This is a genomic window from Janthinobacterium sp. OK676 (assembly GCF_900103595.1).
Lineage (GTDB): Bacteria > Pseudomonadota > Gammaproteobacteria > Burkholderiales > Burkholderiaceae_D > Janthinobacterium.
This window is the reverse complement of record NZ_FNHA01000011.1, coordinates 1-115,343: the sequence shown is the minus strand read 5'-3', so window position 1 is coordinate 115,343 and position 115,343 is coordinate 1. Positions and strand designations below refer to the sequence as shown.

The following is a 115,343-nucleotide window of genomic DNA, read 5'->3' as shown; positions in this document are numbered from 1 at the left end:
GGCCTGGCCTTCGAGCTGCGCTGCCTCGTGCGCGAACAGATGCTGGCCTTTATCACGGCCCACTATCCGCACGGCCTGCCCCGCCTGCGCTCCACGCACGACCCGATCGAGCTGCATGCGATGCAGGCGCAGAACGACAGTGTGTCGCTGTACAAGGCCGCGAACAAGGCGTAAAAAGCCCTGCGGCGCGCTGCCCTGGCCCGCGCGCCGCTAGAATAAGGCGGATGAACACCACCGCCTGGTTCATCCTGATCGGCTGCCTGATGCTGGCGCGCGGCCTGGGCGCCGACGGCATCGCGCGCCTGCCCTTGACTTCGGCCATGGCTTACCTGGGCGTGGGCCTGCTGCTGGGCCCCATGTTCCTCGGCCTGTTTTCGTTCGACCTGGTGCAGCAGGCGCCCCTGCTGGAAACCCTGACGGAAATCGCCGTCCTCATCTCCCTGTTTTCCGCCGGCGTCAAGATGCCCGTGCCCTTCAGCCTGGCCCGCTGGCTGCCGCCGCTGCGCCTGGCGTGGCTGTCGATGGCCATCTCCGTGGCCCTGGTGGCGGCCTTTGCGTGCCTGGTGCTGGGTTTGCCCCTGGGCGCGGGCATACTGCTGGGCGCCATCCTCGCCCCCACCGACCCCGTGCTGGCCACCGACGTGCAGCTGCGCCATGCGGGCGACAGCGAGCAATTGCGCTTCACCCTGACCAGCGAGGCGGGCATGAACGATGGCAGCGGCTTTCCTTTCGTCATGCTGGGCCTGGGCTTGCTGGGCCTGCACGAGCTGGGGCCGCATGGCGCCACCTGGCTGTGGCGCGATCTGGTCTGGGCCAGCGCGGGCGCCATCGCCCTCGGTGTGGCTGGCGGCGCGCTGCTGGCCTGGCTGGGCTGGCAGGTGCGCGCGAAGGAACCGAAACACGCGATGCTGGACGACCTGGCGGCCCTGGGCTTGATCGCCCTCGTGTATGGCGTGGCCACGTGGCTGCACGCGTGGGGGTTTCTGGCCGTGTTCTTCGCCGGCGTGGCCTTGCGCCAGACGGAACTGCGGCTGGCCGGCGCGCCGAAAGACCGGCAAGGCTTGCTGCAGGCCGACGACACCCATGCCGTGTCCGCCGCCAAGCCGCACGACAGCGACGTGCCGCTGACCGTCAGCGGCGAATCGCTCGTCTTCAAGGAACACCTGGAACGGCTGTCCGAACTGACCCTCGTGCTGCTGCTGGGCGGCGCCGTCACGGCCGCCGCCTGGAGCTGGCAGGCGTGGAGCGTGGCGCTGTTCCTGCTGCTGGTGGCGCGTCCGGCCAGCGTGATGCTCGGCTTGCTGGCTTCCGGCACCAGCGTGCGCCTGCGGGGGCTGGCCGCGTGGTTCGGCGTGCGCGGCATCGGCTCGCTGTACTACCTCAGCTATGCCATCGCGCATGGCTTGCCGCGCGGCCTGGCGCGCGAACTGGCCGACATCACCCTCGTCGTCGTCATCCTCTCCATCGTCGCGCACGGCCTGACGGTCAAACCGCTGCTGGAACGCTACTGGCGCAAATAGCACAGGCGATCACCCATTGTCATTGCTTAGTAGCAAAGTTTTGTCAATCGCCCCTATGGCGGGCGGAAATATTGTTAAGATAATTAAAAATGGCAAAAGAGAGAAGCAATGAAACGAAGAAGCGTGCTGGGACTGGGCGTCTCGATGGCCCTGCTGCAAACGGGCTGCGCCACCGATCCGGCCAGGCTGGCGTGGGAAACGACATTTGACGGCTTCATGCGCGATGGCCTTGCGCGTACGGAAACGCCGGGCATGAGCGTGGCCGTGGTGCGCGGCGAGCAAACGATTTTCGCGCGCGGCTATGGCTGGGCCGACATCCAGGCCGGCAAGAAGGCCGATGCCGACACGGTGTTCCATGTCGCCTCCGTCAGCAAGCTCGTCACCGCCACGGCCGTCATGATGTTGCTGGAACAGGGCGCTTTCCAGCTCGACGACAAGGTGGCGGCCTACCTGGACTTCCCGTTCATGCATCCGAAGTTTCCCGACGTGCCCATCACCTTTCGCCATTTGCTCAATCACACTTCGGGTATTTCCGACGCCGTGTACGACAAGACGACGACATTTGCCGTGCAAGGCGACCCGCGATTGCCGCTGCGCGACTTCGTCAAGGGCTATCTGTCGCGCGGCGGCGCCTGGTACGACGCGGACGTGTCATTTGCGGCCCGGCCCGGCACGGAATGGCGCTACAGCAATGTCGGCATCGCCCTGCTCGGCTATCTGGTGGGCCGCTTGAACCCCGATGGCCTGGACGCCTACACCCAGGAACACCTGTTCGAACCGCTGGGCATGGACAATACGGCCTGGAAGCTGGCCGGCCTGCCGCGCCGCGCCGTCGTCGCCCAGCCCTATGCGCACAAGGAGCCGGGCCTGCAGGTGCTGCCGTCCGTCGGCTATCCGGACTGGCCGGCCGGCCTGCTGCGCAGCTCGGCGCATGATTTCGCCCGCTTCCTCGCCATCTTCAGCAATGGCGGCCGGGTCGACGGCCACCGCTACCTGCAAGACTCCACCCTGCAGTCATTTTTCGCCCCGCAAGCGGCCCCCGTCGTGCCTGCCGATTCGTCCGTGCGCCAGGCCCTCGTGTGGCTGCTGCGCGACGTCGACGGCAAGGCGCTGGCCACGCACAGCGGCGGCGACCCGGGCGCCGCATCCGTCGTCTGCGTCGACCGCGCCAGCAAGACGGCCGTGCTGGCCTTTGCCAACGTCAGCGCCGACAAGGAGTTTCGTTCATTCCAGAAAGAAGTCGTGCTGCGCCTGCTGGCCCATGGCGGCAGCGGCGCGCAAGCGCGCTAGGCATGCGCCTTGTGTGAGCGGGCGCACGGTGGCGCCCAGGCAAGAAAGTATGCTGTGCTGGTCAGATTTGACGCTCAACGAGGAGACCGGCATGACGAACCGCATCGGCAACAAGGACGTGGCGCAGCAGCGCAGCAAGAGTGAAAAAGCCCGCATCAAGGCACAGAACATCGCCAATGAGGCGGTCAAGCGGGCCGAGGCCAGGGCCAAGTACCGCAATGCCATCAAGGGCCAGCCGGGTCAGCCGGGTCAGCCCACGCCAGCAAGCTAGGCGCCGAACCAGCCGCGCAGTTTCTCGGCGGCCCGTTCCTTGACCTCGGCCGTGATGTAGGTGGCGACCGTGGCGACGGCCGCCGCCAGCACGGCCAGGTCATCCGCATAGCCGACCACGGGCGTGATGTCGGGAATCGCATCGATGGGCGAAATGAAATAGCCGAGCGCGCCATAGATGGCCGTCTTGGCCCACAGCGGCGTATTCGGCTGCTGCGCCGCGTAGTACAGCCACAGGGCTTTCTCGATGACTTCGCGTCCCGCCTTCTTGGCGAACTTGACGACCTTGTCCCAGAAGCTGTCATCCGTGTATTTCTTTTCATACTGCTTGTCGGCCTGGGGGGCGTGGTCTTCTTCCAGATTCTTTTTTCTGCCAAACATCTGCTGCTCCTGTCTGCCGCGCACGGCGTTACGAATGCGCACCTTAGCATAACGGCGCGGCAGGTGCGCGGCGTGCAAGGTACCTTATATCCATGGAAATATCCGCCACCACCACGGCCCGCGCCGCCGGCCTGCGCTACACGGGCGACCATCAGAGCGGCATCGCCCGATCGGGCAAGCCCGGCAAGTTCCGCTACCGCGACGGGGATGGCCAAGTCCTGCGCGACGCCGCCACCCTGGCGCGCATCAAGGCGCTGGCCATACCGCCAGCCTGGACGGACGTGTGGATCTGCCCGCACGCGAACGGCCATTTGCAGGCGACGGGACGCGACGCGCGGGGCCGCAAGCAATACCGCTACCATGCGCGCTGGCGCCAGGTGCGCGACGAAGTGAAATATGAGCGCATGCTCAGCTTTGGCCGCGCCCTGCCCGTCATCCGCGCCGCCGTCGCGCGCGGCATGCAGCTGCCCGGCTTGCCCCGTGAAAAAGTGCTGGCCACCATCGTGCACCTGCTGGAATTGACGATGATGCGCATCGGCAACGAAGAATACGCGCGCACGAACAAATCGTTCGGCCTGACCACCCTGCGCACGCGTCACGTACAGGTTGACGGCAGCGCCGTCGCTTTCCACTTCAAGGGCAAGAGCGGCGTGCGCCACGATATCCGCCTGAGCGACCGGCGCCTGGCCAGGGTGCTGCAGCGCATGCGCGAACTGCCGGGCCAGGAACTGTTTCAATATGTCGATGCGGATGGCGCGCGCCACGGCGTCGATTCGGGCGACGTCAACGATTACCTGCGCGAAGTGACGGGGGAAGACTACACGGCCAAGGATTTCCGCACCTGGTCCGGCACCTTGCTGGCCGCGCTGGCCTTGCAGGCGTTCGAACAGGTCGATTCCGATGCGCAAGCGAAGAAAAACATCGTGCAGGCGATCGAGTCCGTGGCCAAGAAGCTGGGCAACACGCCGACGATCTGCCGCAAGTGCTATGTGCACCCGGCCGTGCTGGAATCGTATCTCGATGGCAGTTTATTGGAAGGCATGCGCGAGCGGGCGCGGCAGCAGATGCAGGACGATTTGCAGGCGCTGGCGCCGGAGGAAGCGGCCGTGCTGGCCTTGCTGCAGCAGCGGCTGCAGGGTGCGGTCAAGCCCGGCGTTCCGGCTGGCAGTGTGCCGACAGCGTGAGGGCATCGCTGCCGCAGACGGGCAAGGCGCCATGGCCCACTTCGCGCGCCACGGGCGCCGGCGCCGCATCGTCCGTCTGCGCCTCGCCCGTATTGATCAAGGTGGCCGCCAGGGTCGAGAACGTAAACAGGCAGATCAGCAGGAACGGCTTGTTCAAATGGCTGGGCTTGGCTTGCTTGGACATCGCATACTCCGTCGGACTGGTTGGCTGTTGCAGCATGGACACCATCATCACGTGTTTCCGCAAGGCATACAATCAGACAGTTTCGACAAGACGGGTAGGACAGCGCTGACAACCTCAGCCATACGCCCCTGTGTCGGAAAATTTGACACCGGCTCCTGCCCGCGTCCGCCAAGCCCTTGTTTTTGAAGAATAAATTATACAGGAACGTTTCCTGCTTGCCCCCTTGCCTGGGCACGCTTGGCGTCAGTCTATGGGGGAACGATCATGAGTTTTATCAAACGAGCGCTGCTGGCGCTGCTGCTGTGCGCCACGTCCGCCGCGCACGCCGCCAGCATCGGCTACACGGCAACATCGCTGGGCGGCACGCAGTGGCGCTACGACTATACGGTCAGCAACACCACGCTGGCCATGCCCATCGAGGAATTCACCGTGTTCTTCAGCGTGGGCCAGTACGCCAATCTGCACAGCGTCTCCACGCTACCGGACTGGGACGTGCTGCTGGTGCAGCCCGACCCCGCCATTCCCGCCAGCGGCTACCTCGACGCGTTGGCGCTGGTCGGCGGCATCGGCCCCGGCGGTACGGCCACGGCCTTTTCCCTCACCTTCGATTACCTGGGCGCGGGCAGCCCCGGCGCCCAGCCGTTTTCCATTATCGACCCCGTCTCCTTCATCGAAATTGAAGCGGGCATCACGCAGCCGTCCGCCGTCGCCCTGCCCTCCACCCCATGGCTGCTGCTGGCGGGCGTGCTGGCCATGGCCTGCCTGCGGCGCCGGCAGCTGGCGGGCGCCGCGCTGGCCACAGGGCTGGCACTGAGCCTGTGCGCCTGCGGCGGACCGGACGATCCCATGCAGCCGGCCGCGCCGAAGGTCATGCTGGCCGCCGCAGTGACCGCCACGCAGGCCGCCGGCGATCTCGAAGTCACCTCGCTGGAAAAAGTGGCCGAGCAGCGCGTCAACCGCACGGCCTGGGACTACACCTACCGCGTGCACATCCGCAACAATGGCAGCGACACGGCCGGCAATGTGCAAGCCGTGCTGGCCAGCGTGCCAGCTGGCAGCACCATCATCGATGGCGAGGTGCTGGCCGGCAGCATCGGCGCGGGCGCCACCGTCACGCCCACCGATACCATCACCCTGCGCATCGAGCGCAGCGTCGCCTTCCAGAGCGCAGGTCTGATGTGGACCTTCAGCACCAGTACCGGCATCGCCCTCGACCCCGTGCGGCCCGCGCAAGTGGTCGTGCTGCCGCTCGCCGGACTGGGCTTTCCCGACGGCGCCGACAGCGTCAAGGCCAGCGGCGCCGTCACGGACGTGCTGCTGCAGGACGGCAGCCTGCGCTTTTCCACGCCCGGCGACACGGGCGTGGACCAGCACGCGCAATTTTCCCTCAGCAAGGGCGGCAAGATCACGACCCTGGACCTGCTGATCCAGACGGAATTGCCCACGGCCGTGGAAACCTATGTGGAACCGAACGACGACGGCAGCGTGCCGACCACGGCGCCCGTGCTGGCCATCACGGGACTGGGGCCGAACAACCGCCTGCAGCCGGGCGCCCTGGGCTTCCGCCTCGTCGATGCCGCCCCCATGGCCTTGCAGGACGACAGCGACGGCTTGCTGTCCGCCCCGAATGGCGTGGCCATCAGCCTGAAGTCCTACTGGACGTTCGATGCGGCCAGCGGCACTTTCAGCATCAGTCCCGTGTCCATGCAGCAACTGCTGGCACCCTTGCCCAACGGCAGCTATGAGCTGAACCTCAATTTCGTCTCGCAGGATGGCGAATTCACGGCCAGCTATGCCTTGATCGTCATCAAGTCCGGCATCGTGCTGCAAGGGCAGCTGCGCACGCCGGCGGGCGGCAATGCCACGGGGCTGGCCGGCAAGAAGATGTTATTGGCCGGCTACAACCACCACCAGCGCCAGGTGGCCGTGGTCGATGCCACGGGCGCCTTCCACTTCGATGGCGTGCTGCCCGATACCTACCAGCTGACCTTGAACGACCTGGTCCACCCGAACGTGGTCAGCGTCAGCGCCGTCGTCTTCGAGAACAGCAGCAACGTCAATGTCGACATCGTCTATCCGTATGCGGCAAGCCTGACCCTGCGCGCCGGCGCGCAGACCTATGCGGCCGGCAGCGTCACCCAGGATGGCGCCAGGCCGCCCGCGCGCGCGGTGGCCGCCAGCCCCCGCGCCGCAGGCGAGGCCACGCCGCAGGATGACGTGGACAGCAAGACCTTCACGGCCACGGCGGCGGCGCAAAACCAGACCATCACCTCGCCCATCGCCTTCACCGTGCCCAAGGGCACGAAAAACGTGGGCGTCAAAATCACCGTCAGCACGGCCGAGTATCCCACCTACACGACGGCGCAAAGCCAGTACAACGATACGTGGTCGTACGCCGTGACCGGGTTGCCTGGCGTCAGCCTGGCCGCCGCGGGCGCCGTCAACCAGACGCATTACACGCAAGGCAGCATCGTCAGGACGGAGTGCGTCGACGTCAGCAAGCAAACCAAGGACGGGGCTTTGAACCTGGGCGGCAACGTCAGCGCCACGAATATCGGCGACAGCGCCCTGGCCACCGTGACGACGGTGGAACTGAGCCTCGCGTGCAAGGGATTGAAGGTGACGCTGGCGAAGTTCAGCTCGCCGAACCAGGCCGCCCACCCCGTGCTGCAGCCGATCAAGCTGACGGGCAATTTGGCGGGGCCGTATGTATCCGTGTCGCAAGGAACGGCGACGGCCACGCACACCGTGCCGCTGGAATTGCACTATACCCCGGCAACGGCAACGATTACGGAAGTCAATATCGGCATCTCGTCGGGCGGCGGCGATCCCGCCTTCAGCACGGAGAATTTATTGTCCCAGACCAATACCAAGACTGCCGGCGCGGTGAAATTTCCCGGCCTGGTGCTGCCCGCCTTTGCCGGCGCCAAGCTCGACAAGAAGGCCGTCGTCACGGTGCGCCTGAAGGGCAGCGTCGACAATGTCGACGCCAGCTCCGACCCGGCCGAAGGGGGGCAAGTGGAATTCAAGGGCGACACGGCCCACATTCCCCTGTACCTGGCCAATGACGAGGCGGCGCTGGCGGCGCGGCGCTACGGCACGCGCGACCCTGGCGGCGATTCGTGGGCCACGCGCCTGGCCATCGCCTGGCTGGCGGGCAAGGCTTACCGTTTCGACGACATCAGCGGCCAGCACGTGACGCAGACGGCAACGGGCCGCTCCATCCTCGGCCACAGCGGCCACAGCGACGGTCAGCAGATCGACTTGCGCTACGCGGACGGCGCGGGCGGCTACACGGACGCGCTGGGCGGCCAGAACGATGGCGCCGCCATTCACAAGCTGATCAGCGACGCGAAGGCGGAAGTGGCGGCCAATGCCGCGCAAAAGCCGAAGCTGGCAAGCCTGCAGGCGTGGATAGCGGCGAACCGGGCCATGCTGGCCCAGGAAGCGGCACAAGCCGGCACGCGCGTCATCTACATCGGCCCCAGCTTCGTCAAGCTGGCCCTCGTCGACGGGCGTTTTTCCGCCGCGCCGGCCGACAAGATACCCGGCGCCGGCGCCTGGACCAAGCCGGCCAAAGTGCACATCGAGGCGGGACACCTGAGCCACTGGCACATCAGCCTCACGGCCCATCCTTAAGCAGGGTCAGGCGGGCAGATCGGACAGTTCCAGCTCCGAAAACCCCGCCCGCCGCCGCGCTTCCAGATTGAACGGGCCGCGCAAAGTGGGCGCTTCGTAGCGCAGCGCCAGCTCGGCATAGGTGGCGCGCAATTCCAGTCCCCGTTGATCGCACAGGTAGCCATACCAGCGGTTGCCGATTTCCACGTGCCCCACTTCATCGCGCAAGATGATGTCGAGGATGGCGGCGGCGGCCATGTCGCCCGCCTGCGCCAGCTTGGCGCGCAGCGGCGGAATCGCGTCGAGGCCCCGCGCTTCCAGGGTGCGCGGCACGAGCGCCATGCGCGCCAGCACGTCGCCGCGCGTCTTGTCGACCATTTCCCACAGGCTGTCGTGGCCGGGGAAGTCGCCATACGTGTGGCCCAGCACCTGCAGGTGCGCCTGCAGCATGGCAAAGTGCGTCGCTTCCTCCTTGGCCACGCGCAGCCAGTCCGTGTAGTAGTCAAACGGCAAGTCCGGGAAGCGCCACAGCGCGTCGAGCGCCAGATTCATCGCATTGAATTCGATGTGCGCGAGCGCGTGCACGAGCATGGCGCGCCCTTCCGGCGTGATCATCGAGCGCCGCCCGACCAGGCGCGGCGGCACCAGTTCCGGCCGCTCGGGACGGCCCGGCACGGGGCCGGTCGGCGCCAAAGGCGCTTGCGCATCGAGCGCAAGCTGCGCTTCGGCCATGGCCGCCACCATCGCCACCTTGGTTGCCGGGTCCGGTTCGAGCAGGCAGGCCAGCGCATATGCGCGCAGCTCTCGTGGCGGCGTGGAGGTCAGTGGAGGTGGATGCATGGGACTGCTTTCTGGCGCGTTTTTTCAATGAGGGGCGCAGTGTATCAAATTGCCTGCCCCAGCAGCCAGTCGAACAAGGCTTGCACTCTTGCCGGCAGCGCGGCACGCCCGCTGTGCACGAGGTAATACGCCTGCGGGCTGGCCAAGGCAAAGCCGCCAAACGGCAGGATCAGCTGGCCGCTGTCCAGCCACGGCTGCACCAGCTGGCGCCGGCCCATGGCCACGCCCGCGTGGTGGATGGCCGCCTGCGCGCACAGGTCGGCGCGGTCGAAACGCAGGCTGCGCGCGGGCAAACTCGCCTCCGCCGCCTGCCCGTCCAGCCACAGCCGCCACTCGGCATCGGGCGCGCAGGCGGGCCAGGCCAGGGTGTCGTGCAGCACCGTCGCATCGCGCAAGTCGTGCGGCATATCCAGCAAGCCGTGATCGCGCGCATAATCGGGACTGCACACGGGCGCCAGCCATTCGCCCATCAGCTTGCGCGATGCCAGGCCGGGAAAGCTGCCGTCGCCGTAATGCAAGGCCAGGTCGGCCTGGCCGGCGCGAAAGTCCACGCTATCATTGCCCACGCGCAAATCGATCGACACGTCCGGATACTGCGCCGTAAAACCTGCCAGGCGCGGCACCAGCCAGCATTGGGCGATGGACGGGCGCGCATGCACGGTGATGCTGCCCGTGAGCGCATCGCCGCCGGCCAGCGCCGCATGCAAGCCATCCCAGCCGATTTGCAGCGCGGCGAAGATGCGCTCGCCGTCGGCCGTCAGCTTTACCTGCCGTGTCAGGCGCTCGAACAGGCGCAGGCCCAGACCCGCTTCCAGCCGCGCGATGCGGTGGCTGACGGCGCTGGGCGTGAGCGCCAGTTCCTGCGCGGCCAGCGCGAAACTGGCATGGCGCGCCGCCACGAGAAAGGTGTGCAGGTTGGCGAACTGGCTGGCCGTCAGCGTGGCCATGCGCGGCGCGCCGGGCGGCATCAAACGGCCCCGGACGCCAGCAGCGCGCGGCCGCGCGCCACGTAGGCCGCCATTTCCGCCTCGGGAACCATGCTGCCGCCCGTGCCCCACACCAGGTGCGTGGCCGTTTCCAGGTGCGGCTGATACTGCGGCGCGGCCAGCACGGCGGGAATGCCCGCGAAACCGGCCACGGCGGACGGTTCCAGGCGCAGCTGCTCCGTCTGCTCCAGCAGGGCCAGCAAGCGGTACAGTTCTTCATCCGTGACGGTGGCGTAGCCATCGATCAGCCGCTGCATGGCGCGCCCGACGAAGCCGGACGGGCGTCCCACGGCCAGGCCGTCGGCGGCCGTGAGGTTGTCGATGCCGATCTCCTGCACGCTGATCCCTTCATGCAAGCCCGTATGCACGCCCAGCAGCATGCATGGCGAATGTGTCGGCTCGACGAAGACGCAGTGGACGGCATCGCCAAAGGCCAGCTTCAAGCCGAAGGCCACGCCGCCGGGGCCGCCGCCCACGCCGCACGGCAGGTACACGAACAAGGGGTGGTCCGCATCGACCGTCACGCCGTTTGTAGCGAACTGGGCTTTCAGGCGCTGGCCCGCCACCGCGTAGCCGAGGAACAGATCGTGCGAGTTTTCATCGTCGACGAAGTGGCAGGTGGGGTCGTTCTCCGCCTGCTTGCGCCCCGCTTCCACGGCCACGCTGTAGTCGGTCGCGTACTCGACGACGGTCACGCCGTGGCTGCGCAACTTGTCCTTCTTCCATTGCCGCGCGTCGGCCGACATGTGCACCGTGGCGCGAAAGCCCAGGCGCGCGCTCATGATGCCGATCGACAAGCCGAGGTTGCCCGTGGAACCGACGGCGATCGCGTACTGGCCAAAGAAGGCGCGCACGGCGTCGCTGGCCAGCAGGCCGTAATCATCGCCCTCCTTCAGCAGACCGGCGTCCAGCGCCAGCATTTCCGCGTGTTTCAGCACTTCATAGATGCCGCCGCGCGCCTTGATCGAGCCGGAAATGGGCAGATGGCTATCCTGCTTGAGCCACAGCTGACCGCTCGTCATGTCAAGTGCCGCCTGCATGGCGGGTAGCGGCACGACGGGCGACTCGATGATGCCGCCGCTGGCCTGCGTTTCCGGAAACGCCTTGGCCAGATACGGCGCAAAACGGGCCAGGCGCGCGCTGGCCTGGGCCACGTCATCGGCAGTCAAGCCTACGTCTTTCAGGCCCTCGGCCGCCGGCGCAATGCGGGGATTGAACCAGTTCAAGGGCTGCAAGGCCATCAATTCTGTAATCAGGGGAAATTTTTCGCGCAGCGCGGCGATGGCGGAAGTGGGCAGCATGGCAAGCTCGTAAAGGGACAAGCCATGATTAGACCGCATCCGGGCGCCGCTGGCAAACGACGGTTGATCAGGCAATGGGTGACGGGAGGTCATCAGTCATGATGGCCCGGCTTCTTCCCTACTTCAATTTGATGTACAGATGCATGGCAGGATTTTTTTCGCTTTGAACTTCTTTGACTTCAACGAAAGGAAGGCGACGCACCAGCTCACTCAATTTCTGGCAGCCATAGTGGCGCGGGTCGAAGGCCGGATTATTCTTCAAGATCAGACTGCCGACGCCACTCAAGGAGGCAAAACCATCATCACGCGCTGCGGCAATGATGGCCTTGCGCAGCACTTCCCGCGTATCCGCGTCGAGGGAGACAGGCGCCAGCGCATGTAACGGTTTTTGCTGCTTTTCTGCCGATGGAGGCAATGTCACCGGCCGCAAGATCTCCGTATAAACAAACTTGTCGCAGGCGGCGACAAAGGCTGGCGGCGTCTTTCTTTCACCAAAACCATACACGGCCAATCCTGATTCGCGAATCCGTGTTGCAAGGCGCGTGAAATCACTGTCGGACGATACCAGGCAAAAGCCGTCCAGCTTTTCAGAGTGCAGCAAATCCATGGCGTCGATGATCAGCGATGAATCCGTCGAATTTTTTCCTGTCGTATAGCTGAATTGCTGGATCGGCTGAATGGCCATCAAATGCAGGATTTCCTTCCAGCCCTTCAAATTGGGCGTCGTCCAGTCTCCATAAGCACGCTTCACCGATGCGGTACCAAAAGTCGATACCTCTGTCAGCAATTCCTTGATGATCGACGCCTGGGCATTGTCCGCATCGATCAGGACGGCCAGTTTGGCATTACTTGTCATAATTTTTTGGGCCTCATCAGCTAACCGCCGTTTGATTGCAGTTCCCACTATGCAGCCAAATGTTCCGTCAAGCAATACCAGAACCGATGCCCTATCTCTTACGATAGCTAAATTTAATTCCTGAATGCACTATCGATTAAAGAAAAATTACCACAAAGGCACAAAAATAAGTTATCTTAAAGGCAAATAAAAGGAGACATTTTTTCTCTTTTCTACCGAGGCAAAAATGCGCTCCAAGAATGACAAGGTCACTGCTACGAATATGGATATCCTCGACTGCGCAAGGCAGGACGATTTGACGGCCCAAAAAGTCGAAGTCGGCATTATTTTCCAGGAAATGCTCGATACGGCCACGGCCGCCGCCTACCTCGCCAAGAACAAGGTACCGATCGCCACCGCGCTGCGCGTCCTGACCGGGTCGCGGCGGAAAAAGAGCGGCGGCGGGAATTGATGGCCCTGCGTCGGATCAGCTTGTGTAGCCTGCTTGAACAGGTCAAGACGTCTTGCTCGGGACACAGCGATTGCCATGATAGTTAATGGCCGTGCTTACGCGCCAGCACCTCGTCCAGCGCCACCCATTCGCCATCGTCTTGCGTGGCGGAGGCAACGCCAGCGACACTGCGCAGGCGTTTCGGATCGATGAAAATCTTCCCATTCCGATTGTCTACAAATGACCAGGAGACCTTGCCGCCTTCTTCGTTGACCACGATTTGTTTCTCGCTCACGGGGAAACTGGGGCCAAATTCACCGATGCGCGACGAGAATTGGCGTGTCTGCGACTGCACCACGCCGCGATAGACGTGGTCCACTTTGACCTCCATCATCTGGCAGCCGCCGGTGTTCGATATGCAGACCGCCTGCGGCTTGCCGGCAACGGCTGGTAAGGCGGGCGGACAAGGCGGAGGGCAAGGCTCGGTGCCTGACGGTTGCAACACGACCCGCGGCACCTGTCCGGCAAGCAGGACGTCCTGGGCCGAGACGATGGAGCAAAGACTAAACAGCATGGCGGCAAGGCATGTGGATCTTCTCATTTTTCTTTTTGCGGATGGCGGTTGTTGATAGCCCATGATTAAACTCATGGAAAGTCCATCCATTACTTTCATTCCCGATAACACGCCCCGTCCTCCGTTTGATGAGCAGGACGAAGGCGCGTTATTTCCGCTTTAGAACTTGAGCTGCAGTCCCAGATCAATCGACCTGCCCTCTGCCGGCAAGGCTTGCAACGCCCCGCCGTTTGCCTTCAAGCCCGACAAATACACGCCGCCCAGCGGATCCGCATACGCGCGGTTGAACAGGTTGCTCACTCCCGCGCTCAGGCTGGCCATCTTGCCCAGCGCTACGCTGCTGCGCAGGTTGACGAGCGCGTAGCCGCCTGTTTCCGGTTCGAAGCGGCGCGCGTCGACCTTGTCCTTGCGGGCCACGATCTTCGTTTCGATGCGGTTGCTCCAGGCACCCAGCTTGTGCTCGACGGCCAGCAAGGCGTTGAACGGCATCATGCGGTACAGGTAGCCGCCATCGCCGCGCTTGCCCCGTGTGTATGCGGCGTTGCCCGTCGCCATGAAGCTGCCCCAGCGTGCGCTGCGCGTCAACGGCAGCTGCCACGCCAGATTGGCGCCGTACAGCTTGGCGTCGTGGTTGGCAAAGCGCAGCAGATTGCCGTTGGCGCCCATTTTCATATACGGGTGGAAAGACGCCAGCACGTCGACGTCGATATAATTGTCGACCTTGCTGTAATAGGGGTTGACGCGCAGGAACCAGCCCTCCTCGCCGCCGCCATGCCAGTCGGCCGTGAACGCCGCCGTGGTAGCCGTCTCGGGCTTGAGGTCGATATCGCCCACATAGCCGTTGCCATCGCCAAACCAGTTGGTCATGGTCATCGCCATCGAACCCCGGCCCCACGAGTAACGCTCGTACAGGTTCGGCGAGCGCACCTTGCGCGCCAGCGCGAATTCATAGCTGCTGGCCGCGTCTGGCGTGAAGGTGGCTTGCGCGGAAGCATCGATATTCGTGTCGCGCTGGCTGCGGCTGCGCGCATTGAAGGCCCTGGCGGCCATCACGTCCGGCATGTTCATCATATTGGTGCCGTACGATTGCACATCGCCCGTGTCCATGCGCACGGATTCGCCGCGCACGCCCAGCACGCTCGTCCAGCGCGCATCGTGGCGCGTTTCCAGTTCGCCGAACAGCACGGTGCGGTCGCGCTTGCCGTCGTTGATGTTCAGGTAGGTGCGTGGCCCCATCATCATGGAACCGGGCACGGCCGGCCAGTAATCGTCAAGGCGGAAGCCGTGCCACTCCTGGCCCAGGCGCAACTCGCCCGCGCTCATGGGCAAGCTGGCCATCAGCGCGTAACCCGTGTTGCGCCCGTGCGTGATCATCGGCATCGTGCCCTTGCGCTCGGGGGTAAAGAAACCCATTTCATGGTCCGTCTGCTGCCAGTAGGCGCGCGCGTCCAGCACGCCCCAGGCAAATGTGCCCTGGTAGGCCAGGTTGGCGAACTGGCCGTGGTTGTCCGTCATGTCCATGTACTGGTTCGGGAAACCCTGGTACGGGATGTGCTGCACGCCGGCGCGCAGGGTCAGCTGCTGGCCATCGCGCTTGGCCGCCAGCACGATGGACTGGTTGATGCTTTCAACCATGCTGGCCAGCACTTTGTTGCCATGGCCATCTTCATAGCTGTGGCCGCGCGTGTAGGCGCCGCTGTAGCCGACGCTCAGGCTGTCGCTGGCGGCCGACGCATTCACGCTGGTCGCCACGCTGTTGTTGACGCTGCGTCCCGATACGGCAAAGCTGCCTTGCGTCAGCAGCGGCGCACCGGGCTGGGCAAACACGGGCGCGTTCGACTGCACTTCGATGGTGCCGCCGATGCTGTCGCCGCCCGCGCTGACGGGTGTCACGCCCGCGATCAGGCGGATGCGCTGCACTTGCTGCGGGTCGATGTAGGACAGCGGCGCATTCATGTGGTTGGCGCAGGCCGACGTCAGTTCCATGCCGTCGATGCGGATCTTGATGCGGTCATCGGCAAAGCCATTCACTACCGGCAAGCCGGACACGCCGCCGCCGGCCGCCACGCTGTAGCCGGGCGTGCTCGACAACATGAGCGCCGTGTCGGCGGCCGGACGGTAGCCGTCGCCTATGGCCGTGACGATGACTTTCATTTCAGGCAGGACCTCTTCGGTGCGCGTTTGCGCCACGGCGGGCATGGCGATGGCAAGGGAAATCAATAAAGGAAAATGTTTCATGGTGCTGCTTTCAGATTCTGTATAGGCAAGACGAACAGACGCAAGCGCACGACACGCGCGGCGCAAGGCAGTTCAGGAAAAGGACAGATCAGAAAGCGGCAGGCGGTCCGCGGGGCTGGACGGGCGTCCAGGCGAACAGCGGCGTGGCGGATTGGTAGAACAGCGTGGGCAGCAAGCCCGTGATGAGCTCGCCGGAAGCAAGCACGAGAGTCGTGGGCGGCACGTCCAGGGTGGCCGCATGCATGCTGCAGCAGGGGCAATCGCCCATGCGCATGCCGCCCTTCGAGGTATCGGGCGCGTCCGTCGACAGTGTCGCGGGCAGCATGTTCATGCCGCCCGCCACCGAGCAGATTTCCAGACTGGGCACGGCCAAGCCGCTGGCCACCGTCAGCGCGCGCGACACCGTAGGGGCGAGCGCGGCCAGGAAGATGGCGATACACGCGATCCACAGGACGATGCCGGCCTTGCCTTTGCTGATGAACATGGCAACATTGTATCAGCGCAGGTCACTCTGTGGACAGCGCGCAGGTCAATCCATTCTTACAGATCCACCTTCATCGACAGCTTGATGGCGCGCGGCGCACCGGACGCCAGGCGCGTGCCGGCGCCGGCCCAGTAGCGTTTGTCGGCCGCGTTTTCCACGTTCAACTGCCACACGACGGCCTTGTCCATGACGCGGCTCGCATAGCGGGCGCCCGCGCTGAACAGGCTGACGCCGCCGAGGAAGGCCTGGTTCAGGTCGTTGACGGGACGGGCGCTGTAGTAATATGCGCCGCCGTTGACGGACAGGCCCGGCACGGCGTCAAACGCGTAAGCGAGGAAGGCGCTGGCCGTGCGTTTCGATGCGTTTTCCGGTGCCTTGCCGTTGTAGTCGGCGTTGATGTGCGCAAAGCTGGGATCGAGGAACTGGGCCGACGTCTGCCACGACAACTGGCGCGTCAGCTTGCCCTGGGTCGACAGTTCCAGGCCACGATAGCGCTGTTCGCCGTCCGACGTGAATACATTGCTGGCATTCGTGTAGTAGCCGGGGCGCGTGATGTCGAACAAGGCGGCGGAGAGCAAGGTGCCGCCAGGCGTCAGCCAGCGCGCACCCAGCTCTTTCTGTTTGCTCACGCCGGGCGCCATCTTCACGCCCTGATTGGCGGTGCCCGTCGGACCCGTTTCGCCCTCTTCCAGCCCCCGCGCCGTGGACGCGTAGAACGACAGCTCGGGCGTGGCCTTGTAGATCAATGACGCCATCGGCGTCGTCTTGCTGACGTCGTAATGGCTGGCGCCCTGGTCGCTTTGATAGCTGCTGCGGCGCACGCCGATGACGCTTTGCCATTGCGGGCTGAAGACCATGCGGTCGAGCGCATACAGGCCCGTGTCGCGCGTGTCGAGCCCGGCCGTCGTCGGCGACGTCGGCTTGGGGCCGAACACGACATTCGTCACGGGCACCGGCTTGTACAGGTTTTGCGAGGCGATCGTGTAATTGCTCTGATAAATCGGATCTTGCGACTTGTCCGTGCGCGAGGCACCCAGGGTCAGTTCGTGGGCAATGGAACCCGTGTTGAAATTGCCGGCCAGTTCCGCGCGCAGCAAGTCCGATGCCATCACACTGTGCTGGATATTGCCCGTGATGCGCCCCGCGCCCGTGGCCAGCGCGGCCGCGTTGTTCAGGCGGAAGATCGCCAGGCGGCGGTCGCGCGCCGTTTCCGAGTGGCCCGCCTCCACCGTCAAGGCCCAGCCATCGGCGATGGCGTAGTCGGCGCGCAATTGCGCGTTTTTCGTTTGCGCTTCGAACGCCGACCAGTCGGGGCCAATCAGCTTGCGCGGATCGACGGCGCGCGGCAAGCTGATCACGCCTTTCACGGCCGCAGGCAAGGCCACGCCCGCCTGCTCCGTCACCCTGCGGCGCTCGTACTCGAGGTCGGCCTTAAGCAGCAATTTGTTCGTCACTCTCCAATCGAGCGCCGTGGAAAGGAAGCGGCGCTTGCCATTGCCGACATGATCCAGGTAGGAACCGAGGGTGCCGCCAGCCGCGTTGATGCGCACGCCGAATTCCCGCTGCGCGCCAAAACGGCGGGCCACGTCGACATTCGCCACGGCACTGCCGCGGTCGTCGACGCTCAAGCCCATGCTGGTGACGGGCTGGCTGCCGGCACGCTTGGTGACGAAATTGACGACGCCGGACGGCGACGTAAAACCGTAGTACAGGGCCGAGGCGCCCTTCAGCACTTCCACCCGCTCCTTGTTTTCCATGGGCACTTGCGAGAAGTTCATGATGGGCATGGAGCCGTTGAGGCGATAATTCGTGCGGTTTTCCACGGCGATGCCGCGTATCACCAGCTGATCCCACGTCTCTCCCCCGTTTTGCTGGCGCGTCACGCCGGCCGTGTTGCGCACCGCGTCGTACAGGCCGGACACGGCTTGCTGCTCCAGCAATTCGCGCGTGATCACATTGACGGTGGACGGCACGTCCATGATGCTGGCGCCCCGAAAGCTGCCCGCCTCCGTGGTCAGCGGCACCAGGCCTTGCGCGCGGGCGCCCGTCACTTGCACGGCTTGCATGACTTTCTCATCGCCAGCCGTCGGGTCGTCCTGGCCGCCGGCCGCTGGGGCCGCCAACGCTGCGTGGGAAGCGAAGGCCAGCGACAGGGCTGCGGCCACTGGAAGTAAACGGGTGCGGGGAGAGACGACAGGCATGACATCGGGCTTTCAATGAGAAAATATGTGCAAGTGGGAACTTACGGTTAGCGGACATGATACCGATAATGAGAATCATTATCAAGTAAGAGTGATTTTGTGTGAGTTTTGCAGGAGAAATTAGTTCCCCTAGGCGCCTGTTATCACTTGAACACGTTTGGATTTTGCAGACGAGGCCGCAAAGAGGCATACTGACAGTCACGGCGTGCAAGATGTGCCGCCCAACAAGATCAAAAGGTAAGTTCGTGAACACAATCGACAAAAAAAGCGTGCAGACGAAAACATTTCGCTGGAAACGCTGGCAGCGCTGGGCCCTGGGCACTGGCTGCGCCCTGGCCGCCTACAGCGCGGCCGGCTTCTGGCTGGTGCCCTACGTCATCAAAAACCAGTTGCCCAAATTTGCAGAAAAAGAACTCGCGCGCCAGGCCAGCATCGCCGACGTGCGCTTCAACCCGTTTACCCTGCGCCTGGAAGCGGACAAGATCGCTTTCACGGAAGCGGCCAGCGCAAACAATGCGCCGCTGCTGTCCATCGGCGCCCTGGCCGTGCAGCTGGAATGGAAATCCATCGTGCGCCGCGCGTGGAGCCTGGCGGAAATCCGCATCACGGCGCCGCAGGCGCAGCTGACGATCACGCCGGACGGCAAGTTCAACCTGGCCGAAGTGCTGGCCACATGGCAACGCAACCATCCGGAAAAAAGCGAAGGCGGCATGCCGCGCCTCGTCATCGCCCACTTTGCGCTGGAGCAAGGCAAAGTCGACTGGCAAGACCAGAAGGCCGGCTATGCGGACAACTTCACGCCGATCAACTTTACGCTCGATAATATTTCCACCCTGCCCGACGCCAACGGCAGCTACAGCCTCAGCGCCGATGCGGCGCGTGGCGGCAAGCTGCACTGGCGCGGCACGGCATCGCTGAGTCCCATCCGTGGCGAAGGTGAACTGATACTGAACGACGCTTCCCTGCCCGGCCTGGCCGCGTACCTGAAAGCTTATACACGCGCGCAAGTGACCAGCGGCAAGCTGTCGGCGCGCCTGCCCTACGCCTTTTCCTATGCGGACGGCAAGCTGGAAGCGACCGTCAAAGGCGCGGGCCTGGCCTTGCGCGACCTGGCGCTGACGCAAGATGGCAAGGGTGCGCCGTTTACCTCGCTCGATACCCTGGGCATCGCCGGCGTGAACGTGGACCTGGCAGGCCAGAAGGTCACGCTCGACAAGGTCAACTTGTACGGCGGCAAGGTGGCCGTGCGCCGCGACAGCCGGGGAGAGATCGACGTGGCGAACCTGATGCTGCCGGGTAATCCCGCACCGGCAGCAACGACGCCCGCCGCACCAGCCAAGCCTGGCAAATGGAAGGTGGACTTGAAACAGCTGGCGCTGGCCAACGTGGACGTGTCCGCCATCGATGAAACCGTCTCGCCAGCTTTGCAACTGAGCGCCAGACAGCTGCAGCTGAACTTGCAGCTGGCCTTGCAGCAAGGCCCATCGGGCATGGCCACCGTCATCGACGGCGCCACTTTCGCGCTGGCCGACCTCACCATGCAACGGGGCGCGCAAACGCCGTTCAAGCTGGCCCAACTGGGCTTTACAGAAGGCAAGATCGACCTGGCCGCACACACGGTGCACGTGGGCGCCGTGACGGCCGGCGGCGCGCAGATCGACCTGGCGCGCAACCGGCAGGGAGAATTTTCCATTGCGCAAAAGCTGCCCGTGTTTGCTTCCGGCAAAGCCGACACTGCCAAGGACGCCCCGTCCACACCGTGGTCCGCCAAGGTGGACAAGGTGGACCTGAGCAAGTTCGGCGCCCGTTTCGATGACGCGGGCACGGGCATCAAGGTCAATGTGCAGGATGCCCGCCTGTCCTTGCACAACGTCAGCAACGATATGAAACAGGCGCTGCCGTTCGAGCTGGGCGTGGGCCTGCGCGAAGGCGGCTTGCTTACGGCCAACGGCAAGTTCGTGCCGGGCACGGGCGCCGTCGATGCGCAGCTGAATGTGAAACAGCTGGCCCTGGCCCCCGTGCAGCCCTTGCTGGCGCAGCACGTAAAACTGAAGCTGGCGGGAGGTGCGGTGTCCGGCAGCGGCCGCCTGACGATGGGTGGCGGCGCGCCGAAAGCGCCGAAGGTCCGCTATGAGGGCGGCGTCGATATCGCCGGCCTCGTGCTCAATGAAACGGATGGCAAGCGCTTTGCCTCGTGGAAAAGCGTGCGCGCCGACAAGCTGACGGCCAGCGTGGGGCCCGACTTCGTCGACATCCCCGAACTGCGCGTGGTGGAACCGAACGCCCAGCTGATCATCGAAAACGACCGCAGCCTGAACGCACAGCGCCTGCTGGTCAAGGCGCCCGAGCCTGCCACGGCCACAGCACCTGCCGCCGCCGCCACACCGGCAGCCGACGCCGCCTTCCCCGTGCGCGTGCGCCGCGTGCGCCTGCAAAACGCCAAGCTGGACTTTGCCGACCTCAGCCTGCGCCCCCAGTTCGCCGCCAAGATCTATGAACTCAACGGCGTCGTCACGGGCCTGTCGACCAAGCGCGATGCGCGCAGCCAGATCGAACTGGACGGCCGCATCGACGAATTCGGCCTGGCCCGCGTGCGCGGCCAACTCAATCCCTTCGCCCCGACCGACAACACGGACTTGAACGTGGTCTTCAAGAATGTCGACATGGTGTCCGCCTCGCCGTACACGATGAAGTTCGCCGGCTACAAGGTGGCCGAAGGCAAGATTTCGCTGGACTTGCAATACAAGGTGCGCAACCGCCAGCTCGACGGCACCAACCAGATCGTGCTCGACAAGCTGACCCTGGGCGAGCGCATCGACAGCCCGGACGCCCTGAAGCTGCCGCTGGAACTGGCGCTGGCCATCCTGAAGGACTCGGACGGACGCATCGACCTGGGCTTGCCCGTGTCGGGGGACATGAACGACCCGCAATTCAGCTATGGCGCGCTGATCTGGAAAGCCGTGGGCAATGTGTTGACGAAAATCGTCACGGCGCCGTTCCGCGCGCTGGGCAACTTGCTGGGCATCAGCGCCGACAAGCTCGAATCCATCGATTTCGACGCGGGCAGCGCCGTACTGCTGCCGCCCGAGCGGGAAAAGCTCAAGCAGGTGGCGCAAATCCTCGCCAAGCGCGAACAGCTGAAGCTGGCGGTGCCAGGCCAGTACAGCGACACGGACGCGGCTGCCCTGCGCGCCCAGGCCGTGCGCCGCGCCGTCGCCGCCAAGGCCGGCATCAAGCTGGAAGCGGGCGAAGAGCCGGGACCGCTGAACCTGGGTGAACGCAAGATACGGGGCGCCCTGCGCGACCTGTACGCGGAACGCTTCGGCAAGGCAGAGCTGGACAAGCAGAAAAAGGCGGCGGAATCGGCCGCGCCTGCCCCAGCGGCGGCATCCGCCAGCGCCTCCGCGCCGGCGGCGGCAAAAATCCCCGTCTTCCAGCGCCTGGGCAAACTGATCGAAGGCGAGCCGCAAGTGGCCGACACGGGCGCCTTCTACAAGGGCTTGCGCGAGCAGCTGGAAGCCAAGCAGCCCTTGCCAGCCGACGCCTTGAGCAAGCTGGGCACCCAGCGCAGCGCGGCGATTCTGGCTGCCCTGCAGCAGGATGGCACGCCGGCAGCCAGGGTCAGCGCCGGCGCGCCGGAAAAAACGGAGGCCGCACCGGGCAAGCTGGTGGGCTTGAAGCTGGGATTGGCGGCGCAATAAAATCTGGGGTCAGACCCGTCGGGGGAATGCGTACCAATGGGGCGCATTCCGATCGCGAAGCGACTGCCCCCAGCTCTTTCCAGGTGCTTGCCCTCCGCTTTCTACTTTTTCTTCTCCACCGCCGCATCCGGCAAGGCAAACGCCACCAGGCTATCGCCCATCTTCGTGCCCAGTGAACCGTGGCCGCCGGCCATGACGACGACATACTGCTTGCCCGTTTTATCGGACACATAGCTCATCGGCGTGGCCTGGCCGCCGGCCGGCAGGCGGGCTTTCCAGACGGTCTTGCCGTTGCGCACGTCGTAGCCGCGGATGTAGTAGTCGAGCGTGCTGCTGAGGAAGGCCACGCCGCCGCCCGTGGTGGACATGCCGCCCAGGCTGGGCACGCCCAGCGGCAAGGCGATGGGTACGGGCGCGCTATCGCGCGTGGTGCCGTTCTTGTGCATCCATACTTTTTTCATCGTGCGCAGGTCGACGGCGGCGATATAGCCCCATGGCGGCGCCTGGCATGGGAAGCCCAGCGGCGAAAGAAAAGGCTTGATTTCCACGGCAAACGGCACGCCCGTCTGCGGCTGCAAGCCCATTTCCGTGCCCGTGCCGCCCTTCGCGTTCGCTTGCGCGCGCGGCACCAGGCGTTCCAGGAAACCCATGTAGTCGGGATTGACCAGCAGTAACTGGCGCACGGGATCGACGGCCGCCCCGCCCCACTCGAAGATACCGAGCGGGCCCGGCGAGATGATGGCGCCCTTGATCTTGCCTTCGGCCACCGTTTGCGGCGTGAATGGCCCTTCGTAGCGGTGCTGGCGGAAAATGATGCGGCAGGCGAGCTGGTCGAGCGGCGTCGTGCCCCACATATCCGTTTCGCTGATGTTTTTCTCGGGCAGGAAAGTGAGGGCCGAGAATGGCTGCGTGGGCGACAGGCGGTCGCCAGCGGCGGCGTTGGCGGTAGGCACGGGTTTTTCCGGCGCCGGCACGACCAGGCTGCCGTCGCGCCGGTCGATCACGTAGATGTCGCCCCGCTTGGTGGTGGCAACAACCGATGGTACCTTGCCTTTGGGCGTATCGATGTCGACCAGGGTGGGCTGGCCGCCGATATCCATGTCCCAGATATCGTGATGCACGGTCTGGTAGACCCAGCGTACCTTGCCGGTCGCCAGGTCCAGCGCGACGATGGCGCTATTGTATTTCTCGCCGTGGGGATTGCGGTTGCCGCCCCAGGTGTCCGGCGTTTCATTGCCCATCGGGATGTAGACCATGCCCAGCTGTTCATCGACGCTGGACACGCCCCAGGAATTGGGCGAATTGTTCGTGTACGTTTTTCCATCGGCGATCGGCGCCGTGTCGTCGGGATTCGACGCATCCCAGTTCCACATCAGCTTGCCCGTGACGGGATCGTAGCCGCGGATCACGCCTGACGGCTCTTCCGTGGAAAAATTGTCGGTGACGCTGGCGGCCATCACCACCACGTTTTGCGCCACGGCCGGCGGCGACGTCGGCATCAGGAAGCCCCGCTTCTTCATGCCCATGCCGTGGTACAGGCCGATCACGCCGTTTTCGCCAAAGCTTTTGCACGCCTCGCCCGTATCGGCATTCACGGCGATCAGGGTGGCATCCATCGTGGGCGCGAAGATGCGGCGCGGGCACTCCATGCCGGCCGCCTGCGGCGCAGGGTCATCCTTGGCCCGGCCCGCATTGACGTCCCAGTAGGCCACGCCGCGGCAGATCATGTGCTGGTAGCTCGATGCGTCGCGGTTGATCTTCGGATCGTGGCGCCACAGCTCCTTGCCCGTATCCGGATCGAGCGCGATGACGATGTTGTGCGGCGTGCACAGGTACAGCTTGCCGTTTACTTTCAGGGGCGTGACTTCGTTGGCGATCTCGCCCGGGTCGTTCGGCCCCTTGAAGTCGCCCGTGTTGTAGACCCACGCCTGTTGCAGCTGCGACGCGTTGGCCGGCGTGATCTGCGCGGCCGGCGCATAGCGGTCGCCATAACCGGAGCGGCCATAGGCGGCCCAGTCGTTGGGCGCCACGCCGGGCGCGACATCGCCTTGCGGCGTGGCCGCCATGTTTTCGGCCGGCACTTCGCCATGCACAGTGTAATAGTCCTGGAACAGCGAGAACACGCCCACGGCGGCCGTGAGCACCACGGCGGCCGTCAGCGCGCTCTTGCCCGCATCGCGCGGTTTCGCCCCGGCCGCCAATGGCGGATCAAGCCGGCGGTCGACGAAGGGCAGCAGCAGCCAGACGGCGGCGGCGAACCAGATATCGAGGCGCGGCAGCAATTGCCACCAGTCGAATTTCACTTCGATCACGGACCAGATCAGGGTGGCGAACAGCAGCAGCGCGAGAAACAGCTGGGCGCTGCGCCGCCCCTTCCACACGAGCGCGCCCGCGATCAGCATGCCGATGCCGGCCACGACGTAATACCAGGAACCGCCCAGGCTGACGAGCCAGGCGCCGCCGCCCGCGAGCGCCAGGCCCAGCAAGAAGAAGATGAGTGCGGTGATGACAAGCAAGGGTCCAGGCCGGGCAGAGGCAGTCATGATGCTCCTTTACAAGAGTCAGTCGGCGGCACGCGCCTGCGCACCGTATTTGAGGGCGATCAAGGAAATTCATTTTTTCACTAATCGGCAAAGCGTGCCACACGCCAGAAGGCCAGGTACGCGCCGTGTGGCTTTTTATACACGCTCCTACCGTCCAGCCCGCCACGGCTACACGATTTCGATAGAAATAATTAAATAAAATAATTAAACAACAAATTTCTCGAATAAAACGAATTTTTATCGTAAAATGAAAAAACTCATCCAATCCAGGCATTTTTCTAGAATTTCACTTTTTGGAGCGGCGCCCATCATGACCATCGCAAAACGGCTGTACGCCTTGATACTCTCCGTCGTCCTGGGGCTGGCCGCCCTGGCAGGCTTTGGCATCTACCAGATGGACCGCGTGTACACGGCGGCCAGCTACGCCACTGTCAACACGGTACCCAGCCTGCTTACCTTGAACCAGGCTTTCGTGCCGTTCGCGCAGATGCGCACGGCCGTCTGGCAGCACATGGCCAGCAAGGATGCGGCCAGGCGCGCTGCGCTGGAAACGGGCATCGGCGAAGCGCGCGCGGCGGTGGGCAAGGCCCTCGACCAGTATGAAAAAGAAGATATCACCGATGAACAGGACCGCGCGCTGCTGGCCGCCGACCGTGCCGTGCTGGCACGCTACGACACGGTGCGCGACAAGGTGCTGGCCCTGTCGAAGGCGGGCCAGCTGGACGCGGCGCGCGACTTGCTGATGGAGAGCCAGCCCGTCATCAGGGAACTGGTCGACGCACTGGCCGCCCACTACCGCTACAACGAAAACCTGTCCGTCAAAGGCGCGGCCGATGGCGCCGCCGCCGCGGCCAGCGCACGCTGGATTGCCATCGGCCTGGCCCTGGCCGTGACGGTGCTCGTGGCCGGCATGGGCCTGCTGCTGGCGCGGCGCATCGCCGCCTCGCTGGACGGCGCCATCGGCGTGGCCCGCACCATCGCTGGCGGCGACCTCAGCGTGCAGGTCGTCTCCACCTCGCGCGACGAGGTGGGCCAACTGATGCAGGCCATGGCGGACATGAACGCCAGCCTGGTGCGCATCGTGGCCGAAGTGCGTTCCGGCACGGACAGCATCGGCACGGCCTCGGGCCAGATCGCGGCCGGCAACCTGGACCTGTCGGCGCGCACGGAACAGCAGGCGGGCTCGCTGGAAGAAACCGCGTCGGCCATGGAAGAACTGACGGCCACCGTGCGGCAGAACGCGGACAATGCCCGCCAGGCCCGGCAAATGGCCGTCAGCGCCTCGGACAAGGCGCAGCGGGGCGGCCAGGTGATGGGCGACGTGATACGCACGATGGAAGCGATCGACAACTCGTCCGGCAAGATCGCCGACATCATCGGCGTCATCGACGGCATCGCCTTCCAGACCAATATCCTGGCCCTGAATGCGGCCGTGGAAGCGGCCCGCGCCGGCGAACAGGGGCGCGGCTTTGCCGTCGTCGCCACCGAAGTGCGCAGCCTGGCGCACCGTTCGGCGGCCGCCGCGAAGGAAATCAAGGTACTCATCACCGACTCCGTGGAACAGGTGGGACAAGGCGGCAAGCTGGTCCGGCAGGCCGGCGCGGCCATGACGGAAGTGGTCGACACGGTACGCGGCGTTACCGACATCGTCAGCGAAATTTCGGCCGCCAGCGCGGAGCAAAGCACGGGCATCGAGGAAATCAACCGCGCCATCACGCAGATGGATGAAGTCACGCAGCAGAATGCGGCCCTGGTCGAGGAAGCGGCGGCGGCATCGCAATCGCTGCAGGAGCAGGCCGCCAGGCTGGCCGGCGTGGTGGGCGCCTTCACGCTGGCGGCCGGACAGGCCGGCGCGGCACCGCGCGCGCCTGCCGCCCCGCGTCCCGCGCAGCCGCCTCGGCACAAGGCGACGCTCAAGCTGGTCGCCACCCGTCCCGCAGGCCAGGCCCGGAATGCGGCGCCGGCCGCCGACGATTCGGGCGACTGGGAAGTATTTTAGGTCCGCCATCACGCAGGATCACTTGCATAGACCGTACTGGAGCACCGCCATGAACGCCTTCCTTGCCTTTCATCCCTTCCTTCGCTGCGAAGACCTGTCGCTGATGCGCCCGGCGATGGCGCTGGCGGCCTTGCTGTTGCTGCTGGCCGCCCTGCTCTGGCGCCGCACCCGCTGGCACCAGGCCGGCCGCGCGCCAGCCACCGGCACGGCGCCGGCCGATCTGCATGCGCTGCTGCAAATGCGCAAGGCCAGCCAGCAGGCCAAGGAGGCGGAGATGGCGCCGCCAGCGCCAGTGGCGCCGGACATGCCGCCGTTCGATGCGGCCCGCCTGGACGCCATGTTCGGCTACGACCGCCGCCTGCAGGGCGAGATTCTGGCCCTGTTCGTGGCCGAGACGCGCGACCGCCTGGCTGGCATCGCCCACGCGCTGCGCTGCGAGCGGGCCGCGCCGGCGCGCGTGCTGGCGCAGGAAATCCTCGACGGCAGCCAGTCCATGGGCTTGCTCGCCCTGCAGGCGCTGGCGCGCCAGGCCGTGCATGCGGGCTTTTCCAACGATATCGGCGCCCTGCGCCGCCTGCACGCGGAACTGCTGATGGCGCTCGACGCGCTGTCGCAAGCAGTCACGGTCCTGCAAACGGCGGGGGCGGCGCAGGCCGATGGCTGCAATGGCGTAGGAAGCCGGCCATGAGCGCGCACATCGACCTGGCGCGCCTGCTGGGCGGCGCCCTCCTGCCTTCGCCCGCCTGGCGGCGCCACTGGCAGGCCGCCTTGAGCCGGCAGCAGGTGCCGCTCGATGAGCTGGCGGAACAACTGGGCTGCGATCCGGCCCTGACCGGCAAGATCATCGGCCTGGCGAATGCGGGCGTGCCGCCGGGCGAGCGCCTGCATGCGGCCGTCAACGCCGCGATGCTGGCGGCCATCGGCTTGCCAGCCTTGCGCCAGGCGTTCGCCGCCCCGGCCCTGCCGGCGCCCACCTGCGCCCGCTTCGATGCGCAGCGCTTCTGGTCGCACTCGCTGGCCATGGCGTGCGCCGCCCGCGTGGCGGGCCACGCGCTCCAGCTGGCGCCGGCCGACACGCTGTACAGCTGCGGCTTGCTGGCCAATTGCGGCCAGCTGGCCCTGGCCACCTTGCATCCGCAGGAATATGGCGAACTGCTGGGCCAGTACGGCGATGCCGCCAGGACCCGGCTGCTGTGCGCGGAGTCGCAGCGCTTCGGCCACCACCAGCTGGCGCTGTCGGCCATCCTCATGCGGGACTGGGGCATGCCGGACATCCTGTGCGACGCCGTGCGCTGCCACGCGGCGCCGCCCGGCTTCGGACGGGCCGGACGCATGACGGACCTGGCCTGGCTGCTGAAGCTGGCCAGCGGCTTCGCCGACCTGATACTGCTCAATGGCGCGGGGCCGCGCGGGCCGGCCCTGGCCGCCGCGCGGGTACTGGGCATGGACGGGGAACACATGGAAACCCTGCTACGCCACAGCAACGCCGAGTGGAGCGAATGGAACGACATCCTGGAGCCGCACGCCCATCCCGCCCCCTGCCGCGCGCGCACGCGGGTCCGGCCCGCTGCGGCCCTGGTTTTTAGTGAATTCATCTAATTCGTTGAAATTGATTTTTTGAGCCCGATTGCGTATCATTCCCTTCAACTACATCGCGACCATAAAGCCCATCATGCACACCGCAGACGTTTGCACTACCCAAAAGGCTGCCGAAATCCTCGGTATTTCGGTCACATCGGTGCAGCAACTGGTCGAGGCAGGCGTGATCGAAGCCTGGAAGACCAAGGGCGGCCACCGGCGCATTCCCCTTGCGGCCGTCGAAGCTTACAAGGGCAATCCCGGCCAGCCGGGCCAGGACCAGCGCGCGGCACGGGCCAGCCGCCCCGCCCCGTCGGGCCGTCCGCCCTCCATCCTCGTGATCGAAGACAATCCGATCGAGCGCGCGCTGTATGAAAAGCAGATCGGTTCATGGGGCTTGCAGGCGGACTTGCGCTTTTGCGAGAACGGTTACCAGGCGCTGATGGAAATCGCCCGCGACCAGCCCGACATCCTGCTGGCCGACATCGTCATGGAAGGCATCGACGGCTACGAGGTCATCCGCACCATCCTGGCCGACCCGCTGCTGGCGGACATGCACATCGCCATGCTGTCGAGCCTGACGCAGGAAGAGCTGGAAGAACGGGGCGGCGTGCCGCCCGGCGTCGTGTTCTTTGCCAAGCCCGTCAATTATGACGAGTTGCGCGGCTACCTGCGCGCCTGCTGCGCCGGCCATGCGCGGCGCCACAGCCTGGCCGCCTGACCCGCCACCGCTTTCCTTCGCCACGGAGCCGCCATGCCAGCCTATCGCCACATCGATCCTGCCGTGCTGTTCCGGGCCACCGGCGACGACCTGGAGATGTTCCGCGCCCTGTCCCAGACCTACCTCGACACGTCGCCGGCCATGTTTGCCCGCGTCGAGCAGGCCGTGCGCGGCGGTGCGGCGCAAGCCATCGTGCATAGCTGCCACACCTTGCGCGGCACCGTCGCCCTGCTGGGCGCCAGCGCCCTCGTGGCGCGCCTGGCGGAACTCGAGCAGCTGGTGCGCCACCAGGGCGTGGCCGCATCGGACTGGCTGGCGGAAACGGCGGCGCTGATCGGCGAAGTGGAGCGGGAGGTACGCCGCAGCATGCTCGAATACACGGGCGCGCAGGCATGAACGCGCGCCAGGCCGCCCTGCGCCTGGTGCACCGCTACCGGCCGCGCACCACGGCGGCCATCGTGGGACTGGTATTGCTGGTCCTGCTGGCGCTGCGCATCGTCGTCTCCGGCGTGCTGCTGCACCGCGAAGCCATCGACGACTGGAAACAGGATCTGTCCAACTTGTCGCTGCTGCTGGCGGAAAACACGGCCCAGAGCATGACGGCCGCCAGGCTCGTGCTCGACAGCGTCAGCAACGACATCGAGGCCGCCGCCCCAGCGGACGCACAAGCGCTGGCGGCCGCCGTCGGCACCCCGGCCACGCACCAGATGCTGCGGCACAAGATCGGCGGCGTGCCGCAAGTGGACGTCGTATCCATCGTCGGCGGCGACGGCGGCGTGCTGGTCTTCAGCCGCGCCTTTCCCGCGCCGCCCATCCACCTCGGCGAGCGCGACTACTTCGACTATCACCGGCGCCACCCGGACGGCGGCATGCACGTGAGCGCGCCCGTGCAAAACAAGGGCAATGGCGCCTGGACCTTCTATATCAGCCGGCGCATCAGCGCGCCGGACGGCCGCTTCCTGGGCGTGGTGCTGGTCGGCCTGTCGTGCGACTTCTTCAGCAAATTCTTCCAGAGCACCAGCATCGGCGAGCACACGGCCTTTTCCCTGTACCGCAGCGACTACACGCTGCTGGCCCGCTGGCCGGCCGTGCCCGACATGATGGGCAAGCGTAACCTGACGGGCAGCACCTACCGCCTGCTGGAACAGGGCAAGACGGACGGCGTGCTGCAGGTGGACTCGCCGCGCACGGCCGAGCAGGGGCGCGCGGTCGACCGCATGGCCGGCGTACGGCTGGTGCGCGACTATCCGCTGGCCATCAACGTCACCGTCACGGACGAGGTCTACCTGGCGGGCTGGCGGCGCATGCTGCGCACCATGGGCGGCGCGGCCGTCGTCGGCCTGCTCGTGCTGGCCGGGGCCATCGCGCTGATCATGTCCCTGCTGCGGCGCCAGGAGCGCGACACGGCCATGGTGCTGGCTCAGCAGGCGCACGCGGAAACGGCGCCCGCAGCCGGGCCGCCGGAGCCGGAGATCGCGCCGCTGCCCGCATCCGCACCTGCCGCACCTGCGCCCGCATCGGAAGCGGGCGCGCGCATCCTGCTGGTCGAGGACACGGCGCTGAACCGCCAGCTCGTGTGCCTGCAACTGGGCGGCCGCGGCTATACCATCGACACGGCGGAAAACGGCGCGCTGGGCCTGCAGGCGCTGGCCGAACGGCAGTACGACCTGGTGCTGATGGATTGCATGATGCCCGTCATGGACGGCTACCAGGCGTGCCAGGCCCTGCGCGCCCGCGAAGCGGCCAGCGGCACCGCGCGCCTGCCCGTCATCGCCCTCACGGCCGGCGTCACCGAAGACGACCGGCAGCGCTGCGTGGCGGCCGGCATGGACGACTACCTGTCCAAACCCTTCACGGCCGCCCAGCTGCGCGAGACGGTCGAGCGCTGGCTGGCGCGCCAGACCGCGACGCCCTAGCCGCAGGGGCCGGCGCTCAATACAACACTTCCCGCATAAAAATCATTTTATTCGATAAATTCAATTATATTCGCTATAATTGATACATCACGCGCAGAATGATCTACCTTGCGGAGGCGGCATGCAACAGCACAGATACTGGAAGGCCAAGGCCTGGGAACGCTGGGATGCGCGTACCCTGCTGTCGCTCTTCATGGCCGTGCTGCTGGCGGGGCTGTGGAGCATCACGGTGCTGCAACTGCGGCACGCCCATAACGCCGCCATCGCCGACGCCGTGCGCGATGCGCGCAGCATGGCGCGCATCTTCGACGAGCACGCGATCCGCACGATCGAGGGGGCGGACCAGGCCGTCACCTACCTGCGCAGCCGCTACCAGGCGCTGGGCAGCCGCCTCGACATCGGGTCGGACCTGCGGCAAGGTCTCAATCCCGGCCCCCTGTACAACCTGTTTACCATCGTCGACGAACAGGGCGACATGGTACTGTCGAGCCGCCCCTTCCAGCCGACCAATCTGGCCGACCGCGAGCACATCCGGGTACACGTGCAGCGCGACAGCGGCGAACTGTTCATCAGCAAGCCGGTGCTGGGCCGCGTGTCGAAAAAATGGTCAATCCAGATGACGCGCCGCATCAACCATGCCGATGGCCGCTACAAGGGCGTGGTGGTGGTGTCGATGGACCCGTATTACTTTACGCGCCTGTACGACGAAGTCGACCTGGGCGAGAACAGCTCCATCGAACTGGTCGGCAGTGATGGCGTAGTGCGCGCGCGCCGCGTCGGCGACGTCGACACCATCGGCCAGGATATCGGCGGCAGCCAGGTGTTTTCCTTGATGCAAGGTAAAACGCGGGGCAGCTTCACGGAACGCAGTCCCGTCGACGGCATCCTGCGCTTGTACGCATTCGAAAAACTGGCCGGCTACCCGCTTTACATGCTGGTCGGGCTGGACCGCGACACCGTATTGGCCGACTACGTCTCGCGCCGCGACCAGGCCCTGCTGATGGCGGCCATCACGAGCGCGCTGATCGTGCTGTCGTGGGCCGCGCTGGTGCTGCTGATCGGGCGCCTGGTCGACAGCCGCGCCAGGGCCATCGCCGCCAGCGTAGCCAAGTCGCGCTTCCTGTCGAACATGTCGCATGAATTGCGCACGCCGCTCAATGGCATCCTCGGCTTCTCCGAGCTGCTGCTCGAGCAGCTGCGCGAACCGGAACAGGCCGCCTATGCGCAAACGATACAGGACAGCGGCCGCCAGCTGCTGTCCATGGTCGAGGCGGCGATGGAATTGAGCGCGCTCGAACACAAGCAGGTACGGCTGGAGTCAAGCGCCGCGCCACTGGACCAGCTGCTGGAACTGGCGCTGGCGCCGCACCGCGCGCGCGCGGAGCACAAGGGCCTGCTGCTGGCCGCGCAGGTGGCGCCGGCCACGCCGCCCAGCATCGATTGCGACCGCGTGCGTCTCGTGCGCGTACTCGATATCCTGCTCGATAACGCCGTGCGCTACACGGCCGCGGGACGGGTCGACGTGCACGTCATGCACAGCGGCGCCGACCTGCAGATCGAGGTGCGCGATACGGGCATCGGCATCGCGCAGGCGCAGCAGGGCGGCATCTTCGACAAATTCTCGCAGGCGGACGATTCGCCCAGCCGCGCCCATGACGGCGCCGGCATGGGCCTGGCCATCGCGCGCCAGCTCGTCACCCTGATGGGCGGGCGCATCGGCGTGACGTCCGCGCCGGGCGAAGGCGCCGTCTTCCGCCTGCACCTGCCGCTGGGCGGCAAATTGACCACACTATCGCATGCATAGTCGCGCGCAAAAGTTGTTCTCCAGCCATATCGGGTATAGCATCGTCGCATGACCTATCACACAGATGCGGCGGCAGTGCGCAGACCCTGGATCGAATGGCTGTTTTTGCTCCTCGGGCTGCTCATCGTCGCTGCCGCCCTCGCCTACGCACATCTGGCGGAAGCGGCGCGCCATGACGCGGCCGAACGTGAGCGCCTCAGCGTGCTGACGGCGCTGCTGGCGAAAAATATCGAAGTCGACCTGGCAGCGACCAACCTCGTGCTCGGCGGCGTGATCCGCGACTACCTTGCGGCCGGCGCCGCGCCCGACGCGGGGCAAGCGCTGCCCCGGCGCCTGTCCGCGCTGGTCGACGCCATGCCGGGCGTGCGCACCATGCTGGTCATCGACGCCGGCGGCAAGCTCGTCGCCACCAACATCCCGGAACTGGCGGACCAGGATTTTTCCCGCCGCGCCTACTTCCAGACGGCGCGCGACGCTCCCGATGCCCGCATGCTGTACATCTCGCCCCCCTTTCATTCCTTCAAGGGAGACCTGGTCATCACGGCCTCGCGCATGGTGCAGGACAAGCAGGGCCGCTTTGCCGGCGTCGTGGTCGCCACCTTCGATCCCGAATACTTCACGGCCAAGTTCCGCACCGCCATGTACGCGCCCGACGTCTGGGCCGTGGTGCTGCATGGCGACGGCCGGCAATTTCTCAACTATCCGCCCAGGAATGCCAACGGCGGCGATATGGACGTCCCCGGCGGCTTCCTGCGGCGCTTTCGCGACAGCGGCTACCAGGCGGGCGTGCTGAGCGGCGTCGAGATTGCCGGCGACGGCGTCGCCGCGCCCCGCATCATGGCGATGGCCACCATCGTCCCCGCAGCCCTGCACATGGACCGCGCTCTGATCATCGGCCTGAGCCGCGAAGAAGCGGCCGTCGCCGCCCCGCTGCGGCGCCAGGCGCTAAGCTACCTGCTCTCCTTTGCCATGCTGGCGCTGGCCGCCTCCTGCCTGCTGTTCTGGAGCCAGCGTCGGCGCCGGCAGCAGGCCGCCTGGCATGCGGAACAGGAAAGGGAGCGCCAGGCCATGCAAGCCGTATCCGACAGCGAAACGCGCTTTCGCACCCTGATCGAAGATGCGCCCGTGGCCATCGCCATCCTGCGCCACGGCCGCTTCATCTATTCGAATCCCCGCTACCGCAGGCTGCACGGCTACACGGCGGAAGACGACTTGAACGGCCTGCCCTGGTCCGCCATGATAGCCGCGCCATCGCAGGCGGCGCTGGCCGCCAACGAAGCGCTGATCGAGGCCGATTCGCCCAGCGAGCAAGTGTTCGAGACCGTCGGCCTGGGCAAGCAGGGGCTTTTCGTCCCCATGTTCAAGACCACCACGCGCGTGATGCTCAAGGACGGGCCGGCCACTTTGATCTTTGCGCAGGATATTTCCGCGCAAAAGCAGGCCGACGAAGCCATGCTGCTGGCGCGCGACGCGGCCGAAGCGGCCAACCGCAGCAAGGCGGAATTCCTCGCCAACATGAGCCATGAAATCCGCTCGCCGCTCAACGCCATCCTCGGCATGGCCTGGCTGCTGGAACGGGGCGGCCTCGATGGCGAAGCGCTGCAGATGGCGCACAAGATCCGCGCCGCCGGCCAGTCGCTGCTGGGCATCATCAACGACGTGCTCGACGTGTCGAAAATCGAGGCGGGCCACATGACGATCGAACAGGCGCCGTTCCGCCTGGCCGAGGTGATCGAGAAGATCGCCGCCAGCATGGGCGTGGCCGCGCACGACAAGCCGATCGAGGTGCGGATCGGGCCGCTGCCCGACGGCGTCGACCTGGTGGTGGGCGACGCGCTGCGGCTGGAACAGGTGCTGGTCAACCTGACCAGCAATGCCATCAAGTTTACCGCGCAAGGCACGGTCGAACTGTCGGCCGCGCTGGAAAGCCGCGACGGCGACGCCGCCGTGCTGTGCTTTTGCGTACGCGACACGGGCATCGGCATCGCCGCCGAAGTGCAGGAAGCGATCTTTTCCGCCTTCGCCCAGGCCGACACGTCCACCACCCGCCGCTTCGGCGGCACGGGCCTGGGGCTGACCATCTGCCGCCAGCTGGTGCGCCTGATGGGCGGCTCGCTGCGCCTGCAAAGCGAGCCGGGCCAGGGCAGCGCCTTCAGTTTCACGGTGCCGCTGCAACTGTTGCCCGCCAGCGCCCTGCCCTCGCCCGACATGCAGGGCCTGCGCGTCTTGCTGGCCGATGGCAAGGCCGACACGCGCGCCGCCGTGGCCGCCGTGGCGCAGGGGCTGGGCTGGAGCGTACATGCCGTGTCCGGCGGCCAGGCGGCGCTCGAGCACGCGCTGGCCTGCGCCGAGGATGCGCGCCCCGGCGTCGTCCTGCTGGCCGCGCGCATGCCGGACATGGACGGGGACGCGACGGCGCGCGCGCTGCGCGAGCATCTGCCGCCGCAGGACTGCCCCATCGTCATCCTGGCGGCCACTGGCGCGCCGGCGACAGCGCCCGCGCGCCGCCATACGGACCCGGCCAATCCTGCCGACGCCATCCTCAACGAACCGGTGACGGCTTCCAGCCTGTACAACGCGGCGATGGAAGCGCGCCAGCGGCGCGCCGAAGCGGCCGGCCTGGATGCCGGCCTGGACGCCGGCCATGCAGCGCTGGGCGCACGCGTGCTGGCCGGCGTGCGCGTGCTGGTGGTCGACGACAGCGACATCAACCGCGACGTGGTCAACCACATCCTGTGCGACCAGGGCGCCCTGCCCTCGTTTGCCTGCGACGGCCGGCAGGCGCTGGACTGGCTGCTGGCCCACCCGGCCGACGTCGACATCGTGCTGATGGATGTGCAGATGCCCGTCATGGATGGCTTGCAGGCCACGCGCGCGCTGCGCCAGCTGCCGCAATTCCAGGACCTGCCCGTGGTGGCGCTGACGGCCGGGGCCTTCCAGACGCAGCGCACGGCGGCGCTGGACGCGGGCGTGAACCATTTCATCAGCAAACCGTTCGACGTGCCGCAGACCATCGCCCTGATCGCGCGCGCGCACCGGCGCCATGCGCAAGGGTTGCCGGCCCTGCCGCCGGTCGTGGCCGAAGCGGCAATGCCGGTACGGGAGAGCGGCGCGGCGCCCGTGATCGACCTGGTGCAAGGCATGGCGCAGTGGCGCGATGAAGCGCCCTACCGCCAGCACCTGTCGCACTTCGGCAACACCTACCGCGACACGGTGAGCGCCATGCGCGCGCTGCTGGCGGCCGATGCACGCGGCGACGCCGCGGCGCTGGCGCACAAGCTGGCCGGCGTGGCCGGCAGCCTGGCCCTGCCCGCCACCCTGCATGCGGCCCAGCAAGCGGAACAGCGGCTGCACGCGGGCGACGATGCGTCGGCCGCGCTCGATGCGCTGGAACAGGCGCTGGCGCACGCCATCGCTGCCGCCGCCGCATTCACGGCACAGACGACACCGTCCGGCCAGGCGGTCATGCCAGAAACTCAACATGGCCGTGCATGCCAATGATAAACTTGCCAAGATGAAAATTAAGGAGACGCCATGATCTGGTGCAGGGATTTGCTGCTGAGAGCTTTCATGCTGGGCATGCTGCTATTCGTCGTGGGCGAATCGCTGTCCTACTGGGCGCCGGAAATCAAAAAACTGCTGGCCTGGCGCCCTTCCTGACCCCAGTCTACCCTTCGCGGCCATCGACCCTGGCGCGCCACAGATAGGGCGCATACACGCACGCATACAGGCCAAAGGCCAGCGACCAGCAAGCGCCGGCCGCCAGCAGCAACGGCATGGCCAGCGAGACGGGACCGATGGCGGCCAGCAGGCGTGCCAGCGCACCCAGCTGGATCAGCCAGTACATGGCCGCTTCCGCCCTGCCGCCCTTGAGCGCACGCCCCGTATGGCCCAGGGTGGTGCGCGTCATCATGCCGATGATTAATCCCGCCATCGAGCCCACCGTCAGCGCGTGAAACGCGGCGCTGGCCGGCAGCAGACCCATGCTGGCGCCCGCCAGCAGCGCGAAGCCGATGCCTATCCACGCATACGACAGGTGCAAAATCCACAGCAGCGGCACGCGCACCGTGCGCTGCGGCTGCCAGGCCAGCAGATTGGCCAGCGACACGCCGGCGGCCCCCAAGGCCAGCGGCGCCGTCAGCCAGGCCGGCGCGTCGGCCAGCCACGCGATCGCGGCGGCCGCCATGCAGGCCACCGCCACCAGGGCCCGCTTGGGGCTGGCCACGGGCGTGCTGCCCGGCGCCCCGTTGCGCGTAAACATGGGGATCACGCGCGCGCCGATCACCGATTCGATCAGCACGATGATGAAGATGGCCGCCTGCACCGGCACAAACAGCGACAGCGGCAGAGCGCCCAGCACGGACGCGTGGAACAGGCCATTGGCCAGCGCCAGCAGGGCCAGCAAGCCGACGAGGAACAGGTTGCGCGTATTGCCCGAGCGGCGCAGCACCAGGTACAAAGGCCAGGCGGCCAGCGGCAGGAAGACCCAGTCCACCAGGGCCGCCGCCACGCCAGGAAAGCACAGCATGGCCACGCGCCCCGCCAGCCACAACGCCACCAGCGCCATCAGCTGGACGCCGTGCGGCGTGGGCAAGCCCGTCCAGTTGCGCCCGGCCGTGTACAAAAAACCCACGACGACGGCCACGGCGAAGCCGAACACCATCTCGTGCATGTGCCAGCCCAGCCCCACCTGCAGGCCGCCCGCCAGCAAGCCCGCATAGCTGGCCAGCCACAGGGGAATGCCGATGGCCGCAAACACGGCCGCCAGCAGGTAGAACGGGCGAAAGCCCAGTTGCCAGACGGCGTGGCCGGCCTGCCAGGGCGCCGCGCCTGCCGTCGTGGAAGGTGGGGAAGGTTCGCTGATCGGGGTAATGGCCATGATGGGCTCGCTTTTAAAGATATATTCAATATACTACTTTAAAAGCACGATGGCGGCCATCGGCAAAAAGGACTAGACCTGGATAACGGCGGCTACTTGCCCTGCCGGTGTTCGACCGCGTACACGGCCGCCTGCACGCGGCTCGTGAGGTTGAGTTTTTTCAGCACGTTCTGCACGTGGATCTTGACCGTGCTTTCGGCCAGGTCCAGGGTGCGGGCGATGCCCTTGTTGCTCTCGCCGCGCGACAGGCAATCGATGATTTCCTTTTCACGGGGCGTGAGCTTGTCGAGTTCCGACACGGGTTCCTCGCGCCGCGTGCCCGCCTGCAGCTGGGCCACCAGCTTGCCCGTCATCGCTTCGGCGATGACGACTTCGCCGGCGGCGGCGCGGCGGATGGCGCGCACCAGGTAGTCGGCGTCGATATTCTTGATCAGGTAGCCGCAGGCGCCCGCGCGCAGTGCCGTCGCCAGGTCTTCCGCGTCTTCGGAGACGGTCAGCATGACGATGGCCGTATCGGGGCAGTCGTGCTGCATCAGCTGCAGCGCTTCCACGCCGGACATGCCGGCCATGTTCAGGTCCAGCAGCACCACGTCGGGCTGCAGCTGGATGGCACGCTTGATGCCTTCCACGCCATCGGCCGCCTCGCCCACGACGGAAAACTCCGTATGCCGCTGCAGCAGCGAGCGTATGCCGCTGCGGAACAGCGCGTGGTCGTCCACCAGCATGACGGTAATCGGTTTATCGGGTGTCTCCATTTTTTACTTTCAGGTAGTTACTCAGGCGGCGCGGCGCTGCTCGCGCGACAAATGCAGTTCGACCGTCGTGCCGCCGCCCTGGCAGGCATGCACGTCGAACGTGGCGTCGATGCGCTGCGCGCGCTCGCGCATGATGTGGATGCCGACATGGCTGTCGCCTTTTTCCAGCACGGCGCAAGCGTCGAAGCCGACGCCATTATCGCTGATCGTCAGCGTAAAATCCTGGTGATCGGCGAGGCGCACTTCGACGTGGCTGGCCTGGGCGTGCTTGCGGATGTTCGACAGCGCTTCCTGCACGATGAATAATAGCTGCAATTGCTGCTCGCGGGGGAACGGCGCGCCATCGACGTCGGCCAGCAGTTCGGCGTCGATGCCCGTCTGGCGGCGGAATTTGTCCACGGCCGCGCGCAGGGAACCGATCAAATCGTCCTCCATCAGGCGGCTGCGGAAGTTGGCCAGCAGTTCGCGCACGTCTTCGTAGCTTTCCTTCACGCCCGCATGCAGGGCCGGCACGATGCCCGCCACCTCGTCGAAACGGGCGTTGCGCACGGAGTCGTCGAGCATCTGCACTTGCAGGTTGAGGAAATTGAGGCTTTGCGCGATGCTGTCGTGCAGTCCCTGCGCCACCAGGTTGCGCTCTTCGGAAATGGCCATTTCGCGCTCGCGCGCGGCCAGGCGCAGGTTTTCCAGCGCGATGCCCAGCAGCTGGCCCAGGGTTTCCAGCAAGGCCAGCTCGCGCGCGGAAAACACGCGCGCATGGCGGAAATGCAGGTTGAAGAAGCCCAGGTGCTGTTCGTGCGCATGGATATGGAAGACGGAGACGGTGGCAAAGCCCTCGCGGTGGCAGCGCAGTTCGTGCGCCTTGTCGATGCGGCGCATGTCGTGCACCTTCGCCACCTTCATCTCGACGGCCGTGCCGCACAGGCAGTCGCCCACCTTCAGGCAGTGTTCCGACGCCACCAGTTCCTCGGACAGGCCCGTATGCACGACCATGTGCAGGTTGCCCCGCTCGGCATCGAGCACGCGCACGGTGGAGCCGTCGGCCTCGAAATAATCGACGATGCGCTGCATGAAGCCGCCGCAAATGTCTTCCAGGGGCTGCGGGCGCTGCAGGAAAGCGGCGCTTTCGTACAGCAGCGCCAGTTCGCGGTTGCGGTACTCGAGCGTGGCCGTCTTGCTGCGCACGCCCTCTTCCAGGTTGCCGTACAGCGCCTGCAGGCGGTCGGCCATCTGGTTGAAGCCGCTGGCCAGCTGGCCGAATTCGTCATTGCTCTCGACGGCCAGGCGCACGCTGAAATCGCGCTCCTTCATGCGCTGCATGCCCAGGCGCAGCCGCGTGACGGGTTCGATGATGAGCATGAACATCAGGTAGATCATGCTGACCGTGCCGATGACGGCCATGCCGACGAGGATCAGCTGCGAGGCGCGCAGCCAGAAGGTGCGCTGTTCGCTATCATGCTCGATCAGGCGCACCAGTTGATCGACCTGCCCCACGAAGGAGTCGGCGTCGCGCTCGAACTGGCGCGCGCGCGCGGTGGTATCGGCGGCCAGGGCGGACGGGCGCAAGGCGCCGCGCCAGGCCGTGCCGATGCGTTCGAATTCGGATTTGATGGCCGTGCTGGGCGGCAGGAACAGGGGGCGCTGCGGGTCGCCATGGCCGATCTTGGCCAGGGTCTCGTCGATCAGCAGCACTTGCTGGCGCGCCTGTTCGCGCGCGTCGCTGGCAAGCAGCAGGGTCAGGCGGTAGGTCTGCATGCGCAGCCGGCCCGTTTCATTGATGGCGGCAGAACTGCCTTCGAGCTGCCACGACAAAAACAGGGTGCAGCCGATGGCGCTCAGGGCCAGCACCAGCATGAGCAGCAGCGCGCCGACGATCTTGGTCGACAGCTTCTGCCAGGAGGAAAACATCGCCTTGAATTTCATACCGCCCTTGAATGTAAATGCAAACTGCCTCAGCCGCCCGTCTGCGCCATGAACCTGATAATTTTATCGGGCTGTGTATTGAAATCATGCTGCTGCGGCTTCAGTTCGATGGCGGCGCGGATCGCCGCCTCGATCTCCGCATCCGTGGCCCCGCCGCGCAGCAGGGGGCCGAGGGCGAATTTCTCTTCCTGGCCCAGGCACAAATACAGGGTACCATCGACGGACAGGCGCACGCGGTTGCAGGTGGCGCAAAAATGCTGCGACATGGGCGTAATGAAGCCGATGCTCGAGCGGCCATCGGCTGTCGCCATGTAGCGTGCCGGCCCGCCACCGAGTTCCTGCGCCTGCGGCACCAGGCCAAAGCGGGCCGCCAGGCGCTCGCGCACGGGACCGAGCGGCATGTAGCTGGCATTGCGGCCCGTACTGCCCATGGGCATGGCTTCGATCAGGCGCAGGATGAACTGCTGCTCGATGCAAAACGCCGCCATGGCCTCGATCTGGCCGTCATTGACGCCGCGCATGGCCACCATATTGATCTTGATCGGGTCGAAACCGGCCGCCTTGCCCGCCATCAGGCCATCGAGAATCGGCTGCAGGCTGTCGCGCCCCGTGATCTGCTGCATGCAGGCGCGGTCGAGCGAATCGAGGCTGACGTTGATGCGGTCCACGCCCGCCGCGCGCAAGGCCACGGCGTGCTTGCCCAGCTGGGTAGCGTTGGTCGACAGCGACAAATCCTGCAGGCCGGGCAATGCCGTCAGCCGCTGCGCCAGTTCCGGCAGATTGCGCCGCAACAGCGGTTCGCCGCCCGTCAGGCGCACGCGGCGCGTGCCGAGCCGAACGAAGATGCCCATCAGGCGCTCGATCTCGTCGAACGTCAGCCAGTCCTTCGGCTCTTCGAAACCGCGAAAGCCCTTGGGCATGCAATAACTGCAGCGCAAGTCGCAGCGGTCGGTGACGGACAGCCGCACATAATCGATCGAACGGCCAAAACGGTCCTGCAACTTGACGCTACCCATGACGCTACTCCTGTTTCTTCCGTGATTGTAAAGGCTGGGGCACGATCTGGCTGTGCCCCAGAAGGCCTAGCGGCCTACGCCTTTCGGTCTACGCATTTCTACTTACTGAACCAGCGGGCTGGCCGTGCCTTCGACGCTTGCACCTTCCAGTTTGATGCCCGCGATCTCGGCGCGCCCCACCAGCAAGTGCAGATACTGGTGCACGGCGCGCTGCCACGCCGCCCGCGACAGGCGGTCGGCGATCTGCGCCTGCACGGCCTCGTAGGCGATGGGCTGGCCTTCGACCCGGCGCAGCACTTGCACGATGTGGTAGCCGAAGCGCGTTTCCAGCAAATGCCCGGCCAGCGCGCCCGCTTCCAGGCGGAACAGCAGCGCGTCGAACTCCGGCACGCTCTGGCCCGGCGACAGCTGGCCCAGATTCCCCCCCAGGGCGCCGGACGGGCAGTTCGAATACTGCGCCGCCAGTTCGCCGAAGCGTTCGGGCGCCAGCTTCAAAGCGTCGAGCACGGCTTGCGCCGTCGTGCGCAGCAGCGCCAAAGGCGCTTCCGGCGTCACCTGGAACAGGATGTGGCGCGCCTCGACCAGCGCCCCGCTGCAAAACAGCTGCGGGCGCTGCGCATAAAAGGTGCGGCAGGCCGCATCGTCGGCGGGCGGCACGCGCACTTCCTGCGCAAACAGCGCTTCGATGCGGTCATCAATACTGTCGCCCTGCACGCCGAGGCGTTCCGCTTCGTCCAGCAGCAGCCGGCGCAGCACCAGTTCATGCACGGCCTGCTTCAAAGGATTGCCGGCGCCGTCGTGATGCGGCAGTTCCTGCGCGATGTCGGCATCGTCGATATCGATGCCATTGACGGAGATTCCCATGATGTGACTCCTTTCTTAGCGGCGGCGCACCAGTTGATAGGCGCGGCCCAGATAGCCGATGGCGCCGAAACCGCTCCACACGTGCACCAGGCGGGTGAACGGGAAGATGACGAACAGCGACATGCCCATGAACAGGTGCAGCTTGAACACCAGCGGCGCATCGACGATGAAGCTGGCGGCGTCACCGCGGAAGGTCACGATGTGCTGCGCCCAGTTCATCAGCAAGACCATCATGTGGCCATCCATGTGCGAAGCCGAGACGAAGATCGAGGACAGGCCCAGCAGCAAAGTCAGCAGGATCCACAGCATCACCAGCTTGTCGCCGGCCGTGGTGACGGCGCGCAGCCGGTCGTTACTGAAGCGGCGCACCAGCAGGATCAGGATGCCGACCAGGCACAGGCCGCCCATCACGCCGCCTGCCGCCATGGCCACGCCCTGCTTCAGGCCGTGCGACACGCCCAGGGTATCCCACACCCATACGGGGGTGAGCAAGCCGGCCGCATGGCCGAACAGCAGGCCGATGATGCCGATGTGGAACAGGATATTGCCCAGGCGCAGGCTGCCGCGGTGCAGCAGCTGGCTGGAATCGGACTTCCACGTGTATTGCTCGCGGTCGAAACGGATCAGGCTAGCCAGGAAAAAGATGGCCAGCGCGATGTATGGATAAATGCCATACACAAATTGATGCAAGTAATTACTCATGATGTACTCTCCTCATGCGGACGCGCTTCAAGCGGCGCGCCGCGGCTGCGGGTGAAAATGCACGGGATGGACGCCGCCGGCGACCTGACCCGGCGCTTGGCGCAGCAAGGGCTCGACGCCGTCCGCACCGGGACCGAAGGTTTCCAGCGCTTCATCCATGTCGCGCACCGGCGGTTCGGCCAGCATTTCCGCCGCCACGGGGCTCAAACGTTCGAGCAAGGTGAAGACGGGCGCGTACGGGCTGCCGTTGGCCGTCAGCTTGCGGCCGATGTGCGCCAGCACATGGACGGCGTCGCCCAGCAGCGGCGCCGAAACTGCCTCGTCGAGCTGCGCCAGGAACTCCAGGAACAGGGGCACGAAGTCGGGCAAGTCGTCGCCCACCATTTGCAGGCCGTGGCGCTTGTATTCCTCCATCAGGTCGACCATGGCCTGGCCCCGGTCGCGCGATTCGCCGTGGATATGCTCGAACAGATGCAGCGAGTGCGACGGATTGCGGTCGAACGTGGCCACGTACTGCTGCTGCAGGTCGATCAGGCTGCTGCTTTCCAGGTGCGCCAGCAGGGGCCGCAGCAGCGCGTGCTGCTCCGGCATGGCCGCCAGCGCGGCATCGAGCTGCGGCAGGTGCGCGATCAGCTCCGGCTCCGGATACAGCAGCAGGCGCGAGAGGATTTGGTAGTGATGCATAGCGTGTTCCATATCAGCTCCTTATGCGCCTGGCGCCGTTTTGCGCGACTTCGGCATCTGCATGAAGATGGCCGAACCGTGTTTTTTCTTGCCGAACAAGGTCGGTTCGCTGGTGCCGTCCGAGCAGCCGTTGCCGAAGCTGAAGCCGCACGAACCCTTCTCGTTGAAGCTGTCCTCGGCCATTTCCTTGTGGCTGCTGGGGATGACGAAGCGGTCTTCGTAGTTGGCGATGGCCATGATGTGGTACATGTCCTCCACCTGGGCCTTGCTCAAGCCCACCTGTTTCAGGACCGTGAGGTTTTCCACCTTTTCCACCGTCTTGCTGCGCATGTAGGCACGCATGGCCAGCATGCGATCCAGCGCCGTGACGATGGGCGGCTGGTCGCCGGCCGTCAGCAGATTGGCCAGGTACTGCACGGGAATGCGCAGGCTTTGGGTGTCCGGCAGCATGCCGTTCACGCCCAGCTTGCCCGATTCGGCGGCCGCCTGGATCGGCGACAGCGGCGGCACGTACCACACCATCGGCAAGGTGCGGTATTCGGGATGCAGCGGGAACGCCACTTTCCACTCGACGGCCATCTTGTAGACGGGCGACTTGACGGCCGCTTCCAGCCAAAGGTCGGGGATGCCCTGGCGGCGCGCCTCGGCGATGATGGCCGGGTCGTGCGGGTCGAGAAACAGGTCGAGCTGCGCCTGGTACAGGTCCTGCTCCTGCGGCACGGAGGCGGCGGCCTCGATCTTGTCGGCGTCGTACAGCAGCACGCCCAGGTAGCGGATACGGCCCACGCACGTTTCCGAGCACACGGTAGGCTGGCCAGCTTCGATGCGGGGGAAGCAGAACGTGCACTTCTCCGCCTTGCCGGACGACCAATTGTAGTAAATCTTCTTGTACGGGCAACCGGAGATGCACATGCGCCAGCCGCGGCACTTGTCCTGGTCGATCAGCACGATGCCGTCGTCTTCGCGCTTGTACACGGAGCCGGACGGGCAAGACGCCACGCACGTCGGGTTCAGGCAATGCTCGCACAGGCGCGGCAAGTACATCATGAAGGTGTTTTCGAAGGTGCCGTACATCTCCTTCTGCATGTTGTCGAACAGCTTATCCTTGCTGCGCTGGGCAAACTCGCCGCCCAGGTCATCTTCCCAGTTCGGACCCCACTCGATTTTTTCCATCTTTTTCCCCGTCAGCACGGAGATCGGACGGGCCGTCGGCGGCGTCTGCGACAGCGGCGCGCTTTGCAGGTGCTCGTAGTCGTAGGTGAACGGCTCGTAGTACTCGTCGATGGCGGGCAGGTTCGGGTTGGCGAAGATATTCGCCAGGATTTTCAAACGGCTGCCCTGGCGCGGCTCGATCTTGCCCGCATCCGTGCGGCGCCAGCCGCCGTTCCACTTGTCCTGGTTTTCCCACTGTTTCGGATAGCCGATGCCGGGCTTGGTTTCCACGTTGTTGAACCACGCGTACTCGACGCCGTCGCGGCTGGTCCATACGTTCTTGCAGGTGACGGAACAGGTGTGGCAGCCGATGCACTTGTCCAGGTTCAGCACCATGCCGATTTGCGCTCTGATTTTCATACTATGCTCCTTGTTCCTGCAACGGGCCTTCGAGCCAGTCGACCTTGTTCATCTTGCGCACCAATACGAATTCATCGCGGTTGGAGCCCACCGTGCCGTAGTAATTGAAGCCGTACGCCAGCTGGGCGTAGCCGCCGATCATGTGCGTCGGCTTGGGCACGGCCCGCGTCACCGAGTTATGGATGCCGCCCCGCTTGCCCGTCATCTCCGCGCCGGGCACGTTGATGATCTTTTCCTGGGCGTGGTACATCATCGTCATGCCGGCCGGGATGCGCTGGCTGACGATGGCGCGCGCCGTCAGGCTGCCGTTCACGTTGAAGACTTCGATCCAGTCGTTGTCGACGATGCCGGCAGCTTGCGCGTCCGTCTCCGACAGCCACACGTGCGGTCCGCCGCGCGACAATGTCAGCATGCGCAGGTTGTCCGAATACGTGGAGTGGATGCCCCACTTCTGGTGCGGCGTCAAAAAGTTCAGCGCCAGTTCCTTGTTGCCGTTCGGCTTGGTGCCCAGCAGCGCTTCCGTCGTCTTCGTGTTAATCGCCGGCTTGTAGACGCACAGTCCCTCGCCGAAATCGCGCATCCACAGGTGATCCTGGTAGAACTGCTGGCGGCCCGTCAGGGTGCGCCAGGGGATCAGTTCATGCACGTTGGTATAGCCGGCCGTGTAGCTGACTTCTTCGCTTTCCAGGCCAGACCAGGTGGGCGAGGAAATGATCTTGCGTGGCTGCGCCTGCACGTCGCGGAAGCGGATGCTGTCATGCTCGCGCGGCAGCGCCAGGTGCGTATGGTCGCGTCCCGTGATGGAGGACAGCGCGGCCCAGGCTTTCACGGCCACGTGGCCATTCGTTTCCGGCGCCAGCGACAAAATCATCTCGGCCGCATCGATGGCCGTGTCGAGGCGCGGCTGGCCCTGCGACACGCCTTCGTCCAGTACCGTGCGGTTGATGCCGCGCAGGACGTCGACTTCATGGCCCGTTTTCCAGGAAATGCCCTTGCCGCCATTGCCGATGGTTTCCAGCAGCGGGCCGATCGAGGTGAACTTCTTGTAGACGTCGCGGTAATTGCGCTCGACCACCGTCATGTTCGGCATGGTCTTGCCGGGAATGGCTTCGCATTCGCCGGCGCGCCAATCCTTGGGATCGAAAGGCTGGCCCAGTTCGCCCGGCGTGTCGTGCATCAGCGGCGTGAGGATGATGTCTTGCTGGGTGCCCAGCAGCTCGCCGCCGATTTCCGAGAATTTCTCGGCCAGGCCCTTGTAGATTTCCCAGTCCGACTTCGATTGCCACAGCGGCTGCACGGCTTCGGACAGCGGGTGGATGAACGGATGCATGTCCGACGTATTCAGATCGTCTTTTTCATACCAGGTGGCCGTCGGCAGCACCACGTCGCCGTACAGGCAGGTGGTCGACATGCGGAAGTCCAGCACCACGAGCAAATCGAGCTTGCCTTCGACGGCCGGGCGCACTTTCACCTGTTTCGGCGTGAGGCAGTCTTCTTCGTCGCTGAGCAAGCCGTTTTGCGTGCCCAGCAGGTATTTCAGGAAGTACTCGTGGCCCTTGCCCGAGCTACCCAGGATATTCGAGCGCCAGACGAACATATTGCGCGGGAAGTTGGCCGGATTGTCCGGATCGTCGCACGAGAACTGCAGCTGGCCCGCCTTGATCTGGTCGAGTGCATACGCGGCCGGCTTCTGGCCTGCGGCGGCGGCGGCCTTGGCCACTTCCAGCGGATTCGTTTGCAGCTGCGGCGCCGATGGCAGCCAGCCCATGCGCTCGGCCTTGGCGTTGTAGTCGAGCAGGGTCAGGTCGCCCGTGCCGCCGGCCGCCGATGGCGAAGCGATGTCGCCCGTTTCCAGCTTTTCGTGGCGCCACTGGCTCGTGTGGGCATAGAAGAACGAGGTGCCGTTCATCTGGCGCATCGGACGTACCCAGTCCTGGGCGAAGGCCAATGGCGTCCAGCCCGTTTGCGGACGCAGTTTTTCCTGGCCCACGTAATGGGCCCAGCCGCCGCCGGACTGGCCGATACAGCCGCACATCATCAGCATGTTGATGATGCCGCGGTAGGTCATGTCCATGTGGTACCAGTGATTCAGGCCGGCGCCCACGATGACCATGCTCTTGCCGCGCGTCTGGTCCGCGTTTTCCGCGAACTGGCGCGCCACGGTGATGACGTCGGCGCGCTTGACGCCCGTGTGCTTTTCCTGCCATGCGGGAGTGTACGGCACGTCGTCGTCATAGCTTTCCGCCACGTTCTCGCCGCCCAGGCCGCGGTCGATGCCGTAGTTGGCCAGGGTCAGGTCGAACACGGTGGTGACGAGGCCCGTCGTGCCGTCGGCCAGGCGGATGGTTTTCACCGGCACCTTGCGCAGCAGCATGTCGGACGCGTCCTTGCCGCCGAAGTAGGCAAAGCCCACTTCCGTGACGGCGTCGCTGTCGTTGATCATGGAGAGCATCGGCACGATGGGCGCGCCGCTGCCGCCCGCTTTTTGCTCCAGATTCCACTTGCCCGATTCGCCCCAGCGGAAGCCGATGGAGCCGGCTGGCGCCGTGATGGCACCCGTGGTCTCGTCGATGACGAGGGTCTTCCATTCCGGGTTGTTGGTTTCGTCGAGGTTGTTGTCCAGGTGCGAAGCGCGCAGGAAGTAGTCGGGCACCAGGGTGCCGTTGTGCTCCTTGAGCAGCACCAGCATGGGGAAGTCCGTGTACTGGCGCGCATAGTCGCGGAAGTAGGCGCTCTGCCCCTCCGAGTGGAACTCCTTGAGGATGACGTGGCCCATGGCCAGCGCCAGCGCGGCGTCCGTGCCCTGCTTCGGCGCCAGCCAGATGTCGCCGAACTTCACCATTTCGCCGTAATCGGGCGAGATGGCGACGGTTTTCGTGCCCTTGTAGCGCACTTCCGTGTAGAAGTGGGCGTCCGGCGTGCGCGTCATCGGCACGTTCGAGCCCCACACCATCAGATAGGTCGAGTTGTACCAGTCGGCCGATTCCGGCACGTCCGTCTGTTCGCCCCACACTTGCGGGCTGGCTGGCGGCAAGTCGCAGTACCAGTCGTAGAAGCTCAGGGCCACGCCGCCGATCAGCGACAGGTAGCGCGTGCCGGAAGCATAGCTGACCATGGACATGGCGGGAATCGGCGAGAAGCCGACGATGCGGTCCGGGCCGTATTTCTTGATCGTCAGCGCATTCGCGGCGGCGATGATTTCATTCGATTCCTCCCACGTGGCGCGCACGAAGCCGCCCAGGCCGCGGATGGATTTGTACTGCTGCGAGCGCACGGGGTCCTGGCTGATCCAGTCCCAGGCCGTGACGGGGTCCATGGTCTTGCGCGCTTCGCGCCACATTTCCATCAGGCGGCCGCGCACCATCGGGTATTTCACGCGCTGGGCCGAATACACGTACCAGGAATAGCTGGCGCCGCGCGGGCAGCCGCGCGGTTCATGGTTGGGCAGGTCGGGCCGCGTGCGCGGATAATCGGTTTGCTGGGTTTCCCAGGTGATCAGGCCATTCTTGACGTACACCTTCCAGCTGCACGAGCCGGTACAGTTCACGCCATGCGTGGAACGCACGATCTTGTCGTGCTGCCAGCGCTGGCGATAGGCGTTTTCCCAGGTACGGTCTTCATCGACCACGGTGCCATGGCCGTTTGAAAACGGCTCGGCGGGCTTGCTAAAAAATTTCAGGCGGTCCAGAAAGTGACTCATGCTACCTCCACAGTGCGCCGCCGACAGCGGCGCCAGGTCTTAAAAAACGCTGCAAGCAGATTGGCTCAAGCGTCGATACAAACAGTCTATCGATGCCCCCTGCGCGGCGGTATTGGCAAGAAGTCGGTTTCCGGCACCAGGAATGCATAGGCGGCTAGTCACTATTGCCTATGGGCGGCGCGGCGCAGCTGCGGTATACCTGTCGCCATCGTTCAATCAGGAGAAAACCATGAGCATTACCGATTACGCCAGCCTGCTGCGCAGCGCCCGCAACCAGGAGCAGCCGCAACGCCTGCTGTTCACCTTTACCCAGGCACAGGCCCAGCCCGGCGGCCAGGGCAAGTCGCTCACGCCCGTGATGTGCGCCGACAAGCTGCCCGAGGAACTGGACAGCTTCGAGACGTTGAAGGAAGAGTCGAAACAGATGCAGACGCACTGGGACGTGGTCTTCGTGGCGGGACTGGCGGGTCGCGAGGGCCAGCCGCCCGCCGCGCAGGAATGCGAAGCACCGCTGCGCGCCATGGTGACGGCCATCGAGCAAGGCCGCATCGACAGCCTGCTGGCGTTTGACCGCAGCGGGGATTTGTTACGTTTTAGTTGACGGAACTTGTCGGATGACGGCCTGCGGCCTAATCCGACCTACGTGATTGATGTAGAGCAAGGTAGGTCGGATTAGCGTAGCGTAATCCGACACCTTGTTGGCCGCACGTTTCGGATTATGTGCCCGCATCCGGCCAAGGGCGCTCATGCAAATGACGCGCCCTTTCTATTGGACACACGAGGGGCAAAAACTGCTGCTGGCGCGCCGAATACGCCATCAGCGCCCCGCTGTCGATGTCGAAATACCATCCATGCAATTTCAACACACCCTGCTCCACCCGGCGCTTGAGCCACGGGTAGGTGAGCAGATTGTCCAGCGACTGCAATATGCTGGCCAGTTCGCACGCGTGGTGCTGTTCCGCCGACGAGCGGTGCGCCAGCTCGCGCCGCACTCTTTGCGCCACCGGTTCGGCGATGCGCATCCACTGTCCCACGAAGTCCGTTTCCTGCCCCTCCGCGCGCGGCTGCGGTTCCAGCAGCGCGCGGATGCCGCCGCAGCGCGCATGTCCGAGCACGATGACCCTCGCCACTTCGAGCTTGCAGACGGCGAACTCGATGGCCGAACTGACGCCGGGTGGCGCCTCGGGGGTGCACGGCGGCACGAGGTTGGCGATATTGCGCACGACGAACATGTCGCCCGGGTCGCTGCCCGTCAGCAGCATGGGGTCGACCCTTGAATCGCAGCAGCCGATGAGCAGGGTCGAGGGCCGCTGCCCGTCGCGCAGGCTGTCGTACAAGGTTTGCGGCTCGCTGAAATACTGCTGTTGAAACAGGCTGAAGCCGTTGACGAATTTTTCCAGTTCTTCCATGACTACCTCTTACTGTGTTCAACGCCGGGCAAGCAGAACTCGCCCGGCGTTCTGACGCTGACTAGCAAGGCATAGGCGCGTTCTTGCGCGCATAGCACCACCAGGTGATCGCGATGCAGCTGACATAAAAGCCGATGAAGCACCACAGGGCCGCGTCGGGGCTGCCCGTCAGCGCAATCGAGGTGCCATAGCTTTTCGGGATGAAAAAGGCGCCGTAGGCCGCCACGGCCGAGGTGAAGCCCAGGACGGCGGCGCCTTCCTTGTTGGCGTCGACGATGGCTTGCTCCTGCGCCGCCTTGCCCTTGCCGGCCGCAGCGCGCTGGTGTTCGGTCAGGAAGATCACGGGGATCATGCGGAAGGTCGACGCGTTGCCGATGCCCGTGCCGGCGAACAGCAGCATGAACATCCAGAAGAAGCCATTGAAACTGCCACCCACTCCGCCTTGCGGCATGAAGTACAGCACGCCCAGCACGGCGGCTATCATCAGCAGGAAGGACCACAGGGTGACGCGGGCGCCGCCCAGTTTGTCGGAAATCACGCCGCCGGCGACGCGCGCCAGCGCGCCGACCAATGGTCCCAGGAAGGCGTAATCGAGCGGGTTCACGTCGGGGAACTGGATCTTGATCAGCAGCGGAAACGCGGCCGAATAACCGATGAAGGAGCCGAAGGTGCCCGTGTACAGCCAGCACATGAGCCAGTTGTGCTTGCGCTTGAAGATCACGGCCTGCTCGGAAAACGACGCCTTGGCCGATGCCAGGTCATTCATGCCGAACCAGGCCAGCAAGGTCGACAGCGCGATGAACGGCACCCAGATGAAGCCCGCGTTTTGCAGCCACATCTCCTTGCTTACGCCATTCTTGACCCAGGTGAGCGAATCGCCACCCCAGGCGCCGAAGACGGCAAACGTGATCACCAGCGGCACGACGAACTGCACCACCGACACGCCCAGGTTGCCCAGGCCCGCATTCATGCCCAGTGCGAAACCCTTGCTTGCCTTCGGATAGAAAAAGCTGATGTTGGCCATCGATGAAGCGAAATTGCCGCCGCCGAAGCCGCACAGCAGGGCCAGGATCAGCATGGTCGGGTAGCCCGTGTTCACGTCCTGCACGGCCAGGCCGATGCCGATGGCGGGAATCAGGAGCGAACCCGTGGAAATGGCCGTCCAGCGGCGCCCGCCGAAGATCGGCACCATGAACGAATAAAAGATGCGCAAGGTGGCGCCGGACAGGCCCGGCAAGGCCGTCAGCCAGAACAGCTGGTTGTTACTGTAGGTGAAGCCGATGTTGGGCAGGTTGACCACCACCACGCTCCACACCATCCACACGGCGAATGCCAGCAGCAGCGCGGGGATCGAGATCCACAGATTGCGCGCGGCCGTGGCCTTGCCCGTGTTTTGCCAGAAGCTCGGGGTTTCCGGCTCCCACGTATTGATCATGTAGCGGCTCATGCTTTAGCTCCTGCGAGTTGGTTGGTAGGTGCCGCGCGCAGCGGCTTGAACGAGAAATGCATCCAGACGAGGGAGACGCAGACGGTGCCGTACAGGAGCATGAAGGAGCTCGAACGCACGCCCGTGAAGTCCACCAGGGCGCCGAACATCACGGGCAGGATGAAGCCGCCCAAGCCGCCGGCCAGGCCGACCACGCCCGAGACGGCGCCGATGTTGTCGGAAAAATCATCGCCGATGAACTTGAAGACGGACGCCTTGCCCACGGCCATGGCGATGCCGACGATGAACAGCAGCACGGTGAACCACAGCGGCGACAGGCCGATATGGAAGGCCAGCGGACCGGTGACGGTTTCCACGACCATCTGTGTTTGCGGATACGACAGGAGGAAGAAGCACACCCAGCACACCCACATCACGGCCCAGGTGACTTTCGCCGCGCCGTATTTGTCGGAGATCCAGCCGCCCATGGCGCGCAGCACGCCGCCCGGCAGCGAGAAGCAGGCGGCCAGCAGCGCCGCGTGTTTCAAATCAAAACCGTATTCGGCCACGTAATACTTCGTCATCCACAGCGCCAGCGCCACGTAGCCGCCGAACACCACCGAGTAGTACTGGCAGTAGCGCCACACGCGCGGGTCCTTCAGCACCTTCATCTGCGCGCTGAAGCTTTCGCCCGATGGCGCCAGATGCGATTTGTCCGTGTACGAAAACAGCCAGAAGATGATGGCCGTGGCCAGCATGGCTACCGCATACACCTTGGGCAGCATCTGCCAGCCGAAGGCGGCGACGATGCCGGGGGCGACGAACTTGGTCAGCGCGGAACCGGAGTTGCCGGCGCCGAAGATGCCCATGGCCAGGCCGCGGCGCTCCTTTTCATACCAGCGCGCCACGTAGGGCGTGCCGACGGAAAACGAGCCGCCCGCCAGGCCCACGAACATGCCCAGCACGAGGAAATGCCAATAGGCGGTGGCGTAGGAGATCAGGTAGATCGGCAGCACGCTGGCCAGCATCAGCCAAAAGAACACGCGGCGTCCGCCGTATTTGTCCGTCCAGATGCCCAAGGGCACGCGCACGAGGGAACCCGTCAGCACGGGCATGGCGGCCAGCAGGCCGAATTGTGTTTCAGTCAAGCCCAGGCTGCTCTTGATGGGGATGCCCAGTACGGCAAACATCATCCATACGGCGAAGCAGATGGTAAATGCGAAGGTGCTGCTGATCAGCACGGACGCCTGCTTGCGCCGCATGCCGGGTTCGACTGCCTTGTTACTACTGTTGTTCTTAGTGCCATCTAGGGTAGCCACGATGTTTCTCCATGAATGCACTGGCCGTCTGGCCAGCCGTCCCGACCAGCTTACGTGGCGGAGTCGAAAGGCACTATCGGCCACAGGGTGATTCTGGAAAGGCAATCTGGATAGCCGCATCGGCAAAAGTGACTAGATGACGTGGCATATGCCTAGCCTGGATGGCGGGTGTTTTACAAACGCATGTATTTTTGGCACACTCGGCGCCTGGAGAAAAGGAGCGGCATGCAAGACATTCACGAAGCAGACGGGATCATCACGCGCGCGGCGCTGCCGGGCGACGTGGACGCCATGCTGGCCTGCGATGCGTATGCGCAGGCGCACCCCAGCCGGGGCGAGGCCGTGCGAGCCGCCGTCGGCCAGGGGCACTGCCAGGTGGCCATCCGGGCCGGCCAGGTGGCAGGCTATGTCCTCACGCGCGACGATTTTTTCGATTACGGCTTTGTCTCGCTGGTGGTGGTCGCTCCCGCCCACCAGCGGCGCGGCGTGGGCGTGCACCTGCTGGCGGCAGCCGAAGCCGCGTGCACGACGGTGAAGCTTTTCACCTCGACGAACCAGTCCAACGGCGCCGCGCAACGGCTGTTCGCCAGCGCGGGCTTTGTGCGCAGCGGCCAGATCGACCATCTCGACGAGGGAGACCCGGAGCTCGTGTACATGAAATGGTGCCGCTGATTGCGCGTCCTTCCGACGGCGTATGGCGCGGCGCGCCAAAGGCGGCTATGCTGGCGCCACTTTGACTAACGACCGCAGGGACATATGGACTATCTGAGCCTCAAGCATTTCCACATGGGCTGCGCCGCCGCCAGCGGTTGCCTTTTCCTCTTGCGCGGCGCGTGGATGCTGCGCGCCTCGCCCGCCCTGCAGCAGCGCTGGGTCAAAGTGCTGCCGCACCTGGTCGACACGGCCTTGCTGGCCAGCGCCATCACCCTGGCCGTATGGAGCGGCCAGTCGCCCGGCAGCCAGCCCTGGCTGGCCGCCAAGCTGTGCGCGCTGGTGGCCTACATCGTGCTGGGCACCATCGCCCTGAAACGGGGCAAGACGCCAGCCGTGCGCGGCACCGCCTTCGCGCTCGCCGTGCTGGTCTTCGCCTACATCGTCGCCGTAGCCGTGACCAAACAGGCCTGGCCGCTCTGATGCAGCAAAAAATGTAGCGCAGGGTCGCGCCTGCAGTACAGAGTGACGCGTGCGCGGCGCGACCTGCAGGTGCTTATTTGGCGCGGTTTCTTTCCTGAATTTCCTTGCCAAGGGCGTCCTCTAGCCACCATTCACGCACCTCGAGCGCCTTGTTCTCGATGCTGGCATTGGCCAGCAAGGGATTTTTCTTCAGGTATGCGATATCTTCCTCGAAATTGTCGTGTATCGAAGCCACTTGCAGGAAACGGTTGGCATCCAGACGTCCCAGGTAGATGACCTTGCCAGCAACGACGTCAAACTCGATCGGCTTCGGCGACGATTCGGAGTACCTGGACCTGAATCCATAGTCAAGCAGCCAGATGATGACGCTGTAGCGTCCCGGCGTCAGCTGCAGCGCAAAGGTGCTGCCCTTGCCCGTAGGTACTTTTGGCAAGACATTCTGCAAGGCGACCTGGCCGGCGGGAGCATGGCTGGATAACCACAGACTTTTGCCCTCGAGGGCGGCAGGGTCGCTGCTGACGATGCCGAACCTGGCGCCATGCGCCTCGAAGACGGAGCTCTCGAACACGGTGCCGACGACAACGCCCTTGGCAAGATCGGGTGTCGTGTAGGTAAACGCAGGCGCGCTATTGCGGCCGGTGACACAGGCCGACAACAGCGCAGGCAGCAAGACGGCGCACGCCAGCGCGCGCAGCATGGTGGTTCGGACAAACATGGATGATCCTGAATAAAATGAAGAAATGGGTCACAAGTGATGGGCAAAGGGCAAAGGACGGCAAGCGCGCCTGTGCCTGCATGAGTCCAGATAAATATTGCTAATTGGAAATATTTTCAGTGTATCCGTCTGGCACGAAAATGTCTAGTTGACAAGTAGTCAAAGGACGCCATACGACTTCTGCGGAACGCGGCAAGCTGCACGGCAATGATAGTATTGGCCACTTCATCGACAAGGCAGCCACCGTGGCCGTGCTGCTCCCCTGAAAGGCAACCATGCTCTTATCCGAACTATTGACCAAGCTGACCTGCGGTGATCTGGAAGGCGAGGAACTCGACGACGCCGTCGCCGCCATCACCGAAGCTCCCTCCGCGCCGCGCGAGGAATGGGTCGACAGCGATGCGCAAGCCTACGCGCTGGAACTCCTCTCGCAGCTGGGCGGCCATATGGCGTCGAGCGACAAGATCGATGAATTGCACGAACAGATACAGGACATGTTCGACGAATTCCCCGACTTCCCGTACGCACTGCTCAAGGAAAGCGGCGGCAGCGTGCTGCCCTATTTCGAGTGGCTGGATACGGAACTGGCGCAGCGCGCCGTGGAAGAAGGCGGCTATGACCTGATCCAGATCGACGGCAACGGCTCCGACGAAATGGATGCGCTGATCGTCTACCGGCGCGACACAGACGACATCATCCAGGCGGCGGCATTGATGGGCGTGACGATAGGCCGGCCGCTCACCTACTATCGCGGCATCGATGCGATGGTAGGCAAGCGGCCAGGGTAAGACTTACTGCATCGGCAAGGCGCTGACATCGACGGCCGGCGCCTGGCCCGTCGCGGGCCGCGTAAAGTTCTGGCTGGTTTTCACATAGTCGGCGAAGAAGCCGCCGTTATGCAGGTAGAACTTGCCGTTTTCCAGCCCGCCCGCATAATCCATGCGCTGTGCATTCGTGGCCGTGGCGTCGCCCGTGAACCTCCCGGCCGTCACTTCCGACCAGGTACCGGAAACGTTCCTCGCCCACTGGTTGCCGAACTGGACGCGGCGCTCCGTGTAGCCCAGGGTATCGATGAAGTTCTCGAGGAAGGAATGCACGCCCGTCAGGTACGTGGAGATCGCGGGCCGCTTCCACGTGGCGATGTAGCGCCACTTGCCCGTCTCGGGCGCGAAGAACCAGGCCGAGTAATCGCTGCCGCCATTGCCGTCGGGCCGCGCGCGCGTGATGAAGCGGTACGTCGTGCCGGCCGCCCAGTTATACGACAGATAGGTCTGCCCGCCCGTGCCCTCGCCGCCAAAGGCGTTGTCGACCACGCCGGCGCCCTTGCTGACCAGGGTGGTCTTGGCGCCATTGTCGGCGTCCCACACGGAAAACAAGATCCAGCGCTCGCTCGGCGACTTCACCTGGATGCCCATGTAGCCCTGGCTGAAGCCATTGGCCATAAAGTAGGAGCCGATGGCGTCCTGGCCCTTGGGAATCGTCATCTCGTTATAGAAATACTCGGTATTGGCCGGCACCGTATAGCCCATGTGCACGGACGGGCCGCGCCGCGACCAGTAGTAATTGGCGGGATCATTCGCGTAGGTGAGCGCGGCGTTCGACGTCACCTTCAGCGCCGCCACGTCGCCGAACGTGCCCTTCACGCGTGTCAAGCCCTGCATGTCGACCTTCACATAGCCGGCGGCCGGCACATTGACCGTGCCGACGGCATAGGTCTTGCGCTCCTTGCCGGCCAGCTTGACGTCGAACGGCGTGCCATTGATCTTCACGCGGATGGTGCTGTTGCCGCCATCGGCCAGGCTGGCGTCGAGCGCTACCTGCACTGGGCCCGCCTCGGCCACGCGGAAATACGTGCTGGCGACGGCATCGGGACTGCTCCAGCCGGCCAGGCCGCGCTCGTTGATGACGGCGCCTGCATCCCCGCTGGTGATGAAGGCGTTGCCGGCCAGTTCCACGGTCGCCGTCGTGGCGGGCGCCGCCACGCTGGCCGCCAGCAAGGCCGTATTGCCGTTGCCCGTGGCGGTGGCGCCGCCGCAGGCTGCCAGCAGCAAGGGCATGGCGGGAAGGATGGCATAGAGTAATGAACTTCTGTGTTTCATCGACGTCTCCTGGTGGTGAAGCTTTGCGGCGGGCGAACACGGGCCTGCGCGCCTGCGCCGCGGTTGAAAACTGGGTGGATAGAAAAAACCCGCTACGGCAACTGCTGCGGTAGCGGGTTGTGCAGGCTTAGTACTTGCCGTCGAGCGCGAAGATCGGCTTGCGCGATTTCCACTGCCCGCCCGTGAAGTCCGGGAAGTCCAGGGTCTGGAAGTTGGCCGCGATCGACTGTTCGGACAGCGGCGTGATGGCGCTCCACGTCACGGCATCGTAGATATCGATCGGCATAGGCGCATTCGCCTTGAGCGCTTCGACAAAGGCGTGGATGACGAAAAAGTCCATGCCGCCGTGACCCGCACCTTCCGCCTGCGCCGCATATTTGCGCCACACCGGGTGGTCATATTTGTCCTGGTAGGTCTTGAAGTCATCCCACTGGTGCGGTTTGCTGACGCCTTCGATGTGGATCGAATTGTTCAAGTCCATCCACAGGCCGTCCGTGCCCTGCACGCGGAAGCCCAGCGAGTACGGGCGCGGCAGGCTCGTATCGTGCTGCAGGATGATGGTTTCGCCGTTCTCGCACGCCAGGGTGGTGGTGACCACGTCGCCCAGCTTGAATTTCACCTTGGCGTTCGCATGCTGCGCGCCGCCCGGCTGCTTGACGATGTAGTCGTGCAAGCCGCGCGCCTTGGTGGCGAAGGCGTTGATGCGCGTAAAACGGTTGCCGCGGTTGATGTTGGTGTACATGGCGCACGGGCCGATGCCGTGGCTAGGATACAGCTCGCCATTGCGCTCGACCGAGTGCTGCGTGCGCCAATGGGCTTCCGACCAGCCCTTCTCGCCGAATTCCACGCCGCCGCCATACGGCTTGGCCGGATTGCCGCTGTTGAATTTCACGGCGCGCAAATCGTGCTGGTAGCCGCCCTGCAGGTGCAGCAGTTCGCCGAACAGGCCCGCGCGCACCATCTGCAGCGCGGCCATCACGTCGCGGCGGTAGCACACGTTTTCCAGCAACATGTACGGCGTGCCCGTCTTCAACTGGGTGTTCAGGACGTCCCAGTGGTCTTGCAGGGTGATGCCGGCCACCACTTCGCAGCCGACGGCGATCTTCGCCTGCATGGCGGCGATCGCCATCGGCGCATGGAATTCCCACGGCGTGGCGATGATCACGCCATCGAGGCCGCCCGCGTCCAGCATGCGCTTGTACGCTTTCTGGTCGCGGTCTTCGCCGTACGTGCGCGGACGCGGCTTGCCGGCCTTGGCCACCTGGCCCAGCGCGTGCTTCAGCATGATCGGTTCGATATCGCACAGGGCCACCACTTCCACGTCGTCGCGGCGTACCAGTTCGGCCAGCAGCACCTGTCCCCGCATGCCCGTGCCGATCAGGCCCAGGCGGACCTTGTCGCGGCCGGCGGCCGGTGCGGCGTTGGCCTCGCCAGGCAGCAGTGCGCTGCCGGTCATGGCGCCACCGGCCAGCGCGGCGCTGGCGGACAGGAAATTGCGTCGATTGATTTGTGTCGTCATTGGTCTCTTCTCGCTTCCATTGGTAATGATCGTCGCCGGCCCGCCGCGCGGCAGGCCGGCTGCAGTTTAATAGGTGTATTCCGCCGTGAAGCGCACGGAACGCGGCGCCGTGCGGCCGGCCACCTGCAGATAGCTGCGGGCGATGGCGCCATGGTCTTCGCGCGTCTCGTTGTAGCGGGTCACGGTCTGGCTGTTGAACACATTGAAGACGTCCACTTTCAGGCTCAGGCCCTTGATGGCGCTGGGAGTATAGGCCACATTCATGTCCAGCTGGGCTTGCCATGGCAGGCGGCCCTGGCTGCCGCGCGGCGCCGGCTTGCCATCGCAATAGAAGTAGGAATCGCCGTAGTCGTTCTCGAACTTCAGGTTGTCGGGCAGCGCGCCGATGCAGTTGCGCGGCGCGCCCGAGGTCAGCGACAGGTTGGCGCCGACCATCACGTCCGGGATGAGCTGCATGAAGCCGTAGGCCTTGAAGGCGTGGCGGTGGTCGCCCGGCAGGTAGCCATACGCGTTGTACATCAGTTCCTTGTGGTCGTCGCTGACCGTCAGCCCCACGTCGCCGCCGCCGATGCTGTCCGTCTGGCCTTCCATATTGCCCTTCAGCGCAGACAGGGTGTAGGTCAGCTTGCCGTACCAGCCATTCGTGTACGGGTGCTCGACGAACATGTTCAGGGCGCGGTAGGTGCGCGATGGCAGCGGGTTGCCCCACTCCGCCGCCGAAATATCCACGCGGCGCAAGCCCTTGCCGTCGTCGAAGTCCACCATCAGGCTGTTGTCGCGGCCCGGGTTGATGATGGCGCACTGGAAGCCGCCCCAGTTGCTCGTGTCGACGCTGTTGCGCGTGGCCCAGGCTTGCAGCGGACGCGCGTCGCAGACGTCGTCGTTGGTGTCGTTCAGCTTGCGGTACAGGACGCTGGCGCCCACCACCAGCTTCTTGCTCAGGGCGCGCTCGAAACCGAGCGAGAATTCGTCCTGCGACAGCGGTTTCAGGCCGATGGCCGTCACTTCGCGCGCGTCGCGGCTCTGGCCATACGCATTGTTGGCCGAATATGGCTTGCTGATCGCATGCAGGCCCGTCGGCGCGCCCGTGACGGGATCGACGCCCGTGTACGTGTACATCTCGCTGGTGGCCAGGAAGGGGCTGGCCATATTGCTCGACAAATTCGATGGCACCGGCAGGTGGTAGCGGCCGCCGTTGGCGAAGAACTTCAGGGTGCCGTCGCCCAGGTAATCCCAGGTGGCGCCCACGCGCGGGGCGATCATGTTGCGCTGGGAAATGAAGGCCACGCCATCGGTGCTGTAGTTGGTGAACTGTTCGCGGCGCAGGCCCAGGTCCAGCAGCACCCGTTCCGTGACCTGGTAATGGTCCTGGATGTATTGCGCCGATTGCACGCTGGTCGGACGCGCCAGGTTGGCGTTCAAGTCCTTGCTGACGTAATAGCCCTGCGCGCCGTAGCCGCCGCCCTGGGCCGGCGTTTCAAAGGCGCCGTTGATGGCCCGGTTAGGATCGGTCGCGCGCTGGTAGCTCCAGCGGTAGCCGCCGGCCAGGCTCAGGCCCACTTTCGATTCCACGTCGATGCGGTCGATGCCGCCGCGCAGCGAGTGCTTGCCCAGCTTGTATTCGAGATCCAGGCGCTTGGCTTTCTGGCGGTCTTCCGACGACGGGTCGACCAGGGTGCCCGTCACCGTTTGCGGATTGGCGTACGTCAGGCCGGGCACCTGCGTCGACGTATTCGACGACGTTTGCGCCAGCAGCGGGTTGTAGCCGTTCGGCGTGCGGGTGTGCGAGGTGCGCGACTCGCCCATCATGGCCGTTACGGTCAGGTTGTCCGTCAGGTAGCCCGTGTATTTGAAGATGTCGATGTTGGCGCCCGGCGCGGCCGAGGAACCGCAGCAGTTGACCGTCGTCTCGCCCTTGCCTGCCTGTACGCCGTTGCTCGCATGCGTGGCGTAGCTGTAGCCATACGCCTGGCTGTCCGTTTTCGTGCGGTCATACAGCTTGGTGTATTCGAAGTGATGGTCGTCCGTCAGGTTGTAGTCCAGCTTGGCCATCATGCGGTCCACCTTGCTCTGGCTCGTGCTCCAGCCGCGCGCCAGGGCCGTGCCGGAATCGGCGGCGGCGGCAACGGACTGGCTGTCCGTGCGCGTCTGTTCCAGCGCCACGAAGGCGAACAGCTTGTTCTTGATCAGCGGACCGCTGCCGTACAGGCCCACCACCTTGCTGGTGCTGCCATTGTCGCGGTTCCAGTACAGCAGATTGCCGTCCGTCTTGGGATTGGCGCCCGTGTTCGGGTAATAGGTGTTTTCCGGCTCGCCCTTCAGCGAACGGGGAATGATGGAGACCTTGCCGCCGAATTCGACCTTGTTGCCGCCGCTCTTGGTGGTGATGTTGATCACGCCGCCCGTGGAACGGCCAAATTCCGAACCGTAGCCGCCCGACAGCACCTGCAGGTTCGAGATCGCGCCAAACGGCAGCTCCGACGCGCCCACCTGGGTCAGGATGTTCGTGATGGGGAAGCCGTTGACGTAGAACGCGTTTTCCGACTGGCCCGAGCCGCCGATCGATGGCGCATTGCCGTACACGCTGTTGGTGCCGCGCGAAACGCCCGGCGTCAGCTGCACGATGGACGCCACGTCATTACCGACCGGCAGCGCCTTCAATTCCTTGGCCGTGAAGATCACGCCATTGTTCGTGTTCGACACGTCGATCGGATTGCGCGACGCCTTCACCACGACGGTCTGCTCCTGGCCCACGGCGCCGGCCGCGCTGGCCGGGCCGAAGTTGGCTTCCGCGCCCGCGCCGATCAGGGCTTCGACTTCCTGCGACGCTTCCACCGAACCGGCACGCAGCACGCGCACCGCATAGCGGCCTGGCGGCATGGAGTTGGCCACATAGCGGCCCGACGTATCCGGCGTCAAGGTGCGCTGCACGCCCGTCGCCAGGTTTTCCAGCACCACGGTGGCGCCGGCCGGCGCGCTCACTTCGCCGAAAATGGTGCTGGTGGCGTTCGACTGTGCCCAGGCCTGGCCTGGCACGCCGGCCGCCAGGGCGATCACGATCGCGGCGGCGCGGCTGATGTCGCGCAATTTGAGTCGGGTGGTATGCATGGTGTCTCTCCGTCTATATCGAGGGTTATGCGCGCCCTCCCCGCTCCAGGGCGAAGTCGGGGGGATGCAATTTTTATGGTGGTCGTCGGAAGGTAGCGCCAGGCAGTTGCACCTTCCGGGAACCAGTCCGTATCGGCTGATTTTCTTTTCTTGGGATTACTTTAAAAAGAAAAATAAGTATCGTCAACAAAAAGAAAGTTACAACGGCAATTTATCGCTATATTCAGCAAATTCAGGCTTTTTATCTTTCGATTAAATCTAGTTCGCGGAAAATAACTTTCGTTATCGTGGCGTAACAGATACACGCGGCTGTATTGACGTGCAAAGGAACGGCGAATCAGTGCAAAAAATTGGGGAGAAAACGCGAAAGCAGGCATGGTCATCTGCTTTCACTTACGTTTATCTTTCGTATTGCGCATTTCGGAATATTGTCTTTTCTTTTCCATGACAATACCCCGGCCAGCTGGCGGGCCGGGGCATCGTCACGGATTAAAAGAACTTGTAGCTGGCCGACAGGGCGAACTGGCGGCCGAACAGGTCCTGGCTATGGTTGTAGCCTTCCCAGCCGTTCGGGTCATAGTAAGGCTGCTTGTTGAACGCGTTTTTCACGTTCAGGCCCACGTCGAGGTTCTTCACCGGCTTCCAGCTGAAGGCCAGGTTCACCGTCGTGTACGACGGCGCGCCCTTGCACTGGCCGGCCGGCAACGCCACCGAGGCGGCGGTGCAGTTTTCCGGCGTGTTGTCCTTGTCCCAGGGACCGTAGGCCCAGCGCGTCTTGCCCGAATAGTTGATGAAGACGCTGCTGACGAAGTTGCGGTAGCTCCAGTCGGCGTTGACCGTGGCGCGGTAGCGCGGCGAATCGTAGTAGCCGACGGTATTGCCCTTGATGTCGCTGCCGTCTTCGCTGTCGTGGGTGTCGCGCTTGCGGATGGTGGCCGCGATGCCCGTGCTCAGCTTGCCCCAGTCACCGAGCCCGAAGCGCGTGCGCGCATCGATGTCCACGCCGTCCATCAGCGTGCGGCCCCGGTTCGAATACGAGTTGATCAAGCCGCCCAGGTTGCCCACCGAGTAGCCGGGCACGCCGCCCGCGCACACGCCCGCGTTGGCGGGATTGGCGCACATGGCCGCCACCGCCGCCACGTTGCCCCGGTCCGCATCGGTCAAGCCATTGCGGATGGCGCTGGGCGTGCCGGCCAGAGTCGGGCCGTACTTGTCCACCAGTTCCGTAAACAGTTCGTTGAAGTCCTGCCGCACGATTTCATCGCGGCGGTTGATGAACCAGTAATCGATGGAGATGCTCACGTCCTTGGCCGGCTGCAGCACCAGGCCCACGGTGGAAATCTTGGCCTTTTCCGGGCGCAGGTTCTGGTTCGGCGGCGTCAGGCCGCCCACCGTCGTCGAGCAGTTCGAGTTCAGCAAACTCTTGCCCAGGTCCGCATCCGTCGCCACCTTCGACTTCATCAGCGCGCGCGCCATGGCATTCGTTTCATCGCAGCGCACCGTGTCGCGGATGCCGCCCACCTGCGCAAAGACGCCGCCCGTGCCCGATTCGGCCAGGTTGGGCGCGCGGAAGCCTTCCGAATACGTCCCGCGCAGCATCAGGTCGGGCCGCGCGCGCCAGATCACGCCCAGCTTGGGCGCCAGGTTGGCCGAGAAATGCGGATACTTGTCCAGCCGCGCGGCCGCATTGACTTCCAGGGTGTCGCTGAGCGGCACCACCACTTCGCCAAACACGGCGGCGATGGTGCGCCGGCCGTCGAACCAGGAACCGCCCTGCTGCGTGATCAGGCCATTGGCCGCATCCGCGTTGCCGGGCGTGAGAAAACTCTCGCGCATGATGTTGGTACCCACGGCGGCGCGCACTTCGCGCTCGCCCAGCTTGAACAGGGTACCTTCCAGCTTCGCATCCCACGTCATCAGCTTGGTCCACGATTCGATGGCAAACGTCGGATAGGCGGCACGCAGGAGCGCCGCATTCGCTTCGCTGATTTCGCCGAACTGGTAGGCGGGATTGTCGGAGATATATGTGCGGCCGCTGACGGGGTCCTTCGTGAACGGGCCGAATGCCTGCTCGAAGCCCTTGATGTTGATGTTCGCCGTCTGGAACAGGGTCGAATGGCTGCCCGCCACGCTGAGCGCCGTTTCAAAATCCCAGCCGCCGCCGATGCTGCCGCGCAGGCCGACCAGCGCGCGGTAGTTTTCATCGACGTTCTTCTGGCCGAAGTGGCCCGTCGCATCTTGCAGCAAATAGTTCAAGCCGGCCGCGCCGCCCATCTTGGCCACCATGTCGGCATCGAGCTTGCCTTTCAGGTAGACGTTGTTGGGACTCAGGAAAGGCGTGGCGAAGGTATTCAGGGTATTGCCCGTATTGCGCGCAAACCAGTTGTTCGTGCTGCCGCTGTTGAAGGTGGACGGGCCGTTCTCGCCGCGCATCTTGATGTGGGTGAAAGCGCCTTCCGCGAATGCTTCCATGTCGCCACCGAGCTTCAGCCGGCCGCTCACGTAGGCCGTGGCGCGCTCCGAGGTCGGGCCCGTGTCGAGCTGGTTCGGCAGCGCATTCCACACGCAGCGCGTGCCCGACGCTTCGGTGATGCTGGTGTTGCAGCCATTGACGGCGCGCTGGGTGCGCGCATTGTTCTTCGCCTTGTCGAAGACAAAGAAGGTCCCGGGATTCATCACGCCCGGCTCGCTGCCCACGCCCACGCGCATGTTCGGGATGAAATTGGGATTGTTCACATAAAAATACGAGGGACGCTTCTGGTACGTATCGGCCAGCGCGATGCGGTCGCGCTGGTAGACGTTCACGGAACCGTAGATGTTGTAGCCATCGCTGGCCAGGTCGCCCAGGCCATACAGTACGCTGGCCTGGCGCTCGCCATACGCTTTCACGCTCGGCGAAAACTCGCCGTTGGCGCGCGCTTCCAGGCCCTGGTACGATTTCTTGGTGATCACGTTGATGACGCCGGCCACGGCGTCGGAGCCATACACGGCCGACGCGCCGTCCGTCAGGATTTCCATGCGCTCGATGGCGGCGGCGGGGATGGCGTCGATATTGACGAACATGGTCTGGAAGCCGGCCGGCGCGCCGTAGAACGACAGGCGGCGGCCATTCAAAAGCACCAGGGTGCCCTGCGCGCCCATGCCGCGCAAGTTCGCCTGCGAGCCGCCATCGGAACCCGTGAACATCGAGCGGAAGTCCTGCTGCGCCGGACGGGCTGCGGGCAGGTTGTCGAGCACTTGCAGCAAGGTGAGCGCGCCCATGTTCTCGATCTGCTTGGCGTTGATCACCTGGACGGGCGACGCCGTTTCCGCGTTGATGCGCTTCAGGCTCGATCCCGTCACTTCGACACGCGCCAGTTTCTCCTCCTCCGCCGCCAGCGCTGTCGACGCCAGCCCCACCGCCACCATCGCGGCCATCAGTTTTTTCAAGTGCATACTCAACTCCCTTTTTATAAGTGATTTGTTTTCGTCAGGTTGCAAGAGCCCCTCCCCGGTCCGCAGAGGGGCTCTTTTTTAGTGAAATGATTGAAGCAGTTAGCGCGGCTTGACTGTCGCGCCTTCCGTGCCGGTGAGTACGGCGTTGGCCCAGTTGCCGCAGACCTGGGCCGGGTGAGCGCCGCGCGCGCCCAGGGTGCGCAAACTGAGCTGGCTCAGGCCGCGCACGTCGATTTCGGGTTTGACCACCCCGGGAGCCGTGACCAGGCCGCTGTCATACAGCAGCCGCTCACCGCTCCATACCTGGAATTGCAAGCCGCCCGCGCTGCGGCAGCTATCGTCCACGCCCAGGTCGGCGCGCAGCAGATTCCAGTTGCCCGCCAGTTGCAAGTCGATGCGGCTGGCAGGTCCCACGCCGAGGCCCTTGCGGAACCACAGCCCGTTCATGCGCATCTCGGCCGCCTTGCCGGCCGGCCGGTCTTTCGCGATAGTCTTCGGCAGCGCCAGGTCCGACAGGTAGCGCTGCACCTCCTCGCCTTCGGCCACTCTGTGCTCGAGCACGCGGAATGCGGACAAGGTGACGGGCGCCACGTCGGTGGCCAGCGCCGCGTCGAACGCGCGCGCCACCGGCGCACTTTGCGCCGCCGTCACCATCGGGTCCAGGGACGCCGCGCCATCGCCTTCCGGATTTTGCGTGCTCATGACGCGGAAGCGCAGCAAACGCCCGGCCGTCGCGGGGAAATTGATCGTCTGCGTACCTTCCTGCAGCTTCAAGGTGCCGCGCACCAGCGGCGCGCCCCACTCGCCGTTGTTGTCGCCGATGTAGATTTCGTAATCGCGCACCTGGCCATGCTTCCAGTGCTGGTCGTTGCGCGGCGCCAGTTCGATGCCATCGACCAGGCGCCGTTCCGTGAAGCCGATCACCCATTCGTGCGGGCCGCTTTTCACGGACGGGCTGCGCACGGTGCGGAACCACGTCTCCGGCTTGCCATCGAAGGCATTTTCCAGCGGATAACCGCTTTCCTCGGCAGGACGCGCCACCACCTGCATGGCGTCGGCCGGCAAGGCGCGGCCCGGCACGGGAGCGGCCGGGAAGTCGGCATCGGCTCTGGCCACGGCCAGCGCGCCGGCGACCTGCAAAGCTAAAGGCTGGCGGATATCCTGCGCCGCCACTTTCACGTGCAGGGTGCCTTGCCTGTCCGCCGCGTCGAAATACCAGGCATCAAACGCCTTGTCGTAGGCGGCACGGTCGGCGGCAGCCGCGATCAGGCGTTCACCGGCGCGCACGGCGGCCGGCGCCTGGCCCGCCAGCATGCGCAGCGCATAGCCGCGGCGCGCTTCCTGGCCCTGATACTGGCCATCGACGGCGCCGATGTCGACCTGCACGTCGGCGCCCGTCTGGCGCATGCGGATGACTTGCTGGCTGTAGGCGCCGCCTTGGTACTGGCGCGTGTTGCCGTCGTCCTCATACAGGGTGTAGTGGGAATCGCCGTGCGGGTAAATGTCGAGGGTGAGCTGGTCCTTCGGCTTCTGGCCGTCGTACAGCATTTCCGGATACATGGGCAGGATGGCCCCGGCGCGCACGAACACGGGCAGCTTATCGAGCGTCACCTGCATATCGAGGTCGCGTCCCTTGGCGTCCGCCGTGGCTTGGCGGCCATCCCAGTAGTCGTACCACGTGCCTTGCGGCAGGTGGATGCCCTTGCGCCAGCCGCCGCTGACGGCCTGGCTGCGGTAGACGGGCGCCACCAGCACGTCGCGGCCCAGGAGGAACTGGTATTTATACGCTTCCGTGTAGGCGGCCGGGTCTTGCGGGTAATCCCACATCAGGCCGCGCACCAGCGGCGCGCCCGATTGCTCCGCTTCGCGCACCAGGGTATACATATACGGCGTGAGGCGCATCTTCAGTTTCAGGTAGCGGCGGTTGATGTCGCGGTACGGCTGCTCGAACCACCACGGGTGCTTGCGCTCGGCCGCGGCCCAGCCGGACATGCCCATCAGGACGGGCGTAAAGCTTTTCCACTGCAGGTCGCGCAGATAGGTTTCCGGGCTGCCGCCAAAGATGGCGTCCACGTCGCCCGATGCATAGGCCTGGCCGGACAGGCCCGAGCCGATCAGGGTCGGGATGTGCCAGCGGATGTAATCCCAGCTGGCGCTCTGGTCACCCGTCCACGCCACGGCGTAGCGCTGGATGCCGGCCCAGCCCATCACCGTCCATAAAAACGGCCGGCTGTCGGAGTTGTTCAGGATGCCGTCGTAGGCGGACTTGTTCGCGTCCATGGCGAACTGGTAGCCCTTGCCCGTCCACGCCACGTCCAGCTTTTGCACGCGGCTGCCCGCCTGGCCCACTTCCCAGGCGATCTTGTCGACGCCGTTTTCCGTCCACAGGCCCGTGCGGAAGCCATAGCCGGCCAGGCCCTTCACCGTTTCCGGCAGATTCGTGTAGCCGCAGCCGTAGCCGTCGTTGGGCAGTATCCAGCCGCCCGGCATGTCGTGTTCGCGGTACTGGCGCGCCACGGTTTCCACCACGTCCGGCGTCTTGCCCGTGGGACCATCGCTCCAGCCCTTCGGCACGGATCCGGGCTTTTTCACGTTGTCGCCATCGTTGTAGCAATCGGCGTCGCCGTATTCCAGCGCCCAGCGGGGCAGCATGCGGGCGCGGCCCGTCAAGTCCGTGTAGCGCGCGACGACGTCGCGCAAGTCCTTGCCGACAAAGAAATACGCATCGAAGCGGCCTTCCGCGTGCTGCAGCGAGATCTGCTCCTTGTCGCGCAAGTCGTAATTGCCGTCGGACCAGGTATTGCGCAACATGCCCCAGCCGCGTGAACTCATGAGGAATGGCGCGGGATTCGGCCGGTCGCCCTCTTCCCAGCCGCCCGAATACGACACGGGTAGCTGCTTGCCCTTGAATTCGAAGCGGCCGTTTTGCTGGCCGCCGCCAAAATAACGCTCGCCCGGCAAGCTCGATAGCACCTGCACACCCTGCTTGTCGTCGAGCGACAGCGGCTGCACTTCGCGCCACAAGGGCACCGCATCACCGTTGCGGAAAAGGGTAAAGCGCAGCGGTTTGCGGTCGATGCGCAAGCTCAGGGCGGACGTACTGATCAGGATATGGTCGGGCTGTTCCTTGATCTGGTACGCCACCTGCGCGGACGGCTGGCCCACGACGATGGGCGCGGCCTTGTCGCCGGGCCCCGTCAAGCCGGCCTTGCCGCCCGCCTCGATACGCAGCACGTCCGCCTGCGGCAGGCTGATACGCAGCTGCATGCCCGTGTCGCTGCGCACGTCCCAGCCCAGCGCCTCGCCCTTGGCCACGTCGGCCGCGTGCACGGCACTCAAGCTGCTCAGGTTACCGATGGGCGCGGCCTGCAAGCCAGGGGCAGCCAGGGTGGCAAGGGCGGCCAGGACACAGGCGGCAAGGGTGCGACGGGGAAGCGGGAGAGGTTTCATCTGCTGGCTTTCAGGAAATCAAAGTGATGGAAATACTTTAAGAAGAAAAATAAATATCGTCAATCAAAAGAAAGTTAAAGCGGCAATTTATTAATAAAATGCCCAGAATTGGCGCAATTTTCTTACGTTTCACCAAAATGTCACAAAACATACTTTCGTTATCGTGGCATTTCAGCGACAGGCCGCGCCGCCACGGGCTTTTGCGCTGCACCGCAGCATGCTTCACCGCCGTGAAAACGACATTATTTCGCAAGCCGGCAAACTATTTACTTTCGTTTTACTTTCGTATTTGACTTTTCGAAATTTAGTATTTATGCTTTCTCACAACAAACACTTTACTGACTTCTCATGACTACCCTTCTTCAGCGTGACATTCAAACCTGGCGCGACATCGGCGGCTTGCACACGGCCGAGGAGATCGCGCAGCAGCCGGCCATCTGGCGGGCGCTGGCCATCATCTTGCGCAAGGAGCAGGCAGCACTGGCCGCCTTCCTCGGCAACGCCCTGTCCCATCCGCAGCAGCGCGTCATCCTGACGGGCGCCGGCAGCTCGGCCTACGTGGGCGAAATCGTCGCCGATACCTTGAATGCGGCCTGGCCCGCGCAGATCCGCGCCATCGCCACCACGACTTTGCTGACGCACCATGAGCTGTACCTGGAAGCGGACGCGCCCACCCTGCTCGTCTCGTTTGCCCGCAGCGGCGACAGCCCGGAAAGCCTGGCCGCCGTGGAACTGCTGCGCCAGGTCGTGCCCGGCGCGCGTTTCCTGAACATCACCTGCAACGCCGATGGCAAGCTGGCGCGCCAGGGCGCGAACGACAGCAATACCTATAACCTGCTGATGCCGGAAGGCAGCTGCGACCGCGGCTTCGCCATGACCAGCAGTTTCAGCAGCATGCTGCTGGCGGCCCTGTCGGTGCTGGGCAAGGACACGGATCTGACCCGCCTGGACACCCTGGCGCAGCTGGGCGAGCAAGCCTTGCGCGACTGGTCGGCGCCCGTGGCGGACCTCGGTTCGACACCGGTGCGGCGCGTCGTCTACCTGGGCAGCGGACCGCTGGAAGCGCTGGCCAAGGAGGCCGCATTGAAGATCCTGGAATTGACGGGCGGCAGAGTGATGGCGATGGCGAATACGCCGCTGGGTTTCCGCCATGGCCCGAAATCGGCCGTCACCACGGAGTCGCTGGTGATCCTGCTGCGCAGCGGCAAGCCATTGGCACGCCAGTACGAAGACGACCTATTGAAAGAACTGCAGCGCGACAGCGTGGCGCAGACCTGCCTGACCGTAGGCATCGGCGGCGACCTGTCTGCCGACGCGCCGGCCTGGCCCGACGCCTGGTTGGCCCCATTGTGGCTGCTGATGGCGCAGCAATATGCGCTGCACCAGTCCGCGCTGCTGCAACGGCGCCCCGACAATCCATTCGCCGGCGGCATCGTCAATCGTGTCGTGCAAGGCGTCACCATCTATGGCCATGACCAATTCTAATCCCACCGCCGGCTACCACGGCATCGACATCGGCGGCAGCAAGATGGAGCTGGTCGTCTTTGCCGACCGAGACGGCGCGCTGACGGAAGTGTTCCGCGAACGGGTCGCCACGCCGGGCGACGATTTTGCCGCCTTCGTGCAAGCCATCGTCGACCTGGTGGCGCGCGGCGATGCGGCCCTGGGCACGACGGCGCCCGTCGGCATCGGCTTGCCCGGCGTGATCGACAGCGCCAGCGGACGCCAGCTCAGCTCCAACGTGCCGGCCCTGAACGGCCGTCTCGTGGCGCAAACCCTGCAGCAAGCCTTGCGGCGCCCTGTCGCCATCGGCAACGATTGCCAGTGCTTCGCCCTGTCGGAAGCGCAGGGCGGCGCGGCAGACAATGCCGCCAGCATGTTCGGCGCCATCCTCGGCACGGGCGCCGGCGGCGGCTATTGCGTGGGCGGCCAGCTGCTGCGCGGCTTTAACGGCGTGGCCGGCGAATGGGGTCACTGGAGCCTGCCCGCCACCCTGATGGCGCAGCACGGCCTGGCCGATTACGCCTGCCCGTGCGGCAAGGCGGGCTGCCTGGAGCGTTATGTCTCCGGCCCCGCCATGCGCAAGCTCCACGCGCATTTCGGCGGCGACGGCGCCGAGCCGCTGGCCATCGTCGCCCGCGCCAACATGGGCGACGCCGTGGCCCAGCGCACGGTGGCCGTGCACCTCGACGTGCTGGGCCACGCGCTGGCCGGCCTCGTGCTGGCCTACGACCCGCATGTCATCGTGCTTGGCGGCGGCCTGTCCAAGCTGCCGCACCTGTACGACAAGCTGCCGGCCGCCGTCAAGCGCCATCTGTTCCCCGGCGTGCACGTGCCGCCGATACTGCCGCCGCGCTTTGGCGACGCCGGCGGCGCGCGCGGCGCGGCCCTCCTGATACGACAACATACAAAGGCGTAACCATCATGAAACAAGCGGAAAACCCGACTTTTACCCTGTCCCCGATCCAGCAAGTGATCAAGGCGCACCGCCGCGGCGAGCGCGTGGGGCTGTACGCCGTCTGCTGCAGCCACCCGAGCGTGCTGCGCGCCGCCATGCGCGTGGCCAGCGAATACGACACCGTGCTGCTGGTCGAGGCGACGTCAAACCAGGTCGACCAGTTCGGCGGCTACACGGGCATGACGCCGGCCGTTTTCCGCGACACCATGCTGGCCCTGGCCCGCGAACAGGGTTTCCCCGCCAGCCGCCTCGTGCTGGGCGGCGACCATCTGGGCCCGAACGCCTGGCAGCACCTCGATGCGGCCACCGCCATGAACCACGCCGAAACCCTGATCGCCGCATATGCGTCGGCCGGCTTCCATAAGATCCACCTCGATTGCAGCATGCGCTGTGCCGACGATCCCTTGCAGCTCGACGATGAAACCGTGGCCGCCCGTTCGGCGCGCCTGTGCATCGTCGCCGAGGAAGCGGCGGCCGCCGCCGGCTTCGCGCCGCCCGTCTACGTGATCGGTACGGAAGTACCGGTTCCCGGCGGCGAAGCGTCGCTGGCGCAGGCCGGCGCCGTCACCAGCCCGCAGGCGGCGCGCCGTACGCTCGACGTGCACCGCCGCGCCTTCCTCGACAAGGAATTGCATGGCGCCTGGCGCCGTGTCATCGCCATGGTGGTGCAGCCGGGTGTCGATTTCGACCAGAGCAGCATCCAGCATTACGACGCCGATGCCGCCGCCGAACTGTCGGCCTTCGTCGCCGAGCAGCCCGGCCTCGTGTTCGAAGCCCACTCCACCGACTACCAGCGCGAAACGGCGCTGCACGCCATGGTGCGCGACCATTTCGCCATCCTGAAAGTGGGCCCGGCCGCCACCTTTGCCCTGCGCGAGGCGCTGTTCGCGCTGTGCCAGATCGAGGAAGAACTGCTGCCGGCGCACGCCACGTCGCAGCTGATGCAGGTGCTCGACGACGTGATGGTGGCCAAGCCGAAGAACTGGATCAAGCATTACCTGGGCACGCCGGAAGAACAGCGCTTGATGCGCCGCTACGGCTTGAGCGACCGTTGCCGCTATTACTGGGGCGAGCCGGAAGTGGCGGCCGCCGTCGCCAAGCTGCTGGCCAACCTCGATACGGTCGCCATTCCGCTGCCGCTGTTGAGCCAGCATTTGCCGGAGCAGTATCTGGCCGTGGTGCAGGGCAGTTTGCCGGCGCAGGCGCCGGCCCTGATCGAGCACAAGATCGGCAGCTTGCTGGCGCAATATGCGCGCGCCTGCAACCGCAATGCGGCAGTCCCCGTCATTGCCGAAGCGGCAATCTGTTAAGCTCGGTATTTTCACTTTTTACCGAGCCCGCCACCATGCGAAATACCAGCCAACGCCGTGAATCCATCCTCCAAATGCTTGCCCAGCAGGGCTCGGTGCAAGTGACCGACTTGGTGGAAAAGCTCGGCGTGTCCGCGGTCACCATCCGCAGCGACCTGAATGCGCTGGAAGCGCAAGGCATGGCCACGCGCAGCCACGGCGGCGCGACCCTCACGCGCACGCCCCCGCTTGAACACACGATACGCCAGAAGGACGCCATCAACCACGAGCAGAAGGAGCGCATCGGCGCCTATGCGGCGCGGCTGGTGGAACCGGGCGACAACATCATCATCGACTCGGGCACCACGACCATCTCGCTGGCGCGCCATCTGCGCGACGCCACCGGCGTGACGGTGGCCACGAATGGTTTGAACATCGCATGGGAACTGGCCGACGCGCCCGGCGTGGACCTGATCCTCACGGGCGGCCTGCTGCGCAAGCAGTCGCTGTCGATCCAGGGCAGCCAGGCCGAAACCTGCTTGCAGGCCTACAGCTTCGACAAGCTGTTCCTGGGCGTGGACGGCTTCGACCTGCAGTTTGGCGTGACCACCCACCACGAAGCGGAAGCAAGCCTGAACCACAAGATGGTGGAACGGGCCAAGAAAATCATCGTCCTCACGGACGCCTCGAAGTTCGGCCGCGTCAGCCTGCACCGCATCGTGCAGCTGGACCGGGTCGATACCGTCATCACCGATGCCAGCATCAGCCAGGAGTACCGCGAAGGGCTGCAAAAGCTGGGCATCGAACTTTTTATAGCGGAATAACACATGCTGAGCGGCAGAATCCTTACCCCATCTGGCTGGATCACGGGCACCATCACCTTTGACCAGCGCATCGTCCAGATACAAGAAGACCCTGCCGCCGACAGCGCGCTGACCATCCTGCCCGGCTTTATCGACCTGCACGTGCACGGCGCGGCCGGCGTCGACATCATGGAAGGCGGGGACGCTGGCGCCACCGTGGCGCAAGTGCATGCGCGCCACGGCACCACGGCCCTGCTGGGCACCACCCTGACGGCCAAGGAACCCTCGATTTTGCGCGCCCTGCAAGGCCTGGCCGGCGTCATCGCCGAGCGTCCCGCCAACGGCGCGCGCATGCTGGGCGTGCACCTGGAAGGACCGTTCTTGAACCTGCACCGCCTGGGCGCGCAGCCGCCCGACGTGGTGCAGGCCAGCCTTGCGCTGGTGCAGCGCTTTCACGCCATCGCCCCCATCAAGGTCCTGACCATGGCGCCGGAAATCCCCGGCCACCTGGAACTGATCCCGCAGCTGGCGGCGATGGGCATCCGCGTGCAGATCGGCCACAGCGCCGGCACGTATGACGAAGGCGTGGCGGCGCTGCAGGCCGGCGTCTCCGGCTTTACCCACCTGTACAACGGCATGACGGGCATGACGCATTACGACCCGGGCATGGTGGGCGCGGCGCTCGCGCACGCCGAATATGCGGAAATCATCCCCGACCTGCAGCACGTGGCCAAGGGCGCCCTGCGCGCGGCCCTGCGCGCCATCCCGCGCCTGTACGGCGTGACGGACGCCACTTCGGCCACCGGCATGCCCGATGGCGAGTACGGCCTGGGCACGCAGCGCGTCTACAAATGCCTGGGCTGCGTGCGCCTGGCCACGGGCTCGCTGGCCGGCAGCGTGCTGACCATGGACCAGGCCCTGCGCAATTTCGTCGACCTGGGCCTGGACCTGGCCGACGCCTCGAACCGCCTCTCGCTGTACCCGGCCGATTACCTGGGCGAGTCCGAACGGGGCCGATTGGCGGCGGGCGCCTGGGCCGACATCGTCGTCCTCGATGCCAACTTGCAGCCCGTGTCCGTCTTCGTCGAAGGCGCGGCCATCGATCTTTCCACCCGCTAGACCATCCACAACCTCAACCCCGTCCCGGAGTTACCATGCACGACACGTCACACAAGGCCCCCGTGTGGGCCATGCGCTACCTGCTATTTATTGCCGGCATGGGGGGATTGCTGTACGGCATAGATATCGGCATCATCGCCGGCGCCCTGCCCTACCTGGAATCGACGGCCTCCGTGGCCTGGAAACTGACGGCCCAGCAGTTGAGCTTTATCGTCGCCGCCGTGCTGCTCGGTTCCGTCCTGTCGTCACTGTTCGCCGGCGCCCTGGCTGATATCCTGGGCCGGCGCTGGGTGATGTTCCTGGCCGGCGCCCTGTTCAGCGCCAGCATCCCGCTGATCGCGCTGGCCGACGGCTACACGCCGCTGCTGCTGGGCCGCCTGCTGCAAGGCATCAGCGGCGGCTTGATCGGCGTCGTCGTGCCCCTGTACCTGGCCGAATGCCTGCCCGCGCAGCAGCGCGGACGCGGCGCCGCCCTGTTCCAGCTGCTGCTGACCATCGGCCTCGTGGCCGCCGCCCTGATCGGCCTGATGCAGGCGCAGACGGTGGAAACGGCCACGCAGGCCGCGCAAGCGTTGCCCGAAGCGGGCCGCGCCGCCGCCATCTTCACGGCCAAGGACCAGGCCTGGCGCAGCATCTTCTGGGTCTGTTTGACGCCGGGCCTCGTATTTACCGTCGGCGCGCTGCTGCTGGCCGAGTCGCCGCGCTGGCTGGTCCGCCGCGGCCGCATCGAGCAGGCGCGCCAGTCGCTGCTGCGCACGCGCCTGCCCGCCGCCGCCGACGTCGAACTGCGCGAGATGCAAGATACCCCCGAAAACGCCGCCAAGGCCGGCGGCAAGGCAAAAGACCCGCTGCTGAGCCGCCGCTACGTGCTGCCCTTCCTGCTGGCCTGTTTGATCCTCGCCTGCACGCAGGCGACGGGCATCAATTCCATCCTCGCCTATGTCGTCAATATCCTGAACCAGGCGGGCCTGTCGGGCGCCTCGGCCAACATGGCGGACGTCCTGCTGAAAGTGCTGAACGCCTTGATGACGGTGGTGGCCGTGCTGCTGGTGGACCGCAAGGGCCGCAAGTTCCTGCTGATGCTGGGCACGGGCGGCATCGTCGTCTCGCTGCTGGCGGCCGGCCTGCTGTTCCGCGGCGCCGAAGCCCACCTGGTCGACGTGCGCCCCGCCATCTCGGCGCAGGTGCAGGCGGACGGCCTGGCCTTGCAGCTCGATGCGGCCACCTTGACGGCGCTGGGCGCGGCGGCCGATGGCACGCCGCAGCAGCTGACCATCGCCTATGCCTACGGTCCGTTCACGAATGTGAAAAGCCTGCGCAGCGACGACCCCGTGCTGCGCCAGGTGACGATCGCCCGCGACGACGCCGTGCAGCCTGACAGCGTGATCGGCGTGTTCTTCCGCAAGCTGCACCTCAATCCGTTCGCCGACCCGGCCGCCGGTCGCGAGGCGCCCTTGCGCATCGAGAAGGCCAGCCTGGGTCCCGTGCCATCGTCCACGCACGGCTGGCTAGTGGCCATTGCCATCTGCGTGTTCGTCTCCAGCTTTGCCGTGGGACCGGGCGTGTGCGTGTGGCTGGCCCTGTCCGAACTGATGCCGACGCGCATACGCTCGAACGGCATGAGCATCGCGCTGCTGGTGAACCAGTTCGTCTCGACGGTGATCGCCGCCATCTTCCTGCCCACCGTGGGCTTGCACGGCTATTCGACCCTGTTCTTCTTCGGCGCCGGCTGCACGGTGCTGTATTTCCTGGCGGCCGCGTTTTTGCTGCCCGAAACCAAGGGCAAGACGCTGGAAGAGATCGAAGCGCACTTTGCAAAGTAAGCCAGAGTAACCAACTGTAGCAGTCTCCTTTACGGCCCCGGTCCATCATCCCGGGGCTTTTTTTTGCCTGCCGGACAAGTTTACAGGGCTGCCGCGCACGGCACTGTACGGTTTTCCTTCTGGAATCAAGGGTGCGTGGGCTAGAATCTGGCTGCGTCGTGCTACTCACGAGGCGGCAATGGCGCCATGACAAAAACCAACAGGAGACACAGTGAGCTTATTTAGAACCAAGAATTTGGATGACATGATTGCCCACAGCAAGAAACCGGGAGGTCTGGCGAAAGTGCTGGGCCCCTTCGACCTTGTCCTCATGGGAATAGGCGCCATCGTCGGCACGGGCATTTTCGTGCTGACCGGCACCGGTGCGCTGACGGCCGGCCCCGCCCTGTCGCTGTCGTTCGTCGTGGCGGCCGTCGCCTGCTGCTTCGCCGCCCTGTGCTATGCGGAATTCGCTTCCACCGTGCCGGTCGCCGGCTCCATCTACACCTACAGCTATGCCACCCTGGGCGAGCTGGCCGCCTGGATGATAGGCTGGGACTTGCTGCTCGAGTACGGCCTGGCCGCGGCCGCCGTCTCCGTCGGCTGGTCCGGCTACTTCCAGTCGCTGCTGTCGGGCTTCGGCATCACCCTGCCCGTGGCCCTGACGGCCGCGCCGGGCGCGCTGCCCGGCGTGACGACCTTCATCAACCTGCCCGCCCTCGTCATCATGCTGCTGCTGACGGCCATGCTGGGCTGGGGCGTGCGCGAATCGGCGCGCCTGAACAACATCATGGTCGCCATCAAGGTGGGCGTGGTGCTGCTGTTCATCATTTTCGGCGCGCGCCACGTGCAGCCCGCCAACTGGCAGCCCTACATGCCGTTCGGCTACCACGGCATGCTGAGCGCCGCCGCCCTCGTCTTCTTCGCCTTCATCGGCTTCGACGCCGTCACCTCGGCCGCTGAGGAAGTCAAGAAGCCGTCGCGCGACCTGCCGATCGGCATCATCGGTTCGCTGGCCGTGTGCGCCGTGCTGTACGTCGTCGTGTCGGCCATCATGACGGGCATCGTGCCGTATCAAAAATTCCTCGGCGTCGACCATCCCGTCTCGCTGGCCCTGCAATATGCGGGCGAAAACTGGATCGCCGGCTTCGTCGACCTGGGCGCCATCCTCGGCATGACCACCGTGATCCTCGTGATGGCCTTCGGCCAGACGCGCATCATCTTCGCCATGTCGCGCGACGGCCTGCTGCCCAAGCGCCTGTCGACCGTGCACCCGCGCTTCCACACGCCGTTCTTCGCCACCTGGCTGGTCGGCATCGTGTTCGGCCTGATCGCCGCCACGATCCCGCTCAACATCCTCGCTGAGCTGATCAACATCGGCACCTTGGCCGCCTTCACCATGGTCTCCGTCGCCGTCGTGGTGCTGCGCAAGCGCCGTCCCGACCTGCCGCGCGCCTTCCGCTGCCCCGGCGTGCCGTACGTGCCGGCGCTGGCCGTGATCCTGTGCGTGGGCCTGATGAGCTTCCTCAGCTGGGTGACCTGGATGGCCTTTTCCATCTGGCTGGTGATCGGCCTGGTCATCTACTTCGGCTACGCGCGCCGCCGTTCGCTGCTGCATCCGCAACAGTAATCCTCCCGCTGCGCCATCGCAGTAAGATGGCGGTCTCGCAACCCTGCAGGCCGCCATCGATGCAACCTTCCCCCGACCTCATCGCACTACTGGACCAGAGCACGGACCAGCTCAAGCGCGCGCGCCTGCGCAGCATGCAGTGGCTGGCCGCCGGCTTGCTGCTGCTCGCCGCGCTGGTGTTTGCCGTGGCCCGCTCGCAGCGCGGCGGCCACCCGGCCTGGGGCTATGTGGAAGCGTTCGCCGAAGCGTCCATGGTGGGGGCGATCGCCGACTGGTTCGCCGTCGTCGCCCTGTTCCGCCACCCGCTCGGCATCCCCCTGTGGCATACGGCCATCATCCCGAACAGCAAGGCCGACATCGGCCGCAGCCTGGGCGCCTTCGTGGAAAACCATTTCATTACCGAGCAAGGCATCGCCGAGCGCATCGCGCAAGCCGATCCCGCCGCGCGCCTGGGCGCCTGGCTGGCCGACGAGGCGCACGCGCGGCAGCTGGGCATGGCCAGCGCCGGCGTGGCGAAACAGCTGCTGGCCATGGCCGACCACGACAAACTGGGAGACCTGCTGCGCCGGCAGGCCAGCAGCTATCTTGGACAATTGAACCTGTCGGACGTGGCGGCCGACTGCATCGACGCGCTGATCGCCGACGACAAGCCGCAGCAGTTGCTGGATTTTCTGCTCGACCGCGGCGCCGCCTACCTCGATGACGAGGCGCACCACGCGGCCATCGGCGACTTCGTCCTGGGCGCCTTCCAGATCGAGAACGCGCTGGTCAAAAAAGCCGTGAAAGCGTACGAGCCGCGCATGATCGCCTCGCTGCAAAAATTCGCCCTCGCCGTACGCCTCGATCCCGGGCACCCGCTGCGCCAGCGCATCGCCGGCTGGATCGCCGACAGCGCGCTGCACCTGAAAGCCGACCCGCAGTGGCAGGACACGGTGCGCCGCTACCAGTTGCAGCTGATCGCCAGCGATACGGTGCAAGCGATGCTGGGCGACCTATGGAAGCATATCAGCGCGCGCGTGCTGGCCGACCTGCACGCGGACCGGCCCGTGCTGGCGCAAGCCATCGCCAGCGTGGCGCGCAACACGGGCCAGGTTCTGGGCAAGGACGACCACGCACGTGCATGGCTCAACGGCGCCATCGTCGCCGGCAGCGGATCGCTGGTGCGCCGCTACCGGGGCGAAGTGGGCGCCTTCATCGCCGCCCGCCTGGACCTGTGGAGCAAGGAGGAAATGAGCGAACGCATCGAACTGGCCATCGGGCGCGACCTGCAATTCATCCGCATCAACGGCACCGTCGTGGGCGGCCTGGCCGGCCTGCTCATTTACGCCGTCAGCCAAGCCTGGTAAGAACGCCTACCTGCCGAGGCCGCTGTCCGACGGCGCCACGCACGACACGACGCCGCACATGGCGGTAAACGGCACCGGCACGCCGGCGCGTCCCGTGGCGACGCAGCTTGCCGCCGGCACCACGGCCAGCAGCAGGGTCAGGTAGCCGACCGTTTTCAGGCGCCGCGCGGACGTATGGCCGATGTCCGCGCCCGGCCAGCATGGATCTCCCTTGCCCGCCTCTACGCTGTTCCTTGCCGACATCTTCGTATGCATGGCCATCTCCTCTATCGACCGTTATGGGTATTGCCTCAGTGCATTTTGCTACATAAATTTACCAAATACAATAAATAAATTCACGGAAAATCATTTTTCTTTTTTTGCGACACGCGAAATGGAGAAAAAATCGCTGCGCCCAAAGGAGAACAGGGGCGAACAACAGGCTTCCCGCTTTGCGCGTCCTGAGCACGCCATCTAAAAAATCAAAATAAAATCATGATAATCACAATAATCGTTTAAATCATTTTTATTTGGTGTATGATGAGTCCAAAGGAGAACGCAAGGCAATGCCCTCGGCAGCCCGGTATCTCCGCCTTCGTTATAGGGGACAAGCACATGAACAAAATCCTGGCCTTGCGCCTGCTCGACGCGGCCGACGACGCGGCCGTCATCATCGATGCGGGCTCGCGCATCCGCTATGCGAACGACGCCATGTATGCGCTGAGCGGCTATGCCGCGGGCAGTCTGTCGGGCCAGCAGATCGAAGCACTGCTGCCCGACGCCGTGCGCGAGCAGCATGGCGCGCAGATCGGCGCCTACCTGGCCGGCCAAAAAAAGTCCCGGGTGCTGGGCCACAAGCGCCATTTCGCCATACGCCACCGCGATGGCACGATACTGCCCATCGTGCTCAAAGCCATGGATCTGGGTACCCTGGACGACGAAAACTTCATGGGTGCCTTTTTCATCGACCAGCGCCACGAGCTGGCCCTGGAACAGCAGAACGCGGCCCGCTGGCAGCAGCTGCAGCGCATCGCCCTGAGCGATCCCCTGACCCATCTGCCGAACCGCCGCGCCTTCGAGATCGACGCCGTGCGCACGGCGGCGCGCTCCAAGCGCTCGGGCCATCCGATGACCATCGGCATCGCCGACATCGATTTCTTCAAGCGGGTCAATGACCAGCATGGCCACGCGGCCGGCGACGCCGTACTGCAAGCCATCGCCGCAATCATCCTCGCCCAGGCACGGGCGGCCGATGTCGTCGGCCGCGTGGGCGGCGAGGAATTCGGCTTGCTGTTCCCCCATACGGACCTGGCCAAGGCGCGCCAGGTGGCCGAGCGCATCCGCCTTGCCGTGGCCGCGGCGCAGGTCGACGTCGAGCACGCCTCCATCGCGGCGACGATCAGCATCGGCCTGGCGCCGCTGCCTGCGGACGGCGACTGGAAAGCCGGCTTCACGCAAGCCGACGCCGCCCTGTACCAGGCCAAGAAGAATGGCCGCAACCGCGTCGAGCAGGCTTGAACGCCGCCCGGCCACCCTCGCAGTTTCATCCAACACGCAGCACCTGACAGGAGCAAGCACATGGAAACCACCACGACACATGGCGCGGCAGCGGGCCAACCGGCGCAAGCGGGCGCGCGGGAATTGCTCGTCTTTGGACTCAGCAGGGAAGAATACGCGGTCGACATCGGCCTGGTGCAGGAAATCCGCGGCTACGGCGCCGTCACCCGCATCGCCAATGCGCCCGCCTTCCTCACGGGTTTCATCCACCTGCGCGGCAGCATCGTGCCGCTGGTCGACCTGCGCATCGCGCTGGGCCAGGCCGCACCCGCATACGACGCCTCGACGGTGGTGATCATCCTCGTCTTCGCGCACGGCGCCACCGGCATCGTGGTCGACCGCGTGGCCGACGTGGTGCCGCTGGCGCCGGCACAGATCAAGCCGCCGCCGCAGCTGCACGGCTCGGCCATGTCTGGTCACGTGACGGCCATCGGCGCCCTCGACGAGCGCATGCTGATCGTGCTCGACATGGACAGCCTGCTGACGGGCCTGGGCATGCACGCCACGGGCAAGCTGGCCGCCTGAGCCCGCCCTTGCCATCCCGTTCCACACCTGACCGCCACCCGCCGGAGGCACCATGAGCATCCTGATCGTCGATGACAACGACACCAACCTGAGCCTGCTGGCGACCCTGGTGAGCAAGGCCAGCAGCATCGAGACGGTCTGCATGAGCGATCCCGTCGATGCGCTGTACTGGTGCGCATCGCACGTGCCGGACCTCGTCTTGCTCGACTACCGGATGCCCAGCCTGTCGGGCAACGAGTTCCTCGGCATTTTCCGCAAGATGGGCGGCATGGCCGACATCCCCATCATCATGGTGACGACCGAGAACGACCGCGCCGTGCGCAAACAGGCCTTTTCGCTGGGAGTCACCGAGTTTCTCACCAAGCCCGTCGACACCATCGAGTTCAGCCTGCGCGTACGCAACCTGCTGGCCCTGCGCGCGGCGCAAACCATGCTGGCCGACCGCGCCAAGCTGCTCGAACACGAAGTGGCCCAGGCCATCGCCAACGTCACGGCCCGGGAGATGGAGCTGGTCACGCGCCTGGCGCGGGCGGCCGAATTCCGCGATCCCGAAACGGGCGCCCACATCATGCGCATGGCCCGCTACTCGGCCCTGATCGCCAGGAACCTGGGCATGGATGCGCCATGGCAGGACCTGCTGCTCAAGGCGGCCCCCATGCACGACGTGGGCAAGCTGGCCACGCCCGACCATATCCTGCTCAAGCCGGGGCGGCTGGACCCCGATGAAATGGCCATCATGCGCCAGCATGCGAAGATCGGCGGCCACATCCTGGCCGGCAGCGACTCGCCGCTGATCCGGCTGGCCGAGGAAATCGCCTGCGGCCACCACGAAAAATATGATGGCAGCGGCTATCCGGACGGGCTGGCGGGCGAACAGATACCGCTGTCGGCGCGCATCGTCGCCGTGGCCGACGTCTTCGACGCCCTCAGTTCGGAGCGCCCGTACAAGCCGGCCTGGCCCCTGGCGCAGGCGCGCCAGTACCTGGAACAGAACCGGGGCAGCCATTTCTGCCCGCGGTGCATCGATGCCTTCCTGGGCGCCTGGGACGAGGTGCTCGCCATCCGCGACAGCCTGCCCGATCCCGTCCAGCACGACGCCCACCCACTCTCGGCGAGGAGCCTGCCATGCGCGTACGACAACTGATCCTGAACGGCCATGCCGACTTCGACGCGACACTGGCGCCGCTGGCCGCCATGGCGCCCGAGCTGGTGCTGGTCTTCGGCGCCTGCGCCTATTTTGCCGCGCCTGAACTGAGCGCGGCGCTGCGCCGCCAGCTGCCCGGCGCCGTCATCGCCGGCTGCTCCACGGCGGGCGAGATCGCCGGCAAGCGCGTCTACGACGACAGCTGCGTCGTCACGGCCATCGCCTTCGAGCACACCACGGTGGCCATTGCCGACGCCATCATCTGCGACATGGCCGACTCGCGCGACGCGGGCGAGCGCCTGGCGCAGGCCCTGCCGCAGGACGGCCTGGCGGCTGTCTTCATGCTGGGCACGGGCGTGGCCATCAACGGCAGCGCCCTGATCGCCGGCCTGCAGGCGAACCTGCCGCCGGGCGTGACGGTCTCCGGCGGCCTGGCGGCGGACGGCGGCGCCTTTCGCCAGACGTGGACCCTCGGTGCGCGCGGCGCGACCGACAACACCATCGTCGCCATCGGCCTGTACGGCGAACATATCCGCCTCGGCTACGGCAGCCATGCGGGCTGGGAAGCGTTCGGCCCCGCGCGCAAGGTGACGCGCAGCGTCGGCAACGTGCTGTATGGCCTCGACGGCGCGCGGGCGCTCGACATCTACAAGCTGTACCTGGGCGACCATGCGCGCGACCTGCCCGGCTCGGGCCTGCTGTTCCCGTTTGAAATGCTCACGGCCGCACATGAAAAAAGCAATATCTTCCGCACCATCCTCGCCGTCGATGAGGAACAGGGTTCGCTGACCCTGGCCGGCGACATCCTCGCCGACGGCTACCTGAAACTCATGCACTCCAGTACCAACCGGCTGATCGACGGGGCCGAGACGGCCGCGCGCGGCGTCGAACCCCACGCCGATGCGGCGGGCGACCAGCTGGCATTGCTGGTCAGCTGCGTGGGCCGCAAGCTGGTAATGGGCGACCGGGTCGAGGAAGAGGTCGAAGCCGTGGCCGACCTGCTGGCCGGCGCGCCCTGCATCGCCGGTTTTTACTCGAACGGAGAAATCGGCATCACGCAACCGCATGGCGCATGCCAGCTGCACAACCAGACGATGACCGTGACTGTATTGAGCGAAGCATGAACCGCACCCTGGCACGCCAATTGAACCGCGTCTGCGCCATCGACTCGGATGCCGCCTGCGCCGCCCTGCTGGAACAGGCGCAAGCACTGTGCGGGCGCGCGGACACGCCGCCCGAACTGGCCGGTTTCCTGGCCGGCCTGCCCGCCCTGCTGCAGCGCATCGACGGCGCCTACGAACAGTCCGAACGCGACCTGGAGCTGCGCTCGCGCAGCCTGGAACTGAGTTCGACTGAACTGAGCATGACGAATGACCTGCTGCGCGCGGAGCTGGCCAGCCGCAACCGCGTGATCCAGTCGCTGCGCGTGGCGGCCGTGCGCCTGCTCGACAACAACGATTCCGGCCTGCGCCTGCCGCAGGAAGACGATATCGAGGGCCTGTCGGCGCTGCTGGCCGAGCTGGTGGCGCAGCAGGAACTGCGCCGCATCGAATTGCTGAACCAGCGCTTTGCCATGGACCAGCACGCCATTGTCAGCATCACGAACACGGCCGGCGTCATCATCTACGTCAACGACAAGTTCTGCGCCATCAGCGGCTTCGCGCGCGAGGAACTGGTGGGCCAGACGCACCGCCTGATCAATTCGCGCGCGCATCCGGACGCCTTCTTTGCGCAGATGTGGCAAACCATCACGGCCGGCCAGGTCTGGCACGGCGAAATCTGCAACCACGCCAAGAATGGCCAGCAATACTGGGTCGACGCCACCATCGTGCCCTTCCTCGACGCGGCCGGCAAGCCCTATCAGTACATCGCCATCCGCACGGAAATCAGTGACAGCAAGCGCATGGCCGAGACCATCGCGAAAAGCGAGCGCGAATACCGCAACGTCGTCAACAGCCTCAATGAAGTGGTCTTCCGCACGGACCTGCACGGCGCCTGGACCTTTCTCAACCCCGCCTGGCACACCATCACCGGTTTTGCCATCGCCGACAGCCTGGGCAAGAACATCCTGCAATTCGTCGAGCCGCGCGACCGCGACCGCGCCGACGCCGGCCTGTCCCAGCTGCTGGGCGGCCAGGTCGACAGCATGCGCCATGAGGCGCGCTACGTCACCTGCGACGGCCAGGTGCGCTGGATCGACGTGTGCGCGCGCGCCGAACGCGATGGCCAAGGGCGGCTGGCCGGCATCACCGGCAGCCTGACGGACATCACGGAGCGGCGCCAGGCGGCGCGCGAGCTGCGGCACAACCTCAACTTCGTCGACGCGCTGATCGAAACCATCCCGATTCCCTTGTACCTGAAGGATGTGCAGGGCCGCTACCTGCGCGCCAACCGCGCCTTCTGCGCCTTCTTCAACCTCGACCAGGCGCGTATCCTGGGCCTGACGGTGGCCGACATCCTGCCGCGGCAGGAAGCGCAGGATGTGCGGCAGCACGACCTGGACCTGCTGCAGGACCGGGGCAAGCAGACGTATGAAGACCGGCTGAGCATCGGCGCGCGCCAGGTCGATGTCCTGTTCAGCAAGGCGGCCCTGCTGAAATCGGACGGCAGCCTGCACGGCCTGGTGGGCACCATCGTCGACATTTCCAGCCAAAAGGCGGCCGAGCGCGCCCTGCTGCTGGCCAAGGAAGTGGCCGAATCGGCCAGCCGCTCGAAGAGCGAATTCCTGGCCAACATGAGCCACGAGATCCGCACGCCGATGAACGGCATCCTGGGCATGACGGACCTGGTGCTCGATTCCGAGCTCGACGCCCACCAGCGCAAATACCTGGAAATCGTCAAGGCCTCGGCCGACGCCCTGCTGTGCATCATCAACGACATCCTCGACTTCTCGAAGATCGAGGCGGGCATGCTGACCCTGGAAAGCATCCCCTTCGACCTGCGCCGGCTGCTGCAGGAAACCATGCGCGCGCACGCCATGCGGGCACAGGCCGGCGGCCTGGAACTGGTGCTCGACGTCGACCCGGCGCTGCCGCACACCCTGCTCGGCGATCCGGGCCGGCTGCGCCAGGTGCTGACCAATCTGGTCGGCAACGCCATCAAGTTCACGCCGCATGGCGAAGTCGTCGTCAGCGCCCGGCTGCGTGCCAGCGGCGATGGCGTGACCCAGCTGCGCCTGTGCGTGCGCGACACGGGCATCGGCATCGCGGCCGACATGCAGGAAGCCGTCTTCGACGCGTTCCAGCAGGAAGACGGGTCGACCACGCGGCGCTTCGGCGGCACGGGACTGGGCCTGTCGATCACGCGCCGCCTGGTGACGATGATGCAAGGCAGCATCGGCCTGACGAGCGAACTGGGCAAAGGCAGCTGCTTCACGGTCGACCTGGCCCTGCCGGCATGCGAGCAGCAAGCGCCGCTGGCGCCGTTTGACGCCTCGCTGGCGGGACGCGGCATCCTGCTGGTCGACGACAACCCCGGCAGCCTGACCATCCTGCGCCGTATCTTCGAGCACAGCGGCGCCACCGTCACCGCCTGCGAATTGGGCGAGGCTGCGCTGGACAGCTGCGCGAGCGGCTTGCCGGCGGACTGCATCATCATGGACTTCGCCATGCCCGGCATGAACGGCTTCGACACGGCAGCGGCGCTGGCCGCCCTGCCCCACTGGAGCCAGGTGCCCATCGTCATGCTGTCGTCCTGCGGCAGCCTGGGCGACGCGGCGCGCTGCCGCGAACTGGGCATTGGCGGCTACCTGCTCAAGCCCGCCAGTCCCGAGGAACTGCTGGCCACCACCATGAGCGTGCTGGGCACCTGCCGCGACATGCCCGGCGCCGCGCCTGCGGCGGCCCGCCACCGCGAGCAGGAAGGCATGCCCGGCCTGGAGATCCTGCTCGTCGAGGACAACGCCATGAACCGCGAACTGGCCACCGTGCTGCTGTCGAATGCGGGCCACCGCGTCACGCATGCGGAAAACGGCCGCATCGCCCTCGATCGCCATGCCACCGGCCATTTCGACCTGATACTGATGGACTTGCAGATGCCGGAAATGGGCGGTTTCGACGCCACCGCGCACATACGCGCGCGCGAAGCGCAGGGCATGCCCAGGAGCGCCATCGTCGCCATGACGGCCAGCGCCTTCGAAGGCGACCGCGAACGCTGCCTCGCCAGCGGCATGGACGACTACCTGTCCAAGCCTTTCAGCACCGCCGCCTTCCAGAGCCTGATCGAGCGGCACGCGCGGCAAATCAGCGGGCAGACACGGCCGCCCTTCGGCTACGGCGCCGCGCTGGAACTGGCCGACGCCGACGTGGTCGGCATCATCGGCGCATCGTTCCTGGCCAGCTTGCCGGAGCAGCTGGACGCCCTGCGCGCGGCCCTGCAGGCGGGCGACCGGGCCAGCGTCAGCCGGCAAGCCCACACCCTGGCCGGCTTGCTGGCCAACTTCCGCGCGACGCCGGCCGTCGCCATCGCCGCCGCCATCGAGCGCGAAGCGGCAAAGGCGCCGCAGAATGCGCTGCTGGCGCGGTTCGCCGCGCTGGAAGAGCAGTTGGGGTGCTTTGTGCAGGAAACGGACGCGGCCATTCGGGCCGCCAGCGACATGCTGCACGCATCCGGCCAAACTTGATGTAGATCATAATTTTTTGAACAAGCTCTTGCTATCCTGTAAAAAAATGACAGGGAGCACCGGATGAGCAAGACGCAGCCGAGCGATGCGCAGCAGACAGTGGAACATGAGCGCCTGGGCAGCGCCTGGCAAGGCGTGCCCGCGCCCGGCTATCCGGAAAGCGCGCCCGAAGGCGCCACCCTGGACTTGCTGCTGAACGCCTGGCTGGGCAAGTTTACGGGCGGCATTTCGCCTGCCGCGCTGGGCAACGCCTATGCCGACTGGCTCAGCCACCTGGCGCTGGCGCCGTCGAAGCAGCAGGCGCTGCTGCAGGAAGCGTGGAAGAAGATCGGCCGCTGGCAGCAATATGCCCTGCAATCGGCGCTGCCCGGCGCGGCTTCGGAAACGCCGTGCATCGCGCCGCTGCCGCAGGACCGGCGCTTCGACGACCCGGCCTGGCGGCGCTGGCCGTACAACCTCGTCTACCAGGGATTTTTGCTGCAGCAGCAATGGTGGCACCGCGCCACCACGGGCGTGCGCGGCGTCGCGCCGCACCACGAGGACGTCGTCACGTTCACCGTGCGCCAGTGGCTCGACATGCTGGCGCCGTCGAACTTCATGCTGACCAATCCCGTGGTGCAGCAAGCCACCATGGAAAGCGGCGGCGCCAACCTGGCGCGCGGCCTCGTCCACGCGGGCGAGGACTGGCGCCGCGCCGCCATGGGGCCCTATGCGCCCGACACGCGCCGCTACAAAGTGGGCGAGAACGTGGCCGTCACGCCGGGCAAGGTGGTCTACCGCAACGACCTGATCGAATTGATACAGTACGCGCCAACGACCGCCACGGTGCATGCCACGCCGCTGCTGTTCGTGCCCGCGTGGATCATGAAATTCTATATCCTCGACCTGTCGCCGCATAATTCGCTGGTGCGCTACCTGGTGGGCCAGGGCCATACGGTGTTCATGATTTCCTGGAAAAACCCCACGGAAGAAGACCGCGAGCTGTCGCTGGACGACTACCGCCAGCTGGGCGTGATGGACGCGCTCGACGCCGTTGGCCGCATCACGGGCGCGCCGCAGGCGCACGCTGCCGGCTACTGCCTGGGCGGCACCCTGCTGGCGATCGCCGCCGCGTCCATGGCGCGCGATGGCGATGGGCGCCTGGCCAGCCTCACCATGCTGGCCTCGCAGGTCGACTTCAAGGAACCGGGCGAACTGTCGCTGTTCATCGACGAGAGCCAGGTGAGCTTCCTGGAAGCGGCCATGTGGAAGCAAGGTTATCTCGATACGAAGCAGATGGCGGGCGCCTTCCAGCTGCTGCGCTCGAACGACCTGATCTGGTCACGCCAGCTGCGCCATTACCTGCTGGGCGAAGATGAGCAGGACAGCGACCTGATGGCGTGGAATGCGGACGCCACGCGCATGCCCTGCCGCATGCACTCGGAATACCTGCGCCGATTGTTCCTGCACAACGACCTGGCCGAAGGCCGCTACCGCACGGCGGGCCGCCACATCGCCCTGCCCGACATAGCCGCGCCCATCTTCGCCGTCGGCACACTGACGGACCACGTGGCGCCGTGGCGTTCGGTGTACAAGCTGCATCTGCTGACCGATACGGACGTCACCTTTTTGCTCACCTCCGGCGGCCACAACGCGGGCGTGGTCTCGCCGCCGGGCCAGCCGCGCCGCAGCTACCAGCTGGCCACGCACGGCCACGATGCGCCCTACGTCGACGCGGACAGCTGGCAGCGCGACGTGCCGCACCGCGACGGCTCGTGGTGGCCCGCCTGGCAAGCCTGGCTGGCGCAGCGCTCCGGCGCGCAAGCGGCGCCGCCGGCCATGGGGCCCGACCTGGGCGACGCGCCGGGCCGCTACGTGCTGCAAACCTGATCACCGACAACCGAGGAAAACGCCATGCCCTACACCACCCTGCTGGTCCACGTCGACAATTCCCGCCACTGCGCCCAGCGTATCCGCCTGGCCGTGCGCCTGGCCGTCGCCGAAGGCGCGCACCTGATCGGCTCGGCCATGAGCGGCATTTCGCGCTACGCGTATGGCGGCGGCGTCAACGCGCTGCAATTCGCGCCGGCGCAGATGCAGGCGCTGCGCACCCAGGCCAGCGAGGCCTTGCACGACTTCGAGCGCATCGTCCGCGAGGAAGGACTGGGCACCTACGAAACGCGCTTCGTCGACGACGACGCGCAAGGCGCGCTGCTGCTGCAGGCACGCTATTGCGACTTGCTGATCCTGGGCCAGACGGACGCGCAGGATACGCCGTCGCGCGTCATCGCCGGCACGGCCGAATACCTGATGCTCCACTGCGGACGGCCCGTGCTGATGGTGCCGCACGCGCCTTCCGCCACGCCGGCGGGCGCCGCCCGGCATCCGCTGCTGGCCTGGAACGGCAGCGCCGAAGCGCTGCGTGCCATCACCGATGCGCTGCCGCTGCTGCAGCAGGCACGGCAAGTCACGCTGGCCGTCGTCAATTCGCACGCCCAGCCGGCCGCGCATGGCGAGCAGCCGGGGGCCGACCTGGCACTGTACCTGGCGCGCCATGGCGTCAACGTCGAGGTGCTGCAGCACGACACGCCGCCGGGCCAGGACGTGGGCACGGCCCTGCTGGCCATGGCGGCCCAGCGCCACTGCGACCTGGTCGTGATGGGCTGCTACGGCCACATGCGCCTGCGCGAAGCGCTGCTGGGCGGCGTCACGCGCACGGTGCTGCAGGACATGACGGTGCCGGTACTGGTGTCGCACTAGCGGCCACGGCCACGGGCCTGCGCATCACGCGCCGCCCAGCAGCTCGCAAAAACGCTGCATGTCGACGTTGCCGCCGCTGATCAAGATGCCCACGCGCTTGCCGCGCAGCTGCTCTTTCATTTGCAGGGCGGCGGCGAAACCGAGGCAGCCCGTCGGCTCGATCACCAGCTTCATGCGCGAGGCGGCAAAGCCCATGCGCTCGACCAGCTGCGCATCGCTGACCGTCAGCACGTCGTCGACGTCGCGCCGGATGATGGGGAAGGTGATGTTGCCCAGGTGCTGCGTCTGCGCGCCGTCGGCGATGGTCTTGGGCGTGTCGATGTGCACGATCTGCCCCGAGCGGAACGATTGCTGGCCGTCGTTGCCCGCCTCCGGCTCCACCCCATACAGCTTACAGGCGGGCGCCAGCGCGCGCGTGGCCAGGGCCGATCCGGCCAGCAAGCCGCCGCCGCCCAGGCAGACGAAGAAGGCATCCAGCGGTCCCGTTTCCTCGAACAGTTCCTTGGCGGCCGTGCCCTGGCCGGCGATCACGTGCGCATGGTCGTACGGCGGAATCAGGGTCATGCCCCGCTGCTCGGCCAGTTCGCGGCCGATCTGCTCGCGGTCCTGCGTGTAGCGGTCGTACAGCACCACGTTGCCGCCATAGCCGCGCGTGGCGGCGATTTTCGCGGCCGGCGCATCCTGCGGCATGACGATGGTGGCGGGAATATCGAGCAGCCGGGCCGACAGGGCGATCGCCTGGGCGTGGTTGCCCGAAGAAAAAGCCACGACGCCGGCGCGGCGCTGCTGCGCGTCGAACTGCGACAGCGCGTTATAGGCGCCGCGAAACTTGAAGGCGCCCATGCGCTGCAGGTTCTCGCACTTGAAAAAGACTTCGGCGCCAAACTCCGCGTCGACCGTGCGCGAAGTGATGACGGGCGTCCTGTGGGCATGGCCCGCGATGCGGCCGGCGGCCGCCACCACGTCGGCGTAGGTGGGAAGAGTCGGGTTCTGCATGCTGTGTACCTTTCAAAAAGCGGGCAATGGCCCTACCACGGCCAGGAAATGTCGATGCCGCTGCCGGCGGCCGCCGCCCGGCGATGGACCAGGCGCGCAACGCTCAGGTCTTGCAGGGCCAGGCCTGTCAGATCGAGCAAACTGCGCGATAAAGCCTTTCCATTCGGCTGGCCGCATGATCCGCTCCTGCAGGGTGCAGTATGCAGAGTCAGATAGCACGGCCACAAGAAGATTCCGGCATTTCCCCTGCTTGCCGATGACAGAGCCCAGTTTTTTCTTCAGGCGATCTTCACGCCAGCCTCAGCCCACGACCTGGGATTACCTGGCCCTTGGCGGCCATGAAGAACCCACGCCTTCCTCCCTGGACGAACCGCAGCCCGGCCCCGCCGACCTGGCGTCGATGGCCGCCTCGATCAACTTTGCCAAACGCCTCAACAAGCAATGCTGGCCGGCGCTGGAAGCGAACTGGCGCGACAGCCTAGACGTGCTGCCCGGCGGCGCCGTGCGGCCGAATACCCCGCCCGCCATCGCCACGGCCACGCACATGGCCGCGCACAATTTTTCGCCTGACTACCGCCGCGTGCGCGCGCCAGCGCTGGTCATCACCGTCGATCCCGGTAGCTTGCGCAATCTGTTTCCTTGGCTGTTGCAGGCCGATCCCGCCACCTTGGCCGCTGCGCAGGAACAGCTGGACTTTTTCCGTCCGCTGCGTCTGGCCGACGGCGAGCGCCTGGCCGCCGCCCTGCCCGGCAGCAAGCATCTGCTCATCCACAACGGCTTCCACGGCGATTTCTTCATCGAGCATGAAAGCACCGTGGTCGATGCCATCGAGGCCATGCGCTGGGAAGGTCTACAATAGGCATGCAGCTGCCCGCCGCGCAGTGAGCAGTCTATCCCCGCGCGGTCTTCGCCGTTTCCCTCGCCCAAGGAGTACTCGCATGAGCAAGCAAGCCACCATCGTCCTCGTCCACGGTTTCTGGGGCGGCGCCGCCCACTGGAGCCGCGTCATTGTCGAATTGCGGCGCCAGGGCCACACGGCCATCCGCGCCGTCGAACTGCCGTTGACGTCGCTGGCCGACGACGCCGAGCGCACGCGCAAGATGGTGGCGCAAGTCAGCGGTCCGGTGTTGCTGGTAGGACACTCCTACGGCGGCGCCGTCATCAGCGTGGCCGGCAATGCGCCCAATGTCGCGGGCCTCGTCTACATCGCCGCCTTCGCGCCCGACGCGGGCGAAAGCCCGGGCAGCATCACGCAGGAACACCCGCCCATCGGCGCGGCCAACCTGGAAGGCGACAGCGACGGCTATCTGTGGGTGAAACCCGAGCAATACCATGACAGCTTTTGCCAGGACCTCGACGCGGAAGAAGGCGCCGTGCTGGGCGTGGTGCAGAAAGCGCCGCTGGCCAGCACCTTTGGCGACACCGTCAGCGACCCGGCCTGGAAACATAAGCCCAGCTGGTACCAGATTTCCAGCGCCGACCGCATGATTTCCCCCGTCAACCAGGAACGCATGGCGGCGCGGCTCAATGCGCGGAAAGTCATCACCTTGAATGCCAGCCACGCCTCGCTGGCGTCGCGCCCCGTCGAAGTGGCGGCGCTGATACTCGAGGCGGCAAACGCGGTGGCAGGCGGCTAAGCGTGCTCCGCTACAGCCAGCCTTCGCGCTTCAGGCGCCGGTGCAGCCAGAGGCAGCCGGCGATGATGACGACGATCACGGCCGGATAGCTGCCGCGCCACTTCAGTTCCGGCATGAATTCGAAGTTCATGCCGTACAGGCTGAAGACCATGGTGGGCACGGCCAGGATGGCGGCCCAGGCGGCCAGGCGCTTGACGACCTCGTTCTGGCGGATCGAGATTTGCCCCAGCGCCACCTGCATGGCCGAATTGACCAGCTCGCGCATCTGCCCCGCCGTGTGCGTGACCCGTTTGACGTGGTCGAGAATGTCGCGGTAATAGATGCGGTTTTCCTTGGGCACGATGTCGCCATGGAAGCGGATCAGCTGGGTGCAGATGTCGTGCAGGGGGTTGACGGCCGCGTCGAGCTTGAGCAGCTCCGTCTTGAGCTGGTAGAAATCCTGCAGCTTGTCTTCGGAGAGGCTGGGCTTGAACAGCTGCAGTTCGTAGTGCTGGAAGCGGGCCTGCAAATGGTCGATGCAGGGCTGGTACTGGTCGACGATGAAATCGATGATGGAATACAGCACGTAGCCGGGGCCGCTGGCCAGTTTCCCGGGCACGCTTTCCTTGCGCTCGCGCAGCTTCGCATAGCCGGCCGAGGGACCGTGGCGCACCGTGATGATGAAGCGGGGGCCGAGAAAGACGTGGGTTTCGCCATAGACGATGGCCTCGCCATCGAGGGTGGCCGTGTGCATCACCATGAACAGGGTGTCGCCATATTCTTCCAGCTTGGGCCGCTCGTGGGCGCCCTGCGCATCCTCGACGGCCAGTTCGTGCAGGCCGAACGCCGATTGCAGCGCCTGCATGGCCGTGGCGTCGGGGCTGGCCATGCCGATCCACACGAAACAATCGGGGTCGCCGAGAAAGTCGCCCACCTTGTCGATGTCGAAATGGGCGATCTTCCTGCCGTCGCGATACGCTTCGCAATTGACGACGGCGGCGTGGGTACTCAAGTCCATGGTGGTTTTCGGCTAAGGGTGGCAATATCGGGGGGCCAGTATAGCGGAAAGGCCTTGTTCACAGTGCCACCAGGCGGGCCAGGCAAGACGGTGCCGCCGCACCATTGACAATTGACGATCACATGCATGCATCCAGTATCCCCGGTACCGAAGGCTATGCCGACAATGCCGAACAGCTCATTGCCCGGTATGACAGCGTCATAGCCGCTGACAAGAAGCGAGGCGATGGGAAATATCAGCAAGTTGCTCAAGCCGGGCGCGTTGCTTGTCATGTCGCTCAGGCATGGTCCCGCCCCGGCAAACCGGCGCATCTTTGATGTCTCTGCCCATGAAACGATCGCCCTTGCGGCATCACACCACCTCAAGGTCGTTTTGAGCGCGCACGCGCCGTCCGTTCAGCAGCAGAACCGCCAGGCTGGGGTCGGCTGGTCCTGGCTGGCCTTTGAGAATGCCTGATGCCGCTGCCGGTGCTGTCACGGGCTAGCCCGTCGAAATCACCTGGTTCAAGGCGCGCCGCAATTCCTTCAGCCGGGGCGGCTTGCCCAGCACGCAGTTGACGTGTTCGGGATAGTCGCTGTCGGCTTCCAGGCGCTGGCCCCAGCCCGTGAGCATGATGATGGGCGTGGCCGGCGAACACTGGCGCACGGCGCTGGCCACCTTGCGTCCGTCCACGTGCGGCATGCCCAGGTCCGTGATGACCACGGCAAAATCCTCGTGCCGGTCGCGCGCAGCGAGGAAGCAGTCGATGCCGGCCTGCCCCCCATCGGCGGACACCACGTCGTGGCCATCGATTTCCAGGATGTCGCGCAGGGACTTGAGCACCATCGGGTCGTCGTCCACCACGAGGATGCGCAGGCGCGGCGGCACGGCGAAGGCCGCGTCGGGCGCCGGTTCCCCCGCGCCCGCCGCGCAGGCGGGAAACGCCAGGCGCACCGCCGTGCCCTGCCCCGGCGCCGTGACGATGTCGATGCTGGCGCCATGGCGCTCCATCATGCCGTACACCATGGCCAGGCCCAGGCCCGTGCCGCGCTCGCCCTTGGTGGTGAAAAACGGTTCCAGGCAGCGGCGGCGCGTGTTCTCGTCCATGCCGACGCCCGTATCGGCCACTTCGATCAGCACCTGCCGCGTCAGCTGGCCGGGCGCGCCCACGCCGGCCGTGCGCACGGTCAGGGTGCCGCCATCGGGCATGGCGTCGACGGCGTTGAAGACGAGGTTCGTCAGTGCTTCGCGCAGTTCGCCCGCGCTGCCGGGCAGCATGGGCAACGCATCCGCCAGCTCCGTGCGCAGGGCGATGACGATGCCGCGCTGCTGCGGCATGTCGCTCCAGCGCGCGCGCGTCAGGTCCAGCACCTGCTGCACCACCAGGTTGGCATCGATGGGCGACAGCGACAGCTGCGGTTCGCGCTGGCGGTAGAATTCGCGCATGCGCGCCACGGTGGCGGCCACGTCGTCGATGGCCCGTTCGATCACTTCCAGGCAATGCCGGCCCTGGGGACTGAGACTGGTTTCCGTCTCCAGCAAGGACTCGGTGTACAGGGCCACGGGGGAAATGGCGTTGTTGATGTCGTGCGCGATGCCGCTGGCCATCTGCCCCAGCGCGCGCAGGCGTTCCTGCTGCATCACCGACTGCTGCGTCTGGCGCAAATCGTCATACGCGCGCTGCAGCGCGCCGTAGAGCTGCACCTGGTTGGCGGCCAGCGCCACGTGTTCGCTCAGCTGGCTGAGGAATTCGCACTCGCCGCTGGTAAAACTGTTTGCGGCGCGGCGCGCCACGATCAGGATGCCGAAGACCGTGTTTTCGGCCAGCAGCGGCGCCATGACGAGCGCGCGCAGCCCCCCTTGCGCCAGCCGCTGCGGAAACGGAAACGCCACCTGCGCGATGTCGGCTTCATACACGAGCTGGCCGCGCACGCAGCTCGACAAGCCATTTTCATCGATGGGAATGTGCGCCTGCTCGCCCATCATGAACGACTGCGCCAGCGCCTCGCTGCGCACGCCCACGCACGTCACCTGCAGCGCGTGCTCGGCTCGATGGTACAGGCAGATGCAGCTGAAATCGATGGGCAGCTGGTCTTCCAGGCTGCGCACGACCACCTGGAAGATGCTGCGCAAGTCCTGCCGCTCGCCGATCGAGCGCGTGATCTGCTGCAGCAGGTTCAGGCGCTCGACCTGCTCATGCACCTTGCGCTCGGCCAGCTGGCGCTCGGCGATCTGCGTCTCCAGGGCGGCATTCGTGTGCGCCAGCTCGTCGCGCGAGACGGTGGTGCGGCGCAGCTTTTCCGTCATGCCGTCGAAGGCGCGCGCCAGGTCGCCGATTTCATTCCTGGTGTGCACGCCGAGCGCAAAATCGAGCTTGCCGGCGCCGACGATCATGGTCCCCTGGCGCAGCTTCTCCAGCGGTCCCGTGACGCTGGTCATGGTGAAGTAGATCAAGCCGGCCACCAGCGCGATGATCGTGCCGCCAAACAGCATCACGGCCACGTTGGCCCGCTGCTGCGCGTCCAGCACGCCTTGCCGGCTCAATTCGGACAGCCGCATCGCATCCGAGATCATGCCCTGCACCTTGCCCATGATCTGGCCGGACAGGCGCGACTCGAGCTCGCCCAGCACCTCGCGCCGCTGCGGGTCCTGCCCCAGCTCGCGGTGATTCGCGACGAACAGCTCGAACAAGGCGCCCACGCCAGCCAGGTCGCCCCGCAATTCGCGCAGCAGCGCGCCTTCCTCGCCGGCGCTGAAGACCGATGTGGACAGCAAGCCGGTCGACAGCGACTCGCTGCGCAGCTGCCACTGGGCACGCGTGCGAGCGCCATGGTGCAGCGCATATTCGATCGACAGATAGCGCAGCGACGTGACGGCTTGCAGGATATCGGCCGCCGCCCTGTTCTTCGCCAGTTCGCGCTGCATCGCCATGGTGGTGGAAAACAGCACGGCGACGATGATGGCCACGAGCGCCACGCAAAACAGTTCGGCCAGCTTGAAGCGCGTTACGATTTTCACGGTGGTCTTCTCAGTGTATGACCGTCACGGCCGATGGGGCCACGGCTTCCAGGCCGTCCAGGTAGACGGCGTCGAGGAAATTGGGCATGTCGCCGCCTTCGGCCAGCTGTTTCCTGATGGCCCAGCGCGCCTCGTCTTCCAGCGCCAGCAGCAAGCCCTGGTCGAGCACGACGCGGAAGCGGTAATCGTGCCAGGCCGCCCGCAGGCGCGCCGCTTCGCTGGCCGACGCCCTGGCAAACAGGGCGCGTGCGGCGTCGGGCTCGTCGCTGCAAAAGCGCGCGCCCGCGATCAGCGCGCGCAGCACCTTGCGCATCGTGGCCGGGTGGGCGCGCACGTACTCGCCCGTGCCGGCCACGTTGAACAGGCCCGCATACACATCCTCGCCATAGAAGATGGCCGCCTTGCCCCCGATGGCATGCGTCATGGCCGTCAAAAACGGCTCCCAGCCGGCCGCCGCGTCGACCTCGCCCCGCGCCAGCGCCCCGGCCAGCTGCTCGGGGGCGTAGTTGCGCACGGTGACTTCGGCGGGCAGCAGCTTCTGGCGGTTCAAAAAGGCGTCCAGCGTGAACTGGCCGGACGTGCCCACGGTCACGCCGATGCGCTTGCCGTTCAGGCTGGCGGGCGTGGACACGCCGCGGTCCAGGCGTCCCACGATGCCGTGGTCGCGTTCGGCCTCGAAGATGCTGGCGATGATGACGACGGACTGCTTCCGCAGGCTGGCCAGCACCACGGGAATATCGGACGCGGTGCCCAGGTCGGCCCTGCCTTGCTGCACGGCTTCCAGCGACGCCTTGCCCGAGGAATACGGCTGCAGCAGCGCCTCGATGCCTTCGCGGGCGAAATAGCCCTGCCCGTGCGCGGCCAGGACGGGGCAGCTGCCCACGTATTCCGCATTCACGGCCAGGCGCAACGGTTCCACGGGGCCGGCCGGCGACGCCGCACGGCCATGAAGCCGCCAGAGGGCCACGGCGGCCAGTGCCAGCAGCATGGGCAGCAGCACTGCGGCCGCCAGCCTGAGCGTGCGGCCATTCATGCGCTGCACTGCGCCGTGACCGACTCCAGCGCGCTGTTGATGGCCTCGGAAAACGCGGCCACGTCGACCGGCTTGGTCAGATAGCGGTAAAAGCCCGCCGCCAGCCCCTGGCGGACGTCGCCAGGCCCGGCCACGGCCGTCAGGGCGATGACGGGGATATGCGCGGTGCGGGCATCGGCGCGCAGCAGCTGCATGACTTGCGTGCCGCTGATGTCGGGCAGGTCGCAATCCATCAATATCAGCTGCGGCAGGTGGCGGCGCGCCATGTCCAGGCCCGCCTGCCCGTCGCCGGCCGACAGCAGGTCGAGATCGGGGCGAAAATGGATCAGGCCCGCCACCAGGGTCACGTTCAGGGGATTGTCTTCCACGTACAGCAGCGTCTTGCGCTCCGGCAGCCGTACCGCTTCGGCCGGCCGGACGATGGCGGGCAGGCGCGGACTTTCCAGCAGCGGCTGGCGCGCCGGGCAACTGGCGATATCGAGCCAGAAGGTGCTGCCGCGCCCGGGCGTGCTGGCCACGCCCAGCCTGGCCTGCATGGCTTCGGCCAGGCGCTTGCTGACCACCAGTCCCAGGCCCGTGCCCTCCTCGTCGCGCGCATCGCGTCCCAGGCGGTTGAAGGGCTGGAACAGCGCCTCGAGCTGCGCCGCGCTCATGCCGGCGCCCGTGTCGCGCACGGACAGGCGCAGCTGGCGCGCATCGACGGGATGGCAATCGACGTGGATCTCGCCCTGTTCGCGGTTGTACTTGACGGCGTTTGACAGCAGGTTGATCAGCACCTGCTTGAGGCGCGTACGGTCGGCCAGTACGTGCACGCCGCCCGCCTCGACGAACGTCAGGGTGATGCCGCGCTTCCTGGCCAGCGGTTCCATCATTTGCCAGCATTCGTGGTAGATATCGGCCAGGCCCACGGATTCCATCGACAGCGACATATTGCCCGACTCGATCCTGGCGATGTCGAGGATATCGTTGATCAGGGTCAGCAAATGCCGGCCGGCGCCGAAGATGTGCGAGGCAAAGGTTTTCTTTTCCTGCGCCGTCGAGGGGATGGAGTCGGACATCAGCATCTGCGAAAAGCCCAGGATGGCGTTGAGCGGCGTGCGCAGCTCGTGGCTCATGCTGGACAAAAAATTGGTCTTTTCCTCGTTCGCCCGCTCGGCCACTTCGCGGGCCAGCCGCAAGTCCTTGTTCATGGCGTCGAGTTCGGCCGTGTGCTGGCGCAGCAGCAGTTCCAGGCGCGCATTGGCGATGCGCAGCTGGCGCGTTTCCAGCGCCCGCGCCAGTATCAGCAGGATGCCCGACACCTTGAACGGCTTGACGACGTAATCGAGCGCGCCCGCCTGCATGGCCTGCACGGCCGAAGCAATCGTGCCTTCGCCCGTCATGATGATGCAGGCCAGGTCGGGGTCGATCTTGCGCGCCGCTTCCACGACGGCGATGCCGTTCATGCCCGGCATCATCAGGTCGACCAGCAGCAGGTCGAACGATTCGACGGCCAGCAGCGACAGCGCCGCCTCGCCCGAAGCGAGTCCCGTCGCGTCGTAGGCCTGGCCGCGCAAGGTGTCGCACAGCGCGCGCACGTGCGCCAGCTCGTCATCGACGATCAGTATCCGCGGCGGCATTGGTGAGCTGTTCATGCATTCTCCTGGCGGCATGGCATTGCGGACAGGAAACTTGCCGCGCAACATGCGTTCCGAGCATAGCACTTGAAAATTACCAAAAATACACGCTTTGTCACGCGCGGCGGCGTGAGTGCGAGCTCATCACATGAGCGGCAGCCCCCGCAGCAGCTTGTCCAGGGTCAGCGGATAGTCGCGCACCCTCACCCCCGTCGCGTTATAAACGGCATTGGCGACGGCGGCCGCCACGCCGCAGATCCCCAGTTCGCCCACGCCCTTGGCTTTCATGGGCGAGGACGTGGGGTCCGTTTCATCGAGAAAGATGACCTCCTGGTGCGGGATGTCGGCGTGCACGGGCACTTCGTAGCCGGCCAGGTCGTGGTTGACGAAAAAGCCGCGGCGCTGGTCGACCACCAGTTCTTCCATCAGGGCCGCGCCCACGCCCATGATCATGGCGCCGATGACCTGGCTGCGCGCCGCTTTCGGGTTCAGGATGCGGCCGGCCGCACACACGGCCAGCATGCGGCGCACGCGCACTTCGCCCGTGTCGCTGTCCACGCCCACTTCGACGAAATGGGCGCCGAACGTCGATTGCTGGAATTTTTTATCGAGGTCGCCGTATTCCATGTGGTCTTCCGCGACGACGTCGCCATGGTAGGCGGCGGCAGCGAGCGGCACGCTGCGCTCGCCCTGGCTCACCTGGCCATCGGAAAAGCGCGCCTCTTTCTCATCGAAGCCCAGCTTGCCGGCGATGGCCTGGCGCAGGCGCACGCAGGCCGCGTACACGCCGGCCGTCGAGCTGTTGCCGCCCCACTGTCCGCCCGAACCGGCCGAGACGGGGAAATCCGAATCGCCCAGGCGCACGAGCACCTTGTTCAAGGTCACGCCCAGCATTTCCGCAGCCGTCTGGGCGATGATGGTGTAGCTGCCCGTGCCGATGTCCGTCATGTCCGTTTCCACGGTCACGATGCCGTTGCCGTCCAGGCGCACACGGGCGGCGGACCGCATGACGAGGTTGTTGCGGAAGGCGGCCGCCACGCCCATGCCCACCAGCCAGCGGCCATCGCGCCGCGTGCCCGGCTGCGCCGATCTCTCCTTCCAGCCGAATTCCACGGCGCCCGTGCGCAGGCAATCGATCAGGCGGCGCTGGGAAAACGGCCTGCTTGGTTTTTCCGGGTCCACTTTCGTGTCGTTCAGGATGCGAAAGACGATGGGGTCCATTTTCAGTTTTTCCGCCATCTCGTCCATGGCGATTTCCAGCGCCATCATCCCCGGCGCCTCGCCCGGCGCGCGCATCGCGTTGCCTTCCGGCAAATCGAGCACGGCCAGGCGCATGGCCGTCATGCGGTTCGGCCCCGCATACAGCAGCCGCGTCTGCATCACGGCCGTTTCCGGCTGTCCTCCCTTGAGGTCGCCGGACCACGATTCATGGCCGATGGCCGTGATCTTGCCATCGCGCGTGGCGCCGATGCGCAGGCGCTGGATGGTGGCGGGCCGGTGCGTCGTGTTGTTGCTCATCAAGGGCCGCGCCAGGGCGACCTTGACGGGACGCTGCGCCGCGCGCGCACCGAGGGCCGCCAGCAAGGCTTCCGCGCGCACGAACAGCTTGCCGCCGAAACCGCCGCCGATGTAGGGCGAAACGATGCGCACCTTGTCCTTCGATATTCCCAAGGTGCGGGCCAGGTCGCCACGGCCCCAGTCCACCATCTGGTTCGCCGTCCACACCGTCACCTTGTCGCCTTCCCAAGCGGCAATCGAGGCGTGCGGCTCCATCATGGCGTGCGACTGGTCAGGTGTCGTGTAGGTGGCATCCAGGCGCACGGGAGCATGGGCATAGGCGCCGGCGAAATTGCCCGCGCGGCTGTCGGGCTTGCCCTCCTTCGGTTTGATCGCGCCGCCCTTGGCCCTGGCCAGGTCGAACACGCCCTGCTGCTCGACATATTTCACGTCGAGCAGCTGCGCGGCCGAGCGGGCTTGTTCGAAGGTTTCCGCCACCACCAAGGCGATGGCCTGGTGGTAGTGCTCGATCTCGGGCCCGCCCAGCAAGGTGGCCGTATTCATCTTGCCTTTGCCCAATTTCCCCGCCGACTCCGCCGTCACGACGGCCAGCACACCCGGCGCGCGCCGCGCCGCGCTCGTGTCGATCGAGGCAATGCGCCCCTTGGCGATGGCAGCGCCGACGACATGGCCATAGGCCGCATGCGGCGCGGCCTTGTTCTGTTCATATGCATACGGCGCCGTGCCCGTGGTTTTCAGGGGGCCGTCGATGCGGTCCGTGGGGCGGCCCACGATTTTCAGCTGGTCGATGGGATTGGTGGTCGCAGGTGTCGAAAATTTCATGGCCCTAGCCTTTCTTCGCTTGTGCTTGCGCCAGCACCGAGGCAATCGTGCGCTGCGCCAGGGTCGCCTTGAAGGCGTTGTCGTCAGTCGGCCTGGCGCCGGCCAGCAGGCGTTCGCTGACGGCGGCGGCGCCCTCGGGCAGCGCCTGTTCGGCGGCAAGCACTCGCCAAGGCTGCGGCGCGACGCCGCCCAGGGCCAGCCTGCCCGTGCCGTTCGGCAAGATGATGGCCGCCACGGATACGAGCGCGAACGCGTACGAGGCGCGGTCGCGCACCTTGCGGTAGACCTGCGTGCCGCCAGCGGGCGGGGGCAAGGTGACGCTGGTGATCAGTTCGCCCGGCTGCAGCACGGTTTCCACGTGCGGCGTGTTGCCCGGCAAGCAGTAAAAGTCGGCGATGGGGATGCTGCGCGTGCTGCCGTCGGCCCGCACCGTGTCGATGGCGGCGTCGAGCACGCGCATGGCCACGGCCATGTCGCTCGGGTGCGTGGCAATGCAGGCATCGCTGCCGCCCAGAATCGCCAGCGGCCGGCTGAAGCCGACTATGGCCGAGCAGCCGCTGCCCGGCACGCGCTTGTTGCAGGCCTGGTTCGTGTCGTAAAAGTAAGGGCAGCGCGTGCGCTGCAAGAGGTTGCCAGCCGTCGTCGCCTTGTTGCGCAATTGGGCAGAGGCGCCCGCCAGCAAGGCGCGCGACAGCACGCCATAGTCGCGCCGCACCGTGGCATGCGCGGCCAGCGCCGTGTTGCGCACGAGGGCGCCGATGCGCAAGCCGCCGTCCTTTGTTGCCTCCACTTTATCCAAGGCAAGGCCATTGACGTCGATCAGATGCGCGGGCGTTTCGATCTCCAGCTTCATCAGGTCGAGCAGATTCGTGCCGCCCGCGATGAAGCGGGCGCCCGGCGTGTTCACGGCGGCGGCCGCCGCTTCGGCCGGCGAGGCGGCCTTCTGGTAGCTGAATACCTTCATGCCGGCCTCCCCGCCACGTCGGTGATGGCCTCGATGATGTTGGAATAGGCGCCGCAGCGGCAGATGTTGCCGCTCATGCGTTCGCGCAGTTCTTCCGGCGTCGCCTGCGGGATCGCGGTCAAGTCCGCGCTGACGTGGCTGGGGATGCCCTGGCGGATTTCTCCCAGCGCGGCGACGGCCGAGCAGATCTGCCCCGGCGTGCAGTAGCCGCACTGGTAGCCGTCGTGCGCGATGAAGGCGGCCTGCATCGGATGCAGCTTCTCGGGCGTGCCCAGGCCCTCGATGGTGGTGACCCTGGCGCCGTCGTGCATCACGGCCAGGGTCAGGCAGGCATTGATGCGCTGGCCGTCGAGCATGACGGTGCAGGCGCCGCACTGGCCGTGGTCGCAACCCTTCTTGGTGCCCGTCAGCTGCAAGTGTTCGCGCAAGGCGTCGAGCAAGGTGGTGCGCGTGTCGAGTTCCAGGCTGTGGCGCCGGCCGTTGACGTCGAGGCTGACTTTCATCAGGACGGGTGGCGCCTGGCCGCTCGTGCTGACGGCCTGTGCCGCTCCCGGCAAGGCAGGCACGGCCGCCGCCGTGGCCGACAGCGCCCCGGCGATCAGCAAGCCGCGCCTGCCGGCATTGATGTGATTCGATTGCGTCATCTCGCGCTTCCTCCTGGCTGTGGACTGGCTGGGTGGGCGTATGCAGGCCCGAAGCAGCAGTCTGGCAGCCGGATTCCTGAGAGTCTGTACGCGAACGAACGTTCAGCCCCCTGTCGACAGGAACAGCGATGTATGGCGGCAATAAAATACATGGCAAACATGACGGCTTCGTGACATGCTTGCCATCAGTAAATTTCGCCATGCGGGACGTCGGGCGCGGCAGTGATTTCGGCTACACTGGCTGCTACTCTCCCATTCAGATGCCTGATGATCGAAAAGAATCTGCCCGAACTGGTCATGCTGAAGCGCCTCATCGACGACGGCGGCAGCCACCTGGAAGTGGCCGCGCCCTGCAGCATCGCCATGGATGGGCGCGAATTTCCCGTCTACACGATTGCGCTGGGCAATCCCAGCCCCGACGTGCCCGTGCTGGGCTTCTTTGGCGGCATCCACGGCTTGGAGCGCATCGGCACGCAAGTGTTGCTGTCTTTCCTGGAAAGCCTGATCGCGCGCCTGCGCTGGGATGCCACCTTGCACCAGCAGCTGGAAACCATGCGCCTCGTGTTCATGCCGCTGGTCAATCCCGGCGGCATGTGGCAAGCCACGCGCAGCAATCCGCGCGGCGTGGACCTGATGCGCAATGCGCCCTTGAGCGCACGCGAAAAAGTGCCGTTCATGCTGGGCGGACAGCGCTACAGCGCCCGCCTGCCCTGGTACCGCGGCGCATTTGACGCCCCGATGGAGCTGGAAAGCCAGGCCGTGTGCGACCTCGTCGAGCGCGAACTGCTGTCGCGCCAGTTCAGCATCGCCCTCGATTGCCATTCCGGTTTCGGCTTGCGCGACCGGATCTGGTTTCCCCACGCGCATACCAAGGTGCCCATAGCCCACCTGGCCGAGATCGGCGCGCTGGAAGAACTGTTCAGCCAGAGCTACCCCAACCACAACTATGTGTTCGAGCCGCAAAGCCGCCAATACCGCACGCATGGCGACCTGTGGGACTATCTCTACCTGAACGGCACCAGCTACAGCGGGCGCGTGTTCCTGCCCTTGACCCTGGAAATGGGCTCGTGGCGCTGGGTCAAGAAAAACCCGCGCCAGCTGTTCAACCGGGTCAGCCTCTTCAACCCCACGGCCGCGCACCGCCTGCAGCGCGTGCTGCGCCGGCATCTGGTGTGGTTCGATTTCCTCATGCGCGCCGCCAGCAGTCATGGCCGCTGGATGCCGGAAGGCTTGCTGCGCAAGGCGCAGCGCCGGCGCGCCCTGGCGCAATGGTATGAATCATGAGCGGATCGCCCACCTGGGTCCTGCTGCGCGGCCTGATGCGCGAACAGCGCCACTGGGGCAGCTTCCCCGCCACCCTCGCGCGCGCCCTGCCCGGCGCCAGCATCGTCACGCCAGACCTGCCCGGCAACGGCACGCGCCACGCGCAGGACAGCGCCACCCGCGTGGCCGACATGGTGGAAGCCTGCCGCCAGGAGCTGCAGACACGGGGCATCCCCGCACCCTACCACTTGCTCGCCCTGTCCCTGGGTGGCATGGTGGCCGTCGAATGGGCAAGCCGCTACCCGCAGGAAATCGCCCGCTGCGTGCTGATCAACACCAGCATGCGGCCGTTCAATCCGTTTTACCGGCGCCTGCGCTGGCAAAACTACGGCGCCCTGCTGCGCCAGCTGCTGCTGGGCGACGGTCGCAGCCAGGAAGCGCTGATCCTGCGTCTGACCAGCCAGCGGCATGCTGGCGGCAATCCCGCGCTGCTGGCCGACTGGCTCAGCTACCAGCAGCAATACCCGGTCAGCCGCCGCAACGCCCTGCGCCAGCTGCTGTCGGCCGCCCGCTACCGCGCGCCCGCCAGCCGCCCCGCCATGCCCGTGCTGGTGATGGCCGGCGCGCAAGACCAACTGGTCGACCACCGCTGCTCGCAACGCCTGGCGCGCGCCTGGCAGGCCGATTGTTTGATCCACGGCGACGCCGGCCACGACCTGCCGCTCGACGAGGGGCAATGGGTGGCGCAATCGGTGGCACGCTGGCTGGGCGTGGCAACGGCAGACGATAACAAGATAAACACGGCACAATCAATATGCAGATAAGCAACCATACAGAGCAACTGACAGCGCTGGTGGAAGCCGGCGTCCGCGCACAGATTTTTCCAGGCGCGGCCTGGGTCGTGGGCACCCTGGACGGCCACGCAATGGGCGCGGCCGGACGGCTCACGCCCGAACCGTCCAGCGCCGCGATGCAGGTCGACACCCTGTTCGACATCGCGTCGCTGACCAAGATCATCAGCGTGTGGTCGCTCATCGGCAGGCTGCTTAGCCAGAAACGCCTGGGCCTGGATACCCGGCTGGCCGACGCCTTGCCCGGCACGGCAGGCTACGCGCTGGCGCCGATCACGATTTTCCAGCTGCTCACGCACACGGCCGGCTTGCCGCTGCGCGCCCGCCTGCGCGCCAGCTATGGCGAGGTGTACGACGATATCGTGCACGGCGTGCTGCGCGAGCCGCTGGAAGGCATACCAGGTCAAGCCGTCGAATACACGGACCGCGCGGCCCTGATCCTCGGCCTGGTCATCGAGCGGCTGCTGGGCATGCCGCTGGACGTGGCACTTGCCGAGCACGTGCTGCAGCCGCTGGGCATGGCCGCCACGGGATATGGTCCGGTGGCGCCACGGCACGGCCAGCTGGTCGCGCCGACCGAATACTGCGACGAGGCAGGCGCCCACCTTGCCGGCACGGTGCATGACTTTTCGACCCGGCTGCTGGGCGGCGTGTGCGGCATTTCCGGCCTGTTTTCCAATGTGCCGAACTTGCAGCGTTTCCTGCGGGCGATGCTGATTCCGCATGCCGCGGTGTTCGAGGCCGATTGGGTGAGGGAATCGCTGAGGGTACAGACGGGCGAGCTGCAGCCCTCGCGCGGCCTGTTCTGGCACCCGGCGGCAGGCACCGGGCCACAAGACGACATCTGGTGCCACCTGGGCTTCACGGGCACGGCCATGTGGCTCAGCCCCCGGCGCGGCCGCTATGCCGTGCTGCTGACGAACAAGCTGTATTACACGCGCGAGTTCGACAGGATCAACGACATCCGGCGCGACTTCATGCGTTGCGCATTCGATCTCTGATTTTTACAGCCGCAGGCTGACGATCATCGCCAGCAGCAGCGCGCCGGCCGCCGCCAATAATGCGCTGTTGAAACTGTGCGACTGCGCATACAGGCTGCCGGCCAGCACGGGGCCGATGATCTGTCCGATGCCATACACCACCGTCATGATGGCCATCATGTTGGTGCCCGCCTTGACGGCGGCACGCTGCGCGGCCGGCATGGCGATGGTCACCGTGCCGACAAACGTGCCGCCGACGAGGATGGCGCTGAGCAGATAGCCGGCGGCCGTGGGCGCCAGCACGGGCAAGGCCACGCCCAGCGCCTGCAGCAGCAAATTCAGCCTCAGCGCCTGGCGCGTGCCAAGTCGCTCGTGCAGGCGGTGCCACAGGAAGCACGACGGCGCCGCCCCGAGGCCGAACACGGCCCACACGTGGGCGGAGTTCAGCCCGGGCAAGGCAGCGCCGACCAGCACGGGCAAATACGTGGCCGTGACGATATAACCAAATCCCGCCAGCCCGTAGATCAGCACGAGCGGCCACGGCGCGACGGGCGCCAGGATCGATGATGCGGCGGCTTGCGCCGGTGCAGCCAGGGTTGCCTGGCCACTGGCGGCAATGGCGGGTGCGGCCGCCAGCCCCGCCAGCGCGGTGACGCCGGCCAGCAGCAGCCACATGCCGGCGCTGTGCCAGCCCAGGCGCGAGGCCAGCACCAGCAATTCGGCCGACACGGCAATGCCGGCGCCCACGCCCGCATACAGCAGCGGCGCGCCGCGGCCATGCCCGCGCTGCACCAGCAGCCATAATGACGCGGCCACCATGGCCAGGGCGCTGAAGACGCCCGCCACGCCACGCACCGTCACGATGAGCCAGACGGGCATAGTCAAGGCCAGCACGCCCAGGCACAGCGCCGTGCCGGCCACCGACCACAGGCACAGCCGGTGCGCGCCGTGGGCGCGCACGCGCATGGACAGGATGGCGCCCAGCAAATAACCGGCGTAATTGGCCGATGCCGCCAGGCTGCCGTCGCGCAAGCTCAAGACGCCTTCCTCGACCATGTGCGGGTAGATGGCCGTAAAGGCGAAACGGCCGAAACCCATGCCGATGGCGAGGATGACGGCCGCGGCGATGGCCGCGCGCAACCTGGCCGCCGCGTTCATGGCGCCGCCTCGCCAACCTGCGCCAGCAGATGCTGGAAGGCGGGCACGTCGAACCCGGCGCGCCACACGAGCACCGTGTCGATCTCCCCTGCGGGCAGGGTTGTCAAGGTGGCCGGCGCGTCCGACAGCGCCAGCACGCTGGCCGGCAGCACGGTCACGCAGGCGCCGGCCGCCACGCAGGCGATCATCGTGTGATACGAACTCATTTCCTGCACCCGCCACTGCGTGCTGCCGGCCACGCCCAGCAGCTCTTCGGCGATGCCGCGGTAGGTGCAGCCCTGCGGGAAGGCCGCCAGCGAGCGCGTGCGCACGTCCGTGGCGCTGCGCGCCTGCCCTTCGCTGGCTGGCAGCAGCAAGCACAGTTCCTCGCGCCACACGGGCGTCGATGCCAGGCCCAGCTCCGCCAATGCGGCGGCGCCGCCGAACGCTGGCGGCAAGGCGACAAAAGCGCAGTCGAGCAAGCCCGTGCGCACTTGCTCGATCAGGGGGCGCGACGGCCCCGTGCTCAGCGCCAGGCGCGTCGCCGGATGGCGGGCGTGATACGCGGCCAGCAGGGCCGGCAGTCGGCTGGCCGCCGTGCTTTCCATGCTGCCCACGCGCAAGGTGCCGCCCTCGCGCCCGCCCGTGACGACGTGCCGCGCTTCTTCCGCCAGCGCCAGCAAACGCTGCGCATACTCGAGAAAGCGCTCGCCGGCCGCCGTCAGCGCCATGCGTTTATTCGTGCGCACGAACAGCTCGGCGCCGATATCGGCTTCCAGCTGCTGGATGCGCGTGGTGACGCTGGACGGCGCGCGCCCCAGCCTGGCTGCGGCCTGGGTGACGCTCAGTTCACTGGCCACGGCACAAAAGATCGTCAGGGATTCCATATCCATCGCGTTCTCTATTTGAAAATGATTATGCTATTATATTCTTCAAATACGAACATTGCACAATATCCTCAACTTTGTGAAGGAAGCATCATGACTTCAATCCAGCCCTTCCTCGACCGTCTCGGCTTGCAGTTACCCATCATCCAGGCGCCGATGGCCGGTATCTCCACGCCGCGCATGGCAGCCGCCGTGTCGAACGCGGGCGGCCTCGGTTCGCTGGCCATCGGCTCCGGCACGGTGGCGCAGGCGCGCCAGATGATCGTCGACACGTACGCGCTGACGGACCGTCCCTTCAATGTGAACGTGTTCTGCCATGCGCCGGCGGTGCGGGATGCGCGGCGCGAAGCGGCCTGGCTGGCCCACCTGGCGCCCCTGTTTGCCGAGCTGGGCGCGACCGCCCCCGCGGCGCTCGACGAAATCTACGAAACGTTCATCGGCAATGAGGCGGCATTCGAGCTGCTGCTGGAACAGCGTCCCGCCGTCGTCAGCTTCCATTTCGGCTTGCCGACGCCACCGCAGATTGCCGCCCTGCGCCAGGCCGGCATCTACACGCTGGCCACGGCCACGAATCTGCGCGAGGCGGTGCTGATCGAACAGGCGGGAGTCGACGCCATCGTGGCGCAGGGCCTGGAAGCGGGCGGCCATCGCGGGGTTTTCGATCCGCAAGCGCCGGACGAGCGCCACAGCACCAGCGTGCTGCTGCGCCTGCTGGCGGGCCGCACCGCCCTGCCCCTGATCGCCGCCGGCGGCATCATGGATGGACAAGGCATCCGCGCCGCGCTGGACCTGGGCGCCGCAGCCGCCCAGCTGGGCACGGCGTTCCTGCTATGTCCGGAATCGTCGGCCAACGCGGGCTACCGCGCCAACCTGAAAAGCGAACGGGCGGCGGCCACGCGCCTGACCAGCGTGCTCTCGGGCCGCCTGGCGCGCGGCATGGTGAACCGTCTGATCGAACACGGCGAAGCGCCGGGTAGCCCGCCGCCAGCCGACTACCCCGTCGCCTACGACGCCGCCAAACAATTGAACGCGCTGGCCAGCCAGCACGGCAACAGCGAATTTGCCGCACAGTGGGCCGGCCAGGGCGCGCCGCTGGCGCGGGAAATGGGGGCGGGGGAACTGGTGCTGACCCTGGCCAGGGAAATGACGCGCTGATGTCAGGATGCCGCTGACATGCGTGCGGCCAGGACAACGCAACCCCTGGCCGCATGCGATCTTGGCTCGACGCTGCGATCGCAATGCAGTGTCCGCTTTTGGCCCCGAAGCGGACATGCGAGGATCAGGTGATCGGCGATTCTGTCGACCGCCGTCACTTTGCCTACGGCCGAAATATCGTGAAGGTCTCCGAATGCTGGTTCACTGACCGTATTCGCGCTGCTGAGCTCGGAAGTTATCGGCCGGCACGACAGAGAGCGCCGGTGCACTGCATGGAATTGTAGTCAAGCACCGTGGAATGACCCAGTTTACCCGCCGGAACTGGCACTCCCTTCGGCACAATAAAAGTCGCCGAGTGTGCACCGTATAAGCCGGCTGGCAGCTCAAACCCTTTCAACACAACGTAACCGTTATGAATTTCGCGCGTCGGGAGCGGGTTTCCGCCCGCGACTGGCGGAGTGTCGGCAGACGCCGCCTTCCTGGTGGCCGCGTCCCAGGCACGGACATCGGCTGCTGTCGCCACCCGCAGGATGCTTTTGCGTACTGCATCCGCCAGTCCGGCAGGTCCGGCCAAAACTGCCTTTTGATCGCGAAACGAATCCGGTGTCACATCGGCCGATGTAAGGAGCGCAGTTTGATGATCAAAGGGCTCGCCGATCACGACTTTGCCCTTTCTCGACAAATATACCTTGTCGACAGCCCGCCCGAACACGCGTCGGGCCAGTGGATTGAGTCCGTCCAATTGATCGGCTTTTATATAAAAATGACCGCATGGACCTCGGTTGTCGTAGGTGCTGTTGATGATTGGCGTGTCCTTGGGCAGACCAGCCACCGCTTGCCGGTGGTAGCCGCTCACGAGAACGCCGACAATTTCGGTCCCGCGGGTCCACCCGATGTTCCATACGGTAGGCTCGTATGCCCCCAGCATCAGGATGACGGGCTTGTTGCTCGAGTTGACCAAGGCATCAATTCGTGTGGCTTCGTGCCCGGACTGATCGATCTGGAAATCGGTAGGCCGACCGCCGTATTCGCCAGCAGCGAAAACAGCAAAGTCGGCCGGGAGTGGCGACGTGAACGCGCACGTCGCCGATGCCATGTCGCTAGTCGAAAACTCGAACCGTTTGAGGTTTTGGGCCGTTGCTCCTGCCACGGCACTCGCCAACGCGATCGCCATTCCGAACCGTGCCAGCGTGACCATATTTGGTTTCAACACAGAAAACTCCTCATCTTGCATCTACAAATGGACTATGCTCGGTTTTTTCGATTGGTCCAAGGTCAGGTATTGGCCGGACTCGACCGTCCGGCACAGTATAGTAGGTTGCTCGGCGGCAAAATTCACGAACTGTCACAGAGGGCCGATCCCGCCCCAGAGTGTGTGAAAACGCACCCCGATGTAAACGAGATTTTTTCTGAAGCGTTAATAGCTCATTTGACGTAATCAGGAGAGCAGGATGAAGCGTTTTGTCGAGGGAACCGACCGCAGCCAGAGTATTCTCTTTCCCGAGCATCTGGATGACTACGTTGCTGAGGACAATATCGTTCGGATTGTAGAGGCATTCATTGAAACGCTTGATCTCAGGACCCTTGACTTTGCCGGTGCCGACCCGGCACGCACCGGTCGACCGTCCTACCATCCTGCAGTTCTCCTTGGGATTTACATCTATGGTTACCTCAATCGAATCCAGTCCAGCCGCCGCCTGGAGCGTGAGGCGCAGCGTAATGTCGAACTGATGTGGTTGACCGGGAGGCTATCTCCCGACTTTAAAACCATTGCTGACTTTCGCAAAGATAACGGCCCCTCCATCTGCAAAGTGTGCCGCCAATTCGTGCAGGTATGTCGCAGGCTTGATGTTTTCTCGGACAGCAGCGTGGCAATCGATGGCAGCAAGTTCAAAGCGGTAAATAATCGCGACCGAAACTTCACCAACAACAAGCTGGAAGCCCGCATTGAGCAGATCGAGGAAAGCATCAAGCGCTACATGGACGAGCTTGATCGCGCCGACCGTGATCCTGCGCTTGTCCCCGCAACTCGCGTGATGCGTATTAAAGAAAAAATCGCAGGTCTGAAAGAACAGATCGAAAGCCTGGGTGAGCTCGACAAGAAATTGAAGCAGACGCCAGATCAGCAGATTTCGCTGACTGATCCTGATGCACGCTCGATGTCGACCAGCGGACGCGGAACCGCCACCGTCGGATACAACGTGCAATCTGCCGTCGACACAAAGCACCACTTGATCGTGGCGCATGAAGTCACCAACATAGGAAATGATCGCGCCCAGCTGGCGTCAATGGCAAAGCAAGCCAATGAGGTGATCGGTCTGAAGCATCTAGAGGTGTACGCTGATCGCGGCTATTACAGCGGTCCCGAAATTTTGGCGTGCGAGGAATCGGGGATGGTGCCATTAGTTCCTAAACCGCTCACTTCGGGCAATCGTGCAAAGGGGCTATTCGATAAACGCGACTTCCGATATCTGCCCGAGAGCGACGAGTTCCAATGTCCTGCTGGAGAACGCGCAATCCGACGATTCAGCACGCTAGAAAAAGGGCTGCTGTTTTACAAATACTGGTCGTCATCTTGTCCCAAGTGCCTGATGAAATCTCAGTGCACCACCGGCGCAAATCGCCGTATCGCCCGCTGGGAGCACGAAGACGTCCTCGATAGGATGAGCAAGCGGATAGCTGAGCACGGAGACGTCGCGAGAATCAGGCGGCAAACAGTCGAACATCCGTTCGGTACGTTAAAAGCTTGGATGGGTGCTACACATTTTTTAACTCGAACGTTACCGCGCGTGAAAACAGAGATGAGCTTACATGTTCTAGCCTACAACTTGAAACGCATGGTGAACATCATGGGAAATCAGGGGCTGAAAGCGGCGTTGTTGAGGGCGTGAGCCCTTTTTAACTTCAACTCGCGCGTCGGGGAAAATCGGGGGCTTGCACGGAGCGGCCGCTCCCGATACAAAAACTCGGGTTTTCACACAGCCTAGCCCCAATGCGGACGCTGGCCACTATTGCGGATCATCAGGTATTGGGATCTGGTCACGAAGGTGCCAGCGTCGAATGATACCGAGTAGAGCCACGTTGATCACTCCGATCTCCTGCCGATAAGACAGGTGGAATTGTGCTACTAACGTGGGTCAGATTCCGTTGCAAATTCGTGGGGAAAGTGGGTCAATTTTCAGTGCAACTTAACACACAAAATACCTCTGCAACCTCGGTTTGGAGAAACCACTCGTCTGATTGCATTACGACTTCACCAGCTCCGAATGCGAGCCGTGTGCCATCTGGATAATTGAGGCTTGGGCTTTCCTTGTAGCCTCTATGGTGGCGCCCGGTCGCCTCTCGGCGTTCCAGCATGCACGTGATTTCGCCGCCAGCGACCTGCACATAGTTTCCTTTGTCATCGCTCAATACGGCAAATGAGCTTGGACCGAAGCTCCGGAGGCGCGCAATCGTATCTCTGATCTTTTTTTTCACCGGGCTGCAGAATCGGGGGCTTTTTTTCAACCTCAAACTTAATCATGCCTGCGCTCTTTGTGGTTAGGTCCTCGATTTCCAGGCTGGCGCCGCCCTGAAGCGAAAGGGCGGCATTTTCGTGGATGCGTGGCCGTTTCGCAGCGGGGAATCAGTACCATTGAAAATTGCAATTATTGAAATACCCCCCTCCTTCTACTGTGTCACGAGCTGTGCAGAAGCGCTGCCTTCGGGGATAATCAAGGCAAAATCGTAGCCGTTGATCAGGTTGAACATTTCAATATCGCCCCCCGCCAGTTTGCGCGAGCCTGGCCGCAGTGACCGCAGATCAAATAGAGACCAACTGCCGTCGGTGGCGCCTGCACTGGCCAGCAGTTTGAAGGCCGAGCTGTCAAGTTTGATTGGTGCCGGCTGATATGGCTTGCCCGCTCCCGCAAATCTCAGTTGCGTACCCTTCGCCGCCATCACGATCAGGTGCAGCGTGGTATGGCCCTGGCCTTCGGCGCGTTCAGCCAGAAAGTTGCCAATGTCACGATTGTTGAGTGGATTAATGCCCTTGTATGCGTGATTTGCGCCGACCTTGACCACCAGCTTTTGCTCTTGCATGCCGAGCCGGGTTTCCAGGGTCCGCTTTAACAGCGTCAAACGTAAGCGGTTGGATAGGTCGCGATCGCCGGGCACTTGAGAGGCACTTTTCTGATAGATGGCGCGTGTGGCCAGCAATGCATCGAGCAGGCCTAGCGCGGTTTGTTCTTTGGGGCCGGCAAGTAGCGGGCGCAACGAGGTCAGTTCCTCGCTTGAGGCCGACAGCATAAAGTACTCTAAGGGATTGCCGGTGGCCACCGCCTTTTGAGACGCGGCAGCTTCCATTTGACGCAAGGCTTCCAGTTTCGCGCGGGCGGCCGGATTAACCGGCTGGGCCAGCATCAGGGTGATCAGGTATTTGGCCGCACCCACGAATTCCTGATCGATGCCCCAGTGCTGGAAGCGCGGTCCTGCGGCCAGGGCAAAGCCGGCGAGCATCTCCGCTTCCTGGCGCATGGTGTAGAAAGCAACGGAGTCCGGATAGATGGCGTCGAATCTGGCGATAGCAGCAACCGCGTCGGCACCCTTGAGTATCCCTTCGAGCGCACTCGTCACGGCTGGACCATTTTCTGTGACCAAGGTCGTGAAGCCGGCAGGGGGCAAGGCATTGAAGTAGGCGGATGAGAACTGGGCGATCTCGGCGACACCATGATCCTCGCCGAGGAGGACGTACTGCGCCTGGCGCGAAGCCTGCAGCAGCAGTGCCGCACCGGGTCCCGATAACGTGCCTTTGTCAAGAGTGATAGCGAGCCGGCTGGCTGTGAGTTTTTCAAGGACGGCGGTATCGGCGACGGCAGTATCGGCGAAGCCGAGCGTCAGGGTGGCGGCAAGGAAGGCGAGACGGAAGAACATGGTAGTGTGGGCCGATCAGGGAGGTCAGTGAATGAGTCAACAGTTTAAACTGTCGCCAGGAAGGCCGGCTTCTGGCCAATCTCAGCCATACAGTGTACGGCAACTGTCGCCCCCAGAGTAGGAAAGAGCGCTACATGTTTAATCGTGCAAAACAATCTGAACTTCGATGCTTCGCGTTGTCGCAAGCGCGCGGAGAAAGGTGCGGAGCATTCGAATCTCATCTTCATCTCCAATCGCGCCGCTGGCACTTGGCAGGCCACTCACTAACACCCGCGCAGCTAATGCAAACTCGCTGGAATTACAGAGCAGATCTTGAAGGAAGACCCAAGTTATTTCCCTATCGATTGGCACGCCAAAAGCGACCGCAACGGATTGACGAACGAACAATGCATTCTTCGCGTAGGTAATATCTATCGTTACTTGCTTGTTGCACATATCTGTCGAGTCCATCATGGCCGGGGGTAGCTTTAACGCAGCCCCCGCTTCTGGCCGCTTGCAGCAGGCACTGGTGCAACGGCGATTGAGGTCAGATTTCCAAAGGCTTGCCCTCGATCAGTATGCGTAATCGTTCACCTGAAAATCCAGCCAGGTGACTTCCGTAAATAGCCGTGCCGATAGACTCATAATATATGGAATCGCTGGCCTCGATAGAAACGATCACACCCGATTTTTCGGGACACATTTTGTCAAGAGCTCCCGCAACATCACTTGTTGAACGTAGTTTTACGCCATTCAAGTCCACGCCGTCATTATCAAAAATTTGCAAAACAATTATCTTGTCCACAATCGTTGCTCCAGAAATTCAAAGAAGCGATGCTTCAATTCTTACATTGGTGAACGGGAGTTTCTGGCCGGTTGCCGTCGCTGGCAGGTTCCGCCCACAAGAGACATACGATTTGCTCCGCAACCGACGTTCTGCGTTCGCTTGAATGACTAGTCAGGCGAACGCATTGAATTGCATGCCGGGCGAATCTTCAGGTCGTGAGGAAAATCCAAGTTTTTCGTAGAATATCGACTTGCCTTTGGCGCTGAAAAGCTGAACATCTGAAATGCCGGCGTCGCGGCAATCGTCAAGAATTGAACTGAGCAAAGCTGCTCCGATTCCTCGATGCTGAAATTCGGGGTGAACAATCATCTCGGTCACAAACGCGTGCAAGCAACCATCCGAAATGACACGCACAAAACCAACAAGTTGGCCGCCAAAATAGGCTGATCGCGAACGCCAAGAGCCGTCAAGTGAATCTTGATAGAACGCGGTCTTACGTGAAATTGGCCCCCAGCCAGTCGTGTCGTACAGTGCCTTAAACGCCTCGGCGCATGGCTGATCGGATGTGTAGTTAATACTCATAGACTCGATTGCATAATACGGTTCCCCTGGAGATTGCCACGGCGTCAGCGAATTTGGCCTCCGCTCGACTGACTGAAAGTAGTCGCCAGCGCCCCGAGAGCATAGCGAAAAGCCACGCGAGAAAAGTCACCTATTGTCACGTCAACGTGAATGTCCGTATATGGACTCCTCCTCGTTTGCAAACATTCCGTCTTTGGCTTTTAGGTACGACTGCTCACGTATATTCGGTCTCTAACTGCTTTGCCCA

At 65.1% G+C, this 115,343-nt stretch carries 89 protein-coding genes (1 of these 89 running past the window's edge); 44 read left to right on the top strand and 45 right to left on the bottom strand.

Going from position 1 to position 115,343, the window contains the following annotated elements; translation table 11 throughout:
- The 4 genes from BLU39_RS20685 to BLU39_RS20670 form a co-directional block, all read left to right on the top strand.
- Nucleotides 1-174, top strand: partial view of a mechanosensitive ion channel family protein gene (locus BLU39_RS20685; protein WP_092716385.1) — the end only. The gene continues 954 nt to the left of window position 1, outside the view; only the last 174 of its 1,128 coding nucleotides appear in the window; its start codon lies off the left edge, out of view; it ends in the stop codon at nucleotides 172-174.
- A 50-nt stretch (nucleotides 175-224) separates the two neighbouring features.
- Nucleotides 225-1,520 (top strand): cation:proton antiporter, encoded by a 1,296-nt coding sequence (locus BLU39_RS20680; RefSeq protein ID WP_092716383.1) that lies wholly within the window; start codon nucleotides 225-227, stop codon nucleotides 1,518-1,520.
- Between the two features lie 108 nt (nucleotides 1,521-1,628).
- The gene (locus BLU39_RS20675) at nucleotides 1,629-2,810 is read left to right on the top strand and encodes a serine hydrolase domain-containing protein (RefSeq protein ID WP_092716381.1); all 1,182 of its coding nucleotides are present in this window, start codon (nucleotides 1,629-1,631) and stop codon (nucleotides 2,808-2,810) included.
- 91 nt (nucleotides 2,811-2,901) lie between these two features.
- Entirely contained in the window at nucleotides 2,902-3,081 is a 180-nt protein-coding gene (locus BLU39_RS20670) for a hypothetical protein (protein WP_092716659.1), read from the top strand.
- Here the strand turns inward: BLU39_RS20670 and BLU39_RS20665 are convergent.
- Nucleotides 3,078-3,461, bottom strand: a complete 384-nt coding sequence (locus BLU39_RS20665; RefSeq protein ID WP_092716657.1) for a YkvA family protein — start codon at nucleotides 3,459-3,461, stop codon at nucleotides 3,078-3,080. The genes BLU39_RS20670 and BLU39_RS20665 overlap by 4 nt on opposite strands.
- A gap of 92 nt (nucleotides 3,462-3,553) precedes the next feature.
- Between BLU39_RS20665 and BLU39_RS20660 the strand changes: the two genes are divergently transcribed.
- Nucleotides 3,554-4,645 (top strand): DNA topoisomerase IB, encoded by a 1,092-nt coding sequence (locus BLU39_RS20660; RefSeq protein ID WP_092716379.1) that lies wholly within the window; start codon nucleotides 3,554-3,556, stop codon nucleotides 4,643-4,645.
- On the opposite strand, the gene BLU39_RS20655 is transcribed toward BLU39_RS20660, so the two are convergent.
- The gene (locus tag BLU39_RS20655) at nucleotides 4,605-4,829 is read right to left on the bottom strand and encodes a hypothetical protein (RefSeq protein WP_139178414.1); all 225 of its coding nucleotides are present in this window, start codon (nucleotides 4,827-4,829) and stop codon (nucleotides 4,605-4,607) included. The two genes, BLU39_RS20660 and BLU39_RS20655, sit on opposite strands and share 41 nt — an antisense overlap.
- Before the next feature lie 264 nt (nucleotides 4,830-5,093).
- Here BLU39_RS20655 and BLU39_RS20650 point away from each other — a divergent pair, with 264 nt between their 5' ends.
- Nucleotides 5,094-8,468 carry a hypothetical protein gene (locus BLU39_RS20650; protein ID WP_092716374.1) on the top strand — a complete coding sequence of 1,125 codons (3,375 nt, stop codon included), beginning with the start codon at nucleotides 5,094-5,096 and terminating at the stop codon, nucleotides 8,466-8,468.
- A 6-nt stretch (nucleotides 8,469-8,474) separates the two neighbouring features.
- Here the strand turns inward: BLU39_RS20650 and BLU39_RS20645 are convergent, their stop codons facing one another.
- The 4 genes from BLU39_RS20645 to BLU39_RS20630 all read right to left on the bottom strand — a co-directional run bounded on the left by BLU39_RS20645 (nucleotide 8,475) and on the right by BLU39_RS20630 (nucleotide 12,478).
- Entirely contained in the window at nucleotides 8,475-9,287 is an 813-nt protein-coding gene (locus tag BLU39_RS20645) for a ferritin-like domain-containing protein (protein WP_092716372.1), read from the bottom strand.
- A gap of 44 nt (nucleotides 9,288-9,331) precedes the next feature.
- Nucleotides 9,332-10,234 carry a DNA-binding transcriptional regulator DsdC gene (dsdC, locus tag BLU39_RS20640; protein WP_092716655.1) on the bottom strand — a complete coding sequence of 301 codons (903 nt, stop codon included), beginning with the start codon at nucleotides 10,232-10,234 and terminating at the stop codon, nucleotides 9,332-9,334.
- Between the two features lie 20 nt (nucleotides 10,235-10,254).
- Entirely contained in the window at nucleotides 10,255-11,574 is a 1,320-nt protein-coding gene (locus BLU39_RS20635; RefSeq protein ID WP_092716370.1) for a D-serine ammonia-lyase, read from the bottom strand.
- 118 nt (nucleotides 11,575-11,692) lie between these two features.
- Nucleotides 11,693-12,478: an NYN domain-containing protein gene (locus BLU39_RS20630; RefSeq protein WP_232731062.1), complete on the bottom strand. Its 786-nt coding sequence runs from the start codon at nucleotides 12,476-12,478 to the stop codon at nucleotides 11,693-11,695.
- A 214-nt stretch (nucleotides 12,479-12,692) separates the two neighbouring features.
- On the opposite strand from BLU39_RS20630, the gene BLU39_RS20625 reads away from it, so the two are divergent.
- A complete protein-coding gene (locus tag BLU39_RS20625) occupies nucleotides 12,693-12,881 on the top strand; it encodes a hypothetical protein (protein WP_139178412.1) in 189 nt (62 codons plus the stop codon).
- 82 nt (nucleotides 12,882-12,963) lie between these two features.
- Here the strand turns inward: BLU39_RS20625 and BLU39_RS28345 are convergent, their stop codons facing one another.
- The 4 genes from BLU39_RS28345 to BLU39_RS20605 form a co-directional block, all read right to left on the bottom strand.
- Nucleotides 12,964-13,524: a hypothetical protein gene (locus BLU39_RS28345; RefSeq protein ID WP_139178410.1), complete on the bottom strand. Its 561-nt coding sequence runs from the start codon at nucleotides 13,522-13,524 to the stop codon at nucleotides 12,964-12,966.
- A gap of 69 nt (nucleotides 13,525-13,593) precedes the next feature.
- On the bottom strand, nucleotides 13,594-15,672 hold the full coding sequence (locus BLU39_RS20615) for a TonB-dependent receptor (protein WP_092716362.1): 2,079 nt from the start codon (nucleotides 15,670-15,672) through the stop codon (nucleotides 13,594-13,596).
- An 88-nt stretch (nucleotides 15,673-15,760) separates the two neighbouring features.
- Nucleotides 15,761-16,156 carry a DUF2946 domain-containing protein gene (locus BLU39_RS20610; RefSeq protein ID WP_092716360.1) on the bottom strand — a complete coding sequence of 132 codons (396 nt, stop codon included), beginning with the start codon at nucleotides 16,154-16,156 and terminating at the stop codon, nucleotides 15,761-15,763.
- A 56-nt stretch (nucleotides 16,157-16,212) separates the two neighbouring features.
- Complete coding sequence (locus tag BLU39_RS20605) at nucleotides 16,213-18,357, bottom strand: TonB-dependent siderophore receptor (protein ID WP_092716358.1); 2,145 nt, start codon at nucleotides 18,355-18,357, stop codon at nucleotides 16,213-16,215.
- 245 nt (nucleotides 18,358-18,602) lie between these two features.
- Here BLU39_RS20605 and BLU39_RS20600 point away from each other — a divergent pair, with 245 nt between their 5' ends.
- Nucleotides 18,603-22,058 (top strand): DUF748 domain-containing protein, encoded by a 3,456-nt coding sequence (locus BLU39_RS20600; RefSeq protein ID WP_254789026.1) that lies wholly within the window; start codon nucleotides 18,603-18,605, stop codon nucleotides 22,056-22,058.
- A gap of 101 nt (nucleotides 22,059-22,159) precedes the next feature.
- On the opposite strand, the gene BLU39_RS20595 is transcribed toward BLU39_RS20600, so the two are convergent.
- Entirely contained in the window at nucleotides 22,160-24,601 is a 2,442-nt protein-coding gene (locus BLU39_RS20595; protein ID WP_092716354.1) for a membrane-bound PQQ-dependent dehydrogenase, glucose/quinate/shikimate family, read from the bottom strand.
- 310 nt (nucleotides 24,602-24,911) lie between these two features.
- Here BLU39_RS20595 and BLU39_RS20590 point away from each other — a divergent pair, with 310 nt between their 5' ends.
- The 9 genes from BLU39_RS20590 (at nucleotide 24,912) to BLU39_RS29200 (ending at nucleotide 36,279) form a co-directional block, all read left to right on the top strand.
- Nucleotides 24,912-26,600 (top strand): methyl-accepting chemotaxis protein, encoded by a 1,689-nt coding sequence (locus BLU39_RS20590; RefSeq protein ID WP_092716352.1) that lies wholly within the window; start codon nucleotides 24,912-24,914, stop codon nucleotides 26,598-26,600.
- 49 nt (nucleotides 26,601-26,649) lie between these two features.
- Nucleotides 26,650-27,288 carry a hypothetical protein gene (locus tag BLU39_RS20585; RefSeq protein WP_092716350.1) on the top strand — a complete coding sequence of 213 codons (639 nt, stop codon included), beginning with the start codon at nucleotides 26,650-26,652 and terminating at the stop codon, nucleotides 27,286-27,288.
- The gene (locus BLU39_RS20580) at nucleotides 27,285-28,199 is read left to right on the top strand and encodes an HDOD domain-containing protein (RefSeq protein WP_092716348.1); all 915 of its coding nucleotides are present in this window, start codon (nucleotides 27,285-27,287) and stop codon (nucleotides 28,197-28,199) included. The genes BLU39_RS20585 and BLU39_RS20580 overlap by 4 nt, the downstream gene beginning before the upstream one ends.
- 73 nt (nucleotides 28,200-28,272) lie before the next feature.
- Nucleotides 28,273-28,899 carry a response regulator gene (locus tag BLU39_RS20575; RefSeq protein WP_092716653.1) on the top strand — a complete coding sequence of 209 codons (627 nt, stop codon included), beginning with the start codon at nucleotides 28,273-28,275 and terminating at the stop codon, nucleotides 28,897-28,899.
- Between the two features lie 33 nt (nucleotides 28,900-28,932).
- Nucleotides 28,933-29,295 (top strand): Hpt domain-containing protein, encoded by a 363-nt coding sequence (locus BLU39_RS20570; protein WP_092716346.1) that lies wholly within the window; start codon nucleotides 28,933-28,935, stop codon nucleotides 29,293-29,295.
- Nucleotides 29,292-30,815, top strand: coding sequence for a response regulator (locus tag BLU39_RS20565; protein WP_092716344.1), 1,524 nt, complete (start codon nucleotides 29,292-29,294; stop codon nucleotides 30,813-30,815). The genes BLU39_RS20570 and BLU39_RS20565 overlap by 4 nt, the downstream gene beginning before the upstream one ends.
- Before the next feature lie 121 nt (nucleotides 30,816-30,936).
- Nucleotides 30,937-32,619 (top strand): sensor histidine kinase, encoded by a 1,683-nt coding sequence (locus tag BLU39_RS20560; RefSeq protein ID WP_092716342.1) that lies wholly within the window; start codon nucleotides 30,937-30,939, stop codon nucleotides 32,617-32,619.
- A gap of 48 nt (nucleotides 32,620-32,667) precedes the next feature.
- On the top strand, nucleotides 32,668-36,120 hold the full coding sequence (locus BLU39_RS20555) for a response regulator (protein WP_092716340.1): 3,453 nt from the start codon (nucleotides 32,668-32,670) through the stop codon (nucleotides 36,118-36,120).
- A 33-nt stretch (nucleotides 36,121-36,153) separates the two neighbouring features.
- Nucleotides 36,154-36,279: a hypothetical protein gene (locus tag BLU39_RS29200; RefSeq protein ID WP_269799988.1), complete on the top strand. Its 126-nt coding sequence runs from the start codon at nucleotides 36,154-36,156 to the stop codon at nucleotides 36,277-36,279.
- 7 nt (nucleotides 36,280-36,286) lie between these two features.
- Here the strand turns inward: BLU39_RS29200 and BLU39_RS20550 are convergent, their stop codons facing one another.
- From BLU39_RS20550 to BLU39_RS20510, 9 genes are all read right to left on the bottom strand, one after another.
- Nucleotides 36,287-37,498 (bottom strand): NnrS family protein, encoded by a 1,212-nt coding sequence (locus tag BLU39_RS20550; RefSeq protein ID WP_092716338.1) that lies wholly within the window; start codon nucleotides 37,496-37,498, stop codon nucleotides 36,287-36,289.
- A 92-nt stretch (nucleotides 37,499-37,590) separates the two neighbouring features.
- The gene (locus BLU39_RS20545; RefSeq protein ID WP_086147379.1) at nucleotides 37,591-38,253 is read right to left on the bottom strand and encodes a response regulator; all 663 of its coding nucleotides are present in this window, start codon (nucleotides 38,251-38,253) and stop codon (nucleotides 37,591-37,593) included.
- A 21-nt stretch (nucleotides 38,254-38,274) separates the two neighbouring features.
- Complete coding sequence (locus BLU39_RS20540; RefSeq protein ID WP_232731060.1) at nucleotides 38,275-40,161, bottom strand: type IV pili methyl-accepting chemotaxis transducer N-terminal domain-containing protein; 1,887 nt, start codon at nucleotides 40,159-40,161, stop codon at nucleotides 38,275-38,277.
- A gap of 44 nt (nucleotides 40,162-40,205) precedes the next feature.
- Nucleotides 40,206-41,192, bottom strand: coding sequence for a GTP 3',8-cyclase MoaA (gene moaA / locus BLU39_RS20535; protein ID WP_092716334.1), 987 nt, complete (start codon nucleotides 41,190-41,192; stop codon nucleotides 40,206-40,208).
- Between the two features lie 102 nt (nucleotides 41,193-41,294).
- Entirely contained in the window at nucleotides 41,295-42,056 is a 762-nt protein-coding gene (locus tag BLU39_RS20530) for a peptidylprolyl isomerase (protein WP_092716332.1), read from the bottom strand.
- Between the two features lie 15 nt (nucleotides 42,057-42,071).
- Nucleotides 42,072-42,758 carry a respiratory nitrate reductase subunit gamma gene (gene narI, locus BLU39_RS20525; protein ID WP_092716330.1) on the bottom strand — a complete coding sequence of 229 codons (687 nt, stop codon included), beginning with the start codon at nucleotides 42,756-42,758 and terminating at the stop codon, nucleotides 42,072-42,074.
- A gap of 27 nt (nucleotides 42,759-42,785) precedes the next feature.
- Entirely contained in the window at nucleotides 42,786-43,454 is a 669-nt protein-coding gene (gene narJ / locus BLU39_RS20520; RefSeq protein WP_254789025.1) for a nitrate reductase molybdenum cofactor assembly chaperone, read from the bottom strand.
- Between the two features lie 9 nt (nucleotides 43,455-43,463).
- Complete coding sequence (gene narH / locus BLU39_RS20515) at nucleotides 43,464-45,014, bottom strand: nitrate reductase subunit beta (RefSeq protein ID WP_034751243.1); 1,551 nt, start codon at nucleotides 45,012-45,014, stop codon at nucleotides 43,464-43,466.
- Between the two features lies 1 nt (nucleotide 45,015).
- Nucleotides 45,016-48,714: a nitrate reductase subunit alpha gene (locus BLU39_RS20510; protein ID WP_092716326.1), complete on the bottom strand. Its 3,699-nt coding sequence runs from the start codon at nucleotides 48,712-48,714 to the stop codon at nucleotides 45,016-45,018.
- A 229-nt stretch (nucleotides 48,715-48,943) separates the two neighbouring features.
- Here BLU39_RS20510 and BLU39_RS20505 point away from each other — a divergent pair, with 229 nt between their 5' ends.
- Complete coding sequence (locus BLU39_RS20505) at nucleotides 48,944-49,315, top strand: ribonucleotide reductase subunit alpha (RefSeq protein ID WP_092716324.1); 372 nt, start codon at nucleotides 48,944-48,946, stop codon at nucleotides 49,313-49,315.
- 115 nt (nucleotides 49,316-49,430) lie between these two features.
- On the opposite strand, the gene BLU39_RS20500 is transcribed toward BLU39_RS20505, so the two are convergent.
- From BLU39_RS20500 to BLU39_RS20490, 3 genes are all read right to left on the bottom strand, one after another.
- A complete protein-coding gene (locus BLU39_RS20500) occupies nucleotides 49,431-50,123 on the bottom strand; it encodes a carbonic anhydrase (RefSeq protein ID WP_092716322.1) in 693 nt (230 codons plus the stop codon).
- Between the two features lie 61 nt (nucleotides 50,124-50,184).
- Nucleotides 50,185-51,570 carry a NarK family nitrate/nitrite MFS transporter gene (locus BLU39_RS20495; protein WP_092716320.1) on the bottom strand — a complete coding sequence of 462 codons (1,386 nt, stop codon included), beginning with the start codon at nucleotides 51,568-51,570 and terminating at the stop codon, nucleotides 50,185-50,187.
- Entirely contained in the window at nucleotides 51,567-52,811 is a 1,245-nt protein-coding gene (locus BLU39_RS20490; RefSeq protein WP_092716318.1) for an MFS transporter, read from the bottom strand. Before BLU39_RS20490 ends, BLU39_RS20495 begins: the two co-directional genes overlap by 4 nt.
- 282 nt (nucleotides 52,812-53,093) lie before the next feature.
- Here BLU39_RS20490 and BLU39_RS20485 point away from each other — a divergent pair, with 282 nt between their 5' ends.
- Both BLU39_RS20485 and BLU39_RS20480 read left to right on the top strand, forming a co-directional pair.
- A complete protein-coding gene (locus BLU39_RS20485; protein WP_092716315.1) occupies nucleotides 53,094-53,540 on the top strand; it encodes a GNAT family N-acetyltransferase in 447 nt (148 codons plus the stop codon).
- Between the two features lie 84 nt (nucleotides 53,541-53,624).
- On the top strand, nucleotides 53,625-54,002 hold the full coding sequence (locus BLU39_RS20480) for a SirB2 family protein (protein ID WP_092716313.1): 378 nt from the start codon (nucleotides 53,625-53,627) through the stop codon (nucleotides 54,000-54,002).
- A 73-nt stretch (nucleotides 54,003-54,075) separates the two neighbouring features.
- On the opposite strand, the gene BLU39_RS20475 is transcribed toward BLU39_RS20480, so the two are convergent.
- Nucleotides 54,076-54,717 carry a hypothetical protein gene (locus BLU39_RS20475; protein WP_139143519.1) on the bottom strand — a complete coding sequence of 214 codons (642 nt, stop codon included), beginning with the start codon at nucleotides 54,715-54,717 and terminating at the stop codon, nucleotides 54,076-54,078.
- A gap of 275 nt (nucleotides 54,718-54,992) precedes the next feature.
- Between BLU39_RS20475 and BLU39_RS20470 the strand changes: the two genes are divergently transcribed.
- Nucleotides 54,993-55,505, top strand: a complete 513-nt coding sequence (locus BLU39_RS20470) for a hypothetical protein (RefSeq protein WP_139143520.1) — start codon at nucleotides 54,993-54,995, stop codon at nucleotides 55,503-55,505.
- Nucleotides 55,506-55,508: 3 nt separating this feature from the next.
- Here BLU39_RS20470 and BLU39_RS20465 read toward each other — a convergent pair whose 3' ends face one another.
- The 5 genes from BLU39_RS20465 to BLU39_RS20445 all read right to left on the bottom strand — a co-directional run bounded on the left by BLU39_RS20465 (nucleotide 55,509) and on the right by BLU39_RS20445 (nucleotide 68,328).
- Complete coding sequence (locus tag BLU39_RS20465; protein ID WP_254789024.1) at nucleotides 55,509-56,816, bottom strand: DUF3472 domain-containing protein; 1,308 nt, start codon at nucleotides 56,814-56,816, stop codon at nucleotides 55,509-55,511.
- A gap of 127 nt (nucleotides 56,817-56,943) precedes the next feature.
- Nucleotides 56,944-58,335, bottom strand: coding sequence for a Gfo/Idh/MocA family protein (locus BLU39_RS20460; protein ID WP_217635095.1), 1,392 nt, complete (start codon nucleotides 58,333-58,335; stop codon nucleotides 56,944-56,946).
- Between the two features lie 66 nt (nucleotides 58,336-58,401).
- Complete coding sequence (locus BLU39_RS20455) at nucleotides 58,402-61,443, bottom strand: TonB-dependent receptor (protein WP_092716309.1); 3,042 nt, start codon at nucleotides 61,441-61,443, stop codon at nucleotides 58,402-58,404.
- A gap of 489 nt (nucleotides 61,444-61,932) precedes the next feature.
- On the bottom strand, nucleotides 61,933-64,878 hold the full coding sequence (locus BLU39_RS20450; RefSeq protein ID WP_092716307.1) for a TonB-dependent receptor plug domain-containing protein: 2,946 nt from the start codon (nucleotides 64,876-64,878) through the stop codon (nucleotides 61,933-61,935).
- 99 nt (nucleotides 64,879-64,977) lie between these two features.
- Entirely contained in the window at nucleotides 64,978-68,328 is a 3,351-nt protein-coding gene (locus BLU39_RS20445; protein WP_092716305.1) for a TIM-barrel domain-containing protein, read from the bottom strand.
- A gap of 348 nt (nucleotides 68,329-68,676) precedes the next feature.
- Here BLU39_RS20445 and BLU39_RS20440 point away from each other — a divergent pair, with 348 nt between their 5' ends.
- From BLU39_RS20440 to BLU39_RS20405, 8 genes are all read left to right on the top strand, one after another.
- Nucleotides 68,677-69,813, top strand: a complete 1,137-nt coding sequence (locus tag BLU39_RS20440; RefSeq protein WP_092716303.1) for an SIS domain-containing protein — start codon at nucleotides 68,677-68,679, stop codon at nucleotides 69,811-69,813.
- Nucleotides 69,800-70,747, top strand: coding sequence for an ROK family protein (locus BLU39_RS20435; RefSeq protein WP_092716647.1), 948 nt, complete (start codon nucleotides 69,800-69,802; stop codon nucleotides 70,745-70,747). Before BLU39_RS20440 ends, BLU39_RS20435 begins: the two co-directional genes overlap by 14 nt.
- Before the next feature lie 5 nt (nucleotides 70,748-70,752).
- Nucleotides 70,753-72,096, top strand: coding sequence for a D-tagatose-bisphosphate aldolase, class II, non-catalytic subunit (locus tag BLU39_RS20430; RefSeq protein WP_217635094.1), 1,344 nt, complete (start codon nucleotides 70,753-70,755; stop codon nucleotides 72,094-72,096).
- 35 nt (nucleotides 72,097-72,131) lie between these two features.
- Nucleotides 72,132-72,899, top strand: a complete 768-nt coding sequence (locus tag BLU39_RS20425; RefSeq protein WP_034751280.1) for a DeoR family transcriptional regulator — start codon at nucleotides 72,132-72,134, stop codon at nucleotides 72,897-72,899.
- 3 nt (nucleotides 72,900-72,902) lie between these two features.
- Nucleotides 72,903-73,997 carry an N-acetylglucosamine-6-phosphate deacetylase gene (locus BLU39_RS20420; protein ID WP_092716301.1) on the top strand — a complete coding sequence of 365 codons (1,095 nt, stop codon included), beginning with the start codon at nucleotides 72,903-72,905 and terminating at the stop codon, nucleotides 73,995-73,997.
- Nucleotides 73,998-74,032: 35 nt separating this feature from the next.
- On the top strand, nucleotides 74,033-75,820 hold the full coding sequence (locus BLU39_RS20415) for an MFS transporter (RefSeq protein ID WP_092716299.1): 1,788 nt from the start codon (nucleotides 74,033-74,035) through the stop codon (nucleotides 75,818-75,820).
- Nucleotides 75,821-76,031: 211 nt separating this feature from the next.
- Nucleotides 76,032-77,429: a branched-chain amino acid transporter BcaP gene (locus BLU39_RS20410; protein WP_092716297.1), complete on the top strand. Its 1,398-nt coding sequence runs from the start codon at nucleotides 76,032-76,034 to the stop codon at nucleotides 77,427-77,429.
- Between the two features lie 59 nt (nucleotides 77,430-77,488).
- Nucleotides 77,489-78,775, top strand: a complete 1,287-nt coding sequence (locus tag BLU39_RS20405; protein WP_092716295.1) for a DUF445 domain-containing protein — start codon at nucleotides 77,489-77,491, stop codon at nucleotides 78,773-78,775.
- Between the two features lie 6 nt (nucleotides 78,776-78,781).
- Here the strand turns inward: BLU39_RS20405 and BLU39_RS20400 are convergent, their stop codons facing one another.
- Nucleotides 78,782-79,030: a hypothetical protein gene (locus BLU39_RS20400; RefSeq protein ID WP_139178408.1), complete on the bottom strand. Its 249-nt coding sequence runs from the start codon at nucleotides 79,028-79,030 to the stop codon at nucleotides 78,782-78,784.
- 339 nt (nucleotides 79,031-79,369) lie between these two features.
- Here BLU39_RS20400 and BLU39_RS20395 point away from each other — a divergent pair, with 339 nt between their 5' ends.
- From BLU39_RS20395 to BLU39_RS20365, 7 genes are all read left to right on the top strand, one after another.
- On the top strand, nucleotides 79,370-80,272 hold the full coding sequence (locus BLU39_RS20395) for a GGDEF domain-containing protein (RefSeq protein ID WP_175539371.1): 903 nt from the start codon (nucleotides 79,370-79,372) through the stop codon (nucleotides 80,270-80,272).
- 60 nt (nucleotides 80,273-80,332) lie between these two features.
- A complete protein-coding gene (locus BLU39_RS20390) occupies nucleotides 80,333-80,836 on the top strand; it encodes a chemotaxis protein CheW (RefSeq protein WP_092716289.1) in 504 nt (167 codons plus the stop codon).
- Between the two features lie 52 nt (nucleotides 80,837-80,888).
- A complete protein-coding gene (locus tag BLU39_RS20385; protein WP_092716287.1) occupies nucleotides 80,889-81,980 on the top strand; it encodes an HD domain-containing phosphohydrolase in 1,092 nt (363 codons plus the stop codon).
- Complete coding sequence (locus tag BLU39_RS20380) at nucleotides 81,962-83,104, top strand: FIST signal transduction protein (protein WP_092716285.1); 1,143 nt, start codon at nucleotides 81,962-81,964, stop codon at nucleotides 83,102-83,104. Before BLU39_RS20385 ends, BLU39_RS20380 begins: the two co-directional genes overlap by 19 nt.
- A complete protein-coding gene (locus BLU39_RS20375) occupies nucleotides 83,101-86,601 on the top strand; it encodes a PAS domain S-box protein (RefSeq protein ID WP_139178406.1) in 3,501 nt (1,166 codons plus the stop codon). Before BLU39_RS20380 ends, BLU39_RS20375 begins: the two co-directional genes overlap by 4 nt.
- A 63-nt stretch (nucleotides 86,602-86,664) precedes the next feature.
- On the top strand, nucleotides 86,665-88,470 hold the full coding sequence (locus BLU39_RS20370) for a PHA/PHB synthase family protein (protein WP_092716281.1): 1,806 nt from the start codon (nucleotides 86,665-86,667) through the stop codon (nucleotides 88,468-88,470).
- A 24-nt stretch (nucleotides 88,471-88,494) separates the two neighbouring features.
- Nucleotides 88,495-89,340: a universal stress protein gene (locus BLU39_RS20365; protein ID WP_092716278.1), complete on the top strand. Its 846-nt coding sequence runs from the start codon at nucleotides 88,495-88,497 to the stop codon at nucleotides 89,338-89,340.
- 24 nt (nucleotides 89,341-89,364) lie between these two features.
- On the opposite strand, the gene BLU39_RS20360 is transcribed toward BLU39_RS20365, so the two are convergent.
- The gene (locus BLU39_RS20360; RefSeq protein ID WP_092716276.1) at nucleotides 89,365-90,336 is read right to left on the bottom strand and encodes a threo-3-hydroxy-L-aspartate ammonia-lyase; all 972 of its coding nucleotides are present in this window, start codon (nucleotides 90,334-90,336) and stop codon (nucleotides 89,365-89,367) included.
- Nucleotides 90,337-90,592: 256 nt separating this feature from the next.
- On the opposite strand from BLU39_RS20360, the gene BLU39_RS20355 reads away from it, so the two are divergent.
- Together BLU39_RS20355 and BLU39_RS20350 are read left to right on the top strand one after the other, a co-directional pair.
- Nucleotides 90,593-91,195, top strand: a complete 603-nt coding sequence (locus BLU39_RS20355) for a hypothetical protein (RefSeq protein ID WP_139178404.1) — start codon at nucleotides 90,593-90,595, stop codon at nucleotides 91,193-91,195.
- Nucleotides 91,196-91,274: 79 nt separating this feature from the next.
- A complete protein-coding gene (locus BLU39_RS20350; RefSeq protein ID WP_092716272.1) occupies nucleotides 91,275-91,973 on the top strand; it encodes an alpha/beta hydrolase in 699 nt (232 codons plus the stop codon).
- A 10-nt stretch (nucleotides 91,974-91,983) separates the two neighbouring features.
- Here the strand turns inward: BLU39_RS20350 and corA are convergent, their stop codons facing one another.
- Nucleotides 91,984-92,970: a magnesium/cobalt transporter CorA gene (corA, locus tag BLU39_RS20345; RefSeq protein ID WP_092716270.1), complete on the bottom strand. Its 987-nt coding sequence runs from the start codon at nucleotides 92,968-92,970 to the stop codon at nucleotides 91,984-91,986.
- 225 nt (nucleotides 92,971-93,195) lie between these two features.
- Between corA and BLU39_RS20340 the strand changes: the two genes are divergently transcribed.
- Nucleotides 93,196-93,426 carry a hypothetical protein gene (locus tag BLU39_RS20340; RefSeq protein WP_092716268.1) on the top strand — a complete coding sequence of 77 codons (231 nt, stop codon included), beginning with the start codon at nucleotides 93,196-93,198 and terminating at the stop codon, nucleotides 93,424-93,426.
- Between the two features lie 24 nt (nucleotides 93,427-93,450).
- On the opposite strand, the gene BLU39_RS20335 is transcribed toward BLU39_RS20340, so the two are convergent.
- The 6 genes from BLU39_RS20335 to paoA form a co-directional block, all read right to left on the bottom strand.
- Entirely contained in the window at nucleotides 93,451-95,967 is a 2,517-nt protein-coding gene (locus BLU39_RS20335) for an ATP-binding protein (protein ID WP_092716266.1), read from the bottom strand.
- Nucleotides 95,968-95,977: 10 nt separating this feature from the next.
- Entirely contained in the window at nucleotides 95,978-97,000 is a 1,023-nt protein-coding gene (locus BLU39_RS20330; protein WP_092716264.1) for an ABC transporter substrate-binding protein, read from the bottom strand.
- The gene (locus tag BLU39_RS20325) at nucleotides 96,997-98,634 is read right to left on the bottom strand and encodes an ATP-binding response regulator (protein ID WP_254789023.1); all 1,638 of its coding nucleotides are present in this window, start codon (nucleotides 98,632-98,634) and stop codon (nucleotides 96,997-96,999) included. Before BLU39_RS20325 ends, BLU39_RS20330 begins: the two co-directional genes overlap by 4 nt.
- A 126-nt stretch (nucleotides 98,635-98,760) precedes the next feature.
- A complete protein-coding gene (paoC, locus tag BLU39_RS20320) occupies nucleotides 98,761-100,956 on the bottom strand; it encodes an aldehyde oxidoreductase molybdenum-binding subunit PaoC (protein WP_092716259.1) in 2,196 nt (731 codons plus the stop codon).
- Nucleotides 100,957-100,960: 4 nt separating this feature from the next.
- On the bottom strand, nucleotides 100,961-101,920 hold the full coding sequence (locus BLU39_RS20315) for an FAD binding domain-containing protein (protein WP_092716257.1): 960 nt from the start codon (nucleotides 101,918-101,920) through the stop codon (nucleotides 100,961-100,963).
- A complete protein-coding gene (gene paoA, locus BLU39_RS20310) occupies nucleotides 101,917-102,564 on the bottom strand; it encodes an aldehyde dehydrogenase iron-sulfur subunit PaoA (RefSeq protein WP_092716254.1) in 648 nt (215 codons plus the stop codon). Before paoA ends, BLU39_RS20315 begins: the two co-directional genes overlap by 4 nt.
- A 267-nt stretch (nucleotides 102,565-102,831) precedes the next feature.
- Here paoA and BLU39_RS20305 point away from each other — a divergent pair, with 267 nt between their 5' ends.
- Genes BLU39_RS20305 through BLU39_RS20295 form a run of 3 tightly spaced genes read left to right on the top strand, consistent with a single transcriptional unit; the run spans nucleotide 102,832 to nucleotide 105,679 of the window.
- Nucleotides 102,832-103,848, top strand: coding sequence for a M14 family zinc carboxypeptidase (locus BLU39_RS20305; RefSeq protein ID WP_092716252.1), 1,017 nt, complete (start codon nucleotides 102,832-102,834; stop codon nucleotides 103,846-103,848).
- On the top strand, nucleotides 103,845-104,651 hold the full coding sequence (locus BLU39_RS20300) for an alpha/beta fold hydrolase (RefSeq protein ID WP_092716250.1): 807 nt from the start codon (nucleotides 103,845-103,847) through the stop codon (nucleotides 104,649-104,651). The genes BLU39_RS20305 and BLU39_RS20300 overlap by 4 nt, the downstream gene beginning before the upstream one ends.
- Nucleotides 104,642-105,679 (top strand): serine hydrolase domain-containing protein, encoded by a 1,038-nt coding sequence (locus BLU39_RS20295; protein ID WP_092716247.1) that lies wholly within the window; start codon nucleotides 104,642-104,644, stop codon nucleotides 105,677-105,679. Before BLU39_RS20300 ends, BLU39_RS20295 begins: the two co-directional genes overlap by 10 nt.
- 3 nt (nucleotides 105,680-105,682) lie before the next feature.
- Here BLU39_RS20295 and BLU39_RS20290 read toward each other — a convergent pair whose 3' ends face one another.
- The gene (locus BLU39_RS20290) at nucleotides 105,683-106,816 is read right to left on the bottom strand and encodes a YbfB/YjiJ family MFS transporter (RefSeq protein WP_092716245.1); all 1,134 of its coding nucleotides are present in this window, start codon (nucleotides 106,814-106,816) and stop codon (nucleotides 105,683-105,685) included.
- Nucleotides 106,813-107,688: a LysR family transcriptional regulator gene (locus BLU39_RS20285; RefSeq protein WP_092716243.1), complete on the bottom strand. Its 876-nt coding sequence runs from the start codon at nucleotides 107,686-107,688 to the stop codon at nucleotides 106,813-106,815. Before BLU39_RS20285 ends, BLU39_RS20290 begins: the two co-directional genes overlap by 4 nt.
- Before the next feature lie 87 nt (nucleotides 107,689-107,775).
- Here BLU39_RS20285 and BLU39_RS20280 point away from each other — a divergent pair, with 87 nt between their 5' ends.
- Complete coding sequence (locus BLU39_RS20280) at nucleotides 107,776-108,837, top strand: NAD(P)H-dependent flavin oxidoreductase (RefSeq protein WP_092716241.1); 1,062 nt, start codon at nucleotides 107,776-107,778, stop codon at nucleotides 108,835-108,837.
- A 235-nt stretch (nucleotides 108,838-109,072) separates the two neighbouring features.
- On the opposite strand, the gene BLU39_RS20275 is transcribed toward BLU39_RS20280, so the two are convergent.
- Nucleotides 109,073-110,050 (bottom strand): hypothetical protein, encoded by a 978-nt coding sequence (locus BLU39_RS20275; RefSeq protein ID WP_254789022.1) that lies wholly within the window; start codon nucleotides 110,048-110,050, stop codon nucleotides 109,073-109,075.
- Nucleotides 110,051-110,288: 238 nt separating this feature from the next.
- On the opposite strand from BLU39_RS20275, the gene BLU39_RS20270 reads away from it, so the two are divergent.
- Nucleotides 110,289-111,728 (top strand): IS1182 family transposase, encoded by a 1,440-nt coding sequence (locus tag BLU39_RS20270; protein ID WP_092716237.1) that lies wholly within the window; start codon nucleotides 110,289-110,291, stop codon nucleotides 111,726-111,728.
- Nucleotides 111,729-112,506: 778 nt separating this feature from the next.
- Here BLU39_RS20270 and BLU39_RS20260 read toward each other — a convergent pair.
- The 4 genes from BLU39_RS20260 to BLU39_RS20250 form a co-directional block, all read right to left on the bottom strand.
- Complete coding sequence (locus tag BLU39_RS20260) at nucleotides 112,507-113,748, bottom strand: hypothetical protein (RefSeq protein WP_092716233.1); 1,242 nt, start codon at nucleotides 113,746-113,748, stop codon at nucleotides 112,507-112,509.
- A 138-nt stretch (nucleotides 113,749-113,886) separates the two neighbouring features.
- Nucleotides 113,887-114,201 (bottom strand): hypothetical protein, encoded by a 315-nt coding sequence (locus BLU39_RS20255; protein WP_092716230.1) that lies wholly within the window; start codon nucleotides 114,199-114,201, stop codon nucleotides 113,887-113,889.
- Nucleotides 114,202-114,274: 73 nt separating this feature from the next.
- Complete coding sequence (locus tag BLU39_RS28340; protein WP_139178402.1) at nucleotides 114,275-114,532, bottom strand: hypothetical protein; 258 nt, start codon at nucleotides 114,530-114,532, stop codon at nucleotides 114,275-114,277.
- A gap of 153 nt (nucleotides 114,533-114,685) precedes the next feature.
- Complete coding sequence (locus tag BLU39_RS20250) at nucleotides 114,686-115,096, bottom strand: GNAT family N-acetyltransferase (RefSeq protein WP_092716228.1); 411 nt, start codon at nucleotides 115,094-115,096, stop codon at nucleotides 114,686-114,688.
- Nucleotides 115,097-115,343 lie beyond the last annotated feature (247 nt).

Coding starts and splice junctions, on each gene's coding strand:
- BLU39_RS20680 (WP_092716383.1), top strand. CDS start 225: ATGAACACCACCGCCTGGTTCATCCTGATCGGCTGCCTGATGCTGGCG.
- BLU39_RS20675 (WP_092716381.1), top strand. CDS start 1,629: ATGAAACGAAGAAGCGTGCTGGGACTGGGCGTCTCGATGGCCCTGCTG.
- BLU39_RS20670 (WP_092716659.1), top strand. CDS start 2,902: ATGACGAACCGCATCGGCAACAAGGACGTGGCGCAGCAGCGCAGCAAG.
- BLU39_RS20665 (WP_092716657.1), bottom strand. CDS start 3,461: ATGTTTGGCAGAAAAAAGAATCTGGAAGAAGACCACGCCCCCCAGGCC.
- BLU39_RS20660 (WP_092716379.1), top strand. CDS start 3,554: ATGGAAATATCCGCCACCACCACGGCCCGCGCCGCCGGCCTGCGCTAC.
- BLU39_RS20655 (WP_139178414.1), bottom strand. CDS start 4,829: ATGTCCAAGCAAGCCAAGCCCAGCCATTTGAACAAGCCGTTCCTGCTG.
- BLU39_RS20650 (WP_092716374.1), top strand. CDS start 5,094: ATGAGTTTTATCAAACGAGCGCTGCTGGCGCTGCTGCTGTGCGCCACG.
- BLU39_RS20645 (WP_092716372.1), bottom strand. CDS start 9,287: ATGCATCCACCTCCACTGACCTCCACGCCGCCACGAGAGCTGCGCGCA.
- dsdC (WP_092716655.1), bottom strand. CDS start 10,234: ATGGCCACGCTGACGGCCAGCCAGTTCGCCAACCTGCACACCTTTCTC.
- BLU39_RS20635 (WP_092716370.1), bottom strand. CDS start 11,574: ATGCTGCCCACTTCCGCCATCGCCGCGCTGCGCGAAAAATTTCCCCTG.
- BLU39_RS20625 (WP_139178412.1), top strand. CDS start 12,693: ATGGATATCCTCGACTGCGCAAGGCAGGACGATTTGACGGCCCAAAAA.
- BLU39_RS28345 (WP_139178410.1), bottom strand. CDS start 13,524: ATGGATGGACTTTCCATGAGTTTAATCATGGGCTATCAACAACCGCCA.
- BLU39_RS20615 (WP_092716362.1), bottom strand. CDS start 15,672: ATGAAACATTTTCCTTTATTGATTTCCCTTGCCATCGCCATGCCCGCC.
- BLU39_RS20610 (WP_092716360.1), bottom strand. CDS start 16,156: ATGTTCATCAGCAAAGGCAAGGCCGGCATCGTCCTGTGGATCGCGTGT.
- BLU39_RS20605 (WP_092716358.1), bottom strand. CDS start 18,357: ATGCCTGTCGTCTCTCCCCGCACCCGTTTACTTCCAGTGGCCGCAGCC.
- BLU39_RS20595 (WP_092716354.1), bottom strand. CDS start 24,601: ATGACTGCCTCTGCCCGGCCTGGACCCTTGCTTGTCATCACCGCACTC.
- BLU39_RS20590 (WP_092716352.1), top strand. CDS start 24,912: ATGACCATCGCAAAACGGCTGTACGCCTTGATACTCTCCGTCGTCCTG.
- BLU39_RS20585 (WP_092716350.1), top strand. CDS start 26,650: ATGAACGCCTTCCTTGCCTTTCATCCCTTCCTTCGCTGCGAAGACCTG.
- BLU39_RS20580 (WP_092716348.1), top strand. CDS start 27,285: ATGAGCGCGCACATCGACCTGGCGCGCCTGCTGGGCGGCGCCCTCCTG.
- BLU39_RS20575 (WP_092716653.1), top strand. CDS start 28,273: ATGCACACCGCAGACGTTTGCACTACCCAAAAGGCTGCCGAAATCCTC.
- BLU39_RS20570 (WP_092716346.1), top strand. CDS start 28,933: ATGCCAGCCTATCGCCACATCGATCCTGCCGTGCTGTTCCGGGCCACC.
- BLU39_RS20565 (WP_092716344.1), top strand. CDS start 29,292: ATGAACGCGCGCCAGGCCGCCCTGCGCCTGGTGCACCGCTACCGGCCG.
- BLU39_RS20560 (WP_092716342.1), top strand. CDS start 30,937: ATGCAACAGCACAGATACTGGAAGGCCAAGGCCTGGGAACGCTGGGAT.
- BLU39_RS20555 (WP_092716340.1), top strand. CDS start 32,668: ATGACCTATCACACAGATGCGGCGGCAGTGCGCAGACCCTGGATCGAA.
- BLU39_RS29200 (WP_269799988.1), top strand. CDS start 36,154: ATGATCTGGTGCAGGGATTTGCTGCTGAGAGCTTTCATGCTGGGCATG.
- BLU39_RS20550 (WP_092716338.1), bottom strand. CDS start 37,498: ATGGCCATTACCCCGATCAGCGAACCTTCCCCACCTTCCACGACGGCA.
- BLU39_RS20545 (WP_086147379.1), bottom strand. CDS start 38,253: ATGGAGACACCCGATAAACCGATTACCGTCATGCTGGTGGACGACCAC.
- BLU39_RS20540 (WP_232731060.1), bottom strand. CDS start 40,161: ATGTTTTCCTCCTGGCAGAAGCTGTCGACCAAGATCGTCGGCGCGCTG.
- moaA (WP_092716334.1), bottom strand. CDS start 41,192: ATGGGTAGCGTCAAGTTGCAGGACCGTTTTGGCCGTTCGATCGATTAT.
- BLU39_RS20530 (WP_092716332.1), bottom strand. CDS start 42,056: ATGGGAATCTCCGTCAATGGCATCGATATCGACGATGCCGACATCGCG.
- narI (WP_092716330.1), bottom strand. CDS start 42,758: ATGAGTAATTACTTGCATCAATTTGTGTATGGCATTTATCCATACATC.
- narJ (WP_254789025.1), bottom strand. CDS start 43,454: ATGGAACACGCTATGCATCACTACCAAATCCTCTCGCGCCTGCTGCTG.
- narH (WP_034751243.1), bottom strand. CDS start 45,014: ATGAAAATCAGAGCGCAAATCGGCATGGTGCTGAACCTGGACAAGTGC.
- BLU39_RS20510 (WP_092716326.1), bottom strand. CDS start 48,714: ATGAGTCACTTTCTGGACCGCCTGAAATTTTTTAGCAAGCCCGCCGAG.
- BLU39_RS20505 (WP_092716324.1), top strand. CDS start 48,944: ATGAGCATTACCGATTACGCCAGCCTGCTGCGCAGCGCCCGCAACCAG.
- BLU39_RS20500 (WP_092716322.1), bottom strand. CDS start 50,123: ATGGAAGAACTGGAAAAATTCGTCAACGGCTTCAGCCTGTTTCAACAG.
- BLU39_RS20495 (WP_092716320.1), bottom strand. CDS start 51,570: ATGAGCCGCTACATGATCAATACGTGGGAGCCGGAAACCCCGAGCTTC.
- BLU39_RS20490 (WP_092716318.1), bottom strand. CDS start 52,811: ATGCGGCGCAAGCAGGCGTCCGTGCTGATCAGCAGCACCTTCGCATTT.
- BLU39_RS20485 (WP_092716315.1), top strand. CDS start 53,094: ATGCAAGACATTCACGAAGCAGACGGGATCATCACGCGCGCGGCGCTG.
- BLU39_RS20480 (WP_092716313.1), top strand. CDS start 53,625: ATGGACTATCTGAGCCTCAAGCATTTCCACATGGGCTGCGCCGCCGCC.
- BLU39_RS20475 (WP_139143519.1), bottom strand. CDS start 54,717: ATGTTTGTCCGAACCACCATGCTGCGCGCGCTGGCGTGCGCCGTCTTG.
- BLU39_RS20470 (WP_139143520.1), top strand. CDS start 54,993: ATGCTCTTATCCGAACTATTGACCAAGCTGACCTGCGGTGATCTGGAA.
- BLU39_RS20465 (WP_254789024.1), bottom strand. CDS start 56,816: ATGAAACACAGAAGTTCATTACTCTATGCCATCCTTCCCGCCATGCCC.
- BLU39_RS20460 (WP_217635095.1), bottom strand. CDS start 58,335: ATGACGACACAAATCAATCGACGCAATTTCCTGTCCGCCAGCGCCGCG.
- BLU39_RS20455 (WP_092716309.1), bottom strand. CDS start 61,443: ATGCATACCACCCGACTCAAATTGCGCGACATCAGCCGCGCCGCCGCG.
- BLU39_RS20450 (WP_092716307.1), bottom strand. CDS start 64,878: ATGCACTTGAAAAAACTGATGGCCGCGATGGTGGCGGTGGGGCTGGCG.
- BLU39_RS20445 (WP_092716305.1), bottom strand. CDS start 68,328: ATGAAACCTCTCCCGCTTCCCCGTCGCACCCTTGCCGCCTGTGTCCTG.
- BLU39_RS20440 (WP_092716303.1), top strand. CDS start 68,677: ATGACTACCCTTCTTCAGCGTGACATTCAAACCTGGCGCGACATCGGC.
- BLU39_RS20435 (WP_092716647.1), top strand. CDS start 69,800: ATGACCAATTCTAATCCCACCGCCGGCTACCACGGCATCGACATCGGC.
- BLU39_RS20430 (WP_217635094.1), top strand. CDS start 70,753: ATGAAACAAGCGGAAAACCCGACTTTTACCCTGTCCCCGATCCAGCAA.
- BLU39_RS20425 (WP_034751280.1), top strand. CDS start 72,132: ATGCGAAATACCAGCCAACGCCGTGAATCCATCCTCCAAATGCTTGCC.
- BLU39_RS20420 (WP_092716301.1), top strand. CDS start 72,903: ATGCTGAGCGGCAGAATCCTTACCCCATCTGGCTGGATCACGGGCACC.
- BLU39_RS20415 (WP_092716299.1), top strand. CDS start 74,033: ATGCACGACACGTCACACAAGGCCCCCGTGTGGGCCATGCGCTACCTG.
- BLU39_RS20405 (WP_092716295.1), top strand. CDS start 77,489: ATGCAACCTTCCCCCGACCTCATCGCACTACTGGACCAGAGCACGGAC.
- BLU39_RS20400 (WP_139178408.1), bottom strand. CDS start 79,030: ATGCATACGAAGATGTCGGCAAGGAACAGCGTAGAGGCGGGCAAGGGA.
- BLU39_RS20395 (WP_175539371.1), top strand. CDS start 79,370: ATGAACAAAATCCTGGCCTTGCGCCTGCTCGACGCGGCCGACGACGCG.
- BLU39_RS20390 (WP_092716289.1), top strand. CDS start 80,333: ATGGAAACCACCACGACACATGGCGCGGCAGCGGGCCAACCGGCGCAA.
- BLU39_RS20385 (WP_092716287.1), top strand. CDS start 80,889: ATGAGCATCCTGATCGTCGATGACAACGACACCAACCTGAGCCTGCTG.
- BLU39_RS20380 (WP_092716285.1), top strand. CDS start 81,962: ATGCGCGTACGACAACTGATCCTGAACGGCCATGCCGACTTCGACGCG.
- BLU39_RS20375 (WP_139178406.1), top strand. CDS start 83,101: ATGAACCGCACCCTGGCACGCCAATTGAACCGCGTCTGCGCCATCGAC.
- BLU39_RS20370 (WP_092716281.1), top strand. CDS start 86,665: ATGAGCAAGACGCAGCCGAGCGATGCGCAGCAGACAGTGGAACATGAG.
- BLU39_RS20365 (WP_092716278.1), top strand. CDS start 88,495: ATGCCCTACACCACCCTGCTGGTCCACGTCGACAATTCCCGCCACTGC.
- BLU39_RS20360 (WP_092716276.1), bottom strand. CDS start 90,336: ATGCAGAACCCGACTCTTCCCACCTACGCCGACGTGGTGGCGGCCGCC.
- BLU39_RS20355 (WP_139178404.1), top strand. CDS start 90,593: ATGACAGAGCCCAGTTTTTTCTTCAGGCGATCTTCACGCCAGCCTCAG.
- BLU39_RS20350 (WP_092716272.1), top strand. CDS start 91,275: ATGAGCAAGCAAGCCACCATCGTCCTCGTCCACGGTTTCTGGGGCGGC.
- corA (WP_092716270.1), bottom strand. CDS start 92,970: ATGGACTTGAGTACCCACGCCGCCGTCGTCAATTGCGAAGCGTATCGC.
- BLU39_RS20340 (WP_092716268.1), top strand. CDS start 93,196: ATGGGAAATATCAGCAAGTTGCTCAAGCCGGGCGCGTTGCTTGTCATG.
- BLU39_RS20330 (WP_092716264.1), bottom strand. CDS start 97,000: ATGAATGGCCGCACGCTCAGGCTGGCGGCCGCAGTGCTGCTGCCCATG.
- BLU39_RS20325 (WP_254789023.1), bottom strand. CDS start 98,634: ATGAACAGCTCACCAATGCCGCCGCGGATACTGATCGTCGATGACGAG.
- paoC (WP_092716259.1), bottom strand. CDS start 100,956: ATGAAATTTTCGACACCTGCGACCACCAATCCCATCGACCAGCTGAAA.
- BLU39_RS20315 (WP_092716257.1), bottom strand. CDS start 101,920: ATGAAGGTATTCAGCTACCAGAAGGCCGCCTCGCCGGCCGAAGCGGCG.
- paoA (WP_092716254.1), bottom strand. CDS start 102,564: ATGACGCAATCGAATCACATCAATGCCGGCAGGCGCGGCTTGCTGATC.
- BLU39_RS20305 (WP_092716252.1), top strand. CDS start 102,832: ATGATCGAAAAGAATCTGCCCGAACTGGTCATGCTGAAGCGCCTCATC.
- BLU39_RS20300 (WP_092716250.1), top strand. CDS start 103,845: ATGAGCGGATCGCCCACCTGGGTCCTGCTGCGCGGCCTGATGCGCGAA.
- BLU39_RS20295 (WP_092716247.1), top strand. CDS start 104,642: ATGCAGATAAGCAACCATACAGAGCAACTGACAGCGCTGGTGGAAGCC.
- BLU39_RS20290 (WP_092716245.1), bottom strand. CDS start 106,816: ATGAACGCGGCGGCCAGGTTGCGCGCGGCCATCGCCGCGGCCGTCATC.
- BLU39_RS20285 (WP_092716243.1), bottom strand. CDS start 107,688: ATGGATATGGAATCCCTGACGATCTTTTGTGCCGTGGCCAGTGAACTG.
- BLU39_RS20280 (WP_092716241.1), top strand. CDS start 107,776: ATGACTTCAATCCAGCCCTTCCTCGACCGTCTCGGCTTGCAGTTACCC.
- BLU39_RS20270 (WP_092716237.1), top strand. CDS start 110,289: ATGAAGCGTTTTGTCGAGGGAACCGACCGCAGCCAGAGTATTCTCTTT.
- BLU39_RS20260 (WP_092716233.1), bottom strand. CDS start 113,748: ATGTTCTTCCGTCTCGCCTTCCTTGCCGCCACCCTGACGCTCGGCTTC.
- BLU39_RS20255 (WP_092716230.1), bottom strand. CDS start 114,201: ATGATGGACTCGACAGATATGTGCAACAAGCAAGTAACGATAGATATT.
- BLU39_RS20250 (WP_092716228.1), bottom strand. CDS start 115,096: ATGAGTATTAACTACACATCCGATCAGCCATGCGCCGAGGCGTTTAAG.